Annotated in this window: 107 protein-coding genes and 2 tRNA genes (2 of these 109 cut by a window edge); 45 read left to right on the forward strand and 64 right to left on the reverse strand. The window is 70.3% G+C overall.

Features of this window, described 5'->3' with window-relative positions; translation table 11 throughout:
- A protein-coding gene (locus tag RTA_RS17175) for an SUMF1/EgtB/PvdO family nonheme iron enzyme (RefSeq protein ID WP_013902702.1) crosses the window boundary here: on the reverse strand, window positions 1-894 show its 5' portion. 201 nt of this gene lie to the left of the window's left edge; only the first 894 of its 1095 coding nucleotides appear in the window; its start codon is at window positions 892-894; the stop codon falls past the left edge of the window.
- A 35-nt stretch (window positions 895-929) separates the two neighbouring features.
- Here RTA_RS17175 and senB point away from each other — a divergent pair, with 35 nt between their 5' ends.
- Together senB and selD are read left to right on the forward strand one after the other, a co-directional pair.
- Window positions 930-1931 (forward strand): selenoneine biosynthesis selenosugar synthase SenB, encoded by a 1002-nt coding sequence (gene senB / locus RTA_RS17180; RefSeq protein ID WP_013902703.1) that lies wholly within the window; start codon window positions 930-932, stop codon window positions 1929-1931.
- Window positions 1928-3001 (forward strand): selenide, water dikinase SelD, encoded by a 1074-nt coding sequence (gene selD / locus RTA_RS17185; protein WP_013902704.1) that lies wholly within the window; start codon window positions 1928-1930, stop codon window positions 2999-3001. Before senB ends, selD begins: the two co-directional genes overlap by 4 nt.
- Before the next feature lie 2 nt (window positions 3002-3003).
- Here the strand turns inward: selD and cutA are convergent, their stop codons facing one another.
- Window positions 3004-3366, reverse strand: coding sequence for a divalent-cation tolerance protein CutA (cutA, locus tag RTA_RS17190; RefSeq protein WP_013902705.1), 363 nt, complete (start codon window positions 3364-3366; stop codon window positions 3004-3006).
- Between the two features lie 52 nt (window positions 3367-3418).
- Here cutA and RTA_RS17195 point away from each other — a divergent pair, with 52 nt between their 5' ends.
- The 3 genes from RTA_RS17195 to RTA_RS17205 all read left to right on the forward strand — a co-directional run bounded on the left by RTA_RS17195 (window position 3419) and on the right by RTA_RS17205 (window position 6148).
- Complete coding sequence (locus RTA_RS17195) at window positions 3419-3889, forward strand: Mpo1 family 2-hydroxy fatty acid dioxygenase (protein WP_013902706.1); 471 nt, start codon at window positions 3419-3421, stop codon at window positions 3887-3889.
- 175 nt (window positions 3890-4064) lie between these two features.
- Window positions 4065-4997 (forward strand): RNA polymerase sigma factor RpoH, encoded by a 933-nt coding sequence (gene rpoH / locus RTA_RS17200; protein WP_013902707.1) that lies wholly within the window; start codon window positions 4065-4067, stop codon window positions 4995-4997.
- Between the two features lie 140 nt (window positions 4998-5137).
- Window positions 5138-6148 (forward strand): Bug family tripartite tricarboxylate transporter substrate binding protein, encoded by a 1011-nt coding sequence (locus RTA_RS17205; protein WP_013902708.1) that lies wholly within the window; start codon window positions 5138-5140, stop codon window positions 6146-6148.
- Here RTA_RS17205 and RTA_RS17210 read toward each other — a convergent pair.
- From RTA_RS17210 to RTA_RS17235, 6 genes are read right to left on the reverse strand one after another with little or no spacing between them, the layout of a single operon-like run.
- The gene (locus tag RTA_RS17210; RefSeq protein ID WP_041675707.1) at window positions 6135-6959 is read right to left on the reverse strand and encodes a DNA alkylation repair protein; all 825 of its coding nucleotides are present in this window, start codon (window positions 6957-6959) and stop codon (window positions 6135-6137) included. The two genes, RTA_RS17205 and RTA_RS17210, sit on opposite strands and share 14 nt — an antisense overlap.
- A gap of 13 nt (window positions 6960-6972) precedes the next feature.
- Complete coding sequence (locus RTA_RS17215) at window positions 6973-7569, reverse strand: SCO family protein (protein WP_013902709.1); 597 nt, start codon at window positions 7567-7569, stop codon at window positions 6973-6975.
- 17 nt (window positions 7570-7586) lie between these two features.
- Window positions 7587-8456: a heme o synthase gene (gene cyoE / locus RTA_RS17220; RefSeq protein WP_013902710.1), complete on the reverse strand. Its 870-nt coding sequence runs from the start codon at window positions 8454-8456 to the stop codon at window positions 7587-7589.
- The gene (locus tag RTA_RS17225; RefSeq protein WP_013902711.1) at window positions 8453-9646 is read right to left on the reverse strand and encodes a COX15/CtaA family protein; all 1194 of its coding nucleotides are present in this window, start codon (window positions 9644-9646) and stop codon (window positions 8453-8455) included. Before RTA_RS17225 ends, cyoE begins: the two co-directional genes overlap by 4 nt.
- Entirely contained in the window at window positions 9646-10377 is a 732-nt protein-coding gene (locus tag RTA_RS17230) for a redox-active disulfide-containing membrane protein (protein ID WP_041675708.1), read from the reverse strand. The genes RTA_RS17225 and RTA_RS17230 overlap by 1 nt, the downstream gene beginning before the upstream one ends.
- Entirely contained in the window at window positions 10325-11050 is a 726-nt protein-coding gene (locus RTA_RS17235; RefSeq protein WP_013902713.1) for an SURF1 family protein, read from the reverse strand. The genes RTA_RS17230 and RTA_RS17235 overlap by 53 nt, the downstream gene beginning before the upstream one ends.
- Before the next feature lie 24 nt (window positions 11051-11074).
- Here RTA_RS17235 and RTA_RS17240 point away from each other — a divergent pair, with 24 nt between their 5' ends.
- Window positions 11075-11296, forward strand: coding sequence for a twin transmembrane helix small protein (locus RTA_RS17240; RefSeq protein ID WP_193384803.1), 222 nt, complete (start codon window positions 11075-11077; stop codon window positions 11294-11296).
- A gap of 55 nt (window positions 11297-11351) precedes the next feature.
- Here the strand turns inward: RTA_RS17240 and RTA_RS17245 are convergent, their stop codons facing one another.
- The 8 genes from RTA_RS17245 to RTA_RS17275 all read right to left on the reverse strand — a co-directional run bounded on the left by RTA_RS17245 (window position 11352) and on the right by RTA_RS17275 (window position 17691).
- On the reverse strand, window positions 11352-12233 hold the full coding sequence (locus RTA_RS17245) for a cytochrome c oxidase subunit 3 (RefSeq protein WP_013902715.1): 882 nt from the start codon (window positions 12231-12233) through the stop codon (window positions 11352-11354).
- Window positions 12234-12299: 66 nt separating this feature from the next.
- Complete coding sequence (locus tag RTA_RS17250; protein ID WP_013902716.1) at window positions 12300-12518, reverse strand: DUF2970 domain-containing protein; 219 nt, start codon at window positions 12516-12518, stop codon at window positions 12300-12302.
- Window positions 12515-13102: a cytochrome c oxidase assembly protein gene (locus tag RTA_RS17255; RefSeq protein ID WP_013902717.1), complete on the reverse strand. Its 588-nt coding sequence runs from the start codon at window positions 13100-13102 to the stop codon at window positions 12515-12517. Before RTA_RS17255 ends, RTA_RS17250 begins: the two co-directional genes overlap by 4 nt.
- 4 nt (window positions 13103-13106) lie before the next feature.
- Complete coding sequence (locus RTA_RS21310; RefSeq protein WP_013902718.1) at window positions 13107-13229, reverse strand: cytochrome oxidase small assembly protein; 123 nt, start codon at window positions 13227-13229, stop codon at window positions 13107-13109.
- Between the two features lie 31 nt (window positions 13230-13260).
- Window positions 13261-14967, reverse strand: a complete 1707-nt coding sequence (ctaD, locus tag RTA_RS17260; protein ID WP_013902719.1) for a cytochrome c oxidase subunit I — start codon at window positions 14965-14967, stop codon at window positions 13261-13263.
- 19 nt (window positions 14968-14986) lie between these two features.
- On the reverse strand, window positions 14987-16150 hold the full coding sequence (coxB, locus tag RTA_RS17265) for a cytochrome c oxidase subunit II (protein ID WP_013902720.1): 1164 nt from the start codon (window positions 16148-16150) through the stop codon (window positions 14987-14989).
- Window positions 16151-16223: 73 nt separating this feature from the next.
- A complete protein-coding gene (locus RTA_RS17270; RefSeq protein ID WP_013902721.1) occupies window positions 16224-16697 on the reverse strand; it encodes a DUF2244 domain-containing protein in 474 nt (157 codons plus the stop codon).
- 73 nt (window positions 16698-16770) lie between these two features.
- On the reverse strand, window positions 16771-17691 hold the full coding sequence (locus RTA_RS17275; protein ID WP_041675709.1) for a malonyl-ACP O-methyltransferase BioC: 921 nt from the start codon (window positions 17689-17691) through the stop codon (window positions 16771-16773).
- Between RTA_RS17275 and RTA_RS17280 the strand changes: the two genes are divergently transcribed.
- Window positions 17690-18391: a ComF family protein gene (locus RTA_RS17280; protein ID WP_041675710.1), complete on the forward strand. Its 702-nt coding sequence runs from the start codon at window positions 17690-17692 to the stop codon at window positions 18389-18391. The genes RTA_RS17275 and RTA_RS17280 overlap by 2 nt on opposite strands.
- Before the next feature lie 6 nt (window positions 18392-18397).
- Window positions 18398-18898, forward strand: coding sequence for a tRNA (cytidine(34)-2'-O)-methyltransferase (locus tag RTA_RS17285; protein WP_013902724.1), 501 nt, complete (start codon window positions 18398-18400; stop codon window positions 18896-18898).
- Here RTA_RS17285 and RTA_RS17290 read toward each other — a convergent pair.
- Both RTA_RS17290 and RTA_RS17295 read right to left on the reverse strand, forming a co-directional pair.
- The gene (locus RTA_RS17290; protein ID WP_013902725.1) at window positions 18895-19350 is read right to left on the reverse strand and encodes a MaoC family dehydratase; all 456 of its coding nucleotides are present in this window, start codon (window positions 19348-19350) and stop codon (window positions 18895-18897) included. The genes RTA_RS17285 and RTA_RS17290 overlap by 4 nt on opposite strands.
- 29 nt (window positions 19351-19379) lie before the next feature.
- Window positions 19380-19997 carry a nucleotide-binding protein gene (locus RTA_RS17295; protein ID WP_013902726.1) on the reverse strand — a complete coding sequence of 206 codons (618 nt, stop codon included), beginning with the start codon at window positions 19995-19997 and terminating at the stop codon, window positions 19380-19382.
- Between the two features lie 166 nt (window positions 19998-20163).
- Here RTA_RS17295 and RTA_RS17300 point away from each other — a divergent pair, with 166 nt between their 5' ends.
- Window positions 20164-23007 carry a PAS domain S-box protein gene (locus RTA_RS17300; RefSeq protein ID WP_049871324.1) on the forward strand — a complete coding sequence of 948 codons (2844 nt, stop codon included), beginning with the start codon at window positions 20164-20166 and terminating at the stop codon, window positions 23005-23007.
- A 6-nt stretch (window positions 23008-23013) separates the two neighbouring features.
- On the opposite strand, the gene RTA_RS17305 is transcribed toward RTA_RS17300, so the two are convergent.
- A complete protein-coding gene (locus RTA_RS17305; RefSeq protein ID WP_013902728.1) occupies window positions 23014-23775 on the reverse strand; it encodes a sulfite exporter TauE/SafE family protein in 762 nt (253 codons plus the stop codon).
- Between the two features lie 153 nt (window positions 23776-23928).
- Here RTA_RS17305 and RTA_RS17310 point away from each other — a divergent pair, with 153 nt between their 5' ends.
- Both RTA_RS17310 and RTA_RS19945 read left to right on the forward strand, forming a co-directional pair.
- Entirely contained in the window at window positions 23929-24186 is a 258-nt protein-coding gene (locus RTA_RS17310) for a GlsB/YeaQ/YmgE family stress response membrane protein (protein WP_013902729.1), read from the forward strand.
- Between the two features lie 9 nt (window positions 24187-24195).
- Window positions 24196-24576, forward strand: a complete 381-nt coding sequence (locus RTA_RS19945) for a hypothetical protein (protein ID WP_049871325.1) — start codon at window positions 24196-24198, stop codon at window positions 24574-24576.
- On the opposite strand, the gene RTA_RS19950 is transcribed toward RTA_RS19945, so the two are convergent.
- From RTA_RS19950 to RTA_RS17350, 7 genes are all read right to left on the reverse strand, one after another.
- Entirely contained in the window at window positions 24569-26803 is a 2235-nt protein-coding gene (locus RTA_RS19950) for an ATP-binding protein (protein ID WP_049871326.1), read from the reverse strand. The genes RTA_RS19945 and RTA_RS19950 overlap by 8 nt on opposite strands.
- Before the next feature lie 79 nt (window positions 26804-26882).
- On the reverse strand, window positions 26883-27098 hold the full coding sequence (locus RTA_RS17325) for a DUF3606 domain-containing protein (protein ID WP_013902731.1): 216 nt from the start codon (window positions 27096-27098) through the stop codon (window positions 26883-26885).
- Between the two features lie 85 nt (window positions 27099-27183).
- Window positions 27184-28389, reverse strand: a complete 1206-nt coding sequence (pcaF, locus tag RTA_RS17330; protein ID WP_013902732.1) for a 3-oxoadipyl-CoA thiolase — start codon at window positions 28387-28389, stop codon at window positions 27184-27186.
- Between the two features lie 19 nt (window positions 28390-28408).
- The gene (locus RTA_RS17335; protein WP_013902733.1) at window positions 28409-29053 is read right to left on the reverse strand and encodes a 3-oxoacid CoA-transferase subunit B; all 645 of its coding nucleotides are present in this window, start codon (window positions 29051-29053) and stop codon (window positions 28409-28411) included.
- Window position 29054: 1 nt separating this feature from the next.
- The gene (locus RTA_RS17340) at window positions 29055-29759 is read right to left on the reverse strand and encodes a 3-oxoacid CoA-transferase subunit A (protein WP_013902734.1); all 705 of its coding nucleotides are present in this window, start codon (window positions 29757-29759) and stop codon (window positions 29055-29057) included.
- A 12-nt stretch (window positions 29760-29771) separates the two neighbouring features.
- Window positions 29772-31805, reverse strand: coding sequence for a TRAP transporter permease (locus RTA_RS17345; protein WP_013902735.1), 2034 nt, complete (start codon window positions 31803-31805; stop codon window positions 29772-29774).
- A 4-nt stretch (window positions 31806-31809) separates the two neighbouring features.
- Entirely contained in the window at window positions 31810-32769 is a 960-nt protein-coding gene (locus tag RTA_RS17350) for a TAXI family TRAP transporter solute-binding subunit (RefSeq protein ID WP_013902736.1), read from the reverse strand.
- A gap of 143 nt (window positions 32770-32912) precedes the next feature.
- Between RTA_RS17350 and RTA_RS17355 the strand changes: the two genes are divergently transcribed.
- Window positions 32913-33344 carry a DUF1841 family protein gene (locus RTA_RS17355; protein ID WP_041675711.1) on the forward strand — a complete coding sequence of 144 codons (432 nt, stop codon included), beginning with the start codon at window positions 32913-32915 and terminating at the stop codon, window positions 33342-33344.
- A 59-nt stretch (window positions 33345-33403) separates the two neighbouring features.
- Here RTA_RS17355 and RTA_RS17360 read toward each other — a convergent pair whose 3' ends face one another.
- Entirely contained in the window at window positions 33404-34096 is a 693-nt protein-coding gene (locus tag RTA_RS17360; RefSeq protein ID WP_041675712.1) for a c-type cytochrome, read from the reverse strand.
- Between the two features lie 75 nt (window positions 34097-34171).
- On the opposite strand from RTA_RS17360, the gene RTA_RS17365 reads away from it, so the two are divergent.
- The 5 genes from RTA_RS17365 (at window position 34172) to RTA_RS17385 (ending at window position 37134) form a co-directional block, all read left to right on the forward strand.
- A complete protein-coding gene (locus tag RTA_RS17365; protein WP_041675713.1) occupies window positions 34172-35014 on the forward strand; it encodes an AAA family ATPase in 843 nt (280 codons plus the stop codon).
- Window positions 35015-35024: 10 nt separating this feature from the next.
- The gene (locus RTA_RS17370; RefSeq protein ID WP_013902740.1) at window positions 35025-35243 is read left to right on the forward strand and encodes a hypothetical protein; all 219 of its coding nucleotides are present in this window, start codon (window positions 35025-35027) and stop codon (window positions 35241-35243) included.
- Entirely contained in the window at window positions 35243-35842 is a 600-nt protein-coding gene (locus tag RTA_RS17375; RefSeq protein ID WP_013902741.1) for a GNAT family N-acetyltransferase, read from the forward strand. Before RTA_RS17370 ends, RTA_RS17375 begins: the two co-directional genes overlap by 1 nt.
- Before the next feature lies 1 nt (window position 35843).
- Window positions 35844-37037 carry a vWA domain-containing protein gene (locus tag RTA_RS17380; protein ID WP_013902742.1) on the forward strand — a complete coding sequence of 398 codons (1194 nt, stop codon included), beginning with the start codon at window positions 35844-35846 and terminating at the stop codon, window positions 37035-37037.
- A 25-nt stretch (window positions 37038-37062) separates the two neighbouring features.
- Window positions 37063-37134 (forward strand) — tRNA-Arg (locus tag RTA_RS17385).
- A 13-nt stretch (window positions 37135-37147) separates the two neighbouring features.
- Here RTA_RS17385 and RTA_RS17390 read toward each other — a convergent pair.
- The 4 genes from RTA_RS17390 to RTA_RS17405 all read right to left on the reverse strand — a co-directional run bounded on the left by RTA_RS17390 (window position 37148) and on the right by RTA_RS17405 (window position 40587).
- Window positions 37148-37810: a hypothetical protein gene (locus RTA_RS17390; protein WP_081466312.1), complete on the reverse strand. Its 663-nt coding sequence runs from the start codon at window positions 37808-37810 to the stop codon at window positions 37148-37150.
- A gap of 119 nt (window positions 37811-37929) precedes the next feature.
- Window positions 37930-38736: a DUF4198 domain-containing protein gene (locus RTA_RS17395; RefSeq protein WP_013902744.1), complete on the reverse strand. Its 807-nt coding sequence runs from the start codon at window positions 38734-38736 to the stop codon at window positions 37930-37932.
- Window positions 38737-38762: 26 nt separating this feature from the next.
- Window positions 38763-39365: a c-type cytochrome gene (locus RTA_RS17400; RefSeq protein WP_143763004.1), complete on the reverse strand. Its 603-nt coding sequence runs from the start codon at window positions 39363-39365 to the stop codon at window positions 38763-38765.
- Window positions 39352-40587 (reverse strand): PQQ-dependent sugar dehydrogenase, encoded by a 1236-nt coding sequence (locus RTA_RS17405; RefSeq protein ID WP_013902746.1) that lies wholly within the window; start codon window positions 40585-40587, stop codon window positions 39352-39354. Before RTA_RS17405 ends, RTA_RS17400 begins: the two co-directional genes overlap by 14 nt.
- A gap of 162 nt (window positions 40588-40749) precedes the next feature.
- On the opposite strand from RTA_RS17405, the gene RTA_RS17410 reads away from it, so the two are divergent.
- Window positions 40750-40980 (forward strand): hypothetical protein, encoded by a 231-nt coding sequence (locus tag RTA_RS17410; protein WP_013902747.1) that lies wholly within the window; start codon window positions 40750-40752, stop codon window positions 40978-40980.
- Here RTA_RS17410 and RTA_RS17415 read toward each other — a convergent pair.
- Window positions 40977-42584, reverse strand: coding sequence for an ABC transporter permease (locus tag RTA_RS17415; RefSeq protein WP_041675714.1), 1608 nt, complete (start codon window positions 42582-42584; stop codon window positions 40977-40979). The two genes, RTA_RS17410 and RTA_RS17415, sit on opposite strands and share 4 nt — an antisense overlap.
- A 56-nt stretch (window positions 42585-42640) precedes the next feature.
- On the opposite strand from RTA_RS17415, the gene RTA_RS17420 reads away from it, so the two are divergent.
- On the forward strand, window positions 42641-43792 hold the full coding sequence (locus RTA_RS17420; protein WP_081466313.1) for an ABC transporter ATP-binding protein: 1152 nt from the start codon (window positions 42641-42643) through the stop codon (window positions 43790-43792).
- Between the two features lie 15 nt (window positions 43793-43807).
- Here the strand turns inward: RTA_RS17420 and RTA_RS17425 are convergent, their stop codons facing one another.
- The 6 genes from RTA_RS17425 to RTA_RS17450 are packed head-to-tail and all read right to left on the reverse strand — an operon-like array spanning window position 43808 to window position 48338.
- Window positions 43808-44545 carry a lysophospholipid acyltransferase family protein gene (locus tag RTA_RS17425; protein WP_013902750.1) on the reverse strand — a complete coding sequence of 246 codons (738 nt, stop codon included), beginning with the start codon at window positions 44543-44545 and terminating at the stop codon, window positions 43808-43810.
- Window positions 44542-45855, reverse strand: coding sequence for a dihydroorotase (locus RTA_RS17430; RefSeq protein WP_013902751.1), 1314 nt, complete (start codon window positions 45853-45855; stop codon window positions 44542-44544). Before RTA_RS17430 ends, RTA_RS17425 begins: the two co-directional genes overlap by 4 nt.
- Before the next feature lie 9 nt (window positions 45856-45864).
- A complete protein-coding gene (locus RTA_RS17435; RefSeq protein WP_013902752.1) occupies window positions 45865-46827 on the reverse strand; it encodes an aspartate carbamoyltransferase catalytic subunit in 963 nt (320 codons plus the stop codon).
- A 1-nt stretch (window position 46828) separates the two neighbouring features.
- Window positions 46829-47332 (reverse strand): bifunctional pyr operon transcriptional regulator/uracil phosphoribosyltransferase PyrR, encoded by a 504-nt coding sequence (pyrR, locus tag RTA_RS17440; protein ID WP_013902753.1) that lies wholly within the window; start codon window positions 47330-47332, stop codon window positions 46829-46831.
- The gene (ruvX, locus tag RTA_RS17445) at window positions 47329-47739 is read right to left on the reverse strand and encodes a Holliday junction resolvase RuvX (protein WP_013902754.1); all 411 of its coding nucleotides are present in this window, start codon (window positions 47737-47739) and stop codon (window positions 47329-47331) included. The genes pyrR and ruvX overlap by 4 nt, the downstream gene beginning before the upstream one ends.
- Window positions 47739-48338 carry a YqgE/AlgH family protein gene (locus RTA_RS17450; protein WP_013902755.1) on the reverse strand — a complete coding sequence of 200 codons (600 nt, stop codon included), beginning with the start codon at window positions 48336-48338 and terminating at the stop codon, window positions 47739-47741. The genes ruvX and RTA_RS17450 overlap by 1 nt, the downstream gene beginning before the upstream one ends.
- A 33-nt stretch (window positions 48339-48371) precedes the next feature.
- Here RTA_RS17450 and RTA_RS17455 point away from each other — a divergent pair, with 33 nt between their 5' ends.
- Window positions 48372-49865, forward strand: coding sequence for a cryptochrome/photolyase family protein (locus RTA_RS17455; protein WP_013902756.1), 1494 nt, complete (start codon window positions 48372-48374; stop codon window positions 49863-49865).
- A gap of 25 nt (window positions 49866-49890) precedes the next feature.
- On the opposite strand, the gene RTA_RS17460 is transcribed toward RTA_RS17455, so the two are convergent.
- The 6 genes from RTA_RS17460 to RTA_RS20470 all read right to left on the reverse strand — a co-directional run bounded on the left by RTA_RS17460 (window position 49891) and on the right by RTA_RS20470 (window position 59758).
- The gene (locus RTA_RS17460; RefSeq protein WP_013902757.1) at window positions 49891-55869 is read right to left on the reverse strand and encodes a hybrid sensor histidine kinase/response regulator; all 5979 of its coding nucleotides are present in this window, start codon (window positions 55867-55869) and stop codon (window positions 49891-49893) included.
- 56 nt (window positions 55870-55925) lie between these two features.
- Window positions 55926-57989, reverse strand: a complete 2064-nt coding sequence (locus tag RTA_RS17465; RefSeq protein ID WP_438865684.1) for a methyl-accepting chemotaxis protein — start codon at window positions 57987-57989, stop codon at window positions 55926-55928.
- A 228-nt stretch (window positions 57990-58217) separates the two neighbouring features.
- Window positions 58218-58748, reverse strand: a complete 531-nt coding sequence (locus RTA_RS17470; RefSeq protein WP_013902759.1) for a chemotaxis protein CheW — start codon at window positions 58746-58748, stop codon at window positions 58218-58220.
- 25 nt (window positions 58749-58773) lie between these two features.
- Window positions 58774-59139, reverse strand: coding sequence for a response regulator transcription factor (locus RTA_RS17475; protein WP_013902760.1), 366 nt, complete (start codon window positions 59137-59139; stop codon window positions 58774-58776).
- Window positions 59139-59537 (reverse strand): response regulator, encoded by a 399-nt coding sequence (locus tag RTA_RS17480; RefSeq protein ID WP_013902761.1) that lies wholly within the window; start codon window positions 59535-59537, stop codon window positions 59139-59141. The genes RTA_RS17475 and RTA_RS17480 overlap by 1 nt, the downstream gene beginning before the upstream one ends.
- A gap of 68 nt (window positions 59538-59605) precedes the next feature.
- The gene (locus tag RTA_RS20470; RefSeq protein WP_264362965.1) at window positions 59606-59758 is read right to left on the reverse strand and encodes a rubredoxin; all 153 of its coding nucleotides are present in this window, start codon (window positions 59756-59758) and stop codon (window positions 59606-59608) included.
- A 117-nt stretch (window positions 59759-59875) separates the two neighbouring features.
- Between RTA_RS20470 and thiD the strand changes: the two genes are divergently transcribed.
- Together thiD and hemL are read left to right on the forward strand one after the other, a co-directional pair.
- Window positions 59876-60808 carry a bifunctional hydroxymethylpyrimidine kinase/phosphomethylpyrimidine kinase gene (gene thiD, locus RTA_RS17485; protein WP_041676556.1) on the forward strand — a complete coding sequence of 311 codons (933 nt, stop codon included), beginning with the start codon at window positions 59876-59878 and terminating at the stop codon, window positions 60806-60808.
- Window positions 60809-60859: 51 nt separating this feature from the next.
- Window positions 60860-62158, forward strand: coding sequence for a glutamate-1-semialdehyde 2,1-aminomutase (hemL, locus tag RTA_RS17490; protein WP_013902763.1), 1299 nt, complete (start codon window positions 60860-60862; stop codon window positions 62156-62158).
- Window positions 62159-62190: 32 nt separating this feature from the next.
- On the opposite strand, the gene RTA_RS17495 is transcribed toward hemL, so the two are convergent.
- The 7 genes from RTA_RS17495 to dusB all read right to left on the reverse strand — a co-directional run bounded on the left by RTA_RS17495 (window position 62191) and on the right by dusB (window position 71738).
- Window positions 62191-63759: a hypothetical protein gene (locus tag RTA_RS17495; protein WP_013902764.1), complete on the reverse strand. Its 1569-nt coding sequence runs from the start codon at window positions 63757-63759 to the stop codon at window positions 62191-62193.
- Window positions 63760-63870: 111 nt separating this feature from the next.
- Window positions 63871-65112 carry an osmoprotectant NAGGN system M42 family peptidase gene (locus tag RTA_RS17500; protein ID WP_013902765.1) on the reverse strand — a complete coding sequence of 414 codons (1242 nt, stop codon included), beginning with the start codon at window positions 65110-65112 and terminating at the stop codon, window positions 63871-63873.
- 6 nt (window positions 65113-65118) lie between these two features.
- Window positions 65119-66888, reverse strand: coding sequence for an N-acetylglutaminylglutamine synthetase (gene ngg, locus RTA_RS17505; protein WP_013902766.1), 1770 nt, complete (start codon window positions 66886-66888; stop codon window positions 65119-65121).
- A 19-nt stretch (window positions 66889-66907) separates the two neighbouring features.
- A complete protein-coding gene (locus tag RTA_RS17510) occupies window positions 66908-68695 on the reverse strand; it encodes an N-acetylglutaminylglutamine amidotransferase (RefSeq protein ID WP_013902767.1) in 1788 nt (595 codons plus the stop codon).
- Between the two features lie 192 nt (window positions 68696-68887).
- On the reverse strand, window positions 68888-70459 hold the full coding sequence (purH, locus tag RTA_RS17515; RefSeq protein WP_013902768.1) for a bifunctional phosphoribosylaminoimidazolecarboxamide formyltransferase/IMP cyclohydrolase: 1572 nt from the start codon (window positions 70457-70459) through the stop codon (window positions 68888-68890).
- Window positions 70456-70695, reverse strand: a complete 240-nt coding sequence (locus RTA_RS17520) for a Fis family transcriptional regulator (protein ID WP_013902769.1) — start codon at window positions 70693-70695, stop codon at window positions 70456-70458. Before RTA_RS17520 ends, purH begins: the two co-directional genes overlap by 4 nt.
- The gene (dusB, locus tag RTA_RS17525; protein ID WP_049871328.1) at window positions 70692-71738 is read right to left on the reverse strand and encodes a tRNA dihydrouridine synthase DusB; all 1047 of its coding nucleotides are present in this window, start codon (window positions 71736-71738) and stop codon (window positions 70692-70694) included. Before dusB ends, RTA_RS17520 begins: the two co-directional genes overlap by 4 nt.
- Window positions 71739-71898: 160 nt before the next feature.
- On the opposite strand from dusB, the gene RTA_RS17530 reads away from it, so the two are divergent.
- On the forward strand, window positions 71899-72369 hold the full coding sequence (locus RTA_RS17530) for a YqaA family protein (protein WP_041675715.1): 471 nt from the start codon (window positions 71899-71901) through the stop codon (window positions 72367-72369).
- Window positions 72370-72378: 9 nt separating this feature from the next.
- Here RTA_RS17530 and ychF read toward each other — a convergent pair whose 3' ends face one another.
- Window positions 72379-73473 carry a redox-regulated ATPase YchF gene (ychF, locus tag RTA_RS17535; RefSeq protein WP_041675716.1) on the reverse strand — a complete coding sequence of 365 codons (1095 nt, stop codon included), beginning with the start codon at window positions 73471-73473 and terminating at the stop codon, window positions 72379-72381.
- A 36-nt stretch (window positions 73474-73509) separates the two neighbouring features.
- Window positions 73510-74370, reverse strand: a complete 861-nt coding sequence (locus tag RTA_RS17540; protein ID WP_041675717.1) for an MOSC domain-containing protein — start codon at window positions 74368-74370, stop codon at window positions 73510-73512.
- A 66-nt stretch (window positions 74371-74436) separates the two neighbouring features.
- Here RTA_RS17540 and RTA_RS17545 point away from each other — a divergent pair, with 66 nt between their 5' ends.
- From RTA_RS17545 to RTA_RS17560, 4 genes are read left to right on the forward strand one after another with little or no spacing between them, the layout of a single operon-like run.
- Window positions 74437-75534 carry an FAD-dependent monooxygenase gene (locus tag RTA_RS17545; protein ID WP_041675718.1) on the forward strand — a complete coding sequence of 366 codons (1098 nt, stop codon included), beginning with the start codon at window positions 74437-74439 and terminating at the stop codon, window positions 75532-75534.
- A 37-nt stretch (window positions 75535-75571) separates the two neighbouring features.
- Window positions 75572-76285 carry a DsbC family protein gene (locus tag RTA_RS17550; RefSeq protein WP_013902775.1) on the forward strand — a complete coding sequence of 238 codons (714 nt, stop codon included), beginning with the start codon at window positions 75572-75574 and terminating at the stop codon, window positions 76283-76285.
- Window positions 76282-78033, forward strand: a complete 1752-nt coding sequence (locus tag RTA_RS17555; RefSeq protein ID WP_041675719.1) for a M61 family metallopeptidase — start codon at window positions 76282-76284, stop codon at window positions 78031-78033. Before RTA_RS17550 ends, RTA_RS17555 begins: the two co-directional genes overlap by 4 nt.
- Complete coding sequence (locus tag RTA_RS17560) at window positions 78012-79136, forward strand: DUF3108 domain-containing protein (RefSeq protein WP_013902777.1); 1125 nt, start codon at window positions 78012-78014, stop codon at window positions 79134-79136. The genes RTA_RS17555 and RTA_RS17560 overlap by 22 nt, the downstream gene beginning before the upstream one ends.
- 54 nt (window positions 79137-79190) lie before the next feature.
- Here the strand turns inward: RTA_RS17560 and paaK are convergent, their stop codons facing one another.
- Genes paaK through RTA_RS17575 form a run of 3 tightly spaced genes read right to left on the reverse strand, consistent with a single transcriptional unit; the run spans window position 79191 to window position 81726 of the window.
- Entirely contained in the window at window positions 79191-80489 is a 1299-nt protein-coding gene (gene paaK, locus RTA_RS17565; protein WP_013902778.1) for a phenylacetate--CoA ligase PaaK, read from the reverse strand.
- Entirely contained in the window at window positions 80486-80923 is a 438-nt protein-coding gene (gene paaI, locus RTA_RS17570) for a hydroxyphenylacetyl-CoA thioesterase PaaI (RefSeq protein ID WP_013902779.1), read from the reverse strand. Before paaI ends, paaK begins: the two co-directional genes overlap by 4 nt.
- Window positions 80923-81726, reverse strand: coding sequence for an enoyl-CoA hydratase-related protein (locus RTA_RS17575; RefSeq protein WP_013902780.1), 804 nt, complete (start codon window positions 81724-81726; stop codon window positions 80923-80925). The genes paaI and RTA_RS17575 overlap by 1 nt, the downstream gene beginning before the upstream one ends.
- A gap of 93 nt (window positions 81727-81819) precedes the next feature.
- On the opposite strand from RTA_RS17575, the gene RTA_RS17580 reads away from it, so the two are divergent.
- From RTA_RS17580 to mdoH, 9 genes are all read left to right on the forward strand, one after another.
- Window positions 81820-82599 (forward strand): enoyl-CoA hydratase, encoded by a 780-nt coding sequence (locus RTA_RS17580; protein WP_013902781.1) that lies wholly within the window; start codon window positions 81820-81822, stop codon window positions 82597-82599.
- Between the two features lie 54 nt (window positions 82600-82653).
- Window positions 82654-82730, forward strand: a tRNA-Met gene (locus tag RTA_RS17585).
- A 93-nt stretch (window positions 82731-82823) separates the two neighbouring features.
- The gene (locus tag RTA_RS17590) at window positions 82824-83219 is read left to right on the forward strand and encodes a hypothetical protein (RefSeq protein ID WP_049871329.1); all 396 of its coding nucleotides are present in this window, start codon (window positions 82824-82826) and stop codon (window positions 83217-83219) included.
- A gap of 16 nt (window positions 83220-83235) precedes the next feature.
- Window positions 83236-84579 carry a tRNA (N6-isopentenyl adenosine(37)-C2)-methylthiotransferase MiaB gene (gene miaB, locus RTA_RS17595; protein ID WP_013902783.1) on the forward strand — a complete coding sequence of 448 codons (1344 nt, stop codon included), beginning with the start codon at window positions 83236-83238 and terminating at the stop codon, window positions 84577-84579.
- A 22-nt stretch (window positions 84580-84601) separates the two neighbouring features.
- On the forward strand, window positions 84602-86029 hold the full coding sequence (locus RTA_RS17600) for a sensor histidine kinase (protein WP_041676561.1): 1428 nt from the start codon (window positions 84602-84604) through the stop codon (window positions 86027-86029).
- Between the two features lie 37 nt (window positions 86030-86066).
- Window positions 86067-86660: a hypothetical protein gene (locus RTA_RS17605; RefSeq protein WP_041676562.1), complete on the forward strand. Its 594-nt coding sequence runs from the start codon at window positions 86067-86069 to the stop codon at window positions 86658-86660.
- A gap of 11 nt (window positions 86661-86671) precedes the next feature.
- Window positions 86672-88084 carry a sigma 54-interacting transcriptional regulator gene (locus RTA_RS17610; RefSeq protein WP_013902786.1) on the forward strand — a complete coding sequence of 471 codons (1413 nt, stop codon included), beginning with the start codon at window positions 86672-86674 and terminating at the stop codon, window positions 88082-88084.
- Between the two features lie 163 nt (window positions 88085-88247).
- Window positions 88248-89828, forward strand: a complete 1581-nt coding sequence (locus tag RTA_RS17615; protein ID WP_013902787.1) for a glucan biosynthesis protein G — start codon at window positions 88248-88250, stop codon at window positions 89826-89828.
- Complete coding sequence (gene mdoH / locus RTA_RS17620; protein ID WP_049871330.1) at window positions 89792-91864, forward strand: glucans biosynthesis glucosyltransferase MdoH; 2073 nt, start codon at window positions 89792-89794, stop codon at window positions 91862-91864. Before RTA_RS17615 ends, mdoH begins: the two co-directional genes overlap by 37 nt.
- A 9-nt stretch (window positions 91865-91873) precedes the next feature.
- Here the strand turns inward: mdoH and RTA_RS17625 are convergent, their stop codons facing one another.
- The 3 genes from RTA_RS17625 to ffh all read right to left on the reverse strand — a co-directional run bounded on the left by RTA_RS17625 (window position 91874) and on the right by ffh (window position 95472).
- Window positions 91874-92842 (reverse strand): tripartite tricarboxylate transporter substrate binding protein, encoded by a 969-nt coding sequence (locus RTA_RS17625; RefSeq protein ID WP_013902789.1) that lies wholly within the window; start codon window positions 92840-92842, stop codon window positions 91874-91876.
- A 10-nt stretch (window positions 92843-92852) separates the two neighbouring features.
- The gene (locus RTA_RS17630) at window positions 92853-94046 is read right to left on the reverse strand and encodes a M20 aminoacylase family protein (protein WP_013902790.1); all 1194 of its coding nucleotides are present in this window, start codon (window positions 94044-94046) and stop codon (window positions 92853-92855) included.
- A 61-nt stretch (window positions 94047-94107) separates the two neighbouring features.
- The gene (gene ffh, locus RTA_RS17635) at window positions 94108-95472 is read right to left on the reverse strand and encodes a signal recognition particle protein (protein ID WP_013902791.1); all 1365 of its coding nucleotides are present in this window, start codon (window positions 95470-95472) and stop codon (window positions 94108-94110) included.
- Window positions 95473-95543: 71 nt separating this feature from the next.
- Between ffh and RTA_RS17640 the strand changes: the two genes are divergently transcribed.
- The 8 genes from RTA_RS17640 (at window position 95544) to RTA_RS17675 (ending at window position 105600) form a co-directional block, all read left to right on the forward strand.
- Complete coding sequence (locus RTA_RS17640) at window positions 95544-96359, forward strand: cytochrome C assembly family protein (RefSeq protein ID WP_041675721.1); 816 nt, start codon at window positions 95544-95546, stop codon at window positions 96357-96359.
- Window positions 96356-96598 carry a PP0621 family protein gene (locus RTA_RS17645; RefSeq protein WP_013902793.1) on the forward strand — a complete coding sequence of 81 codons (243 nt, stop codon included), beginning with the start codon at window positions 96356-96358 and terminating at the stop codon, window positions 96596-96598. Before RTA_RS17640 ends, RTA_RS17645 begins: the two co-directional genes overlap by 4 nt.
- Before the next feature lie 11 nt (window positions 96599-96609).
- Complete coding sequence (locus RTA_RS21380; protein ID WP_013902794.1) at window positions 96610-98322, forward strand: sensor histidine kinase; 1713 nt, start codon at window positions 96610-96612, stop codon at window positions 98320-98322.
- A complete protein-coding gene (locus RTA_RS17655; protein WP_041675722.1) occupies window positions 98322-99794 on the forward strand; it encodes a sigma-54-dependent transcriptional regulator in 1473 nt (490 codons plus the stop codon). The genes RTA_RS21380 and RTA_RS17655 overlap by 1 nt, the downstream gene beginning before the upstream one ends.
- A complete protein-coding gene (gene ampD, locus RTA_RS17660) occupies window positions 99769-100362 on the forward strand; it encodes a 1,6-anhydro-N-acetylmuramyl-L-alanine amidase AmpD (protein ID WP_013902796.1) in 594 nt (197 codons plus the stop codon). The genes RTA_RS17655 and ampD overlap by 26 nt, the downstream gene beginning before the upstream one ends.
- Before the next feature lie 334 nt (window positions 100363-100696).
- Complete coding sequence (locus tag RTA_RS17665; protein WP_013902797.1) at window positions 100697-103603, forward strand: ribonucleoside-diphosphate reductase subunit alpha; 2907 nt, start codon at window positions 100697-100699, stop codon at window positions 103601-103603.
- A 134-nt stretch (window positions 103604-103737) separates the two neighbouring features.
- Window positions 103738-104958, forward strand: a complete 1221-nt coding sequence (locus tag RTA_RS17670) for a ribonucleotide-diphosphate reductase subunit beta (protein ID WP_013902798.1) — start codon at window positions 103738-103740, stop codon at window positions 104956-104958.
- A 183-nt stretch (window positions 104959-105141) separates the two neighbouring features.
- On the forward strand, window positions 105142-105600 hold the full coding sequence (locus tag RTA_RS17675) for a histone H1-like DNA-binding protein (RefSeq protein ID WP_013902799.1): 459 nt from the start codon (window positions 105142-105144) through the stop codon (window positions 105598-105600).
- An 85-nt stretch (window positions 105601-105685) separates the two neighbouring features.
- On the opposite strand, the gene RTA_RS17680 is transcribed toward RTA_RS17675, so the two are convergent.
- From RTA_RS17680 to RTA_RS19955, 5 genes are all read right to left on the reverse strand, one after another.
- Window positions 105686-106078, reverse strand: a complete 393-nt coding sequence (locus RTA_RS17680) for an FKBP-type peptidyl-prolyl cis-trans isomerase (RefSeq protein WP_438865685.1) — start codon at window positions 106076-106078, stop codon at window positions 105686-105688.
- A gap of 40 nt (window positions 106079-106118) precedes the next feature.
- On the reverse strand, window positions 106119-106769 hold the full coding sequence (locus RTA_RS17685; protein WP_013902801.1) for a hypothetical protein: 651 nt from the start codon (window positions 106767-106769) through the stop codon (window positions 106119-106121).
- Entirely contained in the window at window positions 106766-107752 is a 987-nt protein-coding gene (locus RTA_RS17690; protein WP_041675723.1) for an MlaD family protein, read from the reverse strand. The genes RTA_RS17685 and RTA_RS17690 overlap by 4 nt, the downstream gene beginning before the upstream one ends.
- A gap of 4 nt (window positions 107753-107756) precedes the next feature.
- Complete coding sequence (locus RTA_RS17695) at window positions 107757-108563, reverse strand: MlaE family ABC transporter permease (RefSeq protein ID WP_041675724.1); 807 nt, start codon at window positions 108561-108563, stop codon at window positions 107757-107759.
- Between the two features lie 176 nt (window positions 108564-108739).
- On the reverse strand, window positions 108740-109000 hold the full coding sequence (locus RTA_RS19955; RefSeq protein WP_013902804.1) for a hypothetical protein: 261 nt from the start codon (window positions 108998-109000) through the stop codon (window positions 108740-108742).
- Between the two features lie 163 nt (window positions 109001-109163).
- On the opposite strand from RTA_RS19955, the gene RTA_RS17705 reads away from it, so the two are divergent.
- On the forward strand, window positions 109164-110602 hold the 5' portion of the coding sequence (locus RTA_RS17705) for an AMP nucleosidase (RefSeq protein WP_013902805.1). It continues 76 nt past the right edge of the window; 1439 of the gene's 1515 nt are visible here — the first part of the coding sequence; it begins with the start codon at window positions 109164-109166; the stop codon falls past the right edge of the window.

Below are 110602 nucleotides of genomic sequence, written 5' to 3' on the forward strand. Positions count from 1 at the left end.
GTACGGCTGGAAGTCGCTGGCCGTCCACTCCCAGACCCGGCCCCAGAAGAAGCCCGGCGCGGTGAGCGCCGCGCACTCCCATTCCGCTTCGGTCGGCAGGCGGCGGCCGGCCCAGCGGCACCAGGCCCAGCCCGCAGCGCTCCACCAGCGCGCGTCGGCATAGCCGTCCGCGTCGGCGAACGCCGAGAACCTGGCCCAGCTGACCGGCGCGGCATCGATCGCGAACGCGGCCAGGCGCACCGGATGCGCGGCCCGCTCGTTGTCGAAGGCGAAGCCGGGACCGCAGGTGCCGAGCAGGAACTCCTGCGCAGCGACCCGCAGGGTCCCATCGGACAGGCTGGCCGCGGATGCGGCCTGCGGCGCGGACCGCCCGGCCGGCAGCACCTCGAAGCCCAGGCTGCGTGCCATGTAGCCGGCCGCTTCCGCGTGCATGGCCTCGTGCAGGGCCACCAGCCGGAAGAAGTACAGCGCCTCCTCGCCGGGGCCGGCCGGCAGCGCGTCCAGGCTGTCCAGCGTGCGCGCGAGGGTCTCGCCCAGCCAGGCGCGCGTCGCCTCCAGCCCGGGCAGCGGCAGCGACCAGCGCGTGCCATGCGCCACCCGGCTGGAGTCGTACCACCCGTCGGCGCCCGGCAGGCTGGGGAGCGGGCGCGGCGCGTCCGGGTCGGCCCGCTCGCCGCGATCGCGCTGCGGGTTGCGCGCCACCCACCATTCCTGGAACCAGGCCAGGTGGCCCAGCTCCCACAGCGGCGGGTTCAGGTGCTCGCCGCGCGGCACGTCCATCGCCGGGCCCAGCGCCGCGGCGCAGGCCTCGGCCCAGGCCAGCGTGCGGGCCCGCGCGTCCAGCAGCGCCGCGCGCACGTCGGCCGTGCCGCCACGCCGCAGGCGTTCTGCCATGCCAGGCAGAGGCTCGGCCGCGCTATAAACCCCGGATGGTCCGATCATCGGTCGTCATCGTAAGCCCCGTGCCGGCCGGCTCCAACAACGGCAATGCGCAGACGGCGCGCCGCTGGGCGAGGCTGCTGGGCGACACCCACCGCGTCCGCGTCACGCAGCAATGGCCGGACGCAGGCGCCGCGGGCGATGCCGTGATGCTGGCGCTGCACGCCCGGCGCTCGGCCGCCGCGGTGCAGGCCTGGGCCGGGGCGCGGGGCCCGCGCGGGCTGGCGGTGGTGCTCACCGGCACCGACCTGTACCAGGACATCGCCACCGACGCCCAGGCCCGGCGCTCGCTCGAGCTCGCCGCCCGCTTGGTGGTGCTGCAGGACCAGGCCGTGGATGCCCTGCCGGCGGCGGTGCGCGCCAAGGCGCGCGTGATCTATCAATCCACCCCGGCGCGCGCCACCCTCCCCAAGACCGCGCGCCGGCTGCATGCCGTGATGGTGGGCCACCTGCGCGAGGTCAAGAGCCCGCAGACCCTGTTCGAAGCGGTCCGCCTGCTGGCCGGCCGCGCCGACATCCGTATCACCCACATCGGCGAGGCCGGCGAGCCGCACTGGGCCGACCTGGCCCGCGCAGCCGAGGCCGCGAACCCGGCCTACCGCTGGCTGGGCGGCCTGCCGCATGCGCGCGTGCGCTCGGCGATCCAGCGCGCCCACCTGCTGGTGCACACCAGCGCCCTGGAGGGCGGTGCCCACGTGATCATGGAAGCCGTGCGCAGCGGCACTCCGGTGCTGGCCTCGGGCGTGAGCGGCAACATCGGCATGCTGGGCACCGGCTACGAGGGCTATTTCACGCATGGCGACGCCGCGCAGCTGGCGGCCCTGCTGGCGCGCTGCCGCGCCGAGCAGGTGGGCCCCCCGGATGACCCGCCGCGGGCGCTGCTGCCCCGCCTTCGCACACAATGCGGGGCCCGCGCGCCGCTGTTCGCCCCCGAGGCCGAGCGCGACGGCCTGCTGCGGCTGATCCACCACCTCCAGGACACCATCCCATGAACGCCCCCTTGAACCCCGCCCATGCCATCGCCGAGCCGCGTCTGACCTCGCTGTCGCATGGTGGCGGCTGCGGCTGCAAGATCGCGCCGGGCGTGCTGGCCGAGATCCTCAAGGGCACGGCGCGCATGCCGCTGCCGCCCGAGCTGCTGGTGGGCATCGAGACCGCCGACGACGCCGCCGTCTACAAGCTCAACGACGAACAGGCCCTGATCGCCACCACCGACTTCTTCATGCCCATCGTGGACGACCCGTTCGACTTCGGGCGCATCGCGGCCACCAACGCCATCTCGGACGTGTACGCCATGGGCGGCAAGCCCATCCTGGCGCTGGCCCTGGTGGGCATGCCGATCAGCGTGCTGTCCACCGCCACCATCGGACGCATCCTGGAAGGCGGCGAGTCGGTGTGCCGCGCCGCTGGCATCCCGATCGCCGGCGGCCACACCATCGACTCGGTGGAGCCGATCTACGGGCTGGTGGCACTGGGTCTGGTCCATCCCAGGCGCGTCAAGCGCAATGCCGACGCCCGGGCCGGCGACCTGCTGGTGCTGGGCAAGCCGCTGGGCGTGGGCGTGCTGTCGGCGGCCCTGAAGAAAGAGGCGCTGGATGCGGCCGGCTATGCCCGCATGATCGCCACCACCACCCAGCTGAACACGCCCGGACCCGAGCTGGCCGAGCTGCCCGGCGTGCATGCCCTGACCGACGTGACCGGCTTCGGCCTGGCCGGGCATGCGCTGGAGCTGGCGCGCGGCGCCGGGCTGCAGGCGCAGCTGGACTGGTCCCAGGTGCCGCTGCTGCCGGGCGTGGCCGAGCTGGCCGGCCGCGGCTTCGTCACCGGAGCCTCCGGCCGCAACTGGGCCGGCTATGGCGCCGAGGTGTCGCTGCCCAGCGGCTTCGGCGACGCCCCGCAGGCGCTGCTGACCGACCCGCAGACCAGCGGCGGCCTGCTGGTGTCGTGCACGCCGCAATCGGTGGACCAGGTACTGGCGGTGTTCCGCCGACACGGCTTCGAGGCCGCCGCCGTGGTCGGGCGCATGGAATCCGGCTCCGGCGCGCGCCTGCAGGTGCGCTGAGCTCAGGTACCGGGCGCCTTCTCGCCTGCCGGCACCTCCACGCACCCGCGCACCCAGGCCGCATAGGCCGGGGTGGAGGCCATGCGCTGCCACAAAAGCTGCGGCAACTCGTAAGGGTGGTGCTCGGCCAGGAAGGCCAGCAGGGCATCCAGGCACTGCGGCAGCGTCTTGAGCGTGACCCGCGCTTCCGCGTCGGCGCATTCCCTGCCCTCCCAGCGGTAGTGCGACAGCAGCCCGGGCTCGACCTGCACGCAGGCCGCCAGCCGCCGCGAGAGCAGCGCCTGCGCCAGGCGCTGGGCATCGGCCTGGCTGGGCAGGGTGGTCACCAGGCTCAGGACCTCGGGTTGTTCTTGACCATCGGACATGCGTTCATCTCCCAGAATGCAGGCATTGTTCCAACAAGCGGGAGACCCCGACATGAGCACCCTGGCCGATTCCGAGAGCCCTGGCGGCGGCGCGTCGGCGCGCCGCGTGGACCGGCTGCTGGCCCACTACGCCGAGAGCCACCGCCACCCGCGCAACGAGGCCATCCACTTCGTCGCCATCCCCTTGATCATGCTCAGCCTGGTGGGCCTGCTGTTCGCCGCCCATCCCTGGGTGGCCTATGCCTTCGTCGCCGCCAGCCTGGTTTATTACGCCCGGCTGTCGTTGGTCTTCCTGCTGAGCATGACCCTGCTGTCGGCCCTGGCCCTGGGGCTGGTCCATGCCATGGGCCCCTGGGTGCTGCCCCTCTCGGCGGGCATCTTCGTGGCGGCCTGGATCGCCCAGTTCATCGGCCACAAGATCGAAGGCAGGAAGCCGTCGTTCTTCGAGGACCTGCAGTACCTGTGGGTGGGGCCTTTGTTCGTGCTCAGCAAGCTGTTCGAACGGCTGGGCTTGCGCTGGTAGCCGGTAGTCCGTCCGGGCCAGGGCCGGAACTCCCGGCGCCGGTGGTGCTCCATGACAATGAGGTTTCGCGGCCAGGGTTAACCCCTATTTTCCTATCGGGCCGATGAAACTTCGGCATTAGCACTCGATCCAAGCGAGTGCTAATATGCCGAACACCATGAAAGGAGCAACCGGTATGTCCCCCTCACTTGGCGCCTCGGGCACCGGGTTGGCGGTGGCCAACCCCTGGGCCCTGGTTCCCTCGCTGGGCAACCTCGACGCCTACATCTCTGCCGTCAACCGCCTGCCCATGCTCTCCCCCGAGGAAGAGCAGACCTACGCACGCAAGCTGCGCGACCACAACGACCTGGAAGCCGCCGGGAAGCTGGTGCTGTCGCACCTGCGGCTGGTGGTCTCGGTGTCGCGCAAGTACCTGGGCTATGGCCTGCCGCACGGCGATCTGATCCAGGAAGGCAACATCGGCCTGATGAAGGCCGTCAAGCGCTTCGACCCCGACCAGGGCGTGCGCCTGGTCAGCTACGCGCTGCACTGGATCAAGGCCGAGATCCACGAGTACATCCTGAAGAACTGGCGCATGGTCAAGGTGGCCACCACCAAGGCCCAGCGCAAGCTGTTCTTCAACCTGCGTTCCATGAAGCAGGGCTTCAAGGACGAGGAAGACGCGCAGACCCACCGCGAGACGCTGACGGACGCGCAGATCGAGGTGATGGCGCGCGAGCTCAACGTCAAGCGCGAGGAAGTCATCGAGATGGAAACGCGCATGGCCGGCGGCGACGTGCTGCTGGACCCGGCGCCCGGCGACGACGGCGAGGAGGCCTTCGGTCCCATCGCCTACCTGTCGGACGCCAGCCATGAGCCCACCGCCGTGCTGGCGGCGCAGGAGCGCGACGTGATGGCCACCGACGGCATCGCCGCCGCGCTGGAGCAGCTCGATGCGCGCAGCCGCCGCATCGTCGAGGAGCGCTGGCTCAAGGTCAACGACGACGGCTCGGGCGGCATGACGCTGCACGAGCTGGCGGCCGAGTACGGCGTGTCGGCCGAGCGCATCCGCCAGATCGAGTCGGCGGCGATGAAGAAGATGAAGAAGGCCCTGGTGGCTTACGCCTGAGGCGCGGCTTCTTCCCCGGAACAAAAAGGCACGGTGACCCGTGCCTTTTTTCTTGGCCCGGGGCGGCCCGACCGCAGGCGTTAGCATTCGCGGCTCGGGCCCACCCGCGGCCCTTCCCGTTGTCCCCAAGAGGAAGCAAGATGCCCCCTACCTTTGCGCGCCGCCGCCTGCTGGCGCTGGCGGCCGGCGCCCTGGCTACGCCGGCGCTGGCCCAGACCCCTGCCGCCGCGCCCCGGAGCAACCCCGCGCCTGCCTGGCCCACCAAGCCCGTCAAGATCATGGTCGGCTTTCCCGGCGGCTCCACGCCCGACCTGGTGGCCCGCACCATCGCCGAGCCCCTGTCCAAGGCGCTGGGCCAGCCGGTGATCGTGGAGAACCGGCCCGGCGCCGGCGGCAACATCGCCGCCGACATGGTGGCCAAGGCCAGCGACCAGCACACCATCGGCGTGATGATCAACGGCAACATGACCATCGCCAAGCTGCTGAACCCGGCGACGCCCTACGACCCGATCAAGGACCTGGCGCCCATCAGCCTGATCGGCACGGCGCCGCTGATGCTCACCGCGCCGGCCGACGCGCCGGGCGCCAACGCGCAGGACTGGTTCGTGCAGGCGCGCAACGCCGGCGACAAGTGGAGCTACGGCACGCCCGGGGTGGGCACCGTGGGCCACATCGGCATGGAGCTGCTCAAGACCAAGACCAACATCAACCCGGTGCACGTGCCCTATCCGGGCAATCCGCAGGTGATCAACGCCATGATCGGCGGACAGATCCAGCTGTCGCTGCTGCCCCCGGGCCTGGCCGTGGCCCAGGTGCGCGCCGGCAAGCTCAAGGCCATCGGCGTGACCTCTCTGGGCCGCAGCCCGCTGGTGCCCGAGTACCCCAGCCTGGACGAGCTGGGCATCACGCGTGGCTTCCAGCTGGAGATCTGGACCGCTGCGGCCGCGCCGGCCTCCATGCCCCGGCCCGTCGTCAGCCGCCTGTCGGCGCTGATCGCCGAGATCGCCCGCAGCCCCGAAGTGCGCCAGAAGCTTTTCCAGCAGGGCTGGCAGGTGGCCGGCACCTCGGCCGAGGGACTGGCGCTGCGCATCAAGAACGACACCAACCTGCTGGGCGGCGTCATCGCCATGCGCGGCATCAAGGCCGAATAGGCGCTTGCTTCAGCGTCCGCACGGCCCGCTTCGCGATGTAGGCGGTGGCCGGGCCGGGCGCCTCGCGTGACCAGCGTGCGGCCAGCGCCTCCACCCACCGCGGCTGGCTCTTGCTCGCGTCGTTGAGCCAGTTCGCCACCGAGTTCTGCACATAGCGGCTGGGGTCGGCCTTGAGCGGCTCCAGCAGCGGCAGTGCCCGCCACGGCTCGGCCTTGAGCGCCTCGACCTGGGCGCACCACACGCCGCGCGGCCGGGTGGCCTCGCTGGCAAAGCGGCGGATGTTCTCGTCGGCATCCCGCACCCAGGGCTGCAGCAGGCGCACCGCCACGTCGATGTCGCCCGCCACCTCGTCGCGCACCGCCATCCAGGCGATCTCGCGCACGCCGAAATGCGCATCGGCCGCGAAGCGCCGCACCGACCTGAGCTTGTCCTCCAGGGGCATGGCCGCGAACTGCACCCACTGCGCCGCCCAGCACCGGGCGATGTCGCTGGGGTGGGTGGCCAGCGCATGGGCGATGGCGTCGCGGTCGGCGCGCGGCTGCGCCATCTCGTACAGCGCGCGGGCCACCAGGGCGTGGCGCTTCATGGGCTTGATGGCCGGCAGCATGGCCAGCGTATCGGCCAGCAGCTCGGCCTCGCCGTCCAGGCCGATGCGCGCCGCCACGCCGCGCGCCAGCCGCGCGAGATCCACGGCCAGGAACTCGGTCAGGCAGACCGTGGGCAGCAGGCCGTCGTTCAAGGCTTCCAGCACCTCGGGCGGGATGGCGGCAACGCGCGCCGCGCCTTTGCGCGCCAGCAGGTGCTGGACCATCGCCCGCGCCCGCTCAGGCCTGCTGCTGCCCCAGCAGCAGGCGGATGTCGCCGGCCAGCGCCTGCGGGCCGGTGCCGGGCCGGGTGTACAGCCGCAGCCGGCCCTGCGGGTCGTAGACGAAGCTGGCGGCCGAGTGGTCCATGGTGTAGCTGGTGGGCGTCTTGCCTTCCACCTTCTTGTAGTAGACCTTGAAGTCCTTGGCCAGGGCGGCCAGCTGGTCGGGGCCGGCGGGACGCAGGGCGACGAAGCCGGGGTCGAAGTTGGCCATGTAGGCCCTGAGCACCTCGGGCGTGTCGCGCTCGGGATCCACCGTGACGAAGATGCCCTGCAGCCGGTCGCCCTGCGGGCCCAGCAGCCGCTTGACCTCGGCCAGCTCGGCCAGCGCCGTCGGGCACACGTCGGGGCACTGGGTGAAGCCGAAGAACACCACCACGGCCTTGCCTTGGAAGTCCTTCAGGCTGCGCGGCTGGCCGCTGGCGTCCGCCAGCTGGAAGTCCTTGGCGTAGTCGGCGCCTGTGATGTCGATGGAGGTGAACTGCGGCTTGGCTTCGCCGCAGGCGGCCAGCGCCGCGGCGGCGGCCAGGAAGGTCAGGGCATGTCGGCGTTGCATGGCGGTCTTCGGCGGTTTCAGAGCAGATAGTGGTCCAGCAGCAGCGCCCCGAACAGCACGGCGAGGTGGATCAGCGAGAAGCGGAAGGTGCGGCGGGCCAGTGCGTCGGAGTACTCGCGCCACAGCCGGAAGCCGTAGGCGCAGAAACCCAGGCTCAGCACCAGCGCCGCCGCCAGGTACAGCCAGGAGCTCATGCCGTAGGCGAAGGGCATCAGGCAGGCGGCCAGCAGCACCAGCGTGTACAGGAAGATCTGCAGCCGGGTGAACTCGTTGCCGTGCGTGACCGGCAGCATGGGCAGGCCGGACTTGCGGTAATCCTCCACCCGGTACAGCGCCAGCGCCCAGAAGTGCGGCGGCGTCCACAGGAAGATGATCAGGAACAGGATCAGCGCCTCCGGCCCGACCTCGCCCGTCATCGCCGCCCATCCCAGCACCGGCGGCATGGCGCCCGAGGCGCCGCCGATCACGATGTTCTGCGGCGTCAGCGGCTTGAGGATCACGGTGTAGACCACGGCGTAGCCCACGAAGGTGGCGAAGGTGAGCCACATGGTCAGCGGGTTCACCCAGCGGTACAGCAGCCATGAGCCCAGGGCACACAGCACGGCGGCGAACAGCAGCGTCTGCGTGTCGGACAGCTCGCCCTTGGCGGTGGGCCGCCAGGCGGTGCGCTTCATCTTGGCGTCTATGCCTTTTTCCACCAGGCAGTTGAAGGCCGCGGCCGCCCCCGCGACCAGCCAGATGCCCAGGGCCGCGGCGGCGCCCAGCGCGAGTTCGGCCGGTCGCGGCACGCCCGGCACGGCCAGCACCATGCCGATGACCGCGCAGAACACGATCAGCTGCACCACGCGCGGCTTGGTCAGGGCGTAGAACTGCGCCAGCCGCGTCATGGTCTTACTCCCTCTCCTTCCGGGTAAGGTCTCGCCCCCCGGGCCCTCACCCCGCCTTCGCCCAGAGGGAGAGGGGAAGATGCGCTCTCGCACCAGGCCCAGGTGAAGACCACCACCAGCGCCGCCGCGCCGCCGGTGTGGCCCACCGCCGCCAGCAGCGGCCAGCCCAGGACCACGTTGGACAGGCCCGTGGCCAGCTGCAGCGCCGCCAGGCCGGCCATCCAGCGCGCCTGGTGGCGCAAGCCCGCGCCGTGCAGCCGCCAGGCCAGCAGCGCCAGCACGGCCAGCACCAGGTAGGCCGCCAGCCGGTGCGCGTAGTGGATGGCCGTCAGCGCCGCGAAGCTGATGTGCTCGCCCGAGCCGCTCTTGCCCAGCTCGCGCCACAGCTCGAAGCCCTGGCGGAAATCCATGGGGGGCCACCACTGCCCCTGGCACGCCGGGAACTCGGCACAGGCCAGCACCGCGTAATTGGTGCTGACCCAGCCGCCCAGAGCGATCTGCAGCCACAGCAGCGCGAAGCCGGCGGCCAGGCCGGCGCGCAGCGCGGGCGGCAAGGCCAGCGGCGCGCGCCCGTCCTTCGCCTGCGCGTACGAGACCGCCTGCCGGCACAGCAAGGCCAGCAGCACCAGCCCGCCCAGCAGGTGCAGGGTGACGATGGCCGGGAACAGCTTCATGGTCACGGTGAGCGCGCCGAAAGCGCCCTGCAGGCACACCCAGACCAGGGTGGCCGTCGGCCACCACGGGTTCAGCACCGCCGCCTGCTCCCCCGTGCCGCGCCTACGCAGCCACCAGGTGGCCGCGGCCAGCGTCAGGATCAGCACGCCCACGCCGCTGGCCAGGTAGCGGTGGATCATCTCGATCCAGGCCTTGCCGTGCGTCACCGGGCCGGTGGGCATGGCGGCCTGCGCCTGGGTGATCTCGGCGCGCGCGCCCAGGGGGCTGGCCTGCCCGTAGCAGCCGGGCCAGTCGGGGCAGCCCAGGCCCGAGTCGGTCAGGCGGGTGAAGGCGCCGAACAGCACCAGGTCGAAGGTGAGGAACAGCGTCAGCAGGGTCAGCGCGGACAGCCGCCGCGCCGCCGAGGCCTGGCGGTTGCGCAGCCACACCCAGGCCAGCGGGCCGAGCGCGACCACGACGCCCAGCGCCATCAGCTGCAGCGCGGGCGACAGGTCGTACAGCGGCTGCGCGTCCATCAGCGCTCCCGCGCCGGGCGCCCGGCCTGGTCCCAGGAGGAGGAGGCGCGCAGCAGCCGGTCGATGTCGCGCTTGACCCTGGCCGCACCCTCCCGGTCGAGGCCGGCGGGGAACCGCATCATCCAGTTGCCCATGGGATCGACCAGGTACAGGTGGTCGTCCAGCTGCCGCCCGGCGGCGGGCGCCAGCCACTGCGCGAGCCGCTGCCGGTCGACGCGCAGCACCGTGGCCTGGGCCACCGCGGGCTGCAGCGCCGGCGCGATCGGCGCCAGGTCGTTGACCAGCCAGACCCAGTCCAGCCGGTCCTTGTCCCTGCCCAGGGATTCGCGCAGCTGCCGCTGCAGGTACAGGTGGTTCTCGCAGGCCGCACCGCACTGGCCGCCGGCGACGCTGACCAGCAGCCACTGGCCGCGCAGCTCGGGCAGGGGCACGGGCCGGCCCTCCAGCGTGACGCCGGTCAGCGCCGGCACCGGCCGCTGCGGCTCGATCAGCTCGCCGAAATTGCGCCGGCCCTCCGGCCGCACCACGTAGTAGGTGAAGTAGGAGGCGAGCACGGGCGCGGCGCACACCAGCAGCACGGCCAGCATCTTCCAGCGGCCGGCGGCGGTGCGCCGCGCGTCCCGCTCGGCCGCTCCCTGGGGGCTGGGCAGCGAGTGCACCGACAGCTGGAGCGGCTCGTCAAGCACGCGGGAACCGCCGGCGCCGGGGGGCGATGAATTGGAACCAGACATAGAGGATGAGGATCACGCCTGCGATGGCCCACCATTGGGCGGCATAGCCGTAGTTCTTGTCGGCGCCGCTGGCCGGCGCCGGCCAGTCGCGCGACAGGCCTTCGGACGCCTCGCCCAGCTGCTGCACCGAGCCCGCCTCCCACAGCGGCAGGCCGGTCTCGGCGCGAAAGCCCGCAAGGTCGAGATTCTGCCGGATGGGCCCCTGCCCCGCGCCGTCGAATTCGTATAGCTTGGCCGGCGGCGGGGCGATGCGCCCCTGCACCACCACCTCCCCGGGCGGGGTCTGGACGGCGGGCAGGCGCTGGCGGTCCAGGAAGTCGCGCGGCGCCCAGCCGCGCTGCACCAGCACGGTGTCCCCGCTGCCGGCCAGGCGCAGCGGTGTCGCCACGTAAAAGCCGACACGGCCCTGCATCTGCCGGTTGTCCAGGAACACCGTGCGCCCGGGCACCCAGGTGCCGCGCAGCTCGATGCGCCGGTGCAGCACGGGCGCTATGTCTTCGATAGCATCCAAGCGAGGCTGCACCAAGGGCGCAAGCGCTCTTCTCTCCTCGATCGAAGCCTGCAGGGCAAGCTTCTGCTGGGCCCGGCCGAGCTGCCAGAAGCCCAGCGCGGTGGTGGCGGCAATGCCCGAGGCGGCCGCCAGGCCGGCCAGCCAGGAGCGTGTGGCCCTCACCGGGTCCCCCGGATAATGCGGGCCATGAAATACCTCGTGCTGCTGGCCTTCATCGCCATCATCTGCAGCCTGGCCTCGGCCCTGTTCTTCATGATGCGCGGCGGGCAGGAGGGCAAGCCCAAGTCCGGCCACATGGCCCGCGCCCTGGCTTTCCGCGTCGGCTTTTCCATCCTGCTGTTCCTGTGCCTGCTGGGGGCGTGGAAGCTGGGGTACATCAGCCCGACCGGCCTGCCTCTGAAAGGTTAGCTTCCACAAAGTACAAGGCGCCCGTCAGGCGCCTTGTTTTCACCTCTCTATCGGCTCACAGCCAATAGACCAATACATACAGCCCCAGCCACACCACGTCCACGAAGTGCCAGTACCAGGCGGCGCCCTCGAAGCCGAAGTGGCGCTGGGGCGTGAAGTGGCCCTTCATCAGCCGCAGCGTGATGAACAGCAGCATCAGCATGCCCACCAGCACGTGGAAGCCGTGGAAGCCGGTCAACATGAAGAAGGTGGAGCCGTAGGCGCCGGACGTGAGCTTGAGGTTCAGGTCGCGGTAGGCGTGGATGTACTCGTAGGCCTGCACGCCCATGAAGGTCGCGCCCAGGATCACGGTGATCCACATCCACAGGATGGTCTTGGCGCGCTTGCCCGCCACCAGGGCGTGGTGGGCGATGGTCAGCGTCACGCCCGAGGTCAGCAGCAGCGCGGTGTTGATGGTCGGCAGCGGCCAGGGGCCCATGGTCTGGAAGGGCTCGACGATGCCGCCCGGCGAGGCAGTGCTGCCGGGCGAAACGGTGGGCCAGGTGGCCTTGAAGTCGGGCCAGAGCAACGCATTGTCCAGGCCGCCCAGGCTGGGTACGGAATGCGAGCGCATCCACCACAGCGCGGTGAAGAAGGCGCCGAAGAACATCACCTCCGAGAAGATGAACCAGCTCATGCTCCAGCGGTAGGACAGGTCGATCTTGCGGCTGTACTGCCCGCCCTCGCTCTCGCGCACCGCGTCGCGGAACCACTGGAACAGCACGCCGAACAGCCAGGCCAGTCCGAAGAACAGCGACCACTTGCCCCACTGGATCCCGTTGATCCACTGGCCGGCGCCGAGGATCACCCAGAACAGGCCGAAGGCCGCGAAAGCCGGGTGCCTCGAAGGCTGGGGCACGTAGTAGTAGGGCGTGCTGCCGTGGGTGCTGGTACTCATCTCGACTCCTGGTTCCCGAAACTCTGTGGTGTGTGTGTGTCTGTCTATCTGTCTGTACGGCGCCGCTCAGCCGACCACCCAGTTCACCAGGGCGATCAGCCCGCCCACGAACAGCGCCACGGCGACCAGGGCCACGACGATGATGTGCAACGGGTTGAGCTTGCCCAGGTCCTCCTGGTAGGCGCTGTTCTTGCGGATGCCCAGGAATGCCCAGGCCACGGCCTTGACGGTCTGGAGCACGGACCCTCTGCGCTGCTGCTCGGGCATGGTCGTGCAGGCGCTCACGAGCGCGGCTCCGGGGTGGCGGTGGTCGCCGTCGGTTCGGCCGGCACCTTGGCGCCGACCTCGAAGAAGGTGTAGGACAGCGTGATGGTGGTCACGTCCTTGGGCAGCCGGGGATCGATGACGAAGGCTACCGGCCATTCCTTCTTCTCGCCCGGCTCCAGCGTGTACTGGTTGAAGCAGAAGCATTCCAGCTTGTTGAAGTGCGCGGCCGAGTTGCGGGGCGCGTAGCTGGGGATGGCCTGGGCCGCCATCTTGCGGTTCTGCACGTTCTGGAATTCGTACACCACGGTGGCCAGCTGGCCGGGATGCACCTGGACCGACGCCTGCGCCGGCTTGAAATGCCAGGGGCCGCGCGCGTTGGCGTCGAACTCCACCGTGATCAGCCGGCTGGTGTCCACCTGCGTGTTGGCCGCGGCCCGGGACGTGCCGGGCACCTGCTTCTCGCCGACCGCCAGCACGTTGATGCCCAGCGCCTCGCAGATGTGCTCGTAGATCGGCACCAGGGCGTAGCCGAAGGCGAACATGCCGGCCGCCACCACCAGCAGCTTGCCGACCATCTTGGCGTTCTGTGCGCGGATGCTCATGACCCTACTTGCCCAGCAGCACCATCTTGGCGACGAAGCCGATGAAGAAGACCGCCGCGATGGACACCAGGATCAGCGCCAGGCGCAGGTTGCCCTTCTTCCTGCGGTGATCGTCCGGGTTGCTCACGGTACTGCGTCCTGTGCGGGAGGGGCGGCCTTCAGCGCGGCGCGTGCACGATGCCGGTGACCGGCTCGTGCCGCTCGGGCATCACGCGCGCGTCCAGCACGCGGGTGGCGGTGGCGTCCAGCTTGGGCGGCACCTCGAAGGTGTGGAACGGCGCCGGCGACGGCACTTCCCACTCCAGGCCCTCGGCGCCCTTGCCGTCGGGATCGTTCCAGGGGCGCTGCGGCGCCTTGACGCCGCGGCCCCTCATGCAGGGCAGCACCACCCAGAAGAAGAAGTACACCTGGGCCAGGCCGAAGGCGAAGGCGCCCACGGTGGCGATGGCGTTGAAGTCGGCGAACTGCATGGGGTAGTCGGCGTAGCGGCGCGGCATGCCGGCCAGCCCCAGGAAGTGCATCGGGAAGAAGGTGATGTTGAAGGCGATCAGCGACCACCAGAAGTGGATCTTGCCGCGCGTCTCGTCGTACATCACGCCGGTCCACTTGGGCACCCAGTAGTAGAAGCCTGCGAACATGGCGTAGAGCGAGCCGGCCACCAGCACGTAGTGGAAGTGCGCCACCACGTAGTAGGTGTCCTGCAGCAGCAGGTCGATCGGCGCCATGGCCAGGATCAGGCCGGTGAAGCCGCCGATGGTGAACACGAAGATGAAACCCACCGCGAACAGCATCGGCGTCTCGAAGGTCATCGAGCCCTGCCACATGGTCGCGATCCAGTTGAAGATCTTCACGGCCGTGGGCACCGCGATCAGCATGGTCGCGTACATGAAGAACAGCTGCCCGGTCACCGGCATGCCGGTGGTGAACATGTGGTGCGCCCAGACGATGAACGACAGGATGGCAATGGATGACAGCGCGTACACCATGGAGGCGTAGCCGAACAGGCGCTTGCGCGCGAACGCCGGCACGACCTGGCTGACGATGCCGAAGGCCGGCAGGATCATGATGTAGACCTCGGGGTGCCCGAAGAACCAGAAGATGTGCTGGTACATCACCGGGTCGCCGCCCCCGGCGGGGTTGAAGAAGGTGGTGCCCAGGTGGCGGTCGGTCAGGGTCATGGTGATGGCGCCGGCCAGCACCGGCATCACGGCGATCAGCAGGTAGGCGGTGATCAGCCAGGACCACACGAACAACGGCATCTTCATCAGCGTCATGCCCGGGGCGCGCATGTTGAGGATGGTGACGATGATGTTGATCGAGCCCATGATGGAGCTGGCGCCCAGGATGTGCATCGCGAAGATGCCGGCGTCCATGGACGGGCCCATCTGCAGCGTCAGCGGCGCGTACAGCGTCCAGCCGGCGGCCGGCGCGCCGCCGGGCATGAAGAACGAGCCGACCAGCATGACGCCCGCCGGGATCAGCAGCCAGAAGCTGAAGTTGTTCATGCGCGCGAACGCCATGTCGGAGGCGCCGATCTGCAGCGGGATCATCCAGTTCGCGAAGCCGACGAAGGCCGGCATGATGGCGCCGAACACCATGATCAGGCCGTGCATGGTGGTCAGCTGGTTGAACAGCTCGGGATTGACCAGCTGCAGGCCGGGCTGGAACAGCTCGGCGCGGATGCCCAGGGCGAGCACGCCGCCGAACATGAACATGAAGAACGAGAACAGCAGGTACAGCGTGCCGATGTCCTTGTGGTTGGTCGCGTAGACCCAGCGGCGCCAGCCATGGGGATGGGCATGGTGCTCGTCATGGGCATGCTCGCCACCCGCTGCGTGGCCGTGGTTGTCGAGAACTGCGCTCATTTTTTCTTACCTCTGGGATTTACTTGCCACGCTGGGCCAGCACGTCGGACGGCTGGACCACTTGCCCCGTCTTGTTGGACCAGGCGTTCTTGGTGTAGCTGATGACGGCGGCGATGTCGGTGTCCGACAGCTGGCGCCACGCCGGCATGGCGCCGCGGCCGTTCAGCAGGATGTGGATGGACTTGGTCTTGTCGGCATCCAGCACGATGGGCGAGCCGTCCAGGGCCTTGATCGGGCCGGCGCCCTTGCCGTTGGCCTGGTGGCAGGCCGCGCAGTTGGCGGCGTAGATCTTCTCGCCGCGCGCGGCGATGTCGGTCAGCTGCCAGACCTTGTTCGGATCGTCCTGGCGGGCCGCCATCTGCTTTTGCTGGTCGGCCACCCAGGCGGTGTAGTCCTGCTGCGAGAGCACCTTCACGTGGATGGGCATGTAGGCGTGCTCCTTGCCGCACAGCTCGTAGCACTGGCCGTAGAAGTCACCCACCTTCTCGCTGCGGAACCAGGTGTCGCGCACGAAGCCGGGGATCGCGTCCTGCTTGACGCCGAAGGCCGGCACGCCCCAGGCGTGGATCACGTCGTTGGCCGTCGTGATGATGCGCACCTTCTTGTTGACCGGCACCACCAGCGGGTTGTCGACCTTGAGCAGGTAGTTGTCGGGCTTGTCGGCGGCGTTGCCGCCGTCGTTGGACATCTCGCGGTGCGTGCTGTCCAGCGTGGACAGGAAGGACAGGCCGGCGCCTTCGCCGTTGAGGTAGTCGTAACCCCACTTCCACTGGTAGCCGGTGGCCTTGATGGTCACGTCGGCGTTGCTGGTGTCCTTGGCGGCCACCAGCACCTTGGTCGCCGGCAGCGCCATCAGGATCACGATGATGAAGGGAATGATGGTCCAGATCACCTCGACGGTGACGGACTCGTGGAAATTGGCCGGCTTGTGCCCCTTGGAGCGGCGGTGCTTCCAGATGGAATAGAACATCACCGAGAACACCATCAGGAAGATCACGGTGGAGGTGATGAGCATGAACCAGTGCAGCCAGGCCTGCTCGGTGGCGATGCGGGTGGCGGCCGCATGCAGGTTGAGCTGGCGCACCCCCGGGCCGCCGGGCAGGTCCTGGACCGCATGCGCCGCGCCGCTGAAGGCGCCCGCAGCCAGCAGCAGCGGAGCCAGGGTTTTGGTAATGCTCTTCATCGTTACTTTCTGCCTCTAACCAAATGTCACGAATGCTGCCGTGGCTCGCCGCGCGCGGCCCCACCGGGCGGCTTCAATCCGTCTCGCGCAATGCCCTTCTGATTTCCTGGGCCAGCACCGGACGCAGCTCGGGGCGCACGTAACGCCCCACCCGCACCGAGCGGCCGCGGCCCGACACCTCGATCAGCGACCGGCCGTCGAAGCGGGGCTCGACCCGCACCCACTCGCGGTCGAATTCCGCCCGCTCCAGCCGGCCCGCGTTCTCCAGCTCGACCACCAGGCGGCGGCCGTGGAGGGAGATGCGTTCGCCATCCGTCGCGTGCCGGGCATACGCCAGGAATGCCAGGCCCACGGCCGCCAGTTCCACCCAGGCGAACGGCAGCACCATGGTGGCGCCCTGCAGCCAGAAGACCGTCGCGATGCCCAGCGAGACCACGCACAGCGATGCGTAGAACCAGCCCAGCTGGCTCGGCGTCACCGAGCAGTTGCGCTTGAGGGCCCAGTGGATGGCCTGGCCCTGCACCGTGGCAAAACGAAATACCGGCATTGGAGGTCGCCGCTCACAAAATCAACCCGGGATTGTAGCGTGCGGTCACAACACGCCCTCCCGGGCGGGCGGCCTAATCCCGAGGCCGTTTGTCAGCTTGCAGCAGGGCTTTCATGTCCTGCAGCGACACCGCGCTCTCGGCGCCCACCCGCACCCGCGGCGCGGGCTTGAGCGCATGGCCGTAGATGATCTCGAAGGTCAGGGACAGCCGGCCGTCCGGCCCGGCCAGACGGCCCGCCAGGGCCTGTTCCAGCCGCCCCCGCCAAGCGCGCCCGCGCAGCGCCGGGAAACGCCCGGGGTGCAGGTTGGCCCCCAGCTCACGCAGCTCGGCCAGCAGCCGCTGCGGCGTCTCCCAGGTGAGGGTCAGCCGCTCCATGTCCATCACCGGCTCGGCAAAGCCGGCGTGCACCAGCATGTCGCCCCAGTCGTGCATGTCGGTGAACTCGCTGGCCGGCGGCGGCCAGCCCAGCCCGCGGTACAGGTCGCGCAGCTCGCGCAGGCTGTCCGGGCCCAGGCAGGAGAACATCAGGAAACCGTCCACCGCCAGTGCCCGGTGCCAGCGGGCCATCAGCGCGCGCGGGTCGGCCGCCAGGTGCAGGGCCATGTTGGACCACAGCATCTGCACCGCCGCATCGGGCACCCCGGCCGCGTGACGCACGGCGGGAGCGCCGCGCCAGCGCTTCCACCACGGCGGCGACAGGGCGGCCCCGGCCGCCTGTCGCCGGCCGGCCTGTTCCTCCGCCACGAAGCACTCGGCCCGGGGATAGCGTTGCGCCACCCGCGCGTGGGCCTCCAAACCGCCCCGCACCGGCGCCCAGTCGGCCCACGCGCGCGGCTGCAGGCGGATCCACTGCAGTCGCTCCTCCATCCGGCGGCCCACTTCCTCGTGCAGCCAGGGCGGGCGCGCCGGCGCCGCACGGTCCCAGCGTTCGGCGGCGACGGGGTCGATGGTGGGCGGGCGTTCGTCGGGCACGGGAAAGTATATTGGCCGCATGCTGCGAACCTGGATCCACGGCCTGGCTGCGCACCTGCCGGCCCGCTGCGAGGTGTGCGGCGCCTGGCCGGCCCGGCCGGTGTGCGAGCGCTGCGTCGCGCGCTTCGCCCAGCCGCGTCCGCGCTGCCGCCGTTGCGCCCTGCCCGTGCCCGCCGGCGTGGCCGAATGCGGCCGGTGCCTGCGCGAGCCGCCGCCCCTGGACGCCTGCTTCGCGGCGGTGGACTATGCCTATCCCTGGTCGGGCCTGGTGGCGCGCTTCAAGTTCCAGGGCGAACCGGGCTGGGCCGGCCCCCTGGCCGAGCTGCTGCGCAGCACGCCCTGGGTCGAGCCGGCTCTGGAGCGCGCCGACCTGCTGCTGGCGCTGCCGCTCGCGCCGGCGCGGCTGGCCGAGCGCGGCTTCAACCAGGCGCTGGCGCTGGCGCGCCGCCTGGCCCCGCGCAAGGCCGACCCGGCCCTGCTGCTGCGGCTGCGCGAGACCGCGCCGCAGGCGCAGCTGGACCGCGCGGCGCGCCAGCGCAACGTGAAGGACGCGTTCGCGCTCGACCCGCTGGGCGCGCCACGGCTGCGCGGCGCCGACGTGGTGCTGGTGGACGACGTGATGACCAGCGGGTCCTCGCTGTTCAGCGCCGCGGCAGTGCTGCGCCGGGCCGGCGCCGCGCGGGTGACCGCGCTGGTGGTGGCGCGCACCGGCGAGGATTGAGGCCGCATGTTCCACATCGTCCTGGTCGAGCCCGAGATCCCGCCCAACACCGGCAACGTGATCCGGCTGGCGGCCAACACCGGCTGCACGCTGCACCTGGTCGAGCCCCTCGGGTTCTCCATGGAGGACCGGCAGCTGCGGCGCGCCGGCCTGGACTACCACGAGTACGCGCAGGTGCGCCGGCACGCCGGCTGGGAGGCCCTGCTGGCGGCCGAGCACCCGCCGGCCGACCGGATGTTCGCGCTCACCACCCGGGGCTCCCGGCCGCTGCACGAGGTGGCCTTCCGGCCGGGCGACTGGCTGGTGTTCGGCGCCGAGACGCGCGGCCTGGCGCCGCAGCTGCGCGAACGCTTCGCGCCGGGCCAGCGCCTGAAGCTGCCGATGCGCCCGGGCCAGCGCAGCCTCAACCTGTCGAACGCGGTGGCGGTGGCGGTGTTCGAAGCCTGGCGCCAGAACGGCTTCGCCGGCGCGGCGGACGGTCCGGCCGGCCCGGCGGCGGCGCCCTAGGGATAGCGGCGGGTCAGCGATTCGGCCACGCACACCGGCTTGTCCGAACCCTCGCGCTCCACGGTCACGGCCCAGGCCATCTGCAGGCCACCCTGGTCGATGGCGTCGCAGCCCAGCAGCTTGATGCGCGCACGCAGCCGGCTGCCCACCGGCACCGGCGAGGTGAAGCGCACCTTGTTCAGGCCGTAGTTCACGCCCATGCGGCTGTTGCGGATCTCCAGCGCCGATTCGAAGAAGCGGGGCAGCAGCGACAGCGTGAGGAAGCCGTGCGCGATCGGCGCGCCGAAGGGCCCGGCCTTGGCCCTTTCCACGTCGACGTGGATCCACTGGTGGTCGCCGGTGGCCTGCGCGAACAGGTTGACCTGCTCCTGCGTCACGGTGATCCAGTTGCTGACGGCGACTTCCTGCCCCACCAGCGGCAGCAGGTCGGCCAGGTTCTCGAGGACTTTCATGCCGCGATCCTAGCCGCCGGCGGCCGGGTTCAGCTGTCCAGCCAGCGACAAAGGCCGTCCCATTGCTCCAGGTCGCGCCCGACCCTGGCCGGCGCCACGTCGAACAGCGTGAGCCCGCGGGCCGCCAGGTGCACGTAGTTCTGGGTGTGGCGCAAATGCCCCAGCACCGGCAGGCCCAGGCCGGCCACGAACTCCTGCAGCTTGTCGGCGGCGATGGTGCGGCCATCCACCCGCATGCCCACGATGCCTACCTGGAGCTGGCCGGCCTTGCGGTGCTCGGCCATCTCGTCCAGGAAGGTGCGGGTGGCGAAGATGTCGAACACGCTGGGCTGCAGCGGCACCAACACCTTGTCGGCCAGCTTCAGCGCGTCCTGGAACAGGCGCCCCTGCAGCCCGGCTGGCGTGTCCAGCACCACGTGGGTGGTGCCCCGGGGCGGGCGCGCCACCTGCCCGTCGTCCAGCGTCCAGCTGGCGATGGGCCGCACGCCGGCGGGGCGAAGGCCCAGCCACAGCCGCGAGGACTGCTGCCGGTCGGCGTCGCCCAGCATCACGGGATGGCCCTGCGACGCGTAGTAGCCGGCGATGTTGGTCGCCAGCGTGGACTTTCCGGCACCGCCTTTGGGGTTGGCAACGACCACGATGGGCATGGACAGCTCTCCAGGTGTTGGGTGCTATGGTAGCCGCACGGATGAGTTACAGCCAAACCGGGGAGCGCGCGACCGGTGACCTCGCCTTAAGCGCCTTAGGCCATTTGCCTAGAACCTGTCCGTAAAACGATGGTGTCATCGGAAATACCCGACAGTAATCAATCCCATGGACCGAGCCCCCCACGTCCTGACCGCCGAATTGGCCGGCGCGGGCACCACGGTCCAAGCCGCCGAAGAGGCCCGCCTGCGCTTGGAACTGGGCGAGGCCCAGGCCCGGCTGGCCGCGCTGCAGCAGTCGAACCAATTGTTGAGGGCGACGCTGGACGCCACCGGCGACGGCATCCTGTCCATCAACCTGGCCGACGGTTCGCTGCACTACAACACCCGCTTCGTCGAGATCTGGGGCATCCCGAAGGACCGGCTGGCGGAGCTGACCCCGGACGGCCTGGTGGAGTTCATGGCCACGCGCGCGCTCGACCCCGCGGCCCTGCGGGCGCAGGTGGCGAGGCGCCGGCGCGAGCCGGACAACGAGGAACTCAACCTCGTCGCCCTGAGCGATGGCCGGGTGATCGAACGGCATGCCACCGCCCAGCGCGTCAACGGCGACTGCGTCGGCACGGTGATCACCTACCGGGACGTCACGGAGCGCCTGCGCTACGAGGAGAAGATGCTGTTCAACCACCGGGTGCTGGAGAACAGCGGGCCCATGCTGTGGATCGACGGCGACTCCGGCACCCTGACCTACGCCAACCCGGCCGCCTGCCGCCACCTGGGCTGCCGCCTCGAACAGCTGCTGGGCATCGCGGTGCGGGATTTCGACAGCTTCTTCGAAACCGACGAGTGGAAGGCCATGGCGCAGGCCCTGCGGCATGGCGAGCAGGTGAACCTGTCGCGGCAGCACCGGCGCAGGGACGGTTCGCTGCGGGATGCCGACATCACGGTCGGCATGATCCAGGACGGCGAGCGCAAGATCTACATCGCCAGCCTCAAGGACGTGACGCAGCAGCGTAAGGCCGAACGGGAGACCCGGCGCCAGCAGGCCACCCTGGAGCTGCTGATCGATTCCATCCCCGACCCGGTGTTCTACAAGGACCGGCAGGGCCGCTATCTCGGCTGCAACGAGGCTTACCGCATGACCTTCGGCCGGGGCATGGCGGACGTGCGCGGCAAAGGCTCCTTCGACCTTTTCCCCCGGGACATGGCCGAGGCCATCACCCAGCGCGACCGGCTGGCGATGCTGACCCTGCAGAAGCAGTCGTCGGAGAACTGGATCGACCAGCCGGACGGCCGGCGCCTGCTGTTCGAGACCGTGGTCTCGCCGCTGTGGAACGAGGACGGCCAGGCCCAGGGCGTGCTGGGCGTCTGCCGCAACATCACCGAGCGCAAGCGCATCGAGGAGGAGAACCGGCGCGCCAAGGACGCGGCCGAGGAAGCCGTGCGCCTGAAGTCGGACTTCCTGGCCAACATGAGCCACGAGATCCGCACCCCGCTCAACGCGGTCATCGGCCTGTCGCGGCAGGTGCTGGCGACCGAGCTCGACGCCCGCCAGCGCGACTACATGCTCAAGGTGCAGAGCTCCGGGCGGCACCTGCTGGAGCTGATCGACGACATCCTGGATTTCTCCAAGGTGGAAGCGGGCCGGCTCGAGCTGGAGAGCGCGCAATTCGCGCTGCAGGAGGTGTTCGACAACATCAGCGACCTGGTCGGCGAGAAGTGCCAGTCCAAGGGCCTGGAGCTGATCTTCGAAGTCGCGCCCGACGTGCCCGCCACCCTGGTGGGCGACCCGCTGCGCCTGGGCCAGGTGCTGCTCAACTACGCCAACAATGCGGTCAAGTTCACAGAGCGTGGCGAGATCGTGATCTCGGTGCGCGTCGGCCAGGTCACCGACACCGACGCGCAGCTGCTGTTCCGGGTGCGCGACACCGGCATCGGGCTCACGCCCCAGCAGACGGACAGGCTGTTCCTGGGCTTCTCGCAGGCCGACACCTCGACCACGCGCAAGTACGGCGGCACGGGCCTGGGCCTGGCGATCTGCAAGAACCTGGCCCGGCTGATGGGGGGCGAGGTGGGCGTGGAAAGCGAATGGGGCAAGGGCAGCGTGTTCTGGTTTTCCGCCCGCCTGGGCATCGCCCGGGCAGGCGGACAGGCGGTGCCAACCGGCCGCGCAGCCCCGGCGGTGCCCGCCTTGCCGCGGCCATCGCCGGCCGACGACGGGCTGGCGGTGCTGCGCGGCGCGCGCATCCTGGTGGTGGAGGACAACGAGATCAACCAGCAGGTGGTCACGGAACTGCTGCAATCCGCCGGCCTGGTAGTGGAGGTGGCCGAGCACGGCCGCGCGGCGCTGGACCTGCTGGCCTGCCGCGACTACGACCTGGTGTTCATGGACATGCAGATGCCCGTGATGGACGGCCTGACCGCCACCCGGGAGATCCGCAAGATCGAGCGGCTGCGCAAGCTGCCGGTGGTGGCCGTCACGGCCAGCGTCATGGAGCAGAACCGGCGCGACTGCCTGGAGGCGGGCATGAACGCCTTCCTGGCCAAGCCGATCGAGCCCGACCAGGTCTGGCAGACGCTGCGCCAGTGGGTGCGGCCCACGGCGGCGCAGCCGCGGCCCGAGGCGGTGCCGCCGGCCGCGGACGTGCCGGCGCAGCCCCGGCTGCCCAGCGGCATCGCCGGCCTGGACACCGCCAAGGGCCTGTCGCACATGATGGGCAAGCCTTCGCTCTACCTCGACATGCTCGGACGCTTCAGGGCGAGCCAGCGGGACCTGCCCGAGCGCATCCGGCAGGCGCTTCAGGCGGGGGACCGTACCTTGGCGGAGCGGCTGGCCCATACCCTGGTGGGCACGGCCGGCATGCTGGGGGCTACCGCGGTCGCGGCCCACGCGCAGGCGCTGGAGCTGCTGCTGCGCGAAGGCGGCACCGCCGGTCAGGTGGACCAGGCCGTGGAGGCGCTGGCGCGCCCGCTGGCCGAGCTCATGGCGGCGCTGCAAGCCCAGTTGGGCGGCTGAAGCGGGTCAGCGCGCGAAGAAGCCGTCCCACACCAGCTTGCCGCCGGTCAGCAGCATGCCGGCATAGATGAAGCGGTAGAACAGCACGGGGGCGATGCGCCGGGCGATGCGCACGCCCACCAGCACGCCGACCGGCGCCAGCGGCAGCAGCGCCGCCGAGGTCGCCATGTTGCGCAGGTCCAGCAGCCCCAGCCAGGCATAGGGCCCCCACTTGCTCAGGTTCACCACGAAGAAGAAGACCGCCATGGTGGCCGTGAACACCGGTGGCGGCAGCTTCATGGGGATCACGTAGGCGTTGATGGGCGGACCGCCCGCATGGGCCACGAAGCTGGTGAACCCCGAGGTGGTGGTCAGCAGCGCGCCCAGCCAGCGCGGCGGCGGCGGGCTGTCCGGCCGGGGCGGGAACAGCAGGCGCTGCGCCAGGAACAGCAGCGTGAACATGCCCACGATGCCGGCCACCAGCCTGGCATCCAGCAGCTTGAACAGCAGGGTGCCCACCACCGTGCCCAGCAGGCCGAAGGGCAGCAGGAAGCGGATCAGCTTCCAGTCAAAATGCCGCCGCCAGGCGTGCAGGCCCAGCAGGTCCATCACCAGCAGCACGGGCATCAGGATGGCGGCGGCCTGCGGCACGGTGACCGCCAACGCCATCAGCGGCACCGCCAGCGAACCGAAGCCCGCGCCGAAGCCGCTCTTGCTGATGCCCAGCAGCAGCACGGCCGGCACGGCCACGGCATAGAAGAAGGGATCGGTGATCAGGGGCAGGCTCATGGCCGCCGCCCCGGCGGAGGGTTGCGCACGCGAGCATCATAGGCGGCCGTCGATGAGCCTCGCGCGTACGCCGGCTGCCAGCCCCGACCTACAAGGCGGCGCGCCCGCCCGCCCCTACGATGCCCGCTCAGTTCTGTTCAGCGAGGAGAATCTATGTCCGTCATCGCCACCATCCTGGTCGGTTTCGTGGTGGGCCTGCTGGCCCGCGCCCTCAAGCCCGGCAACGACAAGATGGGCCTGATCATGACCACCCTGCTGGGTGTCGCCGGCTCGGTCATTGCCCAGTACGCGGGCGCGGCCCTGGGCTGGTACCGCCCGGGCGAGCCGGCCGGCTGGATCGCCTCGGTCGTCGGCGCCATCCTCCTGCTGGTCATCTACGGCATGTTCCGCGGCCGTTCCCATCGCACCTGACTCGGCGCCGTGGCCGCACGCGCCCGGGTCATCCACACCCGCCTGCTGATCTGGGCCCAGGGCATGACCCTGGCGCCCAACCTGATCCTGATCCATCCGCGCTGCCGCGGCGACGTCGGCTTGCTGGCGCACGAGGAGGTGCACGCGCGCCAGATGCGGCGCGACGGCCTGCTGCGCTTCTGGTGGCGCTACGCGACCAGCCGCGCGCATCGCCTGGCCTATGAAGTCGAGGCCTACCGGGTGTCGCTGGCCTACGGCAGCAGCCTGCCCTCGGTCGCACGCACCCTGGCCACCGGCTACTGGCTGGGGATCGACGAGATGCAGGCGCGGGCGGCGCTGGCCGGCGAGCCCGCGCGCGCTGCGGCCTCGCCGGCCGGCACCCTCACTTAGCCTCTTTGGCGGCCGCCACTTGCCGGCGGGCGGCCCGTGCCCGCTCCACGGCCTGCCGCAGCATGGCCAGCAGCTGCTCCGGCGGACAGGGCTTGGACACCACCTCGAACTGCAGGCGCCCCGCCCGCTCCAGCTCCGCGCTGTAGCCGGTCATCAGCACGATGGGGATCTGGTCCCCCTGCTGCCTCAGCCAGGACGCCAGGTCCAGCCCGCTGGTGCGCCCGGGCATGCGCATGTCGCTCAGCACGGCCTCGAAAGGCTCGCCGGCGGCCAGCAGGGCCCGGGCTTCATCGCCGCTGGCCACGTGGCGGACGGCATAGCCGGACTGCCGCAGCATGTCCTGGGTGACGGCCGCCAGCTCCAGGTTGTCCTCGACCAGAAGCAGCAGCCCGTCGCCGACGGACGATCCGGGGTCGGCGGCCTCCTGCCCGTCGCAGACCGCCTCCTGCGTCGTTGCGGCAGGCAGACACAGGCGCACCACGGTGCCGCGGCCAGGCTCGCTCTCGATCTCCGCCCTGCCCTGCGCCTGGGCCGCGAAGCCGTACACCTGGCTCAATCCCAGCCCGGTGCCGTGGCCCACCGGCTTGGTGGTGAAGAACGGCTCGAACACGCGGGCCATCACCTGGGGCTCAATCCCCTTTCCCGTGTCCGCCACCTCGATCACGGCCAGGCCTCCTGGCGCCGGGCGCGCGCGGAACGACAGCCGGCCGCCCTGCTCCATCGCATCGCGGGCGTTCACGGCCAGGTTGATGAGGGCCAGCTCGAACTCCGCGGGGTCGACCCGGACCAGCGGGGTTGCGGGGTCCACCTCGCAGCGCACCTCGATCCCGCCGTGCAGCGTGGGACGCACCAGGTCCATCAGGTCCGGCAACCGGTCCTGCAAACGGATCAGCTCCGGGCGCAGGGCCTGCCGGCGCGCGAAGGCCAGCAGCTGGCGCGTCAGCTTGGTGCCGGTGGCGACCGCCCGCTCGATGCCGGCCAGGGGCGTGCTGCCCTGCAGCTCGGGACGCTGGCGGCGCAGCAGGTGCACGTTGTTGCTCACCACCATCAGCAGGTTATTGAAGTCGTGGGCCACGCCGCCTGTGAGGTGGCCGATGGCCTCCAGCCGCTGGTTCTGCACCACGATGCGCTGCGCCTTTTCCGCCTCGGCCAGGGCATCCGCCACCCGCGCCTGCATCGCCTCGTTGGCGTCGCGGATGGACCGGCTGGCCGCCGCGAGCGCCCGCATGACCTTGTCGGTCTCCGCCAGTCCGGTGCCGGCCGGCTCGACCGCGCCGCCTTGCCCGATGGCTTCGGAGGCCTGCGCCACCTGGCGCACCGGTCCGACCAGCTGGCGCGCCACCCACAGGGCGCCGGCCAGGGCCGCAGCCAGCAAGGCCAGCGACGCCAGCGCGAAAGCGCCCGCGGCATTGAGCGGCGATGTGATCTCCCGCAGGGGCACCCCGATGATGAACCCCCATCCGTACACGCGCGACTTGCTGAACGAGGCCAGCACCGGGACTCCATCCAGGGAAACGGTGCGGAAAGCGCCTTCCTGCTGCTGGGCGAGCGCCTGCAGCATGGCGGGCGGCACCGTGCGGCCGACGATCTTCTCCGGGGCGATGCTGCGCGCGACGATGACGCCCCGGGTGTCGATGATCGAACCTATCCAGCGTTCAGGAAGGTTCTGGTCGCCCAGGACGGGCTGCAGGTGCGAGGCGAAGCCGCCCACGCTGAGGTAGTACAGGACGCGTCCGTCGCGCACCACCGGCACCTCGACCGCGAAGCTGTGCTGCTTGCCCAGCGGCGCCCAGTACAGGTCGGACACCAGGGTGGCCATCGGCCCTGCGCGCCGGCGCGCCTCTGCGAAGACGGTCCTGGGCAGCGCGGTTTCGCCGAACGGGCGGCGGGTGTTGAGCAGCTGCTGGCCGGACAGGTCGGACAGGACGATGACCGTGTCGTTCGCCGGCGCCATGGCCTGCGCATACTGGTGGAAGGCGGCCAGGTCGCCGCGTGTCAGGGTCGGCGAACCCGCCAGGGTGCGGACCAGGGTCTCGCGCTTGGCCAGCTCCCGCTCGACCACCAGGGCCATGGCCCTGGTGGCTTCGCGCATGGCACGCTGAAAGGCCGCCTGCTCTTCCTGGTAGACGTAGAAGATGGCGGCTGCGCTCGCCAGCAGGGCGGGCGCCATGACGGCGACCACCAGGCTGACCAGGCGCGAGCGTAGGGATTTCGTGGAGCGGGACATGCGAGCCGGGCATTGTCGCCCGAACTCGGCAGTCCGGTGGCGCAGAAGGTCAGGCCCCGGCCCTCAGGGGCCCCGGCCCTCAGGCGCCGGAAGGACGCTCGCTGCGCGAGGAGGTGCCGCGGCTGCCCAGGTGCTGGCTCACGCGGTCGGCACGGTCGCCGACGGCGGCCACCGCCTCCTTCACCCGCTTTTCGCTCACGTTGAAGTAGCGGGCCCAGACACAGAGTTCGTATTCCTGCTTGACGTCGATGCGGTCGCGGCTGGTGGCCTCGGGCCGGTTCTGTGCGAACAACATGCGTGTGCTCCCTGCAATTCAAAAGACTGACGCGATGCTAGGGAGCCGGGCGCGGCCCCGGTGTAGGACGCCGTGCCGCCGAGGCTCAGACGCGTTCCAGGATCATCGCGATGCCTTGCCCGACGCCGATGCACATGGTGCACAGGGCATAGCGGCCGCCGCTGCGATGCAGCTGGTTGACGGCGGTGGTCGCCAGCCGCGCGCCGGATGCGCCCAGGGGGTGGCCCAGGGCGATGGCGCCGCCGTTCGGGTTGACGCGCGCGTCGTCGTCGGCCAGGCCGAGCAGGCGCAGCACCGCCAGGCCCTGCGCGGCGAAGGCTTCGTTCAGCTCGATCACGTCGATCTGTTCGAGCCTGAGGTCGGTCTGCGCCAGCACCTTCTGGGTGGCGGGTGCGGGGCCTATGCCCATGACGCGCGGCGCCACGCCGGCCGTGGCCATGCCGACGATGCGGGCGCGCGGCGTCAGGCCGTGCCGGGCCGCGCTGGATTCATCGGCCAGCAGCAGCGCGCAGGCCCCGTCGTTCACGCCGCTGGCGTTGCCGGCGGTGACGCTGCCCTCGGGCCTGACCACGCCCTTGAGTTTGGCCAGCGTCTCCAGGCTGGTCTCGCGCGGGTGCTCGTCCCTGGCCACCACCAGGGGCTCGCCCTTCTTCTGAGGGATGGTCACGGGCGTGATCTCGGCATCGAAGAACCCCGCCTTCTGCGCGGCCACCGCCTTCATCTGCGAGGCCAGCGCCATGCGGTCCTGGGCCTCCCGCCCGATCCCGTGGTCTACCGCCACGTTCTCCGCGGTCTCCGGCATGGAGTCCACGCCGTAGCGTTCCTTCATCAGCCGGTTGACGAAGCGCCAGCCGATGGTGGTGTCGTACACGGTGTTGCTGCGCGAGAAGGCGCTCTCGGCCTTGGGCATGACGAAGGGTGCGCGGCTCATGCTCTCGACGCCGCCTGCGATCATCAGGCCGGCCTCGCCGGCCTTGATGGCGCGCGCGGCCGAGCCCACCGCATCCAGCCCCGAGCCGCACAGGCGGTTGATGGTGGCGCCCGGCACGTCGATGGGCAGGCCGGCCAGCAGCGCCGCCATGCGCGCCACGTTGCGGTTGTCCTCGCCGGCCTGGTTGGCGCAGCCGTACAGCACGTCGGCCACGGCCTGCCAGTCGACCCTGGCGTTGCGCTCCATCAGGGCCTTGATCGGGATGGCCGCCAGGTCGTCGGTGCGCACCGAGGACAGGGCGCCGCCGTAGCGGCCGAAGGGGGTGCGGATGGCGTCGCAGATGAAGGCTTGGCGGGTCATGTCGAAGTCTCCCAGGCAGTCAACCCGCCCTGATGGGCAGGCCGACCAGTCGTTCCAGTTCGGTGCGCGACAGGCCGTCCACGCAATCGATGAGCTGCAGGCCGGCCGGCGAGCAGGCAAGCGTAGCAAGGTCCGTGTAGATGCGCTTGACGCAGGCCACCCCGGTCAGCGGGTAGGTGCAGCGCTGCACGACCTTGCTGGCGCCCTGCTTGGTCAGCAGGTCCATCATCACCCAGGTCTGGCGCGCGCCTACGGCCAGGTCCATGGCACCGCCCACCGCCGGGATGGCGCCGGGCTCGCCGGTGTGCCAGTTGGCCAGGTCGCCGCCGGCCGAGACCTGGAAGGCGCCCAGCACGCAGATGTCCAGGTGGCCGCCGCGCATCATGGCGAAGCTGTCGGCATGGTGGAAGTAGGCGCCGCCCGGCAGCAGCGTCACCGGCTGCTTGCCGGCGTTGATGAGGTCGTAGTCCTCCTGGCCCGCGGCCGGCGCCGGGCCCATGCCCAGGATGCCGTTCTCGCTGTGCAGGACGACCTCGCTGCCTTCCGGCAGGTGGTTGGCCACCAGCGTGGGCATGCCTATGCCCAGGTTGACGACCGCGCCGTCGTGGATGTCCTGCGCCACGCGGCGCGCCAACTGGTCCTTGCTGCGTCGTTGCCAGCTCATCTCAGTCCGCCCGCTTGATGAAGCCGCCGGCCTGGGTGCGGGTGCGCGGGATGCGCACCACCTGGCTGACGAAGATGCCGGGCGTGACCACGGCCTCGGGGTCCAGCGCGCCGAGCTCGACGATCTCGTGCACCGTCGCCACGGTGCGCCGGGCGGCCATGGCCATCACCGGACCGAAGTTGCGCGCCGCCTTGCGGTAGGTCAGGTTGCCCCAGCGGTCGCCGCGCTCGGCCTTGATCAGGGCCAGGTCGGCATGGATGGGGTATTCCAGCACGTGCATGCGGCCGTCGATCTCGCGCACCTCCTTGCCCTGCGCCAGCGGCGTGCCGTAGCCGGTGGGCGTGAAGAAGCCGCCGATGCCGGCCCCGGCGGCGCGGATGCGTTCGGCCAGGTTGCCCTGGGGCACCAGTTCCAGCTCGATCCTGCCGTCGCGGTAGAGGGCGTCGAAGACGTGGCTGTCGGCCTGCCGGGGGAAGCTGCAGATGATCTTGCGCACCCGGCCGGCCTTGAGCAGCGCGGCCAGGCCGGTGTCGCCGTTGCCTGCGTTGTTGTTGACCACGGTGAGGTCGCGCGCGCCTTGCGCGAGCAGGCCGTCGATCAGCTCGCCCGGGATGCCCGCGGTGCCGAAGCCGCCGATCATCACCGTCGCGCCGTCGCGCGTGCCGGCCAGCGCCTGCCCGATCGAGGGTGCGATCTTGTCGATCATGTGCTTGCCGGGTCAGGCCGTCTGGGGTTGCGGCCACAGGTACTGCACCGCCAGCACGGCCATCACCAGCGCGATCCCCACCAGGTCGGCCATCCTCGTCGGATAGGCCAGCGCGAAACCGGCCACGATCAGCAGCGTGCGTTCGATGCGGCTGGCGCGGCGCAGGGCCCAGCCCTGGAAGCCGGCGGCCAGCGCCGCGATGCCGATCGCCGCCGTCACGGTGACCTCGGCGATCAGCCACCAGTCGGCGGTGGCGAGTGCCTTCGTCGAGCCCATCAGCAGCAGCCCGTAGCCAGCAGGATCCAGCACGAACATGAAGGGCAGCAGAAAAGCCGGCACCGTGTACTTCCAGCACTGCAGCGTGGTCCTGTACGGGTCGCCTCCGGTGATGGCGGCTGCGGCGAAGGGCGACAGCGCGGTCGGCGGCGACACCTCCGACAGGACGGCGTAGTAGAAGATGAACATGTGCGCCGCGTACTCCGGCACGCCCAGCTTGATCAGCGCGGGCGCGGCGATCACGGCACAGATGATGTACGAGGCGGTGACCGGCACCGCCAGGCCGACGATCCACACCACCAGTGCGGTGAAGACGGCGGTGAGCAGCAGCGAGCCGCCGGCGTAGTCGATCACGATGGAGCTGAACTTCAGGCCCAGGCCGGTCAACGTGACCACGCCGACGATGATGCCGGCGCCGGCGCAGGTGGCCGCCACGTTCAGCACGCCGATGGAGCCGCCCTCCAGCGCCTTGACCAGAGGCGAGCGGGCCAGCTTGCGGCCGGTGCCGCCGCCGCGGAAGATGTCGTACGGGATCAGTGCCGTGTCGCGCCGCACGAAGCTGGTGGCCAGCGACACCACCGTCGCCCAGAACACCGACATCACGGGCGAGAAACCCCACAGCATGAAGACCACGATGGAGATCAGCGACAGGAAGTGGAACCAGTACTTGCGCGTGAGGTTCCAGACCGAGTCGACCTGCTCGAACACGGCCTCGTGCATGCCGTACTTGCGCGCATCGATCTCCACCATCAGGAACAGCGCGAAGTAGAAGAGGACGGTGGGAATCACCGCCATCAGCAGCACGTCGAGATAGGAGATCTTGAGGAACTCGGCGATCAGGAAGGCCGCCGCCCCCAGCACGGGCGGCGAGATGATGGCGCCCAGGCCGCCGGCGGACAGCAGTCCCCCGGCCGCGTTTTTCTCGTAGCCGACCTTCTGCAGCATCGGATACGCGACGGAGCCGAGCGTCACGGTAGTGGCCACGCCGGACCCGGAGGGACCGCCCAGCAGGAAGGAGGCCAGCACCACCGTGCGCCCGGCGCCCGTGGGCTTGCCGCCCATCGCGGAGAAGGAGAAGTCCAGGTAGAACTTCCCGGCGCCGGAGTACTGCAGGAAGGCGCCGAAGATGGTGAACAGGATGATGAGGGTGGACGACACGTCCAGCGCCACGCCGAAGATGCCCTCCAGCGTCATGTACATCACCCCGATCAGGCGGCCGACTTCGTAGCCCTTGTGCGTCCAGGGCGCAGGCAGCCACGGCCCCCCCAGCGCGTAGGCCAGGAAGGCGGCGCAGATGATGGGCATGATCCAGCCGGAGGTGCGGCGCATCGCCTCCAGCACCAGCACGATCAGGATCACGCCGAAGAAGATGTCCCAGGGCAGCGGGGTCGTGTTGCGGTCGGTGAGATCGTCGCCGCCCTGGATCAGGTAATAGGCGACCGCGATCGAAGCGAGCGCGGCGATCCAGTCCCACCACATGATGCGGTGGCGGAAGCGCCGCGCGACGGGGAACACCAGGAAGCACAGGAACAGCACGAAAGCCAGGTGCGTGGCGCGCAGCGTCTGCGCGGGCACGATCGTGTACGCGGAATACAGGTGGTATGCCGACATGGCGACGGCCACCAGCGTGACGAAGGCGGCCAGCCAGCCCTTGAGCCTGTTGGCCGCGCCCTCCTCCTGCTCGATGTAATCCTCGGCCTTGCGCAGCGCCGCCGCGTCGATGTCGGCGCTGAGCTGGGCCCGCTCTGCCTGGTGCTGGTGTTCCGTCATGCGGTCAGTTCAGCTTGATGCCTTTTTCCGCGAAGTACTTGACCGCGCCCGGATGCCACGGGATCGGCGAGGCTTCCTTCTTCTGGTTCTCGTACTTGAAGTTCTCGGCTTCCTTGTGCACCGCCACCATGTCCGCCTTCTTGTCGAAGATGGTCTTGACGATGTTGTAGGCGGTCTTCTCGTCCATGTTCTGGTGCGCGACCAGGATGTTCATGACGGTGGCCTGCTTGTTGTCGCCGTCCATGCCCTTGTAGACGTCCTTGGGGATGGTGTCCTGCACGTACAGGTTGCCGTATTTCTTGTTCATGGCGGGAACCAGCTCGGCGTGGTCGATCATCTTGAGCTTGGTGCCGGGCGTGTTGGCCAGGTCGGACACCGCCGCCGTCGGCAGGCCGCCGACCCAGAAGAAGGCGTCGATCTTGCCGTCCTTCAGCGCGTTGACGGACTCGGCGACCGAGAGGCGCTCGCGCTTCATGTCCTTGTCCTTGTCCAGGCCGGCGGCCTCGATCAGGCGGAAGGCCATGACTTCGGTCGCGCTGCCGGGGGAGCCGGTGGACACCCGCTTGCCTTTGAGGTCGCCGAACTTGTTGACGCCCTTGCCCTCGATGCTGACCAGGTGCATGCGGTTGGGGTACAGCACCATCAGCGTGCTCACCGGCACCTTGTTGCCCTTGAACTTGTCCTCGCCTTGCAGCGCGTCCAGCGCGGCGTCGCTCATCGAGAAGCCGACGTAGGGCTTGCCGCTGCCGATCAGCTTGAGGTTGTCGACCGAGCCGCCGGTCACTTCGGCCGTGGCCTGCATGCCGGGCACGTGCTTGGACAGCACGGCCGCCAGGCCGCCGCCCATGGGGTAGTACACGCCGCCGGTGCCGCCGGTGGCGATCGAGATGTTCTGCGCCTGGACGGCGAACGCCAGGCCGAGACCGGCGAGCAGACCGAGGAACACGGTTCTGATGGGCTTCATGGTTGTCTCCGAATAAGAAAGTTCCCTGGGCCCGGAAGAGGCGGGCGGGGGCCGGCCCATTCTGGCAGCGGGGGTCCCCGCGGTCTCTACAGACTTTCCAGCAGTCCGCAGGAGCGGCCGGGCCGGCGTGCTAACCTGAAACCATGTTCAGCCCGTCCCAGGAAGACGTGCGCCGCTTCTTCTGCGGCGTGCATGCCAAGGCCCGCGCCGGCCAGCCGCTGGATGCTCTTGAGACGTTGGCCAGCCAGTGGCTGCTGGAGCACCCCGAGTACGACCCCGACCTGGCCGACGCCGAGGCAGCCGTGGCCCGCGTGTATGACGGGAGCCAGAGCCAGGCCAATCCCTTCCTGCATCTGTCCATGCACCTGTCGATCAGCGAGCAGTGCTCCATCGACCAGCCGCGCGGCATCCGCCAGGCCGTCGAGCTGCTGGCCGCGCGCCGCAACTCCCTGCACGACGCGCACCACGAGGCCATGGAATGCCTGGGCCAGATGCTGTGGGAAAGCCAGCGCGCCGGCCGGCCGCCCGACGGTCAGGCCTACATCGCCTGCGTGCAGCGCCGGGCCACGAAATGAACCCACCAAGGACAAGGCCCGCTTGAGCGGGCCTTGTTTTCACTTCCGTCCGAAGGACGTTATCGGAACTTGTCTTCCGGCTGCGTCCTCAGCTCGCCGTCCAGCGAGCCGATGTAGTTGGCCAGGGCCTTGAGCTCGGCGTTGCTGAACTGCTTGGAGATGGCGCCCATGACGCCGTTGTTGCGGCCCAGGACCGGGTTGTTCTCGGTCTTGTACGACTTGAGCGCGACGAACAGGTAATCCGCATGCTGGCCCGCGATCTTGGGATAGGTCGGATCGATGGGCTTGGAGTAGTTGGCGCCGTGGCAGGAGGCGCAGGCCGCCTTCTGCAGCAGCGCGGCGACTTGGGCGTTGGGCTGCGGCACCGCCGCGTCCACGGGCTTGGCGCCCTGGCGCTCGTAGTAGGCGGCGATCTCGCCCATCTCCTGCTCGGACAGGATGTTGCCGATGCTGCGCATGGTCGGGTGCTTGCGGTCGCCGGTCTTGTAGGCATTGAGCGCGGCCACGATGTACTTGGCGCTCTGGCCCGAGATCATGGGCACCTTGTAGACCTCGGGGAAGCTGGCCTGGTAGCCCTGGATGCCGTGGCAGCCGATGCACTGGGCGACCTTGGCCTCGATCGACTGGGCGCCCCCGCCGGAAGGACCCGACTGCGTGGCCCCCGGCGCCTGGGTGGAGGCCGCAGGCGCCTGCGCGTACACGGTCGCTGAGGCGACAAGCAGGGCGAACAACGAGGCGAACAGCTTGGTCATTTTTGCGAGCACAATCGTCAAATCAACCTGCGATTATATGGCTCGTCATTCGGCGTGCCGCCTCCCGTACCGCCCATGAAATTCCAAGGCTCCCAGAACTACGTCGCCACCCAGGACCTGATGCTGGCCGTCAACGCGGCCATCACGCTCAAGCGGCCGCTGCTGGTCAAGGGCGAGCCCGGCACCGGCAAGACCATGCTGGCCGAGGAGGTGGCGCAGGCGCTGGGCATGCCGCTGCTGCAGTGGCACATCAAGTCCACCACCAAGGCGCAACAGGGCCTGTACGAGTACGACGCGGTGAGCCGGCTGCGCGACAGCCAGCTGGGCGACGAGAAGGTCAAGGACATCCACAACTACATCGTCAAGGGCGTGCTGTGGCAGGCCTTCACCGCGGAGCAGCCGGTGGCGCTGCTGATCGACGAGATCGACAAGGCCGACATCGAATTCCCCAACGACCTGCTGCGCGAGCTCGACCGCATGGAGTTCTACGTCTACGAGACGCGCGAACTGGTCAAGGCCCGGCACCGGCCGCTGGTGTTCATCACCTCCAACAACGAGAAGGAGCTGCCCGACGCCTTCCTGCGCCGCTGCTTCTTCCACTACATCAAGTTCCCCGATGCCGACACCATGCGGCGGATCGTCGACGTGCACTTCCCCGGCCTGAAGAAGGAGCTGCTCGCCGCGGCGATGAAGACCTTCTACGACGTGCGCAACCTGCCCGGCCTGAAGAAGAAGCCCTCCACCAGCGAGCTGCTGGACTGGCTCAAGCTGCTGGTGGCCGAGGACATCCCGCTGGAGGCGCTGCAAAGCAAGGAGGACAAGGTCGCCGTGCCGCCGCTGGTGGGCGCCCTGCTGAAGAACGAGCAGGACGTGACCCTGTTCGAGAAGCTGGTGTTCATGCAGCGGCACAACCGCTGAAGGACGTGCCATGAACCCGCTGCTGCTGGAGGGCCTGAGCGACGCCGTCGGCTTCGTGGCCGGCGTGCTGCTCGCCTGGGGGCTGGGGCGCCTGCTCGGCTTCGACCCGCTGGCCGAGGGCTATGGCGGCAGTGCCATCGGCGGCATCCTGCTGGCCGGCCTGGGCGGCGGGCTGGGGCTGCAGCTGGCGCGGCGCTGGCGCAAGTCGCGGCGACAGAAGGACTCGTGATGCGCACGCCCGAGCCCGTCACCCTGGCCGGGCCGCAGCTGCGGCTGGAGCCCCTGGCCACCGCACACGCGGCCGCCCTGGAAGCGGCGGCCCGCGACGGCGAGCTGTGGAAGCTGCGCGTCACCTCGGTGCCTGCGCCGGGTGAGACGGCCGCCTACATCGCCGCGGCCCTGCAGGGCCAGCGCGACGGCCACATGCTGCCCTTCGTGGTGGTGGACACGGCCAGCGGCCAGGTGATCGGCAGCACCCGCTACCACGACATCGTGCCGGCGGTCGAGCGGCTGGAGATCGGCTACACCTGGTACGCCCGCCGCTTCCAGCGCACCCACGTCAACACCACCGCCAAGCTGCTGCTGCTGACCCATGCCTTCGAGGCTCTGGGCGCCCGGCTGGTGGGTTGGCGCACCGACAACTACAACTTCGCCAGCCAGCGCGCCATCGAGCGGCTGGGCGCGCGGAAGGACGGCGTGCTGCGGCACCACGCGCTGCGGCGCGACGGCACGGTGCGTGATACCGTGATGTACAGCCTGGCCGCGGGCGAATGGCCCGAGGTGAAGGCCCACCTGCACGACCAGCTGAGCAAGCCCAGGGAGGCCTGACATGCTCATCGACTTCTTCTACACCCTGCGCGCCGCCCGCCTGCCGGTCTCGGTCAAGGAATACCTCACGCTGCTGGAGGCGGTGCGGCAGGGCGTGGTCGGCCCCCTGAGCGACGACGGCGGCTGGGCCATCGACGACTTCTACTATCTCGCGCGCACCGCCCTGGTCAAGGACGAGAAGCACTACGACAAATTCGACCGCGCTTTCGCCGCCTACTTCAAGGGCGTGGAGACGGTCGCCGACTTCAGCCGGGACGTGCCGCTGGAGTGGCTGCGCAAGAACCTGGAGCTGGAGCTCTCGCCCGAGGAGAGGGCCAGGATCGAGAAGATGGGCTGGGACGAGCTGATGGAGACCCTGAAGAAGCGCTTCGAGGAGCAGAAGGAGCGGCACGAGGGCGGCAGCAAGATGATTGGCACGGGCGGCACCTCGCCGTTCGGCGCCTACGGCTACAACCCGCAGGGCATCCGCATCGGCCAGGACAAGGGCCGCAACAGGAGCGCGGTGAAGGTCTGGGACCAGCGCGCCTACAAGGACTACGACGACAGCCAGGAGCTGGGCACGCGCAACATCAAGGTCGCGCTGCGCAGGCTGCGCAAGTTCGCGCGCGAGGGCGCGGAGGAAGAACTCGACCTGGACGACACCATCCGCTCCACCGCGGCCAACGCCGGCTGGCTGGACATCAAGATGGTGCCCGAGCGCCACAACAACGTGAAGGTGCTGCTGCTGATGGACGTGGGCGGCACCATGGACGAGCACATCCACCGCGTGGAGGAGCTGTTCTCGGCGGCCAAGGCCGAGTTCAAGCACCTGGAGTTCTACTACTTCCACAACTGCGTCTACGACTTCATGTGGAAGAACAACCGGCGCCGCTTCTCGGAGAAGTTCCCGACCTGGGACATCATCCGCAAGTACAACAAGGACTACAAGCTGGTGTTCGTGGGGGACGCGACCATGAGCCCCTACGAGATCCTGCAGCCCGGCGGCAGCGTGGAGTACAACAACGAGGAGGCCGGCGCCGAGTGGCTGCAGCGCCTGACCCACGCCTTCCCCAAATTCGCCTGGATCAACCCCGAGCCCCAGGGCGTGTGGCAGTACCGCCAGAGCATCAGCGTGGTCCAGCAGCTGATGAACCAGCGCATGTACCCGCTGACGCTCAAGGGGCTGGAAGAGGCGATGCGGCTGCTGTCCAAGTGAGATGACGCGCCATAATGGCGCCCTCGCCGCCGTAGTTCAATGGATAGAACGAGCGCCTCCTAAGCGCTAGATACAGGTTCGATTCCTGTCGGGGGCGCCCTGCCGGGGTGTCAGAACCGGTAGGACAGACCCACCCGGATGACCGGGAATGCCTTGAAGTCCCTGGCATCCTCGCGCAGCGCCTGGTTTTCGGCCTCCACGTCGTTCGCTAGGCGGGCGCACACCTCGGCGCTCGCGGTGCAGCCGCTGCTGGCCAGGTTGGTGCGGGGACTGCCATGCAGGATCACCCCCACGTCGGTCGAGAAGCTCCAGCCTTTGCCAGCGGCCAGCGGGTTGCCCCAGCCGATGCCCAGGTACGGAGCGAGCGTGCGGAATTTCACCGAACCTTCCACCGTGCCGACGGTCGCGGCGTCGTAGACGTTGTTGTTGAACGTGAAGGTGCCGCCGGCCGGGCGCGCCGCGACCTCGGCCTTGTTGCCGTTGTGCACCAGACCGCCGCTCAGGCGGAACGATCCTCCTGCCGGAAAGTAGTCCAGCAGCGCCTCCACCGTCATCAGCCTGAGCTTCAGGTCGTACTCCACGTCGGACACGGCGCGGTTGGTCGAATAGTTCAGCGCGTTGACGCCGAAGCGGGCATTGAGGCCGGATTGCACCCGCACGCTGGCATGCAGACCGGCACCGGTGGTTCCGCCGCTGGCGGTAAGCGCAACCTGCGCATGCGATGCGGCGGCACCCAGCAGCAGCAACGCCGCAAGACTGTGTTTGCAGTTCATGGATTGAAAGCAGGAATGGAGACGGAAAAAGTCTAGCTCTGCCTTTTCCTCCCACCTTAGTACACATGCCTAGCGTTGCCACGCACCAACAAGGAGGCCTCTGAGTGGAAGGCGGCCGCTCAGGACGCCTCGACCACCAGCGTGACGAAGCGGCTGTCCCAGGTGTCCGGCCGCTCGCCCGAGGGCAACAGTTCGGTGCCGCGCAGCAGCCACTGGCCACCAAAGGGCAGCACCCAACCGACCCGGCCCTGGTCGTCGGTGCGGCCCCAGAGGCCGAAAGCGCTGCGCTGGCTGACCAGCTCGACGGGCAGGCCCGCCAGGGGCTTGCCGTCACGCAGCAGCTGGAACTCCGTGCGGCGGCGGGCCGCCACGGGCTGGTCGCCCAGCACCACCAGTTCCAGGCCCAGCCCGGCCGGCTGGCGGGCTTGGCGCAGGCGCTCCGGCGCCGCCTGAGCGGCGGCCGGCAGCTCGACGCGGGCGAACTTGCGGTAGCGCTCGCGCCACCGCACGCCACGGGCCAGTTGCGCGGCCCAGGCCTGGCGCAGCTGCGGCGCCAGCCGGATCTCGTCGAAGTACAGCTGCACGGTGGCAGGCTCGATCTCCACGTCCACCGCGGCCAGCTCCAGCCAGCAGCCCAAGGGCGGCCGCCCGTCCGCCGCCAGTGCCGCGAGCTCCAGCCACTGGGGCTGGTCGCGCCAGGGTTGCAGGGGAAGATCGACCAGGCCATCGGAGCAGCGCGCGGCGACCACGCTCTCGCGGCTCTGGCTGAACTCCGGCACCGGGTAGCGGTTGCCGGTGGTTAGCTGGAGCAGCTGCCGCCCGGCTGGCGGGACGGAGCGTGACGGCGTGAGCCAACTGTCGTGGCCCCAGCTCGCGGTAGCCAGCAGGGCCAGGAGCGTGGCTGCGCACCAGCGCTGCCAAGCCATGAACGGCGATCCTGTCACCTGTTTAGTCAGCGGAAGTAGGCGAGGTAGTGCGCCAGGTCGGCCAGCTGCTCGTCCTTCAGCCCGTACAAGGACGCCGCCATGATGGTGTCGCGGCCCGGGCCGGGCCGGTCGCGGAACTCCTTCATCGACTGCAGCAGGAAGACCTCGTGCTGGCCGGCCAGCCGCGGGATCTGCTCACGCCCCGCATAGTCGGGCAGGTGGCAGCTGCCGCACAGCATCTTGCCGGCCAACTGCTGGCCGCGCTGCCACTTCGTCGGGTCCACCGGGCCGGTGGATGCGGCCACCGGCTTCTGCGCGGCGAAGTAGCCGGCCAGCGCCACGATCTCCGGATCCTTCATGCCGTCGAGCAGGCCCTTCATCTGCGGGATGTCGCGCAGCCCCTCCCGGATCAGCACCAGCTGGTTCTCCAGGAACAGCTTGGGCTGGCCGGCCAGCGACGGCGTGGCCGGGATCTGAGAGTTGCCCTGCGGGCCGTGGCAGGCCATGCAGGCGGCCGCCTGCGGCGGTGCGGCCGGCTGCTGGCCCTGGGCCAGGCCGGTGCCCAGCCACAGCAGGGCCGCCGCGGCCGCCTGCCAGGGGCGAGGCCTGCGCCGCTCAGGAACGGGCATAGCTGATGCGGTAGATCGCGCCCATCTGCTCGTCCGACAGCAGCATGGAACCGTCGGGCATCTGCAGCATGTAGACCGGCCGGCCGGAGAAGCTGTCGTTGCGCTCGTCCAGGAAGCCGGTGACGAAGGGCGTCACGCTGGCCTTGCCGCCGCCGGCGTCGGGGCGCACCACCACCACGTCGTAGCCGAACTTCTTGCTGCGGTTCCAGGAGCCCTTGCGCGCCACGAACATGGCGTTGCGGTACTCGGCCGGGAACATGCTGCCGGTGTAGAAGTGCACGCCCATCGCGGCGGCATGCGGCCCCATGGTGGCCACCGGCAGGGTGACGCCGTCGCAGGCCCGCTCGCGCTTGATGTCGCGGTCCACCACGCCATTGGCATGGCAGTACGGGAAGCCGAAGTTCATGCCGGCGCGCGGCATGCGGTTGAGCTCGTCCTCCGGCATGTCGTCGCCCATCCAGTCGCGGCCATGGTCGGTGAACCACATCTCCTTGGTGACGGGGTGCCAGTCGAAGCCCTGGGTGTTGCGCACGCCGCGCGCGATGACCTCCATGTTGGAGCCGTCGGCGTTGTAGCGGCGGATCTGGGCGTAGGGCTCGCCGGGCTGGCAGATGTTGCAGGGCGCGCCGAAAGGCACGTAAAGCTTGCCGTCCGGGCCGAAGGCGATGTACTTCCAGTTGTGGTGCTGCTCGGGCGGCAGGTTGAAGCGCGCCGTCAGGTCGACCGGCTGGACGGCCGGGTTCTTGTCGATGCCGTCGTAGCGCAGCACCTTGTCGATGGCCATCACGTACAGCGCGCCCTGGTGGTAGGTGACGGCGGGCTGCTGCAGCTTGTCGACCAGCACGCGGCTGGTGCGCTCGCTGCCGTTGTCGGTGATCTCGTAGACGCGGCCGATGCCGCGCGTGCCGGCGTAGATCTTGCCGCTCTCGGTGCGCGACATGGCGCGGACGCCGGGCATGCCATGTGCCCACAGTTCGACCTTGAACCCGGGCGGCAGCTTGAGGTTCTGCAGCGCGATCTCGCCGGGCGGCGTGGCGGTCAGCTTGCCGGCCAGCGGCGCCAGGCGCGAGGCGGCCATGTCCTGGCTGCGGCCCTGCTGCCAGGCCGGCACGCCGGCGGGCACGGGCGCCGCGGCGGCGCTGACCGTGGGCGCGGGCGGAGGATTCTGGGCGCAGCCGGCGGCGAGCAGGACGAAGGACAGCAAGGTCAGGTGTTTTTTCATCGTTGGTCTCCTGAGGGTGGGGCGCCATGCTACGGGCAAGGCCGAGTGCGCTCCTGCAGGGCTTTCCCGAAGCGTCATACGCCAGTCACGCACCATCAATACCGTCCTACAGCGACGTAGGCCTTCACCGTCTAAGCTGATAGCAAACAGGGGAGCGCTTCCATGGCTACAACCGACTACCGCATCGAAAGCAACCAGCCGCTGAGCGGCGGCCTGCTGCCGGCCGGCAGGGGCCACTACCTGGTGCGCGACCGGGGCCTGGCGGTCGCGCTGGCCGCCAAGGCCGCCCGCGGCCCGGCCACCCAGGAGGTGCGCGTGGTGCACGTGCCCACGGGCGAGATCGTGTTCCGCAAGACCGCCGAGCGTGCCGCCGCCGACGGGCTGGATGCCTAGGACCGACGGCGCAGCGTGCGGCTCAGCAGCATCACCGGGATCAGGCCGGCCAGCACCAGGGCCAGCGAGGGCAGCGCCGCCTCGCCCAGCCGCTCGTCGCGGGCCAGCTGGTAGGCCACCACGGCCAGGGTGTCGGTGTTGAATGGCCGCAGCACCATGGTGGCCGGCAGTTCCTTCATCACGTCCACGAACACCAGCAGCGCCGCCGCGGCGGCCGAGCGCCGCAGCAGGGGCCAGTGCACCCGCGCCAGCAGCCCCAGGCCGGCGGTGCCCAGCATGCGCGCCGAGTCGTCCAAGTTGCCCGGGATGCGCGCGTAGCCGCTCTGCACCGACTGCAGCGCCACCGACATGAAGCGCACCAGGTAGGCCCAGACCACGCCCAGCACCGTGCCGGTGACCCAGAACACGGTGGGACTGCCCGGTGCCGCCTGCTGCAGCCAGCCCACCGGCAGCAGCAGGCCCACCACGATCACCGCCCCGGGAACGGCGTAGCCCAGCCCAGCCAGCCGCACCACGCCGCGCGTAAGCGTGCCGCCGCCGCTGCGCAGGCTGAAGGACAGCAGCAGGGCCAGCACCACCGCCAGAGCGGCGCTGAGGACGCCCAGGCGGATGCTGTTGAAGGCCCATTGCAGGAAACGGTCCCAGGGCAGCACCGACCAGTCCGCCGCCAGGGGCCGCAGCATGAAGCCCACCGGCAGTAAAAAGCCCAGCAGCACGGGCAGCGCGCACACGGTCCAGGCCGCGGCGGCACGCCTCCCGCGCAGCCGCACCGGCTGCGCCTCGGCCGAGCCGGCACGGCCGCCGCGCGCGGCGGCAAAGCGCAACCGCTGCTGCGCCCGGTGCTCCAGCGCCAGCAGCAGCGCCACCACGGCCAGCAGCGTGGTGGCCAGCTGCGCCGCGGCGATGCGGTTGTCCATGGCCAGCCAGGCCTTGTAGATGCCGGTGGTGAAGGTCTGGATGCCGAAGTAGCTGGACACGCCGAAGTCGGCCAGCGTCTCCATCAGCGCCAGCGCGACGCCCGCCGCCACCGCCGGGCGCGCCAGCGGCAGCGCCACGCTGGCGATGCGCCGCGCCAGCGGGGCGCCCAGCAGGCGGGCCGCCTCCATCAGGTGGGTGGCGCGCTCGCCCAGCGCGGCGCGGGCCAGCAGGTAGACATAGGGATAGAGCGAGAACACGAACACCAGCGCCGCGCCGGGCACGCTGCGCACCTCGGGGATGACGCGGCCCTCCAGGCCGAAGGCGGTGCGCAGCCCCGACTGCAGCGGGCCGCTGAACTGCAGGAAGTCGGTGTACGCATAGGCGACCACGTAGGCCGGCATGGCCAGCGGCAGCAGCAAGGCCCATTCGAACGCGCGGCGGCCGGGGAAGTCGAACAGGGTGACCGCCGCCGCCGTGCCCATGCCCACCAGCGCCACGCCGGCGGCGACGGCCAGGCACAGCACCAGGCTGGTGACCGCGTAGTCCGGCAGCACCGTGGCCGCCATCTCGCGCAGGATCGAGGCGCTGGGCCCATCCCACTGCAGCCAGGCCGCCAGCACGCCCGCCACCGGCAGCACCAGCAGCAGGCCGAGCAGCAGCAGCAGCAGGTCATGGAGCCGGCGCATGAAAGATGGTGGAGTGTCGATGCAAATGAGAATTGTAAGCATCTAGAATGCGGCTCATGCATCTGGAGCTGTCCCAGCTGAGCGTCCGGTACCCGGGCCAGCCGCGCCCGGCGGTGGACGACGTGTCGTTCGGCCTGAGGGTTGGCGGCATCGGCGTGCTGATCGGGCCTTCCGGCTGCGGCAAGACCACCCTGCTGCGCGCCATCGCCGGGCTGGAGCGCGCCAGCGGCGGCGCCATCCGCATCTCCGGCCAGGTGGTGGGCAGCGCTTCGCTGCACGTGCCGGCCGAGCTGCGGCGCATCGGCATGGTGTTCCAGGACTACGCCCTGTTCCCGCACCTGGACGTCGGCCGCAACGTGGCCTTCGGCATCGGCGCCTTGCCGCGGGCCGAGCGCGCCGCGCGCGTCGCCGAGGTGCTGGCCTTGGTGGGCCTGGGCGGCATCGAGCGGCGCATGCCGCACGAGCTGTCGGGCGGCCAGCAGCAGCGGGTGGCGCTGGCCCGCGCGCTGGCGCCGCGGCCGCAGCTGCTGCTGCTGGACGAGCCGTTCTCCAACCTGGACGTGGACCTGCGCGAGCGCTTGGCGCACGAGGTGCGCGGCATCCTCAAGGCCGCCAACGCCACCGCCCTCTTCGTCACCCACGACCAGCTGGAGGCCTTCGCCATCGGCGACGCCATCGGCGTGATGCACCAGGGCCGGCTGCACCAGTGGGACGACGCGTACACGCTCTACCACCGGCCGGCCACCCGCTTCGTGGCCGATTTCATCGGTCACGGCGTGTTCGCGCCGGCCACGCTGCGCGAGGTCGGCAACCAGGTGGTGGTCGACACCCCGCTGGGCGAGCTGACCGACGTGGCCGAATGCCCGCTGCCCAGCGCCTTCGCGGGCGGCGAGTGCGAGGTGCTGCTGCGCGCCGACGACATCGTGCACGACGACGACGCGCCGGTGAAGGCGCAGATCCTGCGCAAGGCCTTCCGCGGCTCGGAGTTCCTCTACACCCTGCGGCTGCGCACCGGCGAGACGGTGCTGGCCCATGTGCCCAGCCACCACGACCACAAGGTCGGCGAGTGGATAGGCATCCGGCCGCAGGTCGACCACGTGGTCACCTTCGAGCGCGGCGGCGGCGCCACCGCCGCGCCCATCGCGCCGGTGGCGCCGTCGCCCGCACCGCTGCCGCCCGGCCTGGGCGTGCCCGCCGGCGTTGCCTGAGCGTCGTGAACCCTGCTAGCGGCGCCGCAGCGCGCCGACCGCCTCGCGCAGGTCGCCGGCCCAGGCGCGCCGGTCGCGCCCCTGGGCGCGCTGCGGCGGGCCGTAGCTCACCACCGCGGTGATGCGCGGGCCGGTGAGCGTGCGCCAAACCGAACCCAGCAGCGTATCGTCGTTGATGTAGCAGGGCGCCAGCGTGGGCAGGCCGGTGGCCGCGTCAATGAAGCTCAGGGCCACCGGCTGCACCGGCGCATCGGCGGCGATCGCCGCCTGCAGCAGGTTGCCATGGAACGGCAGCAGCGAGACGCCATCGCTGGTGGTGCCTTCCGGGAACACCGCCAGGATGTCGCCGGCGCGCAGCGCATCGGCCATCTGGTGCACCACCCGCAGCGCGTCGCGCCGCGACTCTCGCTCGATGTACAGGGTGCCCGCGCCGGTGGCCAGCCGGCCGATCAGCGGCCAGTGCCGGACGTCGGCCTTGGACACGAAGCGGCAGTGCCGCGCCGCATGCAGCACCGGGATGTCGAGCCAGGAGATGTGGTTGGACACCAGCAGCAGCGGCCCGTGCCCCGGCGGCCGGCCGCGCAGCTCCAGGCCCACGTCCAGGCATTCGAGCAGCCGGCCCGCCCAGCGCTGCACCTCCAGCTTGCGCCCGGCCGGCGACAGGCGAGGGAAGCGCAGCATGATGGTCAGCAGGCCCGCCACGGCATGCGCCAGTGCCCGCAGCAGCTTCCAGGCGGCCCCCAGTGCCTTCATCCGCGCTGGGCCTGCTGCCGGTCCTCGTAGGCCAGCTGCCCGGCGACGATGGTGCAGCGCACGCGGCCCGGCAGCTCGTAGCCGGTGAACGGCGTGTGCTTGCCCTGGCTGCGCAGGGCGCCGTCGCTCACCGTCCACGCGGCCTGCGGGTCCAGCACGCAGACGTCGGCCACGCCGCCCTCGACCAGCTGGCCGCAGCTGGCCGAAAGCAGGCCCAGCGAGGTGCCCAGCACGCGCGCCGGCTCGCTGGTCACCACCGCCAGCGCGCGCGTGAGTCCGGCCCCGCTGTCCTGGCCCCACTTGAGCGCCAGGCTCAGCAGCAGCTCCAGCCCCGTGGCCCCGGGCTCGGCCTCGGCGAACGGCAGGGTCTTGGCGTCCTCGTCCACCGGCGTGTGGTCGGACACCAGCGCGTCCAGGGTGCCGTCGGCCAGCGCCTCGCGCAGCGCATCGCGGTCGCGCTGCTGGCGCACCGGCGGGTTCAGCCGCAACCGGCTGTCGAAGTAGCCGATGTCGGCATCGGTCAGGTGCAGCGAGTTGATGCTGGCGTCGCAGGTCACCGGCAGGCCGGCGTCCTTGGCCTGGCGCACCAGCTGCAGGCCGGCCGCGCTGCTGATGCGGCACAGGTGCACGCGCGCGCCGGTGGCCTTCATCAGCTCGAAGATGGTGTGCAGCGCGATGGTTTCGGCCGCCACCGGCACGCCGGCCAGGCCCAGGCGCGTGGCCAGCGGACCGCTGGCGGCGACGCCCTTGCCCAGGTGCAGCTCCTGCGGCCGCAGCCACACGGTGTAGCCATAGGTGGCGGCGTACTGCAGGGCGCGCTGCAGCACCTGGGTGTTGACCAGCGCCACCTCGGCCTGGCCGAAGCCCACGCAGCCGGCCTCGGTGAGCTCGGCCATCTCGGTCAGCACCTCGCCGGCCAGCCCGCGCGTCAGCGCGCCCAGCGGGAACACCCGCGCCTGGTGCAGCTTCTCGGCGCGCATCTTGAGCATCTCCACCAGGCCGGGCTCGTCCAGCACCGGGTCGGTGTCGGGCGGGCACACCAGGCTGGTCACGCCGCCGGCCACCGCCGCCGCCATCTCGCTCTCCAGCATGCCCTCGTGCTCGTGGCCGGGCTCGCGAAGGCGCACCGCCAGGTCCACCAGGCCCGGCGCGACGATGCAGCCAGTGGCGTCGAGGGTCCTGCTCGGGGCGAAGCCGGCGGGGATGTTCTTGATGCCCACCACCCGGCCCGCGGCCAGGGCGACGTCGCACCGCTCGTCGAAATTGCGGGCCGGGTCGATGACGCGGCCGTTCTTGATCAGGATCTTCATGGGTGCTGGTCAGGCCTCGTTGCCGGCCACGATGCTCATCACGGCCATGCGCACGGCGATGCCGAAGGTCACCTGCGGCAGGATCACGCTCTGCTTGCCGTCGACCACCGCCGAGTCGATCTCCACGCCGCGGTTGATGGGGCCGGGGTGCATGACGATGGCGTCGGGCTTGGCCAGCCGCAGCTTCTCGGGCGTCAGGCCGAAGCTCTTGAAGAACTCCTGCGAGGAAGGCAGCAGCGCCCCGCTCATGCGCTCGTTCTGCAGTCTGAGCATGATCACCACGTCGCAGCCGCGGATGCCCTCCTCCAGGTTGTGGAACACGCGCACGCCCATGCTGGCCATGTCGCCGGGCACCAGGGTCTTGGGGCCGACCACCCGCACCTCGGCGCAGCCCAGCGTGGTCAGCGCGTGGATGTCCGAGCGCGCCACGCGCGAGTGCAGCACGTCGCCCACGATGGCGACCGTGAGGTTGGAGAAGTCGCGCTTGTAGTGCCGGATGGTGTACATGTCCAGCAGGCCCTGGGTCGGGTGCGCGTGGCGGCCGTCGCCGGCGTTGATCACGTGCACGTGCGGCGCGACGTGCCGCGCGATCAGGTAGGGCGCGCCGGACTCGCTGTGCCGCACCACGAACAGGTCGGCCGCCATCGCCGACAGGTTGGCGATGGTGTCCAGCAGCGACTCGCCCTTGGCCGCCGAGGAGCGCGCGATGTCCAGGTTGATCACGTCGGCCGACAGCCGGGTGGCCGCGATCTCGAAGGTGGTGCGGGTGCGGGTGCTGTTCTCGAAGAACAGGTTGAACACGCTCTTGCCGCGCAGCAGCGGCACCTTCTTGACCTCGCGGTCGTTGACGCTGACGAAACTGGAGGCGGTGTCCAGGATGTGGGTCATGATCTCGCGCGGCAGGCCCTCCACCGACAGCAGGTGGATCAGCTCGCCGTTCTTGTTCAGTTGCGGGTTGCGGCGCGCCAGCATGTCAGGCTCGCCCTTCCACGCGGAAGCTGAACACGCCCGCGTCGCTGCGCGCCAGCGCCAGCGACTGGCTCTCGGGCAGGGCCACGCGCGCCGCCGCGAAGTCGGCCTGCACCGGCAGCTCGCGCCCGCCGCGGTCCACCAGCACCGCCAGCTTGACGCCGGCCGGCCGACCGTAGTCGAACAGCTCGTTGAGCACGGCGCGGATGGTGCGGCCGGTGTAGAGCACGTCGTCCAGCAGCACGATGTGGGCGCCGTTGACGTCGAAGCCCAGCTGTGTCTGGCTGCCGGTGCCGGCCAGGCCACGCTGGGCGAAGTCGTCGCGGTGCATGGCCGACGAAAGGGTGCCAGCGCTGCCCGGCAGGCCCAGGTCCTGCTGCAGCCGCTGCGCCAGCCAGGCGCCGCCCGAGGCCACGCCCGCCAGCCGGCCGTCCGGCGGCAGCAGGCCGCGCACGCCGCGCAGCAGCTCGCGGTACAGCGCCTCTGCGTCGAGGGCCAGTTGGGTCATTCGATACTCCTCAAGAACTGTTCCAGGATCACGCAGGCGGCGCCGGCGTCCGCATCCGCGCTGCCGGCGGCCAGCGCCTCGACGGTGCTGTAGCGCTCGTCGACCTCGTACACGGGCAGCTGCAGCAGCGCTCGCAACTGGCGGGCGAACCTGCGCGCGCGGGCCGTATTCTCGTGGCTGGCGCCGTCGGGATGGAACGGCACGCCCACCACCAGCGCGTCGGGCTGCCACTCGCGCACCCGCGCCTGCACCTCGCGCAATCGCGCCTGGCCCTCGGCCCGGATGGTGCGCTGCGGCGTCGCGCTGCGCAGCAGCCGGTTGCCGCTGGCCACGCCGGTGCGCTTGGCGCCGAAATCGAAAGCGAGGAAGGTTTGGAGGTGGGACGGGACGCCGGGCGCTGCCGCCATCACGCGTGCCCCGCCTCGGGCGACAGCGTCCAGGCCTGCAGGCCCAGCAGCGACAGCGCCTTGTCGTAGCGCTCCTGCACCGGCGTGTCGAAGATGACGCTGGCGTCGGCGCCCACGGTCAGCCAGCTGTTCTCGGCCAGCTCGGTCTCCAGCTGGCCCTCGCCCCATTGCGAGTAGCCCAGCGAGACCAGCACCTTGCGCGGGCCCGCGCCGGTGGATAGCGCCTCCAGCACGTCCTTGGAGGTGGTCATCTCCAGCCCGCCCGGGATGGTCATGGTGGAGGCGTACACCGGCTCCTCGGGCGTGGCCTCGCCGGTGAACACCGCCTCGTGCAGCACGAAGCCGCGCTCGGTGGCCACCGGGCCGCCCTGGAACACCGGCACCGAGGCCAGGTCCTCGCGCGCCAGCGGCAGGTCCACCTTGTCGAACAGGTTCTTCAGGTTGATGTCGGTGGGCTTGTTGATCACCAGCCCCAGCGCGCCGCGGGCGCTGTGCTCGCACAGGTAGACCACGCTGCGCGCGAAGGCTTCGTCCTGCAGCCCCGGCATGGCGATCAGGAAATGATGCGTCAGATTGATCGGCTCGGCATCGGAGGGCATGATGGGCCGATTTTACGAGCCTTGCCGGCCGCCATGGACAAGAACTACCCCGCCGGGCTGATGTGGTTCCGCCGCGACCTGCGGTCCCATGACAACGCCGCCCTCTTCCGCGCGCTCAAGGCCTGCCGCCAGGTGCACTGCGTGTTCGTCTTCGACACCGGGATCCTGGATGCGCTGCCGAGGCAGGACCGGCGGGTGGAATTCATCCGCGAGTCTCTGGTGGAGCTGGACGCGGCCCTGCGCGCGGCGGCGCAGGACCAAGGCGCCGGCCTGATCGTGCGCCATGCGGCGGCCCGCCAGGAGATCCCCCGCCTGGCCCGCGAGCTGGGCGTGCAGGCGGTCTTCGCCAACCACGACTACGAACCGCAGGCGCTGGCACGGGACGCGGCGGTGCGCGGGGCGCTGGCCGACGCCGGCATCGCGCTGCACACCTACAAGGACCAGGCGATCTTCGAACGCAGCGAGGTCCTGACCCAGGCCGGCAAGCCGTACGCCGTGTTCACGCCCTACAAGAACGCCTGGCTGGCCAAGGCGGATGCCTTCTTCCTGAGCTCCTACCCGGTGCAGGCGTACGCGGCCGCTTTGGCGCCTCGGCCGACTCCGCACCGGCAGCCGGTGCCCGCGCTTGCACAGCTGGGCTTCGAGCGCAGCAACCTGTCGGAATTGCCGCTGCCGGTAGGGATGAGCGGCGGCCGGGCCCTGTTCGAGGAATTCCGCGGGCGCATGGGCGGCTATCACCAGAGCCGCGACTTCCCGGCGGTGCGCGGCCCCAGCTACCTCAGCGTCCACCTGCGCTTCGGCACCGTGTCGATCCGCGAGCTGGCGCGCACGGCCCATGGGCTGGCGCAGGACGGCGATGCCGGCGCCACCACCTGGCTCAGCGAGCTGATCTGGCGCGATTTCTATTTCCAGGTGCTGGCGAACTTCCCGCACGTGGTGGACGAATCCGGCCAGGGCCACAGCTTCCGGCGCGAGTACGACGCCATCGCCTTCGAACGCGGCGCGCACGCCGATGAACTGTTCGCCGCCTGGTGCGAAGGCCGCACCGGCTACCCGCTGGTGGACGCGGCCATGCTGCAGCTGAACCAGACCGGCTACATGCACAACCGGCTGCGCATGGTCACGGCCAGCTTCCTGTGCAAGGACCTGGGGATCGCCTGGCAGCGCGGCGAGCGCTACTTCGCCCTGCAGCTCAACGATTACGACCTGTCGGCCAACAACGGTGGCTGGCAGTGGGCCAGCTCGTCCGGCTGCGACGCGCAGCCGTACTTCCGCATCTTCAACCCGGTCAGCCAGAGCCGCAAGTTCGATCCCGAGGGCCGGTTCATCCTGAAGTACCTGCCGCAGCTGGCCGGTCTGCCGGAGGCCGTGCTGCATGCGCCCTGGACTGCCTCGCCGGTGGAACTGGCCGCGGCCGGTCTGGCCCTGGGCCGCGACTATCCCGCCCCCGTGGTGGACCACGAAGCGGCACGCGAGCAGACGCTGCGCCGCTATGCCGTGGTGAAAAAGGGCGCGGCCGGGGCGTAGCCGAGGGGCTCGCCCGGCCTGTCCCTCAGGCAGCGAGGGAGGCGCTGCAGTGGTGCTTGATCAGGCTGAGCAGCTCTTCTTCCGAGTAGGGCTTGCCCAGGTAGTGGTTAACGCCCAGGGTCTTGGCGTGCTCGCGGTGCTTCTCGGCGATGCGCGAGGTGATCATGATGATGGGCAGGCCGGCCCAGCGCTCGTCCGAGCGGATGTTGCGCGCCAGGTCGAAGCCGTCCATGCGCGGCATCTCGATGTCCGACAGCACCACCGCGGGCCGCTCCTCCGCCAGCCGCTCCAGTGCCTGCAGGCCGTCCGCCGCCATGGCGACCCGGTAGCCTTCGCGCGCCAGCAGGCGCTGCGTGACCCGGCGCACGGTGATGGAATCGTCCACCACCAGCACCAGCGGCACCTGTGGCGGCGCTGCGGGTGCCGGGATGGCCAGCAGGCCGCCGGCGGCAGGGGCTTTCTCGGCCTTCTCCAGCACGTGCGGCTGGGCGTGATCGGCGCTGAGCAGGCGGGCCTGCTCGCCGTAGACCGCGGACAGCGCCACCGGGTTGTAGATCAGCACCACCGCGCCGGAGGCCAGGACGGTCATGCCGGCCAGGCCGGGCAGGCGCGCCAGCTGCGGCCCCAGGTTCTTCACCACCACTTCCTGGTTGCCCAGCACTTCGTCCACGTGGACGGCGACGCGCTGCGCGGCGCTGCGGAACACCACCACCGGCATGGTCTTGCCCTGCGGCTCGGTGCTGCGCTGCGACGCCTGCAGCAGCGCGCCGGACCAGAAGAACGGCACCTGCTCGCCGGCGTGCTCGAAGCGGCCGCTGTTGTAGGCCTGCTGGACTTCCTTGGTGCTGGCGCGGCGCACCACCTCGACCACGTTGGCCGGCACGCCGATGGACAGCTTGCCGGTGCGCACCATCACCACCTGGGTGACGGCCGTGGTCAGCGGCAGCACCAGCTTGAAGCCGGTGCCCTGGCCGGGACGGGTGCTGGTCTCGATGCGTCCGCCCAGGGCATTGACCTCGGAGCGCACCACGTCCATGCCGATGCCGCGGCCCGCCAGCTCCGTTACCTGGGCGGCGGTGGAGAAGCCGGGCATGAAGATCAGGTTGGCCGCGTCCTGGTCGGTGATCTGCTGGTCGGGCCTGATCAGCCCCTGCTGGAGCGCCTTGTCGCGGATGCGGGCGATGTTCAGGCCGGCGCCGTCGTCCTGGAACTCCACCGACACGTCGTTGCCTTCGTGGTGCAGGTGGATGACGATGGTGCCCACCGGATCCTTGCCCGCGGCGACGCGGGCCTGCGGCTCCTCGATGCCGTGGGCGACGCAGTTGCGCAGCAGGTGCTCGAAAGCCGGCGTCATGCGGTCCAGCACGCCCCGGTCCATCTCGATGGAGCCGCCGGTGATGTCCAGCTTGACCTGCTTGCCGGTCTCCTTGGACGCCAGCCGCACCACGCGGTACAGCCGCTCGGAGATGCCCTCGAATTCCACCATGCGGGTGCGCAGCAGGTCGCGCTGCAGCTCGCGCGTCTGCCGCGCCTGGGCGATCAGGTCGTCTTCCGTGGCCTCCACGGTGCGCTGCAGGTTGCGCTGCACCGTGGCCACGTCGTTCACCGACTCGGCCATCATGCGCGTGAGTTCCTGCACCCGCGTGAAGCGGTCGAACTCCAGCGGGTCGAAACCGGCCGCGGAATCCTTGGACTGCGCCAGGCGCGACTGCATCTGCGACTCGGCCTGCAGCTCGATGTCGCGCAGCTGGGTGCGCAGGCGGTCCAGGTTGCCGCTCAGGTCGCCGAGCGAGCCGCGCAGGTGGCGCAGCTCGGTCTCCAGGCGCGAGCGGGTGATCATCACCTCGCCGGCCTGGTTGACCAGGCGGTCGAGCAGCTGCGAACGCACGCGCACCGCCTGGCTGGCGGCGGCGCGTTGCGGCGCCAGCTGGGTGGTGACCGGCATGGCCAGCACGGCGCGTTGGGCGGAAGCGGCCGCGGGAGGCCGAGGCTGGGCAGGTGCCGGCTGCGCTGCGGCGGGCTGCGCCGGCACGGGCTGTACCGGCGGGTTCACCGCGGGTGCCGCCGGTGCGGGCGCGGGCACACGTGCCTGCACGGGCGGCGCCGGCTCGAAGCGCTCTTCCACGGCGACCTGGCCGCCAGTGGCGCGCAGCTGGTCGAAGGCGGCCTGCAGGCTGTCGAACCGGTGCAGCAGGGGCTCGATGTCGGCGGCCGACACGGCCTCGCCGCCGAATTGCTCGATCGCGGACTCCATGCGGTGCGCCATCTCGCCCAGCCGCAGCGCACCCGCCAGGCGCGCGCTGCCCTTGAGCGTGTGCAGCGCGCGCAGCACCTCGTCGCGCGCGCCGCGTCCGTCGGGCCGGGTGGACCACTGGCGCAGCGAACTGCCCAGCACGGGCATCAGTTCCACCGCCTCTTCCTCGAAGATGGGGAACAGGTCCACGTCCACCGCGTCGGCGATGTCCAGCTGGTCTTCCTCGTCCTGCAGGTTGACCACCGGCACGCTGCGCGCCGCCGGTGCGACCGCGACCGCGGCAGCGGCGGCAGGTGCGGGCCGGACGGCCGGGGCCGCTGGCGCTGGCACCGGCGCTGCGGCCTTGGGCGGCGCTGCGGGCTTGGGCGTGGAAGGCTTGGGCGCGGGCACCAGCCCGCCGAAGCCGCTGGACGGGCTGTGCACCGCCGGCAGGTCGGTGCGCTGGGGCACGTCGAGCTCGTGCAAGGCGTGCAAGGCCTGGGCCACGTGGGTCTCGGGCTCCTTGAGGAAGCCGGCCGCGAACTGGTGCAGCAGCCGGCGGATTTCCTCGGCGGCTGCGAGGAAGGTCCGGCCATGCTGGGGCGTGCCGTAGGCCAGCGACTGGGTCTGCTGCAGCGCGGCTTCCAGCGCCCGGGCGATGTCGGACAAGGCATGGAAGCCCACCGTGGCGGAGCTGCCGGCCAACGCATGGGCCAGTCCCACCGTCGAATCGGGCACGCGCTGGTTCAGCTCCAGCGACCATTCCGACACCTCGGTCACCAGCCGGCGCGACCACTCGTCCGCCTCGTTCAGGTAGACGTTGTACAGCGGGATGCCGATGCGCAGCGAGCCGATCACCTTGACCTGCTCGTCCGCCGTCGACGCCTCGTCCATGGGCAGCATCTCCGCCAAAGCCGGCACCGTCGGCTCGGGCAGCTCGGCGCTGCCGGACAGGGCCGCCAGGCTGGTGAAGTCGATGGACTCGATCTCGGCGGTCACCGGCGCCGGCACGGCAGGGGCCGGGCCGGGCGCAGGAAAGTCGAAATCGAAGTCGGCCGGCAATTCGGCCACGATCACTTCGGCGCCTTCGATCGCCGCTTCCAAGGTCATGGGCTGCGTCGCGTCCAGCGACCACTCCAGGGGCACTTCCAGGGCAGCGGCCGGGGCTGCGCCCGCAGCACCTGCGCGCGCCTGCACCGGTGCCGGCGGTACCGGCGGTACCGGCGCCTTTGCGAAGTCGAAATCGGCCAGGGGAGGCAATTGGGCCGGCGCGGGCGCCTTGGGCGCCGCCGTCACGGGCTGCGGGGCGGGCACGGGCGCCTGCGGGGCGGGCTTCTCGGGCACCGGACCCGCCGCGCCACCTGCGGCCGCCTGGGGCACCGCTGACGGGGCGTCGCCGGGCAGGTTCAGCGAAAGCAGGCGCTGTTCCGTACGAAAGGCATCGGCCGGTCCGCGGAACATGGCGGACTTCCAGCGGCCGTCCTGCTTGGCGGCGATGTCGTCCGCCCAGCGGCCGAAACCGCGCATGGCCTCGGCGGACAAGGCCAGCAGCTGCGGGCTGGCGGGCTTCTGGTCGGCCAGCCAGGCGTTGAGCACCTGCTCCATCGCCCAGCCGGCATCGCCGAACTCGGTCAGCCCCACCATGCGCGAGCTGCCCTTGAGCGTGTGGAAGGCCCGGCGCAGCGTGGTCAGCTCGCCCATGTCGCCCGGTTCGGACCCCAGGGCGTCGATGGCGGCCAGGCCGTTCTGCACCACCTCGCGCGCCTCTTCCAGGAAGATGTCGAGCAACTCGCCGTCATCGCCGTCGTCGGCAGGCGCGCTGGCGACCGGTGCGGGTGCCGCGGCCGGCTTGGCCGGCGCCGCAGCCGGTTTGGCCGGCGCTGCCACCGGTGGGACGGTGAACGAGATTTCGGGAAGTGGCGGCGCCGCCTCCTGCGGGGACAGTGACAAGGCGGCGGGCGCAGGTGCGTCCTTGCGGCCGACGATCGGCACGGACGCCTGCGGCACCGCAGGGCCGACCCGGCCCATCAGCGGCCTGAGCTCACCCACCGCATCGTCGTAGACGAACAGCTTCTTGGCCAGCGTGGGCTGGTAGTTCAGCATGTCGATCAGGAAGCCCAGCGCGCCCAGGTTGTTGCCGAGCTTGTCGAAAGCGCGGGAGTCGCGTGCCCGCGCCCCGTCGCCCTCGGAGATGATGATGGCTTCGACGCTGTCGCGCATGCGCAGCACGGCATGGGCCGCCTGGTCCAGTCCCAGCACGGACAGCACGCCGCGCATCTGGGAAAGATGGCCCGGCGCCCCCTTGAGCGGCGCCTTGTCCTCGGGGTTGCGGAAGAAGGCGTCCAGCACCTTCTCCAGTTCGCTCATGGTGGTGCGCAGCTCGCCGACCACGCTGCCCATGGTCTGGCGGTCGCTGACGCGGCGGTACAGCTCCTCCATCCAGGGCTCCAGCGCCTCCGGCCGGCCGCCCTTGCGCACCTTGTCCAGGCGCTCGGCGAGGTGGTTGGTGCGGGTCCCCAGCTGGCCGTCGGAGGGATCCAGGTCCTCGAAGGCCGCTTCCAGATAGAGCACCGCGGTCGCCACTTCCATCGCCAGCTCGGGGCGGGGCGGCTGCGCGGACCGCGCCACGCCATCCACCGCCGCGCTCAATGCCTGGGCCAGCGCCGTGCTGGACGGATGCAGCTTGCCCAGCGAATCGCTGACCAGGTGGAACTGGTCGGCCACGCTCTTGATCTTGCCGGTCTCGCCACCGGACAGCGCGGACCAGGTTTCCTTGGCCGTGGCGATGCGCTTGCGGGCCTGCGCGAGCAGCACGGGGTCGAAGCGGCCGTACTGCGCCGTGAGGTACTCGACCGGCTTGAACTTGTTCAGGCTCCAGGCCAGGCGCACACCCGTGAGCGCGGGCGCGTCGGCCGCGTGCGCCGGTACCGCCTGGGCGCAGAAGAACACCAGGTCCTGGGCCAGGCGGTCGGATACCGCGGAGTCGCCCTTGGCCAGGGTCGCGTACTGCAGCAGCACGCGCGAGCCGGCCCGCTTGACGTAGACGTCATGCGGCAGCAACCCCAGCGCCAGCGCCTCGAAAAAGCCGGCGCACAGCTTCCAGAAGATGCGCGGCTGGCGCGCCTGCTGGCCGGCGGCCAGCGACAGGCAGGTCTGCGTCAGTTCGCGGGCCGCCGCCGCGTCGCCCGACTTGACGATGCGCAGCACCGCCTGGTCCAGGCGCGCACGCACGGGCGGTTCGTAGCCCAGCGCCTGGGCCGTTGCGGGCGTCTCGGGCTCGACCCAGCGCCAGTCCCCGGTCCACAGGTCGGCCGGGTGCACGCGGTCGGCACCGGACAGCTCCTGGATGTCCCGGTACTGGGGGAACAGGCCGACCGCCGACACCGGCTTGCCCAGCAGCACGCCTTCCAGGTACTCGGCCAGCGCGAAGCCGGCCCGCTCGACCTTGGCCGCGGCCGGTTCGCTGCACAGCTCGGGCCGCTCCACGAATTTCTGCACCACCGTCTCCATGGACCGCAGCACATGGGCGGGCGCCTCCTGGCCCACCATCTCCAGCGCACCCACCGCCTGGTGCAGCTGCTGGCGGGCGATGCGCAGCTGCCCGGCATCGACCGACGCCATGTCGGTGCCGCGGGCCAGGCCCGCGTCGCGCACGAACCGGCGCAGGGCGGCCGAAGCCGATTCGAGCGACTTGCGCAGTTCGTCGAGCACCCAGGCCAACGGGCCCAGGTCGTTGGCTGCCAGATCGTGATCGGTGTCGTTGGCTTGCATGAAGGGCTCTGGCTGTGGCCGGAATGCGAAAGGTTCGGGTTCGGTCGGTGACCCGTTCAGGCGATCTTGAAGCGCGACACCGACTGGCGCAGCTCTTCGGCCATGCGGGACAGCTCGCGCACCTGCTGGGCCGTGGATCGCGTGCCCTCGCCGGTCTGTTCCGTCACGGCGAAGATGTGCTGGATGTTGCCGGCCACCACGTTGGCGGATTCGGCTTCCCTGGAAGCGGACGTCGAGATTTGCTCGATCAGCTCGGCGAGCCGGCGCGACACCTGGTCGATCTCGGTCAGGGCCGTGCCGGCGTTGTCGGACAGCTTGGCCCCCTCGACCACACCCTGCGTGGAGCGCTCCATGGCGGCCACCGCGTCCTGCGTGTCGGTCTGAATCGCCTTCACCAGCGCCGAGATCTGGCGCGTGGCGTCTGCCGAGCGCTCGGCCAGTCGCTGCACTTCTTCGGCCACCACCGAGAAGCCGCGGCCCGCCTCGCCCGCCGACGCGGCCTGGATGGCGGCGTTCAGGGCCAGCACGTTGGTCTGTTCGGTAATGTCGGAAATCAGTTCGGTGATTTCGCCGATCTCCTGCGAGGATTCGCCCAGCCGCTTGATCCGCTTGGAGGTCTCCTGGATCTGGTCGCGGATGGCGTTCATGCCGCCGATGGCGTTCTGCACGGCCGCCAGGCCCGATTCGGCAGCCTGCAGCGACTGGCGCGCCACCTGGGCCGACTCCTGCGCCTGGCCGGACACCTGGTTGATTCGTCCGGCCATGTCGAGCACCGACTGGCCGGTTTCGCGGATCTCGCGCAGCTGCTCGGTCGACGCGGCCAGCAGTTCGGTCGAGGTGCTTTCCACCTGGGCCGTCGTGGCCGCCACCCGGGTCGCCGTGCTCTGCACGCTGCCCACCAGCTGGCGCAGTTCTTCCACCGTGTAGTTCACCGAGTCGGCGATCGCACCGGTGATGTCCTCGGTCACGGTGGCTTCCTGGGTCAGGTCGCCTTCGGCGACCGTCTGCAGTTCGTTCATCAGCCGCAGAATGGCCGCCTGGTTGGCGTCGTTGACGCGCTTGGCCTCCTGCTCCTGCTGCTCGGCCTCCTGGCGCTGCTGCTCGGCGATGGTCTGGCGCTTGCGGCTGTCCTGCAGCTGCACATAGGCCAGGCCGATCGAGCACAGGATGGCGAACAGGGCCGCCACGGCCAGCGCGATCAGCGCGCCCGCGCCCAGGCCCGTCTGCCCGGACAGCTTGCCCTGCAGGTCTTCCAGCGCGCGGCGCAGCGGTTCGCTATCGGCAATGATCGCGGACTGCGCTTCGCGGGCGGACACCAGGCCTTGCAGGTTGCCCAGAATGGCGCCCGCCTGCGTGCGCGTCTCCTCGTACAGCTTCATCAGCGCGTCCAGCCGCTCGCGCGTCTGCGGTTCCTTGGAGCCGGCCAGGCGCAGTTCCGGGCTGCCGTCCAGCAGGCCCTGGGCGATCTCCTTGAAGGAGTTCAGGTCCTTGCCCAGCAGGAACACGGCCTCGGGACTCACGCCTTCCATGGTCAGGAACTCGTTGGCCGACTTGCCGATGCGCTGCGTCAGCATCACCAGCTGGCCGGCCGCGGAAATCTCCGCCGGCGGGGCGTTCTGCTGCAGCTTGAGCGACGACACCGTCTCGGCGATCTCCAGCAGGTCCGACGACTGGCGGTTGATGGTGCGCAGCGCGTTGCCCACCTGCGTCAGGATCTTCTGCTGGCCCATCACGGTGGCGGCGTTCTTCTCCGCGCGCTCCATCAGCGGCTGGATCTGGTCCACGTCGGCCTGGTAGGCGGCCGCCACCGGCTGCAGGCGCAGCGAGTCGTCGCCGGCCTTGAGCGCGCGGATCGTCCTGGCCAGCGACTCGGAGCTTTCCTTCACGTCGGGGAAGGCCTGGGCACTGCCCACCAGCGCCTGGGACACCGACTTGGCCAGACGCTGCGACTGCATCATCGATTCGCCCGTGCCTGCCAGCTGCTGCGCCACGCGATCGGCCTGGTTCACCGCGAGGATGGCCACCGCGCCCAGCACGACCAGCGCCAGGGCCAGCAGCGTGAACAGCACGCGCTGGTGGGTCGCCACCGTCCTGCGCCCCAGCAGCGGAACCGAGACCATCTCGGCCTCGATCTGCTCGAGGGCCGGGTCCAGGGAATCGTCAACCTGCTCGTCGGCCTCGCCCTCGGCCGCGCGGGGGCCCTTGAGGTTGGTCCGCGGCGCCGGGGCCGCCATGCTGTGCAGTATCGGGTCCGCCGTGGCCAGGCTCAGCTCACCGACCGAGGACTCCGGCGGCTTCTTGGAGAAAAGATGTTTGAGGACGGACATGATGCGGGCCTTCCGGAATGCTTATGCGCTGATGCTCAGGAATTGGGGTTGCTGCGAAAGCGCCTGCAGGTTGATCTCCTGCCAGTAGGCGCCACTGGCGTCGGTGTAGCCGCTGCCGAAATAGCCGGGCGAGCCCGCGGGCGGCTCGGAAGACGACGAGAAGGCGTCCAGCCCGCGCAGCCCGGCCAGCCGGTCGATCAGCAGTGCGCAATTGACCTCGAGCATGGCGCTCAGCGCGACCAGCCGCGCATCGGCGCGGCTGGTCTCGACGCGCTGCTGTGGCGCGCGCCCGCCGACGAAGCCGGCCAGGTCCACCACGCCGTACAGGCCGCCACGCAGATTGGCCACGCCCAGGAACCAGGCATGGGTATAGGGCACCGGCTGGGCATTGGCGAAGGGAAAGATCTCGCCCGATTGCGCGAGCGGGAACAGGTACCTGGCGCCCGCGGCCTCGACCGCCAGCCAGGAAGCCTGTACGCCCTCGGTACGCGCGGCCTGCAGGCGGTTGGCCAGTCGGCTCTGGAGCTCTCGGAGGGCTTCGCGGTTGGCCATGGGAAGGTACTGCCTGCGCCAGGCCTCAGCTCAGGGCTTTGATCTTGGCCATGAGCTCGCCGGCGTCCACCGGCTTGGTGATGTAGTCGCGCGCGCCCTGGCGCATGCCCCACACCCGGTCGGTCTCCTGGTTCTTGCTGGTACACATGATGATGGGCACGTCGGCGTACAGCGGGTCGCGCGTGATGGCACGCGTGAGCTGGAAACCGTTCTGGCCGGGCATGACCACGTCCATCAGGATCAGGTGGGGCTTTTCCTCGGCCAGGCGGCGGAAGGCGTCTTCCGCGTTCTCCGCGGTTTTGACAGAGAAACCCGCCTTCTGGAGCAGGTCCGTCATGAACATCAATTCGGTCTTGGAATCGTCCACGACGAGGACTTTCGAGATCGCCATCACATCACTCCTTCTTGGGCGGAGCCGAACTGCTGGACGGTCTGGAGCAGTTGGTCCTTGGTAAACGGTTTGGTGAGGTAGTCCTCGGAGCCGACCATGCGGCCGCGGGCCTTGTCGAACACACCATCCTTGGACGACAGCATCACCACGGGCACGGACGCGAACCGGGCATTGCGCTTGATGATGGCGCAGGTCTGGTAGCCGTCGAGCCGGGGCATCAGGATGTCGCAGAAGATCAGGTTCGGCTGGTAATCGTTGACCTTGGCCAGGGCATCGAAACCATCCTCGGCCAGCATGACCTCGTGGCCGCCCTGCTTCAGGAAGATCTCGGCGCTGCGCCGGATCGTGTTGCTGTCGTCGATCACCAGCACCTTGAACGCTGATCCGGTCGTGCTCACTTGACGGCGCTCCTCATTTGTAACTACCTGGGCGATCCATCATCGAAAGATGTAACAGGCACACCCCCTCAAATCTGAACCATCTCAAAATCTTCCTTGCGTGCACCGCACTCCGGGCAAGTCCAGTTCATGGGCACTTGCTCCCATGGCGTCCCCGGTGCGATGCCGTGGTCGGGAGCTCCGGCGGACTCGTCGTAGATCCATCCGCAAATCAGACACATCCAGGTTTTTGCTTCAGTCACAGCTTAAAGGGCCTTCGAATAGAATGCAACGATTGTATCGAGGGCCCTCGCAGCGAAGCCGCAATGGCGCATGCGCATGACGACACATCGAGCCCCATGACAAACCCCGATCCCTCCCCTTCCGCGCAGGACGAAGACGATGCCGACGGCAGCCCGTCGTGCGTGATGGTGTTCAACGCCAGCGACCCCAGCGGTGCTGGCGGCCTGGCCGCCGACATCACCGCCATCGCCTCGGTCGGCGCGCACGCACTGCCCGTGGTTACCGGCGCATACGCCCGCGACACCACCGAGGTGTTCGACCATTTCGCCTTCGACGAGGAGGCTGTCGGCGAGCAGGCGCGCACCATCCTCGAGGACGCGCCGGTGCAGGTGTTCAAGGTCGGCTTCGTCGGCAGCCCCGAGGCGATCAGCGCGATCGCCGAGATCGCCGCCGACTACGCCGACGTCCCCGTGATCGCCTACATGCCCAACCTGTCCTGGTGGGACGAGGGCCAGATCGACCTGTACCTGGACGCCTTCCGCGAGCTGATGCTGCCCCAGACCACCGTGTTGGTGGGAAACCACAGCACCCTGTGGCGCTGGCTGCTGCCCGACTGGCCCGGCGACCGCAGCCCCACTGCGCGCGACATCGCGAAGGCCGCCTCCGAGCTGGGCGTGCCCTACACCCTGGTGACCGGCATCCCGCTGCCCGAACAGTTCATCGACAACGTGCTGGCCACCCCCCAGGCGGTGCTGGGCAGCGAGAAGTTCGAGCGCTTCGAGGCGGTGTTCTCGGGCGCCGGCGACACCTTGTCGGCCGCGCTCGCGGCGCTGGTGGCCAGCGGCACCGACCTGGCCGCCGCCGCCAGCGAGGCGCTCGCCTACCTGGACCGCTGCCTGGATGCGGGCTTTCGCCCCGGCATGGGCAACGTGGTGCCGGACCGCCTGTTCTGGGCCCAGCCCGAAGGCGACGACAACGAATCCCTGACCGAGGAGGAAGCGCAGGCCCTCCAGGTCTTCGACATGCCCGCCCATGACACCAAGCATTGATTGCCCACCCCCGGGGCGGACCGGAGCCGCCGCGTAAAGCCCGCGTTCACCATGGATCGAAACCAACAACTCTTCGAGCGCGCCAGGCAGCGCATCCCCGGCGGCGTGAATTCCCCGGTGCGCGCCTTTCGCGCCGTCGGCGGCACGCCGCGCTTCGTGGCGCGCGCCGAGGGCGCCTGGTTCTGGGACGCCAATGGCCAGCGCTACATCGACTACATCGGCTCGTGGGGCCCGATGATCCTGGGCCACGGCCATCCCGCCGTCCTGGAGGCGGTGCAGCAGGCCGCGCGCGACGGCTTCTCCTTCGGCGCACCGACCGAGCGCGAGGTGCAGCTGGCCGAGGCCATCGTGGCCCTGGTGCCTTCCATGGAGATGGTGCGGCTGGTCAGCTCGGGCACCGAGGCCGCCATGAGCGCCATCCGCCTGGCGCGCGGCGCCACCGGCCGCGCCAAGATCATCAAGTTCGAGGGCTGCTACCACGGCCACGCCGATGCGCTGCTGGTCAAGGCCGGCTCGGGTCTGGCCACCTTCGGGCACCCGACCAGCGCCGGCGTGCCGCCCGAGGTGGCGCAGCACACCCTGGTGCTGGAGTACAACAACCTCGAGCAGCTGGAGGAGGCCTTCGCCCTGCACGGGCCACAGCTCGCCTGCCTGATGATCGAACCGATCGCCGGAAACATGAACTTTGTGCGCGCCAGCGTGCCGTTCATGCAACGCTGCCGCGAGCTGTGCAGCCGGCACGGCGCGCTGCTGGTGTTCGACGAGGTGATGACGGGCTTGCGCGTCGGCCTGGGCAGCGCCCAGGGCCTGTATGCCCGGGCCATTCCCGGCTTCCGCCCGGACCTCACCGTCATGGGCAAGGTCATCGGCGGCGGCATGCCGCTGGCGGCCTTTGGGGGGCCCCGCGCGGTCATGGAGCAGCTGGCGCCGCTCGGGCCGGTCTACCAGGCGGGCACCTTGTCCGGCAATCCGGTCGCCACCGCCTGCGGCCTGGCGACGCTGCAGGAGATCAGCCAGCCCGGCTTCTTCGAGGCGCTGTCGGCGCGCACCCGTTCGCTGGTCGACGGCCTGGCCGCTGCGGCGCGGGCCGAAGGCGTGGCCTTCAGCGCCGACTGCGAAGGCGGCATGTTCGGCTTCTTCCTGCTGCCCCAGCTGCCGCAGAACTACGGCGCGGTCATGAAGACCGACGGCACGCGCTTCAACCGGCTGTTCCATGGCCTGCTCGAGCGCGGCGTGTACATCGCGCCGGCGCTGTACGAGGCCGGATTCGTGAGCAGCGCCCACAGCGAGGACGACATCGCTCTGACGGTGGCGGCGGCACGCGAGGTGTTCCGGACACTGGCCGCGTAAGTGTCATCCGCCGCGCCGCGGGGCCCGCGGCGTCATTTCCAGCTCGTGCCCTCGTCCTGCGTCCAGGCCAGCGTGCCGGCCGAGTTCTGGTAGCCGAGCCGCCGGCTGGCGGGGTCGAACATCAGCACGCCGCCCCAGAAGCGGTCCATGTTGGGCGGCAGCGTGCCGGCCGCCTTCCAGGTCCTTCCGGCGTCCACGGTCTTGTACAAGGCGGGCACGGGCTTCCAGGCGCCGAAGGGGCTGGCCAGCACGTAGGCCTCGGTCTTGGACGTGAAGATCGGCAGCGTGGTGTGCAAGTACTTGTCCACCTGGAACCAGCTCTTGCCGTAGTCGGACGTGGCCCAGAAGGCGGGTGCCGCGCTCATGGTGAGCACCACGCCGTCGGGCGCGCCGCGCAGCCGGACCACGCGCGACTCGGGCTTGTGCTGCTCCCACGCGCCGGTGCGCAGGTCCATGGAGGACAGCCACTCCGGATCCGGCGTGTAGATCACCAGGCGCTCGCGCGTGACCGCCGCGTTCGGGTGCGCCTGGCCCATGGACCGGAACGCGACCGAGTTGCCCTCGGCGGTGGCGGCGAGCGTCCCGCGTTCGATGCGGCGCACCTCGCGCCAGCTCCAGGTGGCGGCCTGGGGATCGGCCGCGTGCACCACGGCACCCAGCGGCGTGCGGCTGGCCAGGTAGACCGTGCCGTCCGGCGCCTGCGTCACCGTCAGGGCCACCGCCGCCTTGGAGCCCGGCGTGGGCAGCTGACGCCAGGTCTTGCGGTCCGGCGAGGACATGGCCACGTAGCCCTCCTCGCCGGCCGCCAGCAGGCGGCCGTCGGCGAGCGGCGCGACTGTCGTGAGCTGGTGCACCGTGTCCGCCTGGTAGCGCGCCCCCTTGGCCAGGTCGAACACCGTGCCGAGCCTGCCGGTGGACCAGGGTGTGCCCTGGGCATCGAGCACCGGGAAGCCCGCGGGCCCCACCTGGCGCTGCGCGTAAGCGAGCTGCAGCTTGAGCAGCGCCGCCTCCGCGGCAGGCAGCGGCGACGACCAGGTGGTCTCGGGTCCGGCCTCCAGCTTGGCTGCCAGGCCGGGGTTGGCATGGCGCAGCCACTCGCGCGCCGCGATCGGCGTGCTTTCCCGCGGCGCCACGAAGCGGCCGTCCTGCAGCGGGGTGAACACCACGGAAGCCAGGTTCGCCAGGCCGCCGGCCCGCACCTCGAAGCGATTGGCCTCGCGGTCCAATGGCACCTTGAGCGTGTGATGGCGCTGCACCACGCCCAGGTCCTCGACGTCGAAGCCGTACAGCTCGCGGGTCTGGTAGCGGCCGGCCGGGACGATGCCGGTGAAGCGGTAGCTGTCGCCGCCCAGCGGGGCTTGCGGCTGGAGCTTGTAGTCCTGCTGCGTGTCCAGGTTCCGGATCGCCAGGTGCCTGAGGGTGCGCTGGTGCAGGCTCACCACGCGCACCGTCACCACGCCCTCGTTCTCGCGCAATTCGGTCTTGTCCGAGATGGCCGTGGTTGCGCAGCCCGCCAGGCCGGCGGCCAGGACCAGGGAAGCTGTCCAGGCGCACAGGCGCCCCAGCCAGCGCCGGCGTTGGCCGGCGGCAGTCGTCATCATGGTGGGTCCCCTCCCGCTGATGCGGTGTGCGGGGCATCTTATCGGCCGCTTTTCGCAGCCGACAAGCGACTGCAGGGCGGGGGTGGCGCGATCGCAACAGGCTGGCGGCGCCTACGGCTCCTGCGGACTCGCGTCCGGCGCCTCCTCGCGGCTGCGTGCCTCGGGCAGGTCGATCAGTTCGCCCACCTCGGGCAGCGAGGTGCCGCCCACTGGCGCCAGCTGCTGCGCGTCCAGCTGGTGCGAGAAGCTTTCCACCGAGTCGCGCCGGCGCTCGCGGTCGCCGGGCACAGTGGGGCCGCACTGGATGTAGATCGCCAGCAGCTCGGCCAGGTGCTTGAGCGTCTCGACGTGCGTGCGCTCGTAGCCGTGCGTGGCGTCGGTCCCGAAACACAGCAGGGCGGTGCGCACGTCCGCCCCCGCGCTCACGGCCGATCCGGCGTCCGAATGGTAGAAGGGAAAGACGTCGCGGTGGCTGGGGATCCCGTGCTCGGCGCACATGCGCAGCAGCTTGCGCGTGAGGTGGTAGTCGTGCGGGCCGGCCGAGTCCATCAGGGGGATGGTGACGCCATATTCGCGCGCGCCCTGCCCCGCGGCGACCGGCCCGATGTCCACGCCGATCACCTCGCTCACGTCCTCCTCGATCACCGCGCGCGCGCCCGAGCCCACCTCCTCGCTCAGGGTGAAGACCGGATGGCAGTCCATCGGCACCTCCGCGCCGCTGTCGACCACCGCCTTCAGCGCCGCCAGCAGGGCCGCGACGCCGGCCTTGTTGTCGAGGTAGCGCGAGACGATGTAGCCGTTGTCCAGCACCTCGGGGTTGGCGTCGAAAGCCACGAAATCACCCACCTGGATGCCCAGGGCGGCCACGTCGCCGGCCGAGTCGATCGGCTGGTCGATGCGCAGCTCCAGCTGCGCCCAGTTCACCGGCTGGCTGTCGATCTCCTCGTTGTAGACATGGCCCGAGGCCTTCAGCGGCAGCACCGAGCCGCGGTAGCGGCCCTGGTCGGTGAACAGGGTGACGCGCCCGCCCTCGGCCCAGCGGCTCGACCAGGTGCCGATGGGCATGAGCGCCAGCCGGCCCGTCGGCTTGACCGCCCGCACCATGGCGCCGAGCGTGTCCAGGTGCGCGACGATGGCGCAGGCGGGGCTGCCGCGCCGGCGCTCCGGCAGCGTGCGCTTGAGGATGCCGCGGATGGTGCCGCGCCGCGTCAGCTCGTAGGGCACGCCGATGCTGTCCAGCTGGCCGCCGGTGTAGTGCACGATCTCGTCGGTCAGGCCCGCCGGGCTGGGAATGGCCAGCAGCTCCAGCAGCGTGCTTCTCAGGTAGCCGACGTCGATCTCCAGCTTGCGCATGGCGCCTCAGGCCGTGAAGGGAAAGAGCAGGTCCACGAAGCGTTGCGCCGTGGGCTGGGGTTCGTGGTTCGCCAGGCCGGGCCGCTCGTTCGCCTCGATGACCACGTACTCCGGCTGGTCGGGCGAAGGCACCAGGAAATCGAGGCCGACCACCGGGATGCGCAGCGCGCGCGCGGCCGTCTCGGCCGCCTCGCGCAGCAGCGGGTGCAGCTGCGCCGTGACGTCGTGGATGGTGCCGCCGGTATGCAGGTTGGCGGTCTTGCGCACGTTCACCGCCTGGCCGGGCGGCAGCACCGAATCCATCGCCAGGCCCTGGCCGGCCAGGCACCGCTCGGTCTCGGCATCCACCGGGATCCTGCTCTCGCCGCCGGTAGCGGCGGCGCGGCGCGCGCTCTGGCGCTCGATCAGCTTGGCGACGGTGGACTGGCCGTCGCCGACGATCTCGGCCGGCCGGCGGATCGCGGCGGCCACCACCTTGTAGCCGATGACCACGATGCGCAGGTCCTGCCCGGCGCAGAACTCCTCGATGACCACATGGCCGCCCTCCTTGGCGGCGCGCGCGATCGCCTCGACCAGGTGCGGCTCGGTCCGCACGTCGACGCTGATGCCCCGGCCCTGTTCGCCCAGGGCGGGCTTGACCACCACCGAGCCGCATTCGCACATGAACGCGGCATCGGCCTGCGCATCGCCGGCGGTGCGCTGCCTGGGCACGCGCAGGCCGATGGACGCGAGCCGCCGCAGCGTGAGCACCTTGTCCTGGCACCAGGTCATGGCGACGCCGCCGGTCAGCTCGGTGAGCGACTCGCGGCACAGCACCTCGTGCCCGAAGTGGCGCAGCTTGAAGATGCCCGCCGGCGCGTCGACCACCTCGGCGCTGATGCCGCGGCGGCGCGCCTCGTCCACGATCAGGCGCGCGTAGGGGTTCAGCCCCGAGACATCCTCGGTGTCGCCGAAGAGGCGCTGGTTGATCGCGTTCTTGTGCTTGATGACGAAGCCCGCCGCCTTCTGGAAGCCGAGCCGCTGGTACAGGCCGATGGCGTGCTCGTTGTCGTGCAGCACCGACAGGTCGAGGAAGGCGCGTCCGCGCCGGGCGAAGTGCGCGACCAGGTACTGCGTCAGCGACTCGCCGGCGCCGGACACCCGCGTCTGTGGATCCACCGCCAGGCACCACAGGCTGGTGCCACCCTGGGGATCGTCGAAGGCGGCCACGTGGTCGATGCCGAGCACCGAGCCGATCACCTCGCCGGTGCGCTCGTCCTCGGCGACCAGGTAGGTCAGGGCCTCGGACTGTCGCTGGGCCCAGACCACCGCCGGGTCCAGCGGCACCATGCGGCGCATGGCGTAGAGGCGGTTGATCGCGGCAATGTCGGCGCGCGTGGTCAGGGGGCGCACGACGACCCCTGGAGCGGGACGGTCGACACGGACATCCGCCGCGTCGAGCGGCCGGCGGAACAGGAGCGAGGGGTCGAGGAACAGCTGGCTGGGCGCCTCGGCCAGCACCAGCTGCGGATCCTCCACGTACAGGGCGATGTCGCGGCGGCCCGGCTGTTCCTGGAGCAGGGCCTGCGCCAGTTGCTTGGGCGACTCGAAGGACGGCGCATACAGCAGCCGTCCCCAGCCGCAGTCGAGGATGCCGTGGCGGCCCTGCGTGCCGGACTCCGCCGCGGGGGCCCGTTGGGCCTTGTTCGTCATCGTCGCCGGGGCGACGACGCCGCCGTCGCCCAGGGGGCCGACACCGTGCGTGGAGGGTTCCAGTTGGAGTTGGACGACGGTCATGGGAAAGCTGTCTCCTGGTTCAGATCCGGTGCGCCTGCAGCCAGGCCTCCAGCAGCGCGGCCTGCCAGAGCTTGGAGCCGCGCAGCGGCGTGATGTGTTCGTCGGGTGCCTCGAACATGCGGTCGATCGCGTCGCGGCGGAACAGCCCGCGCTCACGCGCGGCCCGCGAGCCGAGCGTGTCGCGCACGTAGTCGAGGAAGTCGCCGCGCAGGTACTTCAGGGCCGGCACCGGGAAGTAGCCCTTGGGCCGGTCGATGACCTCGGCGGGGATCACCTGCCGCGCGGCCTCCTTGAGCACGTGCTTGCCGCCCTGGGCGATCTTGTGGCGCGCCGGGATGCGAGCCGCCAGCTCGACCAGCTCGTGGTCGAGGAAAGGCACGCGCGCCTCCAGCCCGAAGGCCATGGTCATGTTGTCGACGCGCTTGACCGGGTCGTCCACCAGCATCACCGTGGTGTCCAGTCGCAGGGCGCGGTCGATCGCGCTGCCCGCCCCCGGCTGGCTGAAATGCGCCTGGACGAACTGCGTGCTCCAGTCCTCGCTGACCCAGGTCGACTGCAGCAGGGAGCCGATCTCCTCGTGGCCGCGGTCGAAGAACACGCGGCGATAGGCGTCGACGGCCGCGGCCGGGTCGGGGTCCGGGATCTGCGCCATCGGCGGGTACCAGTGGTAGCCGCCGAACACCTCGTCGGCCCCCTGGCCGCTCTGCACCACCCGGCTGTGCTTGGAAACCGCCTGCGACAGCAGGTAGAAGGCCACCGCGTCGTGGCTGACCATGGGCTCGGCCATCGCCTGGATCGCCTCGGGCAGCGTCTCCAGCAGCAGGTCGCCGGGCACCTGCAGCTTCTGGTGCACGGTTCCGTAGTGGCGCGCGACCAGGTCGGAGTATCGGAATTCGTCGCCCGCCTCCTCGTCCACGGCCTCGAAGCCGATGGAGTAGGTGCGCAGGTCGGTCGTGCCCGCCTCGGCCAGCAGGCCGGTGATCAGGCTCGAGTCGAGCCCGCCCGACAGCAGCACGCCCACCGGAACGTCGGAGACCAGCCGCCGCTTGACCGACACGCGCAGCGTCTCGAGCACGCGGGATTTCCAGTCCTCGAAACTGCAGCGCTCGTCCTCGGCGCTGCGGTCGAAGCCGAGGTTCCACCATCGGGCATGCTCCATGCGGCCGTCCGGATGCACGGTCATCAGGCTGCCCGGCGCCAGCTTGCGCACGCCGCGCAGGATGGTGAGCGGCGCCGGAACCACGGCATGGAAGCTCAGGTAGTGGTGCAGGGCCTGCGGGTCCAGCCAGGTGTCCACGCCCTCGCCCGCCAGCAGCGCAGGCAGGGTCGAGGCGAAGCGCAGCCGCTTCGCGTTCGCGGTGTAGTACAGCGGCTTGATGCCCAGGCGGTCGCGTGCCAGGTAGGTGATGCCGCTGTCGCGTTCCCACAGCGCGAAGGCGAACATGCCGTAGAAGCGGTCGAGCGCCTTGGGACCCCATGCGTGCCAGGCCTTGATGATGACCTCGGTATCGCCCGTCGAGCTGAATTCGTAGCCCCGGGCCGCCAGTTCCTCGCGCAGCTCGTGGTGGTTGTAGATGGCCCCGTTGAACACGATGCCCATGCCCAGCCCGTTGTCGACGAAGGGCTGGTGGGCACGCAGGCTCAGGTCCATGATGCTGAGCCGGCGATGGCCGAAGCAGCGCGCACCCAGACTGAACAGCCCTTCGCCGTCGGGGCCGCGGCGTGACTGGGTCTGGGTCATCTCGACCACGGTCCGCACATCGGCCAAGCCGCCGTCGAAGCGCAGTTCTCCTGCAATGCCGCACATGAGATCAGGTTCCCTTCGAGATTGCGCAAGCCGAAGAGGCAAGGCAAGACGCCCCCGGATCCGTGCACGCCCACGCGCGCCGGACAGGGCAATGGTCTGATCAGGCAGGGTACCGACGCTGGCGGACCTGGGCTGTCGGACAACTCCGCAGGAAACACCAAGCGCCCGCCCCGAGCTGGGCGCGGTGAGGGCTCAGTGGCGGAAGTGGCGCACGCCGGAGAACACCATCGCGACGCCGCGCTCGTCGGCCGCCGCGATGACCTCGTTGTCGCGCATGCTGCCGCCGGGCTGGATCACGCAGGTCGCGCCCGCGTCCACCACCACGTCCAGCCCGTCGCGGAAGGGGAAGAAGGCGTCGCTCGCCACCACCGTGCCCTGCAGCGAGAGCTTGGCGTGCTGCGCCTTGATGCCGGCGATGCGGGCCGAGTCCAGTCGGCTCATCTGGCCGGCGCCCACCCCCATGGTCATGCCGTCCTTGCAGAACACGATGGCGTTGGACTTGACGTACTTGGCGACCTTCCAGGCGAACAGCAGGTCCTGCAGCTCGGCCGGCGTCGGCTGCCTGGCGGTCACCACCTTCAGGTCGGCCAGCGTCAGCTCGCGGTTGTCGGCGGTCTGCATCAGCAGCCCGGAGCCCACGCGCTTGACGTCCACCGCGTTGCGGCCCTGGTCCCAGTCGGACGCGCCGCCGGGCGGCAGTGCGATCTTCAGCAGGCGCACGTTCGGCTTGTTGCGGAACACCGCCAGCGCGTCCTCGCTGAATTCCGGCGCGATCAGCACCTCGACGAACTGCTTGGCGATGGCCTGCGCCGCCTCGCCGCGCACCGTGGTGTTGAAGGCGATGATGCCGCCGAAGGCGGAGGTCGGGTCGGTCTGGAAGGCCTTGCCGTAGGCTTCCAGCGGATGCTTGCCGGTGGCGACGCCGCACGGGTTGGCATGCTTGACGATCACGCAGGCGCACTGGTCGAAACTCTTGACGCACTCCCAGGCGGCGTCAGCGTCGGCGATGTTGTTGTACGACAGCTCCTTGCCCTGCAGCTGCTGCGCCATGACCAGCGAGCCCGGCGCCGGGTACAGGTCGCGGTAGAAGGCGGCCTGCTGGTGCGGGTTCTCGCCATAGCGCAGGTCCTGCAGCTTGACAAAGCGGCCGTTGGCCTGCGCCGCGAACAGCGAGCGGCTGCCATCCTCCTGCAGGCTGGAGAGGTAGTCGCTGATCGCCGCGTCGTAGTTGCTGATGCGGTTGAACGCGGCCACCGACAGCGCGAAACGCGTCCTGTCCGACACCTTGCCTTGGGCCCGCAGCTCGGCCAGCACGCCCTCGTACTGCGACGCGTCGGTCAGCACCGCCACGTCCTTCCAGTTCTTGGCCGCGCTGCGCACCATGGCCGGGCCGCCGATGTCGATGTTCTCGATCGCTTCTTCCAGGGTGCAGCCGGCCCGGGCCACGGTCTTCTCGAACGGGTAGAGGTTGACCACCAGCAGGTCGATGGTGGCGATGCCGTGCGCCGCCAGCGCCGCCATGTGCTCGGGCAGGTCACGCCGGGCCAGCAGGCCGCCATGCACCTTGGGATGCAGGGTCTTCACCCGGCCGTCCAGCATCTCCGGGAAGCCCGTCACCTCGGCCACCTCGGTGACGGGCAGGCCGTGCGACTGCAGCAGCTGCGCCGTGCCGCCGGTGGACAGCAGGCGGATGCCCAGGCCGTGCAGCGCCTGCGCGAATTCGAGGATGCCGGCCTTGTCGGAGACGGACAGGAGTGCGTTCATGATTTGAGGAGTTTGTGTTCGACCAGCTTCTTGCGCAGCGTGTTGCGGTTCAGGCCCAGCCAGTCGGCCGCCCGGGACTGGTTGTGGTCGGCCTTGGCCATCACCACCTCCAGCAGCGGCTTTTCCACCGCCTTGACCAGCATGTCGTACATGCCATCGGGCTCGGTGCCGCGCAGGTCGCGGAAGTAGCCCTCCAGGCTGTTGCGCACGCACTCTTCGATGTGTTTCTTGCTCACGGTGCCACCTCCTCGCCACGGGCCGGGGTTCGCGCTGTTGTTGGTGTGTCGGGCAGCCGGTCCATGGCGCCGCCGAGCTCGTCGAAGAACGCGGCCACGGCCTGCCACTGGGCGGTGCCGTCCTCGATCAGGTTCATGCGCCGGCGGAACGCCTCGCCGCCGGGCAGGGCCGCGACGTACCAGGCGATGTGCTTGCGCGCGCTGCGCACGCCGGTGAACTCACCGTACAGCGCGTAATGGTCCTGCAGGTGCTCCAGCAGCAGGCGCCGCACCTCGGCCACCAGCGGCGGCGCCAGCACCGCGCCGGTGGCCAGGAAATGCGCCACCTCGCGGAAGATCCAGGGCCTTCCCTGCGCCGCCCGGCCGATCATGACCGCGTCCGCGCCCGTCATCGCGAGCACGTCGCGCGCCTTCGCGGGCGAGTCGATGTCGCCGTTGGCCACCACCGGGATGCGCACCGCCGCCTTCACGGCGGCCACCGTCTCGTACTCGGCCTCGCCCTTGTAGCCCTGCTCGCGCGTGCGGCCGTGCACGGTCAGCATCTGCACGCCCACCTGCTCGAAGGCCCGCGCCAGCGTGACGGCGTTGCGCTGCGCCTGGCACCAGCCGGTGCGCATCTTGAGCGTGACCGGCACGCCGTGCGGCTCGCAGGCCTGCACCACGGCGCGCGCGATGCCCACGGCCAGCGCCTCGTCCTGCATCAGCGCCGAACCGGCCCATTTGTTGCAGACCTTCTTGGCCGGGCAGCCCATGTTGATGTCGATGATCTGCGCGCCGCGCTCGATGTTGTAGACCGCCGCCTCGGCCATCTCGGCGGCTTGCGTGCCGGCGATCTGCACCGCGATGGGGCCGGGCTCGCCCGCATGGTCGGCGCGGCGCGAGGTCTTGAGGCTGTTCCACAGCTCGCGGCGCGAGGTCACCATCTCGCTGACGGCATAGCCCGCGCCCAGCTGCCGGCACAGGCGGCGGAACGGGCGGTCGGTCACGCCGGCCATCGGTGCCACGAACAGGTTGTTCGCCAGGACGTGGGGGCCGATGTGCATGGAGGAAGGGAGCAAAAAGCGCTGCTGCTGAAAAATGAGGCACGGATTGTATGCGTCGGCCATTGCGCCAAATGAAATAAAGCGTCGCACCGGGAGCGACGCCGGGACGGGAGTCAGGCCTACAGTGGCCAGACTCGGCCGCTGCCTATACTGCGCCGCCATGCAAGCCTGGCTCGACGCCGCCCTCTCCCTGCTCGCGCTGCCGCGCTATGGCTTGAGCACCCTGTTCCTGGTCGCCTTTGTCTCGGCCACGCTGCTGCCGCTGGGGTCGGAGCCGGCGCTGTTCGGCCTGCTCAAGCTCAATCCGGAGCTCTTCTGGCCGGCGGTGGCGGTGGCGACGGCGGGCAACACGCTGGGCGGCATGCTGGACTGGTGGCTGGGCTACGGCGCCCACCGGGTGGTGGACCGGTGGGGCCACTCGCGCTCGCACGTCAAGGCCATCGAGTGGCTGGAACGCCTGGGGCCCAAGGCCTGCTTCCTGTCGTTCCTGCCGGTGGTGGGCGATCCGCTGTGCGCGGTGGCCGGCTGGCTGAAGCTGCCGTTCTGGCCCTGCGCCGCCTGGATGCTGGTGGGCAAGTTCCTGCGCTACGTCACCATGACGGTGGCGCTGCTCCACCTGTGGCCGAACTGAAGCCGCCGCTCAGACGTTGAACAGGAAGTTCATCACGTCGCCGTCCTTGACCACGTACTCCTTGCCCTCGCTGCGCATCCGGCCTGCGTCCTTGGCGCCCTGTTCGCCCTTGAACTGGAGGTAGTCGTCGAAGGCGATGGTCTGGGCGCGGATGAAGCCGCGCTCGAAGTCGGTGTGGATCACGCCGGCGGCCTGCGGCGCAGTGGCGCCTGTGCGCACCGTCCAGGCGCGCACCTCCTTTTCGCCGGCGGTGAAGTAGGTCTGCAGGCCCAGCAGCTTGAAGGCAGCGCGGATCAGGCGGTTCAGGCCCGGCTCCTGCTGGCCGATCTCGGCGAGGAACATCTTCTTGTCCTCCTCGTCCATGTCGGCCATCTCGGCTTCCATCTTGGCGCAGATCACCACCACCGGCGCGTTCTGGCCGGCGGCGTACTCGCGCAGCCGGTCGAGGAAGGGATTGTTCTCGAAGCCGTTCTCGTCAACGTTGCCCACGAACATGGCGGGCTTGGCGGTGATCAGGAACAGCGGCTTGAGCAGCGCCTTCTCCTCGTCGGTCAGCGGCACGGTGCGCACCGGCCGGCCTTCGTCGAGCGCGGCCTGCACCTTGGGCAGCAGCTGCGCCATCCTGGCCGCTTCCTTGTCGTTGCCGGACTTGGCCGCCTTGGCGTAGCGCGCCAGCGCCTTGTCCACCGTGCCCAGGTCGGCCAGGCACAGCTCGGTCTGGATCACCTCGATGTCGGCCACCGGGTCCACCTTGCCGGCCACGTGGATGACGTTGGGGTCGTCGAAGCAGCGCACCACGTTGACGATGGCGTCGGTCTCGCGGATGTGCGCCAGGAACTGGTTGCCCAGCCCCTCGCCCTTGCTTGCGCCGGCCACCAGGCCGGCGATGTCCACGAATTCCACGATGGCCGGCACCACCCGCTCGGGCTTGACGATGGCCGCCAGCCGCGCGAGGCGCGGGTCCGGCAGCTCCACGATGCCCACGTTGGGCTCGATGGTGCAGAAAGGGTAGTTCTCGGCGGCGATGCCGGCCTTGGTCAGGGCGTTGAACAAGGTCGACTTGCCCACGTTGGGCAGGCCCACGATGCCGCACTTCAAGCTCATGTCGGTTCCAGAAATGAAGGCCGCAAGTGTAGGCCCTCAGAACTGCCAGCTGGCCGCCGCCAGCTGGCCCACGCGCAGCAGTTCGCCGTCGCCCTGCAGCACGATGAGGTTCATGCCGAAGGCGACGGCGCCGCCCAGCCGCTCGTTGCGGCGGTAGACCTGCAGCACGTCGCCGACGGCCGGCTCGGCCTGCGCCGTGGCCGGGTCGACGTTGGGGATGGGGCAGCGCGGGCAGGGCTTGACCGGCCGCAGCCGGATCGCGCCCGCGTCGCCCACGTGCAGCGTGCCCAGCCGGTCCTCGTCGTGCGCCTCGATGCCGTCCAGCACGATGTTGGGCCGGAAACGCTCCATGCCGACCGGCGGGTGGCCGGCCGCCGCCAGCCGCTGGTTGAGCAGATCCAGCGAGGCCTGGCTGGCCGCCAGCAGGGGAAAGCCGTCGCTGAACTGGTTGGGCGCTTCGACCCCCTGCGTCCATTGCAGGCTGGACAGGCGGCGGTGCTCCGGGTCGAAGCGCACCAGGCGCAGCCGCTGCCCGAGGAAGTCGCTGAACCACTGCGCCGCCACGTCGCCCATGTCGTAGGCCGGCACCACGTCGTCCCAGACGCGCACCTTGGCAGGCGCTTCCACGGCGTCGATCTGCAGGTGCAAGGCCAGCATGCCGGGGGCGCGCAGCACCACTTCGTGGTGCTTGAGCTGCACCCGCACCAGCGCCATGCGCGGCAGTTCGCGCTGGGTCACGAACTCGCCCTCGGCGTCCACCACCATCCAGGCCCGGTCCAGGTCCAGGCCGGCCTCGGTCAGCACCGCCTCGGGCAGCTCCACGCCGGCGCAGGATTTGACGGGGTAGACGAACAGCCGCGCGATGCGGGCGGACACGTCGTGGGCGGAAGTGCTCATGGTCGGCAACAAAGTGTTGGTGCTGAGGTGGGGCCGGAATTGTGCCCGGCTCCTACAATGCCCCGCATGGCCCTGCCCCTGGATGTGTGTATTCGCGGCGCCGGCATCGTCGGCCGTGCGCTGGCGCTGCTGCTGGCCCGCGAGCGCCTGCGCGTCGGGCTGGTCGAGTCGGCCGAGCCGCCGCCCAGCGACGTGCGCGCCTTCGCGCTCAACGCCGCCTCGCGCGACCTGCTGCAGGCCCTGCGTGCCTGGCCCGACGAGGTGCAGGCCACGCCGGTGCTGCGCATGGACATCCAGGGCGACGAGCAGGGCGCCGTGCATTTCGACGCGCGGGAGCAAGGCGTGCCGGCGCTGGCCTGGATCGCCGACGCGCAGGCCCTGCAGCAGCGCCTGGCCGAGGCGGTGCGCTACCAGCCGCTGATCGAGCCCCTGGCGGCGCCGCAGGAGGCGGCGCTCACCGTGGTGTGCGAAGGCCGTGCCAGCGCCAGCCGCGCCGGATTCGGCGTGCATTTCGATGTCACCCATTACCCGCAGCAGGCCATCGCGGCCCGGCTGGCCTGCGAACAAGCCCATGGCGGCGTGGCGCGCCAGTGGTTCTCCGACGGCAACATCCTGGCCTTCCTGCCCACAGGCGGGCCGGCCGGGAACTCGGTGGCGCTGGTCTGGTCTGTCCGGCAGGAGCATGCGCCGGGGCTGCTGTCGCTGGCGCCCGGCGAATTCGCGGCCCGCATCGAGGCGGCCAGCCACGGCGCCCTGGGCAAGGTCACGCTCGCCGGCGAGCGAGTGGCCTGGCCGCTGCAGCTGGCCCAGGCCTCGCGCTGGTGCGGCCCGGGCTGGGCGCTGGCGGGCGATGCGGCGCACACGCTGCATCCCCTGGCGGGCCAGGGCCTGAACCTGGGCCTGGCCGACGCGCGCGAGCTGGCGCAGGTGATGCACCGGCGCGAGTACTGGCGCAGCGTGGGTGACGAGAAGCTGCTGCGCCGCTACGAGCGCTCGCGCAAGTCGCAGGTGAGCGCCATGCAGTGGGCCACCGACGGGCTGCAGCAGCTGTTCGCCCAGGACGGCGAACCCTGGGCCTGGGTGCGCACCTGGGGCCTGCGCGGCTTCGACCGCAGCGGCCCGCTCAAGCTCTGGGTGGCGCGCCAGGCGGCAGGACGGTTTTGACGGGCACGCCCGTTTCTTTTGACGTGATGGAACAACAATGAACCCATTCAAGCGCGGGCTGCTGGCAGCCCTGTGTGCCGCCAGCCTCGCCAGCGCCGCCGTGGCGCAGGAGGCGACGATCCGCAAGAACCTGGCCGAGCGCATCCCGCAGCTGGCCAAGATCGACGAGATCAGCAAGACGCCCATGCCCGGCCTGTACGAGGTGCGCGTGGGCACCGACGTGGTCTACACCGACGCCGAGGGCAACTTCCTGCTGCAGGGCAACCTGTTCGATACGCGCCAGAAGCTCAACCTCACCGAGGAGCGGATGGAGAAGCTGCTGGCGGTGGACTTCGACAGCCTGCCGGTCAAGGATGCGTTCACCGTGGTGCGGGGCAACGGCAAGCGCAAGATGGCCATCTTCCAGGACCCCAACTGCTCGTTCTGCAAGCGCTTCGAGCGGGACTTCCAGAAGGTGGACAACGTCACCGTCTACATGTTCCTCTACCCCATCCTGAGCCAGGACTCGGCCGACAAGTCGCGCAACATCTGGTGCGCTAAGGACAAGGCCCGCGCCTGGAGCGACTGGATGGTGCGCGACCAGGTGCCGGCCGCCGCCAGCTGCGACACCGCGGCGCTGCAGCGCAACATCGAGTTCGGCAAGAAGCACAAGATCACCGGGACGCCCACCCTGCTGTTCGCGGACGGCTCCCGCGTGCCGGGTGCCATCGGCGCCCAGCAGGTCGAGAAGTACCTGGCCGGCGCCAAGTGAGCGGGGGGCGAACCGCGGGCCTGCACTACCGGGTGGAGGCGGCCGACATCCATGCCCACCTGTTCCGCGTCACGCTGACCATCGAGCAGCCGGCCGTGCCGCAGCGCCTGTCGCTGCCGGTCTGGATCCCGGGCAGCTACCTGGTGCGCGAGTTCTCCAAGAACCTGCAGAAGCTGGCCGCCCGGCAGGATGGCAGGCCGGTCGCCCTGCAGCAGCTGGACAAGTGCAGCTGGCAGGTGGACTGCGTGGCCAGCAGCCCGCTGGTGCTGGCTTACGAGGTCTACGCCTTCGACAACTCGGTGCGCACCGCCTGGCTGGACGCGCAGCGCGGCTTCTTCAACGGCACCAGCCTGTGCCTGCGGGTGCACGGCCAGGAGACGCAGCCCCATGCCCTGGAGCTGGTCTCGCCGGTGCCCAGCTGGGAGGCGGCCACCGGCCTGGCGCCGCACCGCGTGGGCAAGCGCGGGTTCGGCACCTACCTCGCGGCCGACTACGACGAGCTGGTGGACTGCCCGGTGGAGATGGGCAGCTTCTGGAGCGCCGAGTTCAAGGCCGCCGGCGTGCCGCACCGCTTCGTGGTGGCCGGCGCGCCCGAGTCCTTCGACGGCGCCCGGCTGGTGGCCGACACGCAGAAGATCTGCGAGGCCGAGATCCACTTCTGGCACGGCCGCAAGCGCCCGCCGCACAAGAGCTATCTGTTCATGCTCAATGCGGTGGACGACGGCTACGGCGGGCTGGAGCATCGCAACTCCACGGCGCTGATCGCCGCCCGGCGCGAGCTGCCGCGGCTGGGGGAGAGCCGCGCCAGCGACGGCTACACCACCCTGCTGGGCCTGATCAGCCACGAGTACTTCCACACCTGGAACGTCAAGCACCTGCGGCCGGCGGAGTTCACCCACTACGACTACGGGGCCGAGAACTACAGCCAGCTGCTGTGGTTCTTCGAAGGCTTCACCAGCTACTACGACGACCTGCTGCTGCGCCGCTGCGGCCTGATCGACGACGCGACCTACGTGCGCCTGCTGAACAAGACCGTCAACCAGGTGCTGCAGGCGCCGGGGCGCGAGGTGCAGTCGGTGGCCCAGGCCAGCTTCGACGCCTGGGTCAAGTACTACCGGCAGGACGAGAACACCGCCAACGCCACCATCAGCTACTACACCAAGGGCGCGCTGGTGGCGCTGTGCTTCGACCTGACGCTTCGCGCCGAAGGCGCCGGCAACCTCGACGAGGTGATGCGCACGCTGTGGGCGCGCTGCAAGGCCGGCCCCATGACCGAGGCCGACTTCGCCGCGGTGCTCAGGGAGCTGGGCGGCCGCAGCTACGCGCGCGAGATCGCCGCCTGGGTGCACGGCACGCGCGAACTCCCGCTGGAAGAGCTGCTGCAGCGCTTCGGCATCGTCGTGCTGGCCGAACCGGCGCAGTGGCAGCAACGCCTGGGCTTGCGGGTGGCCGAGAGCGGCGGCAGCATCCAGGTCAAGACCGTGCTGCGCGGCGGCGCCGCCGAGCAGGCCGGCTTCGCGGCCAACGACGAATGGCTGGGTGTGGAGGTGGCGGGCAGCGGCTGGCGCATGGCCAAGCTGGACGACCTGCCGCTGTACGCCGGCAGCCACCGCAAGGTCACGGCCCTGGTGGCGCGCGACCGGCGGCTGCTGCATCTGGAGCTCAACCTGCCGACCGCGGTGACCACCTGGCGCTTGGTGCTGCGCGACGCTGCCCTGGCCCAGCCATGGCTGTCACCTCCCGCCTGAACAAGCGCCGGCTGGCCGTGCCGCTGGCGCTGATCCTGGCGCTGGTGCTGGGCGGCCACCTGCTGCTGCTGGACTGGCTGGCAGGACTGGAGGTGCATCCGGCGGTGCTGCGGCCGCTGGCGGACCCGATGTTCACCCGGCTGCTGCTGCCCCAGGCGCCACCGCCGCCGGTTCCGCAGCCCACCCGTTCCGCCGCCCGCCCCGCCGCCCCGAAGACCGCGGCCATGGAATCCGTGGCGCAGCCGGCAAAGCCCGCGGCTTCGGTGCCGTCGCGCCCGCAAGCCCAGCCGGATCCCGAGCCGCCGCCCGAAACCGTCGCCCAGGCACCGGCGCCCCCTGAAGTCGTGCCCCCACCCGAGCCGGCCGCTTCCGCCCCGCAGGCCGCCGCCTCCGCGCCCGCCGGCGATGCCGCCACGGCCGGCGCCGGCATCGATCCCGCGCAGGCCGCCCTGGGTTCGCTGGACAGCTGGCCGCGCGACACCCGCGTCAACTACCAGCTCTCGGGCAAGTACCGCAGCGGCGACCTGTACGGCGGCGCGCGCGTGCAGTGGCAGCGCGCCGGCCCGCTCTACCAGGCGCGGGTGGAACTGGACATCACCCTGGCCGGCAGCCGGGTCCTCACCAGCCAAGGCGAGGTCCGGCCCGAGGGCCTGCTGCCCGAGGTGTTCGAGGAGGTGTGGCGCGGCAAGCCCCGCTCCGTGCGCATGGGCCCGGGTACGCTGACCTTCAACGACGGCCGCACCGCGCCGCGCCCGCCCGGCGTGCAGGACAGCGCCAGCCAGTTCGTCGAGCTCAGTCACCGCTTCGCCACCGGGCGCGAACGGCTGGAGGTGGGCCGCCAGGTCGACATCTGGCTGGCGCGCCCCTCGGCGGTGGACCTGTGGACCTACGACATCGTCGACCGCGAGCTGCTCAGGACACCCCGGCTGGGCGAGGTCGAGGCGTTCCGGCTCAAGCCCCGGCCCATCGCCAACCCGCGCGGCAACATCACGGCGGAAATCTGGTTCGCGCCCAGCCTGCAGTACCTGCCGGTGCGCATCCGCGTGAGCATGGGCGACGAGGCCCACGTGGACCTGATGGTCGACACCATCGAGCAGAATTGACCACCCCCGAAGCGGCCTGTGGCCGCTGGCGAAGGCACGCGTTCCGAGAAGGTCCTAGGCTTTGCGCTGGTCCAGCACGCGCTTGGCCTTGCCCAGGCTGCGCTCGATGCCGCCGGGCGGGCGCAGCTCGATCCTGGCGCTGGTGCCGACATAGGTCTTGATCTCGTGCGCGAGCCGCTGCGCCGCCGCCTGCGCGGGCGGGCCCTCATGGGCCAGGCCGGCGCGCACCTCCACCGCCACCGTCAGGCAGTCCAGCGGACCCTCGCGCGTGAGAATGCACAGGTAGTGCGGCGCCAGCTCCTCGCGCTTGCAGATCAGCTCCTCGATCTGCGTGGGAAAGACGTTGACGCCGCGCACGATCATCATGTCGTCGCTGCGGCCGGTGATCTTCTCCATGCGGCGCATGGTGCGCGCCGTGCCGGGCAGCAGGCGCGTGAGGTCGCGCGTGCGGTAGCGGATGATGGGCAGCGCCTCCTTGGTCAGGCTGGTGAAGACCAGCTCGCCCAGCTCGCCGTCGGCCACCGGCTCCCCGCTCCCGGGGTCGATGACCTCGGGGTAGAAGTGGTCCTCCCAGATGGTGGGGCCGTCCTTGGTCTCCACGCACTCGTTGGCGACGCCGGGGCCCATCACCTCGGACAGGCCGTAGATGTCGACCGCGTCGATAGCCAGCCGCTGCTCGATCGCCGCGCGCATGTCGTTGGTCCAGGGCTCGGCGCCGAAGATGCCCAGGCGCAGGCTGCTGGCACGCGGGTCCAGCCCCTGGCGTTCCATCTCGTCGGCGATGGCCAGCATGTAGCTGGGCGTGACCATGATGATGTCGGGCCGGAAGTCGTGGATCAGCTGCACCTGGCGCTCGGTCTGGCCGCCGCCGAAGGGCACCACCGTCAGCCCGAGTTTCTCCGCGCCGTAGTGCGCGCCCAGGCCGCCGGTGAACAGGCCATAGCCGTAGCTCACGTGCACCAGGTCGCCGGGCCGCGCCCCGCTGGCGCGGATGCTGCGCGCCATCACCAGCGACCAGGTGTCGATGTCGTTGCGGGTGTAGCCCACCACCGTGGGCTTGCCGGTGGTGCCGCTGGAGGCGTGGATGCGGGCGCACTGCCCGCGCGGTACGGCGAACATGCCGAAGGGGTAGCTCTCGCGCAGGTCGTGCTTGGTGGTGAAGGGGAACTTCGCCAGATCGGCCAGCGAGCGGCAATCCTCGGGGTGCACGCCGGCCGCGTCGAACTTCGCGGCATACACGGGCGAGTTGGCGTAGGCATGGGCCAGCGTGGCCTTCAGGCGCTTGAGCTGCAGGGCGCGCAGCTCGTCGACGCTGGCCTTCTCGATCGGCTCGAGCGGGAACGATGCTGTCATGCGGCCTCCTGCGGCACCACCGTGCCCGCGATCTGCGCGCTCTTGCCGCGGAACAGGGCCACGACCTCGCCGTGCTGGTTGGTGACCTTCATGTCGTAGATGCCGTGCCGGCCCTGCAACACGCGTTCGACGCCCTCGCAGGTCAGCACGTCGCCCAGCTGGCCCGGCTTGAGGAAGTCGATGCTGCAGCCGGCCGCCACCGCGACCTTGTTGTGGCTGTTGCAGGCGAACGCGAAGGTGGAGTCCGCCAGCGTGAAGATGAAGCCGCCATGGCAGATGCGGTGGCCGTTGAGGTGCAGCTCGCGCACCGCCATGCGCATCACGGCGCGCCCGGGCGCGCAGCTGACCAGCTCCATGCCCATGGTGTCGCGCGATGCGGCGTCCTGCGCGAACATGGCTTGGCCGACCCGCCAAGCGAGCTCCTGCGGGGCCATCACTCCCCCTTGAACTGCGCAGGCCGCTTCTGCAGGAATGCCGTGACCCCTTCGATGTAGTCGTGCGTGCGGCCCAGCGCCGACTGCGTGTCGCGCTCCAGGTCCAGCTGGTGGTCGAGGTCACTGGTGGCGGCCGCACGCAGCAGCTTGCGCGTGGCCGCCAGCGCCGCCGTGGGCATGGTCGCGAGACGCTCCGCAAGCTTCATCGCCTCAGCAACGACATCGGCGCCCTCTGGAGCCACGTTCCAGATCATTCCCCACTCCTTCGCGTCCCGGGCGCTGAGCTTGTCGCCCAGCATGGCGCAGCCCATGGCCCGCGCCAGCCCGAGCTTCTTGACCAGGAACCAGGAACCTCCCGCGTCCGGGATCAGCCCGATGCGGCTGAAGGCCTGGATGAAGGTGGCGGACGGCGCGGCGATGGCCAGGTCGCACGTCATGGCCAAGGACGCACCCGCGCCCGCGGCGACGCCGTTGACGGCGGCGATGGTCGGCACGCGCAAGTCCATCAGCTTGCGCACGGTAGGGTTGAAGAGTTTCTCGATGATCGGTCCCGGGTCGGCGCGCTGCACTTGGTCCGGGCCCGGCGTCATGTCGAATGCGGCGAGGTTGGCTCCCGCGCAGAACCCGCGTCCCGCGCCCGTGATCACCAGTGCGCGCACCGACTTGTCGCCATTGACGCGGTCGAGCAGCGCGCGCAATTCCTCGTGCATGGTGCGCGTCAGGCTGTTCAACGCATCCGGCCGGTTCAAGGTGACCAGCGCGACCGCACCACGTTGCTCGTACAGGACGTTCGATTCAGCCATTGTGGGGCTCCTTCGGCAGAAATCTAGCATGGGCCGACCGCCCGGTCGGCCAATGATTTCCCTTGGGTATAGTCACCGCTCCAGGAGAACAGCATGGCCTACGAACTGATTGAAGTGCGCACCGAAGCCGGCAAGGTTGGCGTTGTCCAGCTCAACCGGCCCAAGCAGCTGAACGCGCTGAACAACCAGCTCATGGACGAGCTGGGCGCGGCGCTCAAGGCCTTCGACGCCGACCCGGCCATCGGCTGCATGGTCGTCACCGGCAGCGAGAAGGCCTTTGCCGCCGGCGCCGACATCGGGGCCATGGCCAGCTACGGCTTCGCCGAGGTCTACGGCGGCGACTACATCACCCGCAACTGGGAGACCATCCGCCAGGTCCGCAAGCCGGTGATCGCGGCCGTGAGCGGCTTCGCGCTGGGCGGCGGCTGCGAGCTGGCCATGATGTGCGACTTCATCATCGCCGCCGACAACGCCAGGTTCGGCCAGCCCGAGATCAAGCTGGGCATCATCCCGGGCGCCGGCGGCACCCAGCGGCTGCCGCGCGCGGTGGGCAAGTCCAAGGCCATGGACATGGCCCTGACGGCCCGCATGATGGACGCCACCGAGGCCGAGCGCGCCGGGCTGGTGAGCCGTGTGGTGCCGCTGGACAAGCTGATGGACGAGGCGCTGGGCGCGGCCCTGACGATCTGCGAGCTGCCGCAGCTGGCGGTGATGGCGGCCAAGGAGTCGGTGAACCGCTCGTTCGAGACCGGCCTGTCGGACGGGGTGATGTTCGAGCGGCGCCTGTTCCACGCGCTGTTCGCCACCGCCGACCAGAAGGAAGGCATGGACGCCTTCGTGGGCAAGCGCAAGCCGCAGTTCCGGCACCGCTGAAGGACCGCCGGGCGGATGCACGGCCGTCCGGCCATTGGCTATAATCGGGGGCTCGGCGCTTTAGCTCAGTCGGTTAGAGCGATGGAATCATAATCCACAGGTCCGCGGTTCGAATCCGTGAAGCGCCACCAGATTTGCCGCACGGTGCACGTGCGTTGACACCCAAGGCACTGTCCCGCACAGTGCCTTTTCTTTTTGCGCAGCTCAGCCTCTGGATCAACACCATGAACCGCTGGATCAAACCCTTGCTCGCCGCCGCCCTGCTGGCCGCCGGCGCCGCCTTGGCCCAAGGCATCGTCCGCGAGGCACCCAAGGACGTGAAGCCCGCGCGGCTGAAGGTCACGGCAGCGCCGCAGGCCCTGGTCAACGGCCGGCCCGACCGCCTCTCGCCCGGCGCGCGCATCCGCAACCTGAACAACCTGGTCGTGCTGCCGGCCAGCCTGGCCGGTCAGGACCTGCCCATGGTGTACCGGCGCGACGCCGCCGGCCTGGTGCATGAGGTCTGGCTGCTGAGCGAGGCCGAGTACGCCCGGCTGGGCGGCACGCGCGATGTTGGCGGCGCCGAGGGCCTGCGGCGCTTCAACGAGCTGCTGGCCCTGGTCTTCGGCGGCCGCCGCTAGAGCGAAGGAGAGCGCCATGGGCAAGAAAGTCTTCATCAAGACCTTCGGCTGCCAGATGAACGAGTACGACTCGGACAAGATGGCCGACGTGATGAAAGCCGCCGAGGGCTACGAGCCCACCTCCGACGTGGAGCAGGCCGACCTCATCCTCTTCAACACCTGCTCGGTGCGCGAGAAGGCCCAGGAGAAGGTGTTTTCCGACCTGGGCCGCGTCAAGCACCTCAAGGCACGCGGCGCGCTCATCGGCGTGGGCGGCTGCGTCGCCAGCCAGGAAGGCGCCGCCATCGTCGAGCGCGCGCCCTACGTGGACCTGGTGTTCGGGCCGCAGACGCTGCACCGCCTGCCCGAGATGCTGGCGCGCCGCGAGCGGGAACGGCGCCCCCAGGTGGACATCAGCTTCCCCGAGATCGAGAAATTCGACCACCTGCCGCCGGCGCGGGTCGAGGGCGCCACCGCCTTCGTCAGCATCATGGAAGGCTGCAGCAAGTACTGCAGCTACTGCGTGGTGCCCTACACCCGGGGCGAGGAGGTCTCGCGCCCGTTCGAGGACGTGCTGGCCGAGGTCGCCGGGCTGGCCGAGCAGGGCGTCAGGGAGGTGACGCTGCTGGGCCAGAACGTCAACGCCTACCGTGGGCGGATGGGTAGCACCGCGGAGATCGCCGACTTCGCCCTGCTGGTCGAGTACGTGGCCGAGATCCCCGGCATCGAGCGCATCCGCTACACCACCAGCCATCCCAACGAGTTCACGCCGCGCCTGATCGAGGCCTACGCGCGCGTGCCCAAGCTGGTGAGCCACCTGCACCTGCCGGTGCAGCACGGCAGCGACCGAATCCTGATGGCGATGAAGCGCGGCTACACCGCCATGGAATACAAGAGCACGGTGCGCAAGCTGCGCGCCATCCGCCCGCAGCTGTCGCTGTCCAGCGATTTCATCGTGGGCTTCCCGGGCGAGACCGAGGACGATTTCGCCCGCACCATGAAGCTGATCGAGGACGTCGGCTACGACACCAGCTTCAGCTTCATGTTCAGTCCGCGCCCGGGCACGCCGGCGGCGCAGCTGCACGACGACACGCCGCAGCAGGTCAAGCTGCGGCGGCTGCAGCAGCTGCAGGCGGCCATCGAGGCCAACGCGCAGCGCATCAGCGCCAGCCGCGTCGGGACCGTGCAGCGCGTCCTGGTGGAAGGTCCGTCGCGCAAGGACCCTGCCGAGCTGTCCGGCCGCACCGAGTGCAACCGCGTGGTCAACTTCCAGGCGCCGCCGCGCCTGGTGGGCCGGATGGTGGACGTCGCCATCACCCAGGCCTTCCCGCATTCGCTGCGCGGCGAAGTCCGGATGCTCGGCGAAGCACCCGCTGCCTGAGCCGCCGGCCTTGCAGCTGCGCATGCCATCGTTGCGGCCGGGCCTGGTCTCATTCCGCCAGCTGCTGCTGGTCGCCTTCCTCTTGATCGGCGTGCTGCTGGGCGGCACGGCGCTGCGGGCCGTGGTCATCCTGGACCGGCTGATGGCCCAGAGCGGCGACGAGACCACGCGCGCGCTGGAACTCAACGCCAGCGCCCAGGCCTTGACCGCCCGCACCGTCGACATGGAGCGCGCCGCGCGCCAGTCGCTGATCTTCAACGACCGCCTGCTGCGGCGCCGTTTCGAGGAAGCGACGGACGGCGCGCGCGACGCGCTGCGCCGCATGACCGAACAGGGCCTGAACCCGGCGCTGGCCGGCCCCTGGCTGGCGCAGCTGGAGCTGGTCGCCAACCTGCTGCCCGGCCCGGCGGAAACAGCGCTGGACCGCGAGCGCGCCGTCGCGGCCGCCTTCCGCGAGTTCGACACGCTCAACACCGGCATCGCGCGCGAGGTGCAGGCGCTGATCGAAGGCCGCAACACCGCGCTGCGCGAGCGCCTGGACGCCAGCCGCGCCCGGCTGATGCAGCAGGTGCTGCTCACCATCCTGCTGGCGGCGGTGCTGGCCACCGGCCTGGGCCTGTGGCTGGCGCGGCCGTTCAAGCGGCTGGAACGCGCCATCGTGGGCCTGGGCGAGAACCGGCTGGACGAGCCCATCGACATCGAAGGCCCGGCCGACGTGCGCCGCGTCGGCCAGCAGCTCGACTGGCTGCGGCTGCGGCTGACCGAGCTGGACGCCGACAAGGCGCGCTTCCTGCGGCACATCTCGCACGAGCTGAAGACCCCGCTGGCCGCCATGCGCGAAGGCGTGGCGCTGCTGGAGGATGGGGTGGCGGGCGAACTCAACAGCCGGCAGCAGGAGGTGATGCGCATCCTGCACCACAACACCTCGGTGCTGCAGGAGCAGATCGAGGCGCTGCTGCGCTTCAACGCGGCGGCCTTCGAGGCGCGCCAGCTCAAGCGCCGCCGCATCGACCTGCTGGCCCTGGTGCAGCACCAGGTGGAGGCCCAGCGCCTGCAGTGGCAGGCCAACGCGCTGCAGGTCGAGGTGCGCGGCGAGCCGCTGGTACTGCCGGTGGACGCCGACAAGCTGGGCACCGCGGTGGCCAACCTGCTGTCCAACGCCATCCGCTTCTCGCCGCCCGGCGGCAGCGTCGTGGTTGAGCTCAGCCATTCACCGGGGCTGGCCTGCATCGCCATCCGCGACCAGGGACCAGGCGTGGCCGAGGCCGACCGGCCGCGCATCTTCGAGCCTTTCTACCGGGGCGAGCGCCAGCCGCAGGACGCGGTGCGCGGCACCGGCATCGGCCTGTCCATCGTGCAGGAGTACATTGCAGCCCACGGCGGCCGCGTCGTCCTGATGGACCAGGGCGAAGGCGCCCATTTCCGCATCGAACTGCCCCATGCTTCCTGACCTGTCCGCGCGGGGCTGCCCGCCTTTGCCTTCCGCCATGCCCGCCCCACCGTCCTGGGCCGCGCTGGGCCTGGGACTCATGCTGATCGGCTGCGCGGCCGCGCCGGCACCCCCGGTGCCGGCCCCCACCCCGGCCAGTCCGGCGGTGGAACTGCCGGCGCCAGCAGGCTCCCCGCAGCCGCCGGCAGCCGACGCTCCCCAGCTCCAGCCGCCGGCCGAGACGGGCCAGCCGCCGCTGAACACCGTGCTGGCCCATGCCGACCGGCTGCGCACCCTGCCGCCGCCCGAGCTGGCCCAGGAGATCGCCCGCCTGAACGACACCGGCGGCTCGCCGGTGCGGCAGATGCAGTTGGCGCTGGCGCTGCTGCAGACCCAGGCGCCGGCGGACGGGCAGCGCGCCAACGGGCTGCTGCAGCGCGTGCTGGCGCAGGACACGCCCGAGGCGCGGCAACTGCATCCGCTGGCCCGCCTGATCGCCACCCAGTACACCGCCCAGCGCCGCGCCGAGGAACAGGCCGAGCGCTCCGCGCAGCAGCTGCGCGACGGCCAGCGCCGCATCGACCAGCTCAACGAGCGGCTGGAGGCGCTGCGCGCCATCGAGCGCAGCATGCCCTCGCGTCCGGCGCCCTGAGGAAGGATCGCATGGCTTCCCCCGGCGCCCGCATCCTGGTGGTGGACGACGATGCCGACATGCTGCGGCTGCTGTCCATGCGGCTGGGCGCGGCCGGCTACCAGGTCCGGGCCGTGGGCTCGGCCGAGGCGGCGCTGGCCCAGCTCGCGCTGGAGCGCCCCCAGCTGGTGCTCAGCGACGTGCGGCTGCCGGGCCGCGACGGCCTGGCCCTGTTCGACGAGATCCGCGCCCGCCATCCCTCGCTGCCGGTGATCCTGCTCACCGCCCACGGCACCATCCCCGATGCGGTGGAAGCGACGGCGCGCGGCGTGTTCACCTACCTGACCAAGCCCTACGACGGCCGCGAGCTGCTGGACAAGATCGCGCAGGCGCTGGCGCTCACCGCGCCGGCGCCGGCCGCCGCGCCAGCCGACGAGGGCTGGCGCATCGACGTGATCAGCCGCTCCGCCCGCATGGCCGAGCTGCTGGCCGAGGCGCGCATGGTGGCGGCCTCGGATGCCTCGGTGCTGCTGCGCGGCGACAGCGGCACCGGCAAGGAGATGCTGGCCCGCGCCATCCACAAGGCCAGCCCGCGAACGCGCCGGCCCTTCGTGGCCGTCAACTGCGGCGCCATTCCGGAAGCGCTGCTGGAATCGGAACTGTTCGGCCACATGAAGGGCGCCTTCACCGATGCCGTGGCCAACCACAAGGGTTTGTTCCAGGCGGCCGACGGCGGCACCCTGCTGCTCGACGAAATCGGCGACATGCCGCCGGCGCTGCAGGTCAAGCTGCTGCGCGTGCTGCAGGAGCGCGCGGTGCGTCCGCTGGGCTCCAGCCAGTCCATCCCCGTCGACGTGCGCATCATCTCGGCCACCCACCGCAACCTGGAGGCGGCGATGGCGGCGGGGCAGTTCCGCGAGGACCTGTACTACCGGCTGAACGTGGTGACGCTGAGCCTGCCCACCCTGGCCGAGCGGCGCGAGGACATCCCGCTGCTGGCCAACCATTTCCTGCACAAGCTGGCGACCAAGTACGGGCGGCGCCTGTCGGGCTTCGCGCCGGAGGCGCTCAAGGCCCTGACCACGGCCGCCTGGCCGGGCAACGTGCGGCAGCTCTACAACGTGGTCGAGCAGGTCTGCGCCCTGTCCACCACGCCGCTGGTGCCGCTGGCCCTGGTGCAGCGGGCGCTGCGCGTGCCCAGCGTGGAAGTGCTGACCTATGCCGAGGCCAAGCAGCGCTTCGAGCGCGAGTACCTGGTCGGGCTGCTCAAGCTGACCGACGGCAACGTGGCCGACGCGGCCCGGCTGGCCGGCCGCAACCGCACCGAGTTCTACCGCCTGCTGCAGAAGAACGAGCTCACGCCCGGCCATTTCAAGGGCGATTCTGTCGCCGGGGCCCAGACCCCTGTCACCGGCCTGCGACAAGACGATAGCCTTGATCCATAAGGGAAAAAAAACAGCAGAGCGGGTATTTGTCGCTGGCCGGCGACAAAAAACAGGGGTTTTGGCGGATTGCGAGGCGCCATCCTTGCTCAACAATAAAAAACCCTCGTAAGTCTTTGATTTTCTTTAAGTTTTTACCTGGCATAGGGTTTGCACTAGCAGGTAAATGCTTAGGCCGCCTGCCCTCTCCCTGCTGCTCTCCTGGCGCCTGGTGTGCGCTATCGGACTGGCCCTGTCGGCGCTGCCCCCCGCCTGGGCCCAGGGCTTCGATTTCGACCGCCTGACCCAGCTGGCGCGCCAGCGCGCCCAGGCTCCGCACAACGACCCCAGCACCCCGCTGCCGCCGGCCCTGGCCGCGCTGGACTACGACGGCCTGCGCGACATCCGCTTCCGCCCGGGGCGCGCGCTGTGGCGCGACGCCGGCCTGCCGTTCGAGGCCATGTTCTTCCACCGGGGCAAGTACCACCCGCAGCCGGTGCGCGTCAACGAGGTGCTGGAGGGTGGCAAGGTGCGCCCCATCCGCTTCAACCGGGCAGACTTCGACTACGGCAAGAACCCCGTCGACCCCACGGCCTGGGGCGACCTGGGCTTCGCGGGCTTTCGCATCCATTACCCGCTCAACAACACGGCCTACAAGGACGAGCTGGCGGTGTTCCTGGGCGCCAGCTACTTCCGCGCCCTGGGCGCGGGCCAGCAGTACGGCCTGTCGGCCCGCGGCCTGGCCATCGACACCGTGGGCGGCAGCGGGCCGGAGGAATTCCCGCGCTTTTCCGAGTTCTGGCTGGAGCGCCCGGCGCCCGGCGCGCAGCAGCTGGTGCTGTACGCGCTGCTGGAGTCGCCCCGAGCCACCGGCGCCTACCGCTTCGTGCTGCGCCCGGGGCCGGAGAGCGTGACCGAGGTGCGGGCCCGCGTCTTCCTGCGCGCCGGCGCCGGCCAGCCGGTCACCACCCTGGGCATCGCGCCGCTGACCAGCATGTTCCTGTTCGGCGAGAACCAGCCGCGCCCCGCCGACTTCCGCCCCGAGGTGCACGATTCCGACGGCCTGATGATCGCCACCGCCAGCGGCGAATGGCTGTGGCGCCCCCTGGTCAACCCGCGCCAGCCGCTGACCAACAGCTTCACCGTGGACGGGCTGCGCGGCTTCGGCCTGATGCAGCGCGACCGCGGCTTCGCCAGCTACGAGGACACGGAAGCGCGCTACGAGCGCCGGCCCAGCGCCTGGGTCAGGCCCATCGGCGACTGGGGCCCGGGCCGCGTCGAGCTGTTCCAGCTGCCCACGCCCGACGAAACGCACGACAACATCGTGGCGTACTGGGTCCCGGCCCGCCTGCCCGCGCCGGGCGAGCCCCTGGAATTCGCCTACGAGCTGGCCTGGCAGGGCGACGAGCAGCAGCGCCCGCCCAACGGCTGGGCGGTGCAGTCGCGCCGCGGCCTGGGTTTCGTGCGGCCCGAGGACATGCCCGGCCTGGCCGGCACGGTGCAGTACGTGGTGGATTTCGACGGCCCGGCGCTGCGCGCCCTGCCGGTCGATGCCGCCGTGCGGCCCGTGGCCACCGCCGACGCCAACGGCCGCATCGAGCAGCAGCTCGCCTATTTCAATCCGGCCACCCGAACCTGGCGCATGACGCTGCGGGTGCGACCCATCGACGCGGCGCGCCCTGTGGAGCTGCGCGCCTTCCTGCAACACGGCAACGACATCCTGAGCGAAACATGGACCAACATCATTCTTCCCGACGCCGCCCTCTGAGGCAGGCAGGCCATGCCGACACCGGCGGCTCATCGTCCGCAGCCGTGGTGGCGCCGGTGGGCGCGGCCTACCCCGCGGGGGTGGGCGCACGCCGCAGCCTGCTGCGCGAGGAGCGCCATCCCAACGCGGTGACGGCGCCGCCGATCAACCGCGGCTCCATGGTGCCGCGGCCCTGGCGCGGCTTCTGGAACAGCCTGGGCACGGTGGGGCTGTCGGGCATGAACCGGCTGCTGTCGCCCGCGGCGCCCCGCACCGCGCGCCCGCCGCGCCAGGCCTGGGAGAGCGCGGCCGCGCGCCGGCGCGCCGTGTTCATGCTGATCACGGTCCTGAGCACCACGCTGGCCACGCTGCTGTTCGCCAACGCCCAGCCCAATTACGACAACGCCTGGCTGGAGTACGGCCAGATCGCGCTGTTCGCGGTGCTGTCCACCTGGGTGGTGACCGGTTTCGTCACCGCGTTGATGGGCTTCTGGGTGCAGCTGCGCGGCGACGCCCACACCCTGTCGGCCAGGTCGGTGCAGCACCATCCCATGAACCCCGAGGCGCGCACCGCCCTGATCATGCCGATCTGCAACGAGGACGTGGCCACCGTGTTCGCCGGCCTGCGCGCCACCTGCGAGTCGGTCGCCGCCACCGGCCACGTCCGGCAGTTCGACGTGTTCGTGCTGTCCGACAGCAACGATCCCGAAGTCCAGACGGCCGAGCGCACCGCCTGGGAGGAGTTGCGCTCGGCCCTGGCCGAGCACCCCAACCAGCCGCAGATCGAGGTCTACTACCGCCTGCGCAAGCGCCGCACGCACCGCAAGGCCGGCAACGTGGCCGACTTCTGCCGCCGCTGGGGCAAGGACTACCGCTACATGGTGGTGCTGGACGCCGACAGCGTGATGAGCGGCGACTGCATCGTGTCCATGGTCAAGCTGATGGAGGCGAACCCGCAGGCCGGCATCGTCCAGACCGCCACCCAGGCGGTGGGCCATGCGACGCTGCACGCGCGCGCCCAGCAGTTCGCCTCGCGCGTGACCGGCCGCCTGTTCACCCTGGGCATGCAGTTCTGGCAGCTGGGCGAGTCGCACTACTGGGGGCACAACGCCATCATCCGCGTGGCGCCCTTCATGGCGCACTGCGCGCTGGCGCCCATCCCCGGCCAGGGCGGCATGAGCGGCGGCATCATGTCGCACGACTTCGTCGAGGCCGCGCTGATGCGCCGCGCCGGCTGGCACGTGTGGCTGGTCTCCGACCTCACCGGCAGCTACGAGCAGCAGCCGCCGGACCTGCTGTCCGAGCTGCAGCGCGACCGCCGCTGGTGCCAGGGCAACCTGCAGAACGCGCGCCTGATCGCCGAGCCGGGCATCCACCGGCTGCACCGCGCCATGTTCGCCATCGGCGCCATGTCCTACCTGTCGGCCCCGCTGTGGCTGGCCTTCCTGACCTTCGGCACGGCGCTGTGGATGGCCGGCGCGCGCGTCTCGCCCGACTGGCAGTCCGTGCCCGCCGAGCTGGTGGGCCTGTGGATCTGGACGCTGTGCCTGCTGTTCATGCCGCGCATCCTGGGCCTGGTGGCCGTGGTGCTGCGGCGCGAGCAGGCGGCCTTCGGCGGCGTGCGCGGCCTGCTGGGCAGCGCGGCGCTGGAGACCGCCCTGGCCCTGCTGCAGGCGCCGGTGCGCATGCTGGCGCATTCGCTGTTCGTGGTGGTGGCGCTGACCGGCCTGAAGCTGGAGTGGAAGTCGCCCCCGCGGGAGGCCTCGGGCCTGGGCTGGCGGCAGGCCGCCGAGCGGCTGGCGCCCCTGACCGCGGTGATCGGCGTGCTGGCCGCGGCGGTGGCGGTCGTGAACGCCAGCGCCGTGCTGTCGCTGCTGCCGGTGGCGCTGCCGCTGCTGCTGGCCGTGCCGCTGGCGGTGCTGACCAGCCATGTGGAGCTGGGCGGCCGCATGCGCGAGCGCGGCTTTCTGCTGATCCCGGAAGAGTCGCGTTCGCCGGCGGTGCTGAGCCGGGCGCGCCAGCACGCCGTGCATGCGGCGCGGCTGCGCGCCGCCTGACGCCAGGACCTACTCGATCCTCGCGCCGGAAGCCTTGACGATGGCCCCGGCGCTGTCCCAGTCGGCCTGCAGCAGTTTCTGGAACCCGTCCACGCCCATGGGCGCGGCCTCCACGCCCAGGTTGCTCAGCCGCTGTTGAACCGCCGGATCGGCCAAGGCCTTCTGCACCGCCGCGTTGAGGCGCTCCACTTCGGCCCGGGGCGTGCCGGCCGGCGCCAGCAGCCCAAGCCACGAGTCGAATTGGTAGCCCGGCACGCCGGCTTCGGCGACGGTGGGCAGCTCGGGCAGGAACTTGGAGCGCTGCATGCCGGTGTAAGCCAGCAGCCGCACGCGCCCGTCCTGCCGGAAGGGCAGGATGCCGATGAGCGACGAAGTGACGCCCTGCACCCGGCCGGCCAGCAGCTCGTTGACGGCGTCGCCGGTGGACTTCATGGGCACGTGCTGCATCTGCACCCCGGCCTTGGCCAGGAAGAAAGCCATGCCCAGGTGGGTGGCGCTGCCGTTGCCGGCGGAGGCGTAGTTCAACTGGCCGGGCCTGGATCTGAGCAAAGCCACGTACTCCGCCATCGTGGTGGGGCCGAGGCTGGACGGCGCCGCGATCACGTAGCCGGAATTGCCGAGATAGCTCACGCCCACGAAGTCTTTGATCGGGTCATAGGGCAGCTTGCTGTAGAGATGGCCAGCCAGCGTGTGGCTGGCGGCGGCCAGCACCAGCGTGTTGCCGTCGGGCGCCGCCTTGGCCACCGCGTTGGTGCCGACCGAGCCGCCGGCACCGGGCCTGTTTTCCACGATGACGCTGGCGCCCAGGAGTTGGCCGAGCTCGGCGTTGAAGGTGCGCGCCACCGTGTCCTGCACCGCGCCGGGGCCGAACGGCACCACGATGCGGATCACGCGCTGGGCCAGGGCTGACGAGGGCGCGGCCACCGCGGCGGCCAGGACCAGAGCGGCGGCGGTGCCACGGAACCAGGTGCTGTGCATGGAAAGCTCCTCAGGGTTGGGCCAACCACCGCTGCGCCAGCCGCACGAAGTAGCTGGCGCCGATGGGGATGATCTCGTCGTTGAAGTCGAACGAGGTGTTGTGGATGATGCAAGGTCCGGGCCCGTGGTCCGGCAGGCGGTGGCCGCCATCGCCGTTGCCGATGAAGGCGTAGCAGCCCGGCTTGACCCGCAGCATGTGGGCGAAATCCTCCGCGCCCATGACAGCCGGGTAGTGCTCGTCCACCATCGCATCGCCCACCACCTCGCGCATCGCGTCCGCGGCGAAGCGCGCCTGCGCTTCGTGGTTGACCACCGGCGGCGAGGCGCGCCGGAAGAACACATCGGCGGTGCAGCCGTGCGCCTGGGCGATGCCGCCGGCCAGCCGGCGCAGCCCCTCCTCGATGCGGTCGAGCGCGTCGACCGAGAAGGTGCGCACGGTACCGCCCACTGCCGCCGTGTCCGGGATCACGTTGGGCGCGTCCGAACCCTGCAGCTGGGTCACTGCCAGCAGTGCCCGCTCGGTGGAATTGACGACCCGCGGCACCAGCGACTGCAGCTGCTGGGCGAGGTCGATCGCGGCGCCGACCGGGTCGATGCCGGTGTGCGGCATCGACGCATGGGTGCCGCGGCCGGTCAGGGTCACGCGCCAGGTGTTGCTGGAGGCCATCAGCGCGCCGTGGTTGAGCGCGAAGCCGCCGACGTTGCCGATCGGGAAGTTGTGCAGCGCGAACACCGCGTCGCAGGGGAAGCGCTCGAACAGCCCGTCCTCGATCATCTTGAGCGCGCCCGCCTTGCCCATCTCCTCGGCCGGCTGGAAGATGAAGTTCACCGTCCCGCTGAAGTCCCGCGCGCGCGAAAGATGCCAGGCCGCGGCCAGCAGCATCGTGGTGTGCCCGTCGTGGCCGCAGGCGTGCATGCGGCCGTCGTGCCTGGAACGGTGCGGGAAACGGTTCTCCTCCTGCAGCGGCAGGGCATCGAGGTCGGCGCGCAGGCCGATCGCGCGCGGGCCGTCGCCGCAGCGCAGGACGCCCACGACGCCGGTGCCGGCGATGCCGGTGTGGACCTCGATCCCCCACTCGCTCAGCAGCTCGGCGACGAGCTTGGAGGTGCGGTGCTCCTCGAAGCCGAGTTCCGGATGGGCATGGATGTCGCGGCGCAGCGCGACGAAGCGGGAGACGTCCGCGAAAGAGTCGACGATCTTCATGGCGGGCCAGTATAGGAGCCGCCTTGCCGATGCGCTGGGGTGCTGGCGCGCCGGCTGCGCCTCAGAACGGCGGCTTGGGCATGCCTTTCATGCCGCCCATGCGCTTCATCATCTTCATCAGGCCGCCGCCCTTCATCTTCTTCATCATGCCCTGCATCTGATCGAACTCGTTGAGCAGCCGGTTCACCTCCTGGACCTGCACGCCGGCGCCGGCGGCGATGCGGCGCTTGCGGGTGGCCTTGATGAGGTCGGGCTTGCGCCGCTCCAGCGGCGTCATGCTGCAGATGATCCCCTCCTTGCGGCGGATGTCGCGCTCGGCCTTGTCCATGTCGACCTGGCCGGCCTTGGCCTGCATCTGCGCCGGCAGCTTGTCCATCAGGGTGGCCAGGCCGCCCATCTGTTTCATCTGCTGGATCTGCGAGAGGAAGTCGTTGAGGTCGAAACCCTCGCCGCTCTTGACCTTGGCCGCCAGCTTCTGCGCGGCCTCCATGTCGACGCCGGCGGTGACCTGCTCGACCAGCGCGACGATGTCGCCCATGCCCAGGATGCGCCCGGCGTGGCGCTCGGCGTCGAACACCTCCAGCCCGTCGATCTTCTCGGACACGCCGGCGAACTTGATGGGCGCGCCCGTGATCTGCCGCACCGACAGCGCGGCGCCGCCGCGCGAGTCGCCGTCCATCTTGGTCAGCACGATGCCGGTCAGCGGCAGCGCCTCCCTGAACGCCTTGGCGGTGTTGACCGCATCCTGGCCCTGCATCGCGTCCACCACGAACAGCGTCTCGACCGGCTTGAGCGCGGCATGCAGCTCCTTGATCTCGCGCATCAGCGCCTCGTCGATCGCCAGCCGGCCGGCGGTGTCGACCAGCAGCACGTCGAAGTACTGCCGGCGGGCGTGGTCCAGCGCGGCGCGGGCGATGTCCAGCGGCTTCTGGTCGGGCGAGCTGGGGAACCACTCGGCGCCGGCCTGCCGGGTCACTGTCTTGAGCTGCTCGATGGCCGCGGGGCGGTAGACGTCGCCGGAGACGGTGAGCACCTTCTTCTTGCGTTTCTCGATCAGGTGCTTGGCCAGCTTGGCCGTGGTGGTGGTCTTGCCGGCGCCCTGCAGGCCGGCCATCAGGATCACCGCCGGCGGCTGGGCCGCCAGGTTGATGTCGGAGACGCCCTCGCCCATGGTGGCGACCAGCTCGCGGTTGACGATGCCCACCAGCGCCTGGCCGGGGTTGAGCGAGCCCACCACCTCCTGGCCCAGCGCCTTGTCCTTCACGCGGGCGACGAAGTCGCGCACCACCGGCAGCGCCACGTCGGCCTCCAGCAGGGCCATGCGCACCTCGCGCAGCATGTCCTGCACGTTGGATTCGGTGATGCGCGCCTGGCCGCGCATTTCCTTGACCAGGCGGGAGAGTTTGTCGGAGAGGGCGGAGGCCATGGGAAAAAGCCTTAGTGATGCGCCTTGCGAACGCTTCGGCGGGCGCCGGGCAAGGGCTAAACTGCGGGACCATGATTCTAGCCAGTGCGTCCCCGGCGAGCGTGGCCCTGGCACTGGCTGCCGCGGCGGCCTATGCCGTGCCGGCCGCGGCCGCGCCCCGGCTGTCCGAGCGCGGGGCGCGGCTGGCATTGTGGGCGGCCTGGCTGCTGCACGCCGTGGTGCTGGGCTGGACCTTGCTGGGCCTGGGACAGCCGCAGGGGCCGCGTTTCGGTTTCGCGCCCGCGCTGTCGGTCACGGCCTGGCTGGTGCTCACGGTGTACGCGATCGAACGCCAGCTGTTCCCCCAGCTGCAGGCGCGCTGGGTGCTGGGTGCCCTGGGCGCGGCGGCCATCCTGCTGGCACTGGTGTTCCCCGGCACGCCGCTGCACGTCAGCGCGTCGCCCTGGCTGCCGCTGCACTGGGCCCTGGGCATCGCCTCCTACGGCCTGTTCGCGGCGGCGGTGGTCCATGCCTGGCTGATGCGCCGCGCCGAAAAGCAGATCCGGCAGGCCAGCGACGCCCAGGCCGGCGTGCCGCTGCTGACGCTGGAGCGGCTCACCTTCCGCTTCGCGGGGGCCGGCTTCGTGCTGCTGTCGGCCACGCTGCTGGCCGGGCTGCTGTTCGGCGAGGCGGTGTACGGCCCGGGCCGTCCCTGGCGCTGGGACCACAAGACGGCGTTCTCGGTGATGGCCTGGCTGGCCTTCGCGCTGCTGCTGGTCGGGCGCGCGCGCTTCGGCTGGCGCGGCCGCACCGCGGTGCGGGTGCTCTACACCGGCTCGCTGCTGCTGCTGCTGGCCTACGTGGGCTCGCGTTTCGTGATCGAAGTCGTGCTGGGGCGCGCGCTGTGAAGTACCTGGTGCTGCTCGGCATCCTGCTGGTGGTGTATCTGCTGTGGCGCGCGCAGCGCGGGCGCGAGGCGCGTGAAGCGCCGCCGCAGGCGCCGGCGCCGACGGCCGCGTCAGGCCTGCCGCAGGACATGGTGCGCTGCCCGGTATGTGCCCTGCACCTGCCCAAGTCCGATGCCGTGCCCGGCCAGCATGGCCGCCTTTATTGCAGCGCCGACCACCGGTTGCTGGGCGACCGCTAGCAAGGCATCCCATGGGCGGCCCCTCCACCGTCGCGCCCTGGGCCGACCTGTCCACCCCCTCCGAGCCCCTGGCCGAGGATTCCGCCTTCTTCCGCCTCTGGCGCGGCTTCGGCACCGCGCGGGTGGCGGTGGCCGCCGTCCTGCTGGCCCTGCTGGGGGCGATGTTCGCGATGGGGCCGCCCAGCCCGGACCACCACTGGCTGCTGGGCCTGTGCGCCACCTACTTCGCCGCCACCGTCGCGGTGCGGCTGTTCACGCGGCCCCTGGCGCCCGGGCGCCAGGCGCATCTGCGCTGGGTGCCCACCATCGGCATCGACCTGCTGGCGATCTCCGCGCTGCAGTACCTGCAGGCCGGCGGACTGAACTACTCGCCGTTGTTCGCCATCCCGGTGCTGATGGCCTCGGTGCTGGGCTCGGTGCTGCTGGCTTTCGGAACCGCCGCGGCCGTCACCTTGCTGCTGCTGGCCGACGCCTGGCTGCTGTCGCTGCAGGCCGATCCCGCGCCGCGCTTCCTGCAGGCCGGGCTCACCGGGTTCGGCTACTTCGCGCTGGCCCTGCTGGCCAACCAGCTGGCGGTGCGGCTGGCGCGCGAGGAGAAGAGGGCCCGCCTGAGCCAGCGCGCGGCCCGCCTGCAGGCCCAGGTGAACGAACTGGTGATCGAAACCCTGGGCGACGGCGTGCTGGTGCTGGACATCACGGGTTCCGTGCATGCGGCCAACCCGGCGGCGCGCGAGATGCTGGGCTGCACCGACCTGCCGGTCGGGCGGCCCTTCGCGCTCGGCGCCCGGCGGGAATGGGTGCGGTTGCTGGACCTGGCGCAACTGACCTTCCAGATGCACGAGGCCCGGCGCGGCGAGATCTCGCTGCCGACGGCCGCGGGGCAGCCGCGCCGCATCCGGGTGCGCACCCGCCTGGCCGCGCCGGGCAGGACCCTGGGCGAGAACCTGTGCCTGGTGTTCCTGGAGGACCTGCGCGAAATGGAAGCCCGGCTGCGCACCGAGAAGCTGGCGGCCATGGGCCGCATGTCCACCGCCGTCGCCCACGAGATCCGCAACCCGCTGGCGGCCATCACCCAGGCCAATGCGCTGCTCGAGGAAGACCTGGCCGATCCCGGCCTGCGCCAGCTCAGCGGCCTGATCCGCCAGAACGCCCAGCGCCTGTCACAGATCGTGGAGGAGATCCTGAACGTCGCGCGGGTGCAGCAGCCGGGCGCCGCCGCCCCGGTGCTGGCGCTGGACGCCAGCGTGGACCAGGCCTGCCGCGACTGGGCGCAGCAGACGCGCAGCGGCGAAAGGCTGCAGCTGTCGCTGCACGCACCGAACCTGCAGGTGCAGTTCGACGAGGACCACCTGCGGCGCATCCTGGTGAACCTGCTGGACAACGCCCTGCGCTACGCCGGCCAGCAGCCCGATTCGCTGCAGGTCGCCACCTCCAGCGACGGCGCGCAGGCGGCCCTGTCGGTGTGGAGCGACGGCCCGCCGCTGGAACCCGGCGTGCAGCGCCACCTGTTCGAGCCCTTCTTCTCCTCCGAGAGCCGCTCCAGCGGCCTGGGGCTGTACATCTGCCGCGAGCTGTGCGAGCGGCACGGCGCCCAGATCGGCTACCGCCGCTCCTGCATCCCGGGCGCGGCGTCTCGCGAAGGCAACGAGTTCTTCGTCAGCTTCCGCCTGACGCACGGCCGGCAGGCCGGCGGCGGCAGGCCCGCTGCCACAATGAGCGCCTGATGTCACAAGCCGTTGCCGCCACCGCCCAGGTGCTCGTCGTGGACGACGAACCCGACCTGCGCACCCTGTACGAGCTGACCCTGCTGCGCGAGGGCTACCGCGTGGACTCCGCCGGCACGCTGGCCGAGGCGGCCGACCTGCTGCAGGCCAAGCGCTTCGATGCCGTGATCACCGACATGCGGCTGCCCGACGGCCTGGGACTGGAGCTGCTGCAGCGTCTGGTGGCCGAGCAGCGCCCCGAGCGCTGCGTGGTCATGACGGCCTATGGTTCGGCCGAGAACGCGGTGGAGGCGCTCAAGGCCGGCGCCTTCGACTACCTCACCAAGCCGGTGGACCTCAAGCAGTTCCGCAGCGTGGTGGCTTCCGCCATCCGCGAGAGCGAGGCGCTGCCCCTGCGGACGCAGGCCGCGCCCCGGCCGGCCGCGGGCGAGGCCGCGCCCGCCGGCGCCCAGCACGCGCTGCAGCGGCTGGTGGGCGGCTCGCCAGCCATGCAGCAGGTCAAGGACCGCATCGCCAAGGTGGCCCGCAGCATGGCGCCGGTGCTGGTGCGCGGCGAATCGGGAACCGGCAAGGAGCTGGTGGCGCGCGCCATCCACGCCTGCAGCCACCGCGCCGAGGGGCCGTTCGTGGCGGTGAACTGCGGCGCCATCCCCGAGTCGCTGCTGGAAGCCGAGTTCTTCGGCGCGCGCAAGGGCTCCTACACCGGCGCCACGGCCGACCGCGAGGGCTATTTCCAGGCGGCGCGGGGGGGCACCCTGTTCCTGGACGAGATCGGCGATCTGCCGCTGGCCATGCAGTCCAAGCTGCTGCGCGCCATCCAGGAGCGCCAGGTGCGCTCGCTGGGCTCCACCCAGGAGGACGCGGTCGACGTGCGCATCGTCAGCGCCACGCACAAGGACCTGGCGGCCGAGGTCCAGTCGGGCCGCTTCCGGCAGGACCTGTACTACCGCCTCAACGTGATCGAGATTCTGGTGCCGCCGCTGCGCGAGCGCCGCGAGGACCTGCCGGCGCTGTGCCAGGCCCTGCTGGCCCGCATCGCGCAGGAGACCGGCATGGCCGTGCCGGTGCTGTCCGGCGTGGTCCTGCAGCAGCTGGCTTCCCATCCCCTGCAGGGCAACGTGCGCGAGCTGGAGAACCTGCTGCACCGTGCCGTGGCGCTGTCCGACGGCAACGAGCTGCAGGTCGACGCCACGCCGACCCCGGCCGCGGCCGCGCAGGAACCCGCGGCAGCGACCGCGGCTGCTGCCCCCGCGGCAGCCGTCGTCGCGGACGAGCCCATGCCGTCGGACTTGCAGGCCTACCTGGACCAGCAGGAGCGAGAGATCCTGGTCAAGGCGCTGCACGAGAGCGGCTTCAACCGCACGGCCGCGGCCCAGCGGCTGGGCCTGAGCCTGCGGCAGATCCGCTACCGCATCGCGCGGCTGGCGATCGCCGCGCCGGGCGACGATGCACCCGACCACCCCGCCGCCTGAGGCCGGCTCCCTGCTCTGGCAGGGCGGCTGGTACCGCTTCGCGCGGCGGCTGGATTCGCCCAACTTCGGACCCCGCCCCGCCGGCGCCGACATCGACCTGATCGTGGTGCACTCCATCAGCCTGCCGCCGGGACAGTTCGGCGGCGACCAGGTGCAGGCGCTGTTCAGCAACACGCTGGACTGGGAAGCGCATCCCTACTTCAAGAGCATCGAGGGGATGAAGGTCTCGGCCCATTTCTACATCCGCCGCGGCGGCGAGCTGTGGCAGTTCGTCAGCTGCGACGAGCGCGCCTGGCACGCCGGGGCCTCGCACTACCGGGGACGCGACAACCGCAACGACGACTCCATCGGCATCGAGCTCGAGGGCCTGGAGGGCGACGCCTTCGAGCCCGCCCAGTACGAGGCGCTGGCCGGTCTGTGCGCGGTCCTCGCGCAGGCCTACCCCATCCGCCACATCGCCGGCCACGAGCACATCGCGCCCGGCCGCAAGGGCGATCCCGGCGCCGGCTTCGACTGGCCCCGCCTGCGCCGCAGCCTGGGCTGGCCGGCCTCGCACTTTCCCTCCTGAACGCGCGCCGCGTCGGCAGTGCGCAACGCGGCTGCCGCACGAGCAAGCCATCGCTTGCACGCCCACCGCGCCAGCGGCAGGGCGACCTCCAATGGGCATGCGGGTTGCCGGCCCGATTGGTCCGCCAAGGCGCTTGGTGGCTGCCTGCGCGATGCGCGGGCCGCGTCTTGCGCGGCCTCGCGCCGCGGGCTGCGCCCGAGGTAAAAGTTTGTCTCGCATGTCTACGGAAAAACACTACCTATAGCGCTTGAATTCGCCTTGGCCACTAGATATAGTGCCCCGTCACGGGCCGGCTGCCGCAGCCCCGCCCGCCATAACAACCGCAAGAGGATTCATGCACCCAGCCCTGAGCACCCCCAGCGCCGCCACCGCCGGCGCCGCCGCCTTCGGCGCCTCCGACATCTCCAAGGCCGCCGCCCAGTCCCTCGGCCACTACCAGATCATCCGCCGCAACGGCGCCGTCGTGCCGTTCGAGCCGAACAAGATCGCCATCGCCCTGATGAAGGCCTTCCTGGCGGTGCACGGCACCCAGGGCGCGGCCTCGGCCAGTGTGCGCGAGCAGGTCGACCAGCTGACCCAGGCCGTGGCCCGCGCGCTGATGCGCTCGCGCCCGGGCGGCGGCACCTTCCACATCGAGGACGTGCAGGACCAGGTCGAGCTGGGCCTGATGCGCGGCGGCCACCACGAGGTGGCGCGCGCCTACGTGCTGTACCGCGAGCGCCGCGCCCAGGAGCGTGCCAAGCAGCAGCAGCCCGAGGCGCCGGCCGCGCCGGTGTTCCACGTGCTGGACGGCGGCGAGCGGGTGCCGCTGGACCTGGGCCGCCTGAAGGGCCTGATCGAGGCGGCCTGCGCCGGGCTGGGCGCCGACGTCAAGCCCGACCCCATCGCCGCCGAGACCATGCGCAACCTGTACGACGGCGTTCCGATCGACGAGGTCTACAAGGCGTCCATCCTGGCCGCGCGCACGCTGATCGAGAAGGACCCCGACTACACCTACGCCACGGCGCGGCTGCTGCTGCACACCATCTTCAAGGAGGTGCTGGGTCGCGACATCGAGCCGGCCGAGATGGCGGCCAGCTATGCCGACTACTTCCCCGGCTTCATCAAGAAGGGCGTGGAGGCCGAGCTGCTCAACCCCGAGCTGCTGCAGTACGACCTGCAGCGCCTGGGCGCCGCCCTGAAGGCCGACCGCGACCTGAAGTTCGACTACCTGGGCCTGCAGACCCTGTACGACCGCTACTTCCTGCACGTGCGCAAGACGCGCATCGAGCTGCCGCAGGCCTTCTTCATGCGCGTGGCCATGGGCCTGGCCCTGAACGAGATCGACCGCGAGGCCCGCGCCATCGAGTTCTACGAGGTGCTGTCCAGCTTCGACTTCATGTCCAGCACGCCCACGCTGTTCAACAGCGGCACGCTGCGCTCCCAGCTGTCGTCCTGCTACCTGACCACGGTGCCGGACGACCTGGACGGCATCTACGAGTCGATCAAGGAGAACGCGCTGCTGTCCAAGTTCGCCGGCGGCCTGGGCAACGACTGGACGCGGGTGCGCGCCCTGGGCAGCCACATCAAGGGCACCAACGGCGAGTCGCAGGGCGTGGTGCCCTTCCTCAAGGTGGTCAACGACACGGCCGTGGCCGTGAACCAGGGCGGCAAGCGCAAGGGCGCGGTCTGCACCTACCTGGAGAGCTGGCACCTGGACATCGAGGAATTCCTGGAGCTGCGCAAGAACACCGGCGACGACCGGCGCCGCACCCACGACATGAACACGGCCAACTGGATTCCCGACCTGTTCATGCGCCGCGTCATGGAAAAGGGCGAGTGGACCCTGTTCTCGCCCTCCTCCGTGCCCGACCTGCACGACCTGTTCGGCGCCGCCTTCGAAAAGGCCTACGTCGCCTATGAAGAAAAGGCGAAACGCGGCGAGATCAAGCCCAGCAAGACGGTGCAGGCCACCGACATGTGGCGCAAGATGCTCAGCATGCTGTTCGAGACCGGCCATCCCTGGATCACCTTCAAGGATGCCTGCAACGTGCGCTCGCCGCAGCAGCACGCCGGCGTGGTGCACTCGTCCAACCTGTGCACCGAGATCACGCTCAACACCAGCGATGCCGAGACGGCGGTATGCAACCTGGGCTCGATCAACCTGCTGCAGCACCTCAAGGACGGGGGGGTGGACCACGCCAAGCTCAAGCGCACCATCGCCACCGCGATGCGCATGCTCGACAACGTGATCGACATCAACTACTACGCCGTCAAGAAGGCGCGCGACTCCAACCTGCGGCACCGCCCGGTGGGCCTGGGCGTGATGGCCTTCCAGGACGCGCTGTACGAGCTGCGCATCCCCTACGCCTCGCAGGCCGCGGTGGAGTTCGCCGACCGGTCGATGGAGGCCGTGTGCTACTACGCCTACTGGGCCTCAACCGAGCTGGCCCGTGAGCGCGGCCGCTACTCCAGCTACAAGGGCTCGCTGTGGGACAAGGGCGTGCTGCCGCCGGACACGCTGGAGCTGCTGGCGCAGCAGCGCGGCGGCTGGGTGGAGGTCGACCGTTCGGCCACGCTGGACTGGGATGCCCTGCGCAAGAAGATCGCCCAGGACGGCATGCGCAACTCCAACTGCGTGGCCATCGCGCCGACGGCGACCATCTCCAACATCATCGGCGTGGACGCGTCCATCGAGCCGTGCTTCGGCAACCTGTCGGTCAAGTCCAACCTGTCGGGCGAGTTCACCGTGATCAACCACTACCTGGTGCGCGACCTCAAGCGCCTGGGCCTGTGGGACGACGTGATGGTGATGGACCTCAAGCATTTCGACGGCTCCCTGCGGCCCATCGACCGCGTGCCGCAGGACGTCAAGTCGCTGTACGCCACCGCCTTCGAGGTCGAGCCCGTATGGCTGGTCGAGGCCGCCGCCCGCCGCCAGAAGTGGATCGACCAGGCCCAGTCGCTCAACATCTACATGGCCGGCGCCTCGGGCAAGAAGCTGGACGAGACCTACAAGCTGGCCTGGACGCGCGGCCTGAAGACCACCTACTACCTGCGCACCATCAGCGCCACCCACAGCGAGAAGTCGACCGTCACCTCCGGCCGCCTCAACGCGGTGTCGAACGGCGGCTCCTCCGCTGGCGGCATGAGCGCGCTCGACGCGGCGGCCGCCGCCGCGCAGGCCCAGATGAACGCGGCTCCGGCCAGCGACATCAAGTTCTGCGCGATCGACGATCCGAGCTGCGAGGCCTGCCAGTGATGGCCGCGTGAGGGGAACTGTCGGCGTTCTCCGACAGGACGTCGACGCAATCGAGCAACAAAATCGGGCGGCGATGTGAACAGACACTTTTCAATTCACATCGCCGCTCTCATAATGAGAGCATTGGAAAACCTATGTTGACCTGGGACGACGAAGTCAAGCCCACACCGCCAACACCTTCGTTCGGCGCCCCCCAATTTGGTGGACGCCAGGATGTCGTTTCCTCCTTCGCCGGACGCGAAGCCCCGCTTGCGCTGGCCGGCATCGCCACCGTTCCCGCCACGCCCGCCGCCACGCAGGTTCCTGCCGCCGCTTCCAGCGTGCAGTCCAGCTCGCAGCGCCGCGTGCAGGCGGCCGACAAGCGCATCATCAACGGCCAGACCGACGTCAACCAGCTGGTGCCCTTCAAGTACAAGTGGGCCTGGGAGAAGTACCTGGCCACCTGCGCCAACCACTGGATGCCGCAGGAAGTGAACATGACGCGCGACATCGCGTTGTGGAAGGACCCGAACGGCCTGTCCGAGGACGAGCGCCGCGTCATCAAGCGCAACCTCGGCTTCTTCGTCACCGCCGACTCGCTGGCCGCCAACAACATCGTGCTGGGCACCTACCGCCACATCACGGCGCCCGAGTGCCGCCAGTTCCTGCTGCGCCAGGCCTTCGAGGAGGCCATCCACACCCACGCCTACCAGTACATCGTGGAGTCGCTGGGCCTGGACGAGAGCGAGATCTTCAACGCCTACCACGAGGTCCCGTCCATCCGCGACAAGGACCAGTTCCTGATCCCGTTCATCGACGCGATCATGGACCCGAACTTCCACACCGGCACGCCCGAGAACGACCAGACCCTGCTCAAGAGCCTGATCGTCTTCGCCTGCCTGATGGAAGGCCTGTTCTTCTACGTCGGCTTCACCCAGATCCTGGCGCTGGGCCGGCAGAACAAGATGACCGGCGCCGCCGAGCAGTACCAGTACATCCTGCGCGACGAGTCGATGCACTGCAACTTCGGCATCGACCTGATCAACCAGCTCAAGCTGGAGAACCCGCACCTGTGGACGGCCGATTTCAAGGCCGAGATCAAGTCGCTGTTCCAGAAGGCCGTCGAGCTCGAGTACCGCTATGCCGAGGACACCATGCCGCGCGGCGTGCTGGGCCTCAACGCGTCCATGTTCAAGGGCTACCTGCGCTACATCGCGAACCGCCGCGCCACGCAGATCGGCCTGGAAGCGCTCTTCCCGAACGAGGAGAACCCGTTCCCCTGGATGAGCGAGATGATCGACCTGAAGAAAGAGCGCAATTTCTTTGAAACCCGCGTGATCGAGTACCAGTCGGGTGGCGCGCTTTCCTGGGATTGAACGCAACTGCGACAGGTATGAGCAAGAGTTCCGCCCGCATCCCGACCGGCCGCAGAGCCGGCGGCGCGCGGGCCACGGTGTTCGTGGGGCTGGGCGTCTGCCCAACCGCATGGATCGCTTCGCGCACCCAACAGCGTGAAGTGCTTCTTTAGTTGAGTTGATCGACTTGAACAGGAGATAGACATGGCAACTGCAAAGAAACCGGCCGCCAAGAAGGCCGCTGCGAAGAAGGCCCCGGCCAAGAAGGCCGTCGCCAAGAAGACCACGGCGAAGAAGGCTGTCGCCAAGAAGGCGCCGGCGAAGAAGACCGTCGCCAAGAAGGCGCCCGCCAAGAAGGTCGCGGCCAAGAAGGCCCCGGCGAAGAAGGCGGCTGCCAAGAAGGCGCCGGCGAAGAAGGCCACCGCCAAGAAGGCCCCCGCGAAAAAGGCCGCTGCGAAGAAGACCGCGGCCAAGAAGCCCGCCGCGAAAAAGGCCGCCGCCAAGAAAGCAGCGAAAAAGCCCGCTGCGAAGAAAGCTGCGAAAAAGCCTGCTGCCAAGCCCGCCGCCAAAGCCGCTGCGGCACCGGCTGCGTCTGCGCCCGCGGCCCAGACCACGCTGAACCCGCAGGCAGCCTGGCCTTTCCCGACGGCTTCCAAGCCCTGAAGCGGCCGTACGCGCTTCGATCCCAGCCCGGCTTCGGCCGGGCTTTTTCTTTGGACTCGGCTTGGCCGGGCTTTTTCTTTCCCCGCTACTTGCGCACCGAGACCAGCTCGATCTCGAAGTTCAGGGTGGCGTTAGGCGGGATGACGCCGCCGGCGCCGCGTTCGCCGTAGGCGATGGCGGGCGGGCAGGTCAGGCGCGCCTTGCCGCCGGGCTTCATGCGCTGCACGCCTTCGGTCCAGCAGGGGATCACGCGGTTGAGGGGGAATTCGGTGGGCTCGCCGCGCTTGTACGAGCTGTCGAACTCCCGGCCATCGGGGAACGTTCCCCGGTAGTGCACCCTCACGGTGTCCGTGGCGGCCGGCGAGGCGCCGCTGCCCTCCTTGAGCGACTGGTAGACCAGACCGCTGGGCGTGGTGACCGGCGCCGGCGCCTGGGCCAATGCGGCCCCCGTCAGCAAGGACAGCGCCGCGGCGCCCATGGTGAATCGCATGTTCTCTCCTGGTTTCATGCAAACAAATTCATAGCTCGCCGGCCGCCAGCGCCATGCGCCGGCGCAGCCGCTGCGCCTGGGCCGGGTCGCCGGCCTGCTCGGCGCGTTGCGCCTGGGCCCCCAGCCAGGCCAGCAGCGCCCGGCGCCAGCCCTGCGCCGACGCCGTGTCGGCCGCCAGCTCCAGCACCTGCGGGTCGGCCCGGCCGGAACGCACCAGCACGCCGGCCGCCACCAACCGCGCCAGTGGGTCTTCGATGGATCGCAGCGCCGCGGCGCCGGTGGCGCCCCCGGCGACGGCCCGGTGCTGCGGCGGCAGCAGACCAGTGTCAGCCGGCTCACCGGCCAGGTAGGCCGCATAGGCGCGCTCGGCGGGCGCCGCATCGGCGCGCAGCGCATCGAAGCCCGGGCAGGGCCCGAACGCCAGGCTGGCCACCTGCAAGGCGCAGCGATTGAGTTCGGCCCGCGCCACCAGCGCCGGCTGGCCGGTGGCCGCCAGCTCGGCGCGGGCCCGCGCGAATTCCGCATCGGCCGCGCGGGTGCTGCCGGCCAGGAAGGCCTGCTGGTAGCGCTCGATGGCGCCCCGTGCATTGAGCTGCCATTGCGGCGCCGGCGGGCGGCTGCCGCAGGCGGCCGACAGCACGGCGGCGGCGAGCACGGCCAGGGTCGCTCTTAGGCTCACGGAAGCTTCACCTCGGCGTCGCGGGCGAACGGCCAGCGCCGGTTGATGTCGTTGATCAGGCCTTCGATCTGCCGCAGGTTGGATTCCACCTCGCCGCGCAGCTGGCCCAGGTCGGCGGTGGCACCGCGCACGTTGGCGCCGACCGCCTGCGCCTCCTGCAGCACCGCATCCACCTTGCGCAGGCTGGCGCGGGTGTCGGCCAGCAGGCCATTGAGTTGCTGCACGGTGGCGCGTGCCTCGGGCACCACGCCCTGCGGACCGAACACCTGCGTATCGGCGCGCCCGGCCAGCTGGTCCATGCGCGCCAGCAGCGTGTTGGTGCGTTCCAGGGCGGCCAGCAGCTTGCGCGCGTCGTTCTCGTTGCCGAACAGCACACCCAGCGCACCCTGCGGGCCCTTGAGCTTGTCCGTGGTGGCCTGCAGGTTGGCCAGCGTCGCGCCCAGCGCCCCGTCCTGCGCCGTCATCGCGTTCAGGTTGCCCAGCAGCTCCCGCGCCGCGGCGATGACGCGCGGGATCTCGGCCGCCGCATCGCCGCGCAGCACCGGCCGCTCGGCCCGCGGCGGCAGCGGCGGGTCCGTCAGCACCCCGGTGAACGCCTTGATGCTGGTGCCGCCGACGACGCCGCGCTCCAGCGTGAACACGCTGCTGGTGCGCAGCCAGTGCGCGTCCTTGGCGGCCACGTCGATCAGGATGCGCACGTTGCCGGTCTCGCCCAGCTCCACGCCGCGCACCCGGCCGATGGGAAAGCCCGAGAAGGTCATGTCCATGCCCACGATCACGCCTTCGGAATCATCGGTGGTCAGCACCAGCCGCTGGGTGGGCTCGAACACGCCCCGGGCGTATAGGACGTACAGCGCCGCCGCCGCCACCAGGGCCGCCGTGAACAACAGGAGCAGCCGCGCCTTGAGCTCGAGGTGCCGCACCGGCGCATCGGGTCCTGGAGCGGCGGGGTGCGAAGGTGGAGGTGGATGCTGTGCGGCCATGGGATCAGATGTAGTTGCCCATGAGGGAAACCGCCTCCAGCAGCAGCAGCACCGCGAACATGCGCACCAGGCCCTGCAGCGCCGCGCTTTCGCGCGAGCCGCCGGCATCGCCATCGTGCAACGCCGAGGCCAGCGGGATGATGGAGACCGCCAGGCTGAAGAACAGCGTCTTGAGCACGAAGATCAGCGACACCGAGGGGTTGAAGATGCGGCCGAAGACGCGGGTATAGGCCGGCAGGCCGGCGGGCGTGGGGCCGTAGACGGCCAGGTAGGCCAGCACGATGGCGACCGCGCAGCTCAACGCGGCCAGGGTGACCACCGAAAACAGCCCGGCCAGCATGCGCGGCAGCACCTCCACCGCCAAAGGATGCAGCCCGCGCCCCTGCAATTCGGTGAAATGGCCGCTGCGCCGCATGTCGGCCAGCGCCGCGCCGTTCGGGATGGTGCAGCGCAAGGCCACGAACAGCGCCGCGGTCAGCGGGATCAGCTCCAGCACCAGCACGCGGATCACCATCTCCAGCGCGTACTGCGACAGGCCATAGCTGGCCGCCGTGACGACCACGATGCGGGTGATGACCAGCGTCAGCAGCGCGCACAACAGCGTGAACCCGAGCAGGATGGGCGCGGTGTCCAGGTACAGGTGCCGCGCCAGCGCCGCGCGCATGCGCGGGCGGCCGTAACTGGAGGGTGACAGCGCCAGCACCAGCAGCACCGCGCCCAGCCAGACGATGCGGCCCCAGCCGGCCAGCCACCGCAAGGGCGCGCCGCCGGCCGGGCCCAGCGAACGGTACCAGGACGGCGCGCTTGTCATGCGGCGGATGATAGCGGCGCGGCACGGGCCGCAGAAGCGGCTACAGCTGGTAGCAACTGGCCGAAGCAGACGCGAGCATCAGGGCTGCGTGACGGCGTGACGAAAGGTGGAGGAGTTGCTCGCGAGGCACGAAGCGCGCCGGCACCCGAAGAAGGGGCGGCGCGCCGGCGACGCGATCAGTTGACGGCTTGGCGGTAGCTGCGCACCAGGGGCTGGGCCTTGTCCTCTTCGGGCGGCAGGTAGATGGTGGTGCGGTCGATCTTGGAATCAAAAGCGGCGAGCTCGGCGCTGGCACTGCGGATCACGGCCCGGTCCAGCGGATGGCATTGGCGCTGGCTCAGTTTCTTCAGCTGCTCCGACTGATCGATCATCTCGCGCACGCGGGCGGGATCCATCATCAGGGCGAAAGGGTTGGCGGCCGCGGTTGCTGTTCTCATTCGCTGAACTCCTTCAAGTTTTTGACGCTGTTTCGAGTTCAGCAACTGTCGCCGCAAGGCCGCTTTTGTAACGTCAGGTCCGTTCGTAACACCTTGTAGGACGCCCGCCTACGGCCGGAAGGACGCGGTGGATGGGGTGCGGGCCGCGTAGCACAATGCATTCATGCCCCACATGCCTCCCTTGATCGAACCGACTCGCCACATCGAGCCCGAGCATGCCCTGGCGCAGGTGCGCGCCATCTATTCGCAGCAGATCGGCCATCTGCGCGAGGCCATGCAGCGCTTTGTCGCGGGCGGCAACCTGCCCGGCCGCGTGCGCGGCTGCTACCCCTATGTTCGCATCCACGTCGACAGCCTGCTGCCGCAGGCCACGCTGGAGAACCTGGGCCTGTCCTATGGCTTCGTGGCCGGCGCAGGCCGCTACGAGACCACGCTGACGCGGCCCGACCTGTACGCCAACTACTACCTCGAGCAGTTCCGCCTGCTGCGGCAGAACCACGGCGTGGAGCTGGAGGTGGGCACCAGCACGCAGCCCATTCCGGTGCATTTTTCCTTTGCCGAGAACGACCATGTCGAGGGGACGCTGTCGGCGCAGCGGCGCCTGATGCTGCGCGACCTGTTCGACCTGCCCGACCTGGGAGCCATGGACGACGGCATCCCCAACGGCACCTGGGACGCGCACCCGGACGAGGCGCAGCCGCTGTCGCTGTTCACCGCGGCGCGCGTGGACTACTCGCTGCACCGGCTGCGGCACTACACCGGGACCGCGCCCGACTGGTTCCAGAACTTCGTGCTGTTCACCAATTACCAGTTTTACATCGACGAGTTCGTGCGGCTCGGGCATGAGGCCATGGCCGATCCGGCCAGCGAGTACACCGCCTTCGTCGAGCCCGGCAACGTGGCGACGCGGCGCACCGGCCTGGCCGCCGACGCACCCGAGCTCGGGCGGCTGGCCGGCCAGCCCCAGGGAGCGGCGCCGGCGCGGCTGCCGCAGATGCCGGCCTACCACCTGATGCGCCCGGGCCATGGCGGCATCACCATGGTCAACATCGGCGTCGGCCCGGCCAATGCCAAGACCATCACCGACCACATCGCCGTGCTGCGGCCGCATGCCTGGATGATGCTGGGCCACTGCGCCGGCCTGCGCAACAGCCAGCAGCTGGGCGACTACGTGCTGGCCCATGCCTACGTGCGCGAGGACCACGTGCTGGACGAGGAGCTGCCGCTGTGGGTGCCGATCCCAGCGCTGGCCGAGATCCAGCTGGCGCTGGAGAAGGCGGTGGCCGACGTCACGCAGTGCCAGGGGGCCGAGCTCAAGCGCATCATGCGCACCGGCACCGTGGCCTCCACCGACAACCGCAACTGGGAGCTGCTGCCCGGGAACCAGCCGCAGCGCCGCTTCAGCCAGAGCCGGGCCGTGGCGCTGGACATGGAAAGCGCCACCATCGCGGCCAACGGCTTCCGCTTCCGCGTGCCCTACGGCACCCTGCTGTGCGTCAGCGACAAGCCGCTGCACGGCGAGATCAAGCTGCCCGGCATGGCCAACCAGTTCTACCGCGAGCGGGTCGACCAGCACCTGCGCATCGGCATGCGCGCCATCGA

It is taken from the genome of Ramlibacter tataouinensis TTB310, from assembly GCF_000215705.1.
Taxonomy (GTDB): domain Bacteria; phylum Pseudomonadota; class Gammaproteobacteria; order Burkholderiales; family Burkholderiaceae_C; genus Ramlibacter; species Ramlibacter tataouinensis.

Bases quoted from the DNA above. Each gene is read 5' to 3' on its own strand.
- RTA_RS17455 (WP_013902756.1), top strand. From the start codon at position 48,372: ATGGACAAGAACTACCCCGCCGGGCTGATGTGGTTCCGCCGCGACCTG.
- RTA_RS17410 (WP_013902747.1), top strand. From the start codon at position 40,750: ATGGCTACAACCGACTACCGCATCGAAAGCAACCAGCCGCTGAGCGGC.
- RTA_RS17510 (WP_013902767.1), bottom strand. From the start codon at position 68,695: ATGTGCGGCATTGCAGGAGAACTGCGCTTCGACGGCGGCTTGGCCGAT.
- RTA_RS17465 (WP_438865684.1), bottom strand. From the start codon at position 57,989: ATGGTCTCGGTTCCGCTGCTGGGGCGCAGGACGGTGGCGACCCACCAG.
- RTA_RS17450 (WP_013902755.1), bottom strand. From the start codon at position 48,338: ATGCCCTCCGATGCCGAGCCGATCAATCTGACGCATCATTTCCTGATC.
- ampD (WP_013902796.1), top strand. From the start codon at position 99,769: ATGCACCCGACCACCCCGCCGCCTGAGGCCGGCTCCCTGCTCTGGCAG.
- RTA_RS17675 (WP_013902799.1), top strand. From the start codon at position 105,142: ATGGCAACTGCAAAGAAACCGGCCGCCAAGAAGGCCGCTGCGAAGAAG.
- RTA_RS17690 (WP_041675723.1), bottom strand. From the start codon at position 107,752: ATGGCCGCACAGCATCCACCTCCACCTTCGCACCCCGCCGCTCCAGGA.
- RTA_RS17655 (WP_041675722.1), top strand. From the start codon at position 98,322: ATGTCACAAGCCGTTGCCGCCACCGCCCAGGTGCTCGTCGTGGACGAC.
- ctaD (WP_013902719.1), bottom strand. From the start codon at position 14,967: ATGAGCGCAGTTCTCGACAACCACGGCCACGCAGCGGGTGGCGAGCAT.
- RTA_RS17370 (WP_013902740.1), top strand. From the start codon at position 35,025: ATGAACCCGCTGCTGCTGGAGGGCCTGAGCGACGCCGTCGGCTTCGTG.
- miaB (WP_013902783.1), top strand. From the start codon at position 83,236: ATGGGCAAGAAAGTCTTCATCAAGACCTTCGGCTGCCAGATGAACGAG.
- ngg (WP_013902766.1), bottom strand. From the start codon at position 66,888: ATGACCGTCGTCCAACTCCAACTGGAACCCTCCACGCACGGTGTCGGC.
- paaI (WP_013902779.1), bottom strand. From the start codon at position 80,923: ATGGCCCCGCAGGAGCTCGCTTGGCGGGTCGGCCAAGCCATGTTCGCG.
- RTA_RS17600 (WP_041676561.1), top strand. From the start codon at position 84,602: ATGCCATCGTTGCGGCCGGGCCTGGTCTCATTCCGCCAGCTGCTGCTG.
- RTA_RS17400 (WP_143763004.1), bottom strand. From the start codon at position 39,365: ATGCCCGTTCCTGAGCGGCGCAGGCCTCGCCCCTGGCAGGCGGCCGCG.
- RTA_RS17540 (WP_041675717.1), bottom strand. From the start codon at position 74,370: ATGAGCACTTCCGCCCACGACGTGTCCGCCCGCATCGCGCGGCTGTTC.
- RTA_RS17695 (WP_041675724.1), bottom strand. From the start codon at position 108,563: ATGACAAGCGCGCCGTCCTGGTACCGTTCGCTGGGCCCGGCCGGCGGC.
- RTA_RS17435 (WP_013902752.1), bottom strand. From the start codon at position 46,827: ATGCTGGCGCGCCGCAACCCGCAACTGAACAAGAACGGCGAGCTGATC.
- senB (WP_013902703.1), top strand. From the start codon at position 930: ATGGTCCGATCATCGGTCGTCATCGTAAGCCCCGTGCCGGCCGGCTCC.
- RTA_RS17460 (WP_013902757.1), bottom strand. From the start codon at position 55,869: ATGCAAGCCAACGACACCGATCACGATCTGGCAGCCAACGACCTGGGC.
- RTA_RS17560 (WP_013902777.1), top strand. From the start codon at position 78,012: ATGGCTGTCACCTCCCGCCTGAACAAGCGCCGGCTGGCCGTGCCGCTG.
- RTA_RS17610 (WP_013902786.1), top strand. From the start codon at position 86,672: ATGGCTTCCCCCGGCGCCCGCATCCTGGTGGTGGACGACGATGCCGAC.
- RTA_RS20470 (WP_264362965.1), bottom strand. From the start codon at position 59,758: ATGTGTCTGATTTGCGGATGGATCTACGACGAGTCCGCCGGAGCTCCC.
- hemL (WP_013902763.1), top strand. From the start codon at position 60,860: ATGGATCGAAACCAACAACTCTTCGAGCGCGCCAGGCAGCGCATCCCC.
- RTA_RS17640 (WP_041675721.1), top strand. From the start codon at position 95,544: ATGATTCTAGCCAGTGCGTCCCCGGCGAGCGTGGCCCTGGCACTGGCT.
- cutA (WP_013902705.1), bottom strand. From the start codon at position 3,366: ATGTCCGATGGTCAAGAACAACCCGAGGTCCTGAGCCTGGTGACCACC.
- RTA_RS17580 (WP_013902781.1), top strand. From the start codon at position 81,820: ATGGCCTACGAACTGATTGAAGTGCGCACCGAAGCCGGCAAGGTTGGC.
- RTA_RS17310 (WP_013902729.1), top strand. From the start codon at position 23,929: ATGTCCGTCATCGCCACCATCCTGGTCGGTTTCGTGGTGGGCCTGCTG.
- RTA_RS17575 (WP_013902780.1), bottom strand. From the start codon at position 81,726: ATGGCTGAATCGAACGTCCTGTACGAGCAACGTGGTGCGGTCGCGCTG.
- RTA_RS17285 (WP_013902724.1), top strand. From the start codon at position 18,398: ATGTTCCACATCGTCCTGGTCGAGCCCGAGATCCCGCCCAACACCGGC.
- RTA_RS17530 (WP_041675715.1), top strand. From the start codon at position 71,899: ATGCAAGCCTGGCTCGACGCCGCCCTCTCCCTGCTCGCGCTGCCGCGC.
- RTA_RS17545 (WP_041675718.1), top strand. From the start codon at position 74,437: ATGGCCCTGCCCCTGGATGTGTGTATTCGCGGCGCCGGCATCGTCGGC.
- RTA_RS17230 (WP_041675708.1), bottom strand. From the start codon at position 10,377: ATGTCTGGTTCCAATTCATCGCCCCCCGGCGCCGGCGGTTCCCGCGTG.
- RTA_RS17590 (WP_049871329.1), top strand. From the start codon at position 82,824: ATGAACCGCTGGATCAAACCCTTGCTCGCCGCCGCCCTGCTGGCCGCC.
- RTA_RS17345 (WP_013902735.1), bottom strand. From the start codon at position 31,805: ATGACGGAACACCAGCACCAGGCAGAGCGGGCCCAGCTCAGCGCCGAC.
- RTA_RS17280 (WP_041675710.1), top strand. From the start codon at position 17,690: ATGCTGCGAACCTGGATCCACGGCCTGGCTGCGCACCTGCCGGCCCGC.
- RTA_RS17615 (WP_013902787.1), top strand. From the start codon at position 88,248: ATGCTTAGGCCGCCTGCCCTCTCCCTGCTGCTCTCCTGGCGCCTGGTG.
- RTA_RS17470 (WP_013902759.1), bottom strand. From the start codon at position 58,748: ATGGCCAACCGCGAAGCCCTCCGAGAGCTCCAGAGCCGACTGGCCAAC.
- RTA_RS17300 (WP_049871324.1), top strand. From the start codon at position 20,164: ATGGACCGAGCCCCCCACGTCCTGACCGCCGAATTGGCCGGCGCGGGC.
- ffh (WP_013902791.1), bottom strand. From the start codon at position 95,472: ATGGCCTCCGCCCTCTCCGACAAACTCTCCCGCCTGGTCAAGGAAATG.
- RTA_RS17305 (WP_013902728.1), bottom strand. From the start codon at position 23,775: ATGAGCCTGCCCCTGATCACCGATCCCTTCTTCTATGCCGTGGCCGTG.
- RTA_RS17205 (WP_013902708.1), top strand. From the start codon at position 5,138: ATGCCCCCTACCTTTGCGCGCCGCCGCCTGCTGGCGCTGGCGGCCGGC.
- RTA_RS17240 (WP_193384803.1), top strand. From the start codon at position 11,075: ATGAAATACCTCGTGCTGCTGGCCTTCATCGCCATCATCTGCAGCCTG.
- purH (WP_013902768.1), bottom strand. From the start codon at position 70,459: ATGAACGCACTCCTGTCCGTCTCCGACAAGGCCGGCATCCTCGAATTC.
- RTA_RS17390 (WP_081466312.1), bottom strand. From the start codon at position 37,810: ATGAACTGCAAACACAGTCTTGCGGCGTTGCTGCTGCTGGGTGCCGCC.
- RTA_RS21380 (WP_013902794.1), top strand. From the start codon at position 96,610: ATGGGCGGCCCCTCCACCGTCGCGCCCTGGGCCGACCTGTCCACCCCC.
- RTA_RS17495 (WP_013902764.1), bottom strand. From the start codon at position 63,759: ATGATGACGACTGCCGCCGGCCAACGCCGGCGCTGGCTGGGGCGCCTG.
- RTA_RS17550 (WP_013902775.1), top strand. From the start codon at position 75,572: ATGAACCCATTCAAGCGCGGGCTGCTGGCAGCCCTGTGTGCCGCCAGC.
- RTA_RS17355 (WP_041675711.1), top strand. From the start codon at position 32,913: ATGTTCAGCCCGTCCCAGGAAGACGTGCGCCGCTTCTTCTGCGGCGTG.
- RTA_RS17365 (WP_041675713.1), top strand. From the start codon at position 34,172: ATGAAATTCCAAGGCTCCCAGAACTACGTCGCCACCCAGGACCTGATG.
- RTA_RS17255 (WP_013902717.1), bottom strand. From the start codon at position 13,102: ATGAGCATCCGCGCACAGAACGCCAAGATGGTCGGCAAGCTGCTGGTG.
- RTA_RS17475 (WP_013902760.1), bottom strand. From the start codon at position 59,139: ATGGCGATCTCGAAAGTCCTCGTCGTGGACGATTCCAAGACCGAATTG.
- RTA_RS17625 (WP_013902789.1), bottom strand. From the start codon at position 92,842: ATGCACAGCACCTGGTTCCGTGGCACCGCCGCCGCTCTGGTCCTGGCC.
- paaK (WP_013902778.1), bottom strand. From the start codon at position 80,489: ATGACAGCATCGTTCCCGCTCGAGCCGATCGAGAAGGCCAGCGTCGAC.
- RTA_RS17275 (WP_041675709.1), bottom strand. From the start codon at position 17,691: ATGCGGCCAATATACTTTCCCGTGCCCGACGAACGCCCGCCCACCATC.
- RTA_RS17605 (WP_041676562.1), top strand. From the start codon at position 86,067: ATGCCCGCCCCACCGTCCTGGGCCGCGCTGGGCCTGGGACTCATGCTG.
- RTA_RS17430 (WP_013902751.1), bottom strand. From the start codon at position 45,855: ATGAAGATCCTGATCAAGAACGGCCGCGTCATCGACCCGGCCCGCAAT.
- rpoH (WP_013902707.1), top strand. From the start codon at position 4,065: ATGTCCCCCTCACTTGGCGCCTCGGGCACCGGGTTGGCGGTGGCCAAC.
- RTA_RS17395 (WP_013902744.1), bottom strand. From the start codon at position 38,736: ATGGCTTGGCAGCGCTGGTGCGCAGCCACGCTCCTGGCCCTGCTGGCT.
- RTA_RS17210 (WP_041675707.1), bottom strand. From the start codon at position 6,959: ATGGTCCAGCACCTGCTGGCGCGCAAAGGCGCGGCGCGCGTTGCCGCC.
- selD (WP_013902704.1), top strand. From the start codon at position 1,928: ATGAACGCCCCCTTGAACCCCGCCCATGCCATCGCCGAGCCGCGTCTG.
- RTA_RS17225 (WP_013902711.1), bottom strand. From the start codon at position 9,646: ATGGACGCGCAGCCGCTGTACGACCTGTCGCCCGCGCTGCAGCTGATG.
- RTA_RS17375 (WP_013902741.1), top strand. From the start codon at position 35,243: ATGCGCACGCCCGAGCCCGTCACCCTGGCCGGGCCGCAGCTGCGGCTG.
- dusB (WP_049871328.1), bottom strand. From the start codon at position 71,738: ATGCACATCGGCCCCCACGTCCTGGCGAACAACCTGTTCGTGGCACCG.
- RTA_RS19955 (WP_013902804.1), bottom strand. From the start codon at position 109,000: ATGAGAACAGCAACCGCGGCCGCCAACCCTTTCGCCCTGATGATGGAT.
- RTA_RS17425 (WP_013902750.1), bottom strand. From the start codon at position 44,545: ATGAAGGCACTGGGGGCCGCCTGGAAGCTGCTGCGGGCACTGGCGCAT.
- RTA_RS17665 (WP_013902797.1), top strand. From the start codon at position 100,697: ATGCACCCAGCCCTGAGCACCCCCAGCGCCGCCACCGCCGGCGCCGCC.
- RTA_RS17380 (WP_013902742.1), top strand. From the start codon at position 35,844: ATGCTCATCGACTTCTTCTACACCCTGCGCGCCGCCCGCCTGCCGGTC.
- RTA_RS17245 (WP_013902715.1), bottom strand. From the start codon at position 12,233: ATGAGTACCAGCACCCACGGCAGCACGCCCTACTACTACGTGCCCCAG.
- RTA_RS17270 (WP_013902721.1), bottom strand. From the start codon at position 16,697: ATGCCGGTATTTCGTTTTGCCACGGTGCAGGGCCAGGCCATCCACTGG.
- pcaF (WP_013902732.1), bottom strand. From the start codon at position 28,389: ATGACCCGCCAAGCCTTCATCTGCGACGCCATCCGCACCCCCTTCGGC.
- RTA_RS17325 (WP_013902731.1), bottom strand. From the start codon at position 27,098: ATGTTGTTCGCACAGAACCGGCCCGAGGCCACCAGCCGCGACCGCATC.
- RTA_RS17405 (WP_013902746.1), bottom strand. From the start codon at position 40,587: ATGAAAAAACACCTGACCTTGCTGTCCTTCGTCCTGCTCGCCGCCGGC.
- ychF (WP_041675716.1), bottom strand. From the start codon at position 73,473: ATGAGCTTGAAGTGCGGCATCGTGGGCCTGCCCAACGTGGGCAAGTCG.
- RTA_RS17195 (WP_013902706.1), top strand. From the start codon at position 3,419: ATGAGCACCCTGGCCGATTCCGAGAGCCCTGGCGGCGGCGCGTCGGCG.
- RTA_RS17295 (WP_013902726.1), bottom strand. From the start codon at position 19,997: ATGCCCATCGTGGTCGTTGCCAACCCCAAAGGCGGTGCCGGAAAGTCC.
- cyoE (WP_013902710.1), bottom strand. From the start codon at position 8,456: ATGACGCGGCTGGCGCAGTTCTACGCCCTGACCAAGCCGCGCGTGGTG.
- RTA_RS17680 (WP_438865685.1), bottom strand. From the start codon at position 106,078: ATGGGCGCCGCGGCGCTGTCCTTGCTGACGGGGGCCGCATTGGCCCAG.
- mdoH (WP_049871330.1), top strand. From the start codon at position 89,792: ATGGACCAACATCATTCTTCCCGACGCCGCCCTCTGAGGCAGGCAGGC.
- ruvX (WP_013902754.1), bottom strand. From the start codon at position 47,739: ATGGCGGCAGCGCCCGGCGTCCCGTCCCACCTCCAAACCTTCCTCGCT.
- pyrR (WP_013902753.1), bottom strand. From the start codon at position 47,332: ATGACCCAACTGGCCCTCGACGCAGAGGCGCTGTACCGCGAGCTGCTG.
- RTA_RS17415 (WP_041675714.1), bottom strand. From the start codon at position 42,584: ATGCGCCGGCTCCATGACCTGCTGCTGCTGCTGCTCGGCCTGCTGCTG.
- coxB (WP_013902720.1), bottom strand. From the start codon at position 16,150: ATGAAGAGCATTACCAAAACCCTGGCTCCGCTGCTGCTGGCTGCGGGC.
- RTA_RS17350 (WP_013902736.1), bottom strand. From the start codon at position 32,769: ATGAAGCCCATCAGAACCGTGTTCCTCGGTCTGCTCGCCGGTCTCGGC.
- RTA_RS17630 (WP_013902790.1), bottom strand. From the start codon at position 94,046: ATGAAGATCGTCGACTCTTTCGCGGACGTCTCCCGCTTCGTCGCGCTG.
- RTA_RS17420 (WP_081466313.1), top strand. From the start codon at position 42,641: ATGCATCTGGAGCTGTCCCAGCTGAGCGTCCGGTACCCGGGCCAGCCG.
- RTA_RS17335 (WP_013902733.1), bottom strand. From the start codon at position 29,053: ATGAGCTGGCAACGACGCAGCAAGGACCAGTTGGCGCGCCGCGTGGCG.
- thiD (WP_041676556.1), top strand. From the start codon at position 59,876: ATGACAAACCCCGATCCCTCCCCTTCCGCGCAGGACGAAGACGATGCC.
- RTA_RS17215 (WP_013902709.1), bottom strand. From the start codon at position 7,569: ATGCAACGCCGACATGCCCTGACCTTCCTGGCCGCCGCCGCGGCGCTG.
- RTA_RS17360 (WP_041675712.1), bottom strand. From the start codon at position 34,096: ATGACCAAGCTGTTCGCCTCGTTGTTCGCCCTGCTTGTCGCCTCAGCG.
- RTA_RS17340 (WP_013902734.1), bottom strand. From the start codon at position 29,759: ATGATCGACAAGATCGCACCCTCGATCGGGCAGGCGCTGGCCGGCACG.
- RTA_RS17670 (WP_013902798.1), top strand. From the start codon at position 103,738: ATGTTGACCTGGGACGACGAAGTCAAGCCCACACCGCCAACACCTTCG.
- RTA_RS17500 (WP_013902765.1), bottom strand. From the start codon at position 65,112: ATGCGCAAGCTGGAGATCGACGTCGGCTACCTGAGAAGCACGCTGCTG.
- RTA_RS17290 (WP_013902725.1), bottom strand. From the start codon at position 19,350: ATGAAAGTCCTCGAGAACCTGGCCGACCTGCTGCCGCTGGTGGGGCAG.
- RTA_RS19950 (WP_049871326.1), bottom strand. From the start codon at position 26,803: ATGTCCCGCTCCACGAAATCCCTACGCTCGCGCCTGGTCAGCCTGGTG.